This is a genomic window from Streptomyces spirodelae, assembly GCF_017676385.1.
Classification (GTDB): domain Bacteria; phylum Actinomycetota; class Actinomycetes; order Streptomycetales; family Streptomycetaceae; genus Streptomyces; species Streptomyces spirodelae.
In genome coordinates this window covers 170,383-285,071 of the sequence record NZ_JAFFZN010000004.1, presented here as the reverse complement: position 1 = coordinate 285,071, position 114,689 = coordinate 170,383, and the positions used below count along the sequence as shown (strand labels likewise).

Here is a 114,689-nt window from a genome sequence, read left to right as displayed (position 1 = left end):
TGCGGAGGCGTTGGCGACGGCGTAGTAGACCAGGACGCCGAAGGAGGAGAACCCGATCGCCCCGCGCAGGTCCCCGGTCGCGGCGGCCACGGCCACGACGGCGCCGACGAGAAGCTCGGCACGGTGCGGGACCTGGAACTTCGGGTGGACGATGGCCAGGACGTGGGGCAGGTGCCGGTCGCGGGCCATGGCCAGGGTGGTGCGCGAGACGCCGAGGATCAGGGCGAGCAGGGAGCCGAGCGCGGCGACGGCCGCACCGACGCGCACGACGGGCATCAGCCAGTCGGCGCCCGCGGCCCGCGCCGCGTCCGAAAGCGGCGCGGCCGCCTCCGCCAGGCCGGCCGGGCCCAGCACCATCAGGACGGATACGGCGACGACCGTGTAGACGACGAGGGTGATGCCCAGCGCGATCGGGATCGCCCGCGGGATCGTACGGGCCGGGTCGCGGACCTCCTCGCCCAGGGTGGCGATACGCGCATACCCGGCGAAGGCGAAGAACAGCAGCCCCGCCGCCTGGAGCACCCCGTCGACAGTGGCGTCGGAGCCGACGTCCAGCCGGGCGGTGTCCGCCCCGTCGGAGGTGAGGGCGGTGACCACCACGGCAGCGAGAACCGCCAGGACCACTGCCACGATGACGCGGGTCAGCAGCGCGGACTTCCGCACTCCGGCGTAGTTCACCGCGGTCAGCGCCACCACCGCGGCGACCGCGACCGCGTGCGCCTGTCCCGGCCACACATACGAGCCGACCGTGAGCGCCATCGCCGCACAGGAGGCCATCTTGCCGACCACGAACGCCCACCCCGCCAGATAGCCCCAGAAGTCCCCGAGGCGCTCGCGGCCGTAGACGTACGTGCCGCCCGACGCCGGGTACCGGGCCGCGAGCCGCGCGGAGGAAGTGGCGTTGCAGTACGCGACCACGGCCGCCAGCGCCAGACCGATCAGCAGCCCGGAGCCGGCGGCTCGCGCAGCTGGGGCCAGCGCGGCGAAGATACCGGCGCCGATCATCGACCCCAGCCCGATCACGACGGCGTCTGGCACGCCCAACGTCCGCCGCAACTCCTCCGGGAGGCTGCCGGCGGTCGATGGCTTGCTCATGGGCACACCCCTCAGCGACACAAGGCCGCGTACTTTTCGGTCTCCGATATCGGCAGACGATATATGAGGGGGAGCACTGTCCATGGCCGGAGTCCGAAGGCCGTGTGCCCCACAGGACGACGTTTGCGCGAGCCGGGCCGCGGGCCACCGCTGCGGCGCCGTCGGCCTGCATGGCGGCGCGGGGCGGGTCGCTGTCGGCCGGGGAAGCGTGTCAGCGCGTCGGCGCTCCGGCGGACATCGTCATCGCCATGGGCTGCGGCGACGCCTGCCCCCTCGTGCCCGGCCGCCGCTACCTGGACTGGCCCGTAGCCGATCCCGATGGCACCCCGATCGCAGTCGTCCGCGTCATCCGCGTCGAGCGCGACGCCCATGCCGAACTGCCTCTACCCGGCCATCACGCATGCAGCTCCTTCTTGAACCAACGGTGGTGGCCTGGCCGGCTTCTACCTTGACCAGCGCCCTCCGTCCCGACGAGTCGATCGGAGCCGGGGGCGGCCGACACGGGCATCGCTACTCGTGGGCGGCGGCACGAGAGCCTCCCCGGTCCGACGGCTGGATCGGCAGGTGGCATGCCGCCAGGTGCTGCGGCCCGTCCGGTGCGGGTTCGTCGGCGGGTACAGCGGTGGCGCATACCTGCTCGGCCTTCCAGCACCGGGTGCGGAAGCGGCAGCCCGACGGCGGGTCGGTCGGCGAGGGGACCTCCCCGAAGAGCACGATGCGCCGGCTCGGGCCGTCGTCCTGTGCCGTCGGCGGACGGGGCGCGGCGGACAGCAGCGAAGCGGTGTACGGGTGCCGGGGTGCGGTGAAGACCTCCTCGGCCGGTCCCGACTCGACCACCCTGCCGAGGTACATCACCGCCACTCGGTCGGCCATGTGACGCACCACCGGCAGGTCGTGCGAGATGAACACGTATGCCACACCGAGCTCGGCCTGCAGTTCGGTGAGGACGTTGAGGACCTGGGCCTGCACCGACAGGTCCAGCGCCGACACCGGTTCGTCACAGACGATCACTTCGGGGTCGAGGGCCAGCGCGCGGGCGATGCCGATGCGCTGCCGCTGGCCGCCGGAGAACTCCTGCGGATGGCGGCGCGCATCGGCCGCACGCAGCCCCACCTTCTCCAGCAGCTCGTGCACCCGCCGCTCGCGCTCGGCGCGTGGCACCAGATCGGGGTGCGAGCGCCAGGGCTCGGCGATCAGCTCCCCGGCGCTCATTCTCGGGTTCAGCGAGGCGAACGGATCCTGGAAGACCATCTGCACCCGGCGCCGCCAGGCCAGCAGCGACCTGCCGCGCAGCGCGAAGGGGTCCACGCCGTCGTAGCGGAGCGTCCCCGCGTCCGGGCGCTCCAGCATCAGCAGCACCCGGGCCAGCGTGGACTTGCCGCACCCGGACTCCCCCACCAGGCCCAGCGTCTCGCCCCGCCGTACGGTGAGGTCCACCCCGTCCAGGGCGTGCAGCCGGGTGCTGCCGGACGCGCTGCGCGGCACCCGGAACGTCTTGGTCAGGCCGCGCGCCTGAAGCAGCGGTCCCCCGGTGGCCGTACCGGCACGGTCCGCGGTGCCGACGGTGTCGGCGGTGCCCGCGGTCTGGGCGGTGCCCGCGGTGTCGGCGGTGTCAGGCATCGGCCAGCTCCTTCCAGTAGTGGCAGGCCGACGCGCGTCCCGGCCCGGTGTCGGTGAGTGGCGGTTCGTCCGTGGCGCACCGGTCGCGCGCCAGCGGACAGCGGGCACGGAACGCGCAGCCGGCCGGCACCGCCGCGGGCCGTGGGGGGCTGCCCTGGATCGACGGCAGGACGCTGCCACGGGGGTGTCCGGCGGGCACCGAATCGAGCAGTCCCCGGGTGTAGGGATGCCGCGGGGCTGCGAAGACCTCGGCCACGGGGCCGGACTCCACAATGGTCCCGGAGTACATCACCGCCACCTGGTCGGCCTGCTCGGCGACCACCGCGAGGTCATGGGTGATGAGCACCAGCGCCATCCGCGTCTCCCGCCGCAGCTCGGCCAGCAACTCCATGATCTGGGCCTGCACGGTGACGTCGAGGGCGGTGGTCGGCTCGTCGGCGAGCAGCACCGAGGGCCGCAGCGCCACCGCCATCGCGATGAGCAGCCGTTGCCGCATACCTCCGGAGAACTGGTGCGGGAACGCCTTGGCTCGCAGCCGCGGCTCCGGGATGCCGACCCGTTCCATCAGCTCGACGGCCTTCTCCTTCGCGGCGCGCCGGGAGGCCCGCTCGTGGATACGGAACGGCTCGGCGAGCTGCGAGCCCACTGTGTACACCGGATTGAGTGCGGTGAGTGCGTCCTGGAAGACCATGGCCAGCTCCGGCCCGGCAAGGCTGCGCCGGTCACTGCGGCGCAGCCGCAGTATGTCGCGTCCTTGCAGGCGTACCTGTCCGTCGGTGACCTCGGCCACCGGGTCGAGGAGACCGGCCACGGCCTGTGCCGTCATGCTCTTGCCGCAGCCGGATTCACCCAGAAGGGCGAGGGTCTGTCCGGAGCGGACCTCGAACCCGACGTCCCGTACGACCCGTACGGGCCCCTGCGGGGTGCTCAGCTCGACGGAGAGGTCGCGTACCTCCAGTGCGGTGCCGTTGCCTGCGGCGGTGCCTGGCGTTGCTTGCCCGTTCAAGGCTGCTCCTGTCTCGGTGCTTCGCCGTGGGATGTGCCCTTGGCGGTGCGCTCGCGGCTGCCGGTCTGCTGTGGCTGGGGGCGCCCAGGCGGCGGAGCCGCACTATCAGGCACACTCCCGCGCCCCCTCGGGGTGCGTCCGCGCTTGGGCGTCGTCAGCCGCCAGCGCTGGGCGGGATCGCCCGCGATCCTGGCCCAGTTGGCGAGCACGGTCATCGCCACCGTCGTGACGATGATCGCCAGGCCCGGGAACACCACAGTCCACCAGGCGTTCCGCAGTTCAGCACGGCCCTGCGCCACCATCAGCCCCCAGGACACGTCCGGTGGCTGGATGCCGATGCCGAGGAAACTCAGCGAGGACTCGGTGAGCATCACGAAGCAGAAATCGACGGCCGCCACGGTGAGCAGCGTGGGCAGCACGATCGGCGCGACATGGCGCCGGACGATCGCCCAGTTGCCGCTGCCGAAGGTGCGGGCGGCGTCGGCGAACAGCCTGCCGCGCAACTCCGCCGACTCGGCGCGCGCGGTGCGCAGATAGACGGGGATCCGGGCGATCGCCAGTACCGCGACGAGGTTGGCGATGCTGGGGTCGAACACGTACAGCACCACGACCGCGAGCAGCAGCGAGGGGAAGCTGAGGATCACATCGGCGATCCGCATCGACACGTTCTCGCGCCAGCCTCGGTGGAAGCCCGCCCACATCCCCCACACCGAGCCGATCAGAAGCGACAGCACAACGGCGGGGACCGCGACCGACAGCGTCGTCCCCGCCGCGACGACCAGCCGCGCCAGGACGCTGCGCCCGAGGGAGTCGCTGCCCAGCACGAACTCCCAGCCCTCACCGGTGGAGAACGGCCGCAGCTTCACAGCGCGGAGGTTCTGCTCGCGTGCGAGATCACCGAGCAATGGTGGCCCGAGCACCGCGCACAGGCCGACCAGCAGCAGCACCGCGCAGGCCGCTGTCGCCATCCGGTCGGCGGCCAGCAGGCGCAACAGCCCCGCGCGGCCGGTTGCCCCGGCCTCCTTCTCGTGCGTACTCACGCCATCGCCCCCTGTCTGACTCGCGGGTCCAGCAGCACATAGCAGACGTCGATCAGCAGGTTCAGCGCGAAAATCGTCAGCGCTGTCAGCAGTACCGCCGCCTGCAGCACCGCGAAGTCCCGCTGGAGGATGGAGTCGATCATCAGCTTGCCGATGCCCGGCCAGCCGAAGATGGTCTCCACCACGACCGCGCCGTTGATCAGACCCACCGCCAGATCTCCGGCAACGGTCAGCGTCGGCGCCCCGGCGTTGCGCAGCGCGTGTTTGAAGATCACCCGACGCTCGCCGGCTCCCTTGCTGCGCGCCACCTTTATGTACGGCTCGGACAGCGCGGTGACCATGGCGCCGCGCACCACCTGCACCAGGACGCCGAACGGCCGGATGAGCAGCGTCGCCACGGGCAGTACCCAGGCCGCCGAGCCGACCGTTCCGGAGGTCGGCAACCAGTCCAAGGTGACCGCGAAGACCAGCACACCCATGATCGCGAACCAGAAGTCGGGCGTACTGGCGGCCGTCGAGGACAGGAAACTCGCGATCCGGTCGGCCGGCGAGTTCGGCCGGTACGCGGCCAGGCTGCCCACGACAACCGCTCCCGCAACCGCCAACAGCAGGGTGACTCCCGCCAGTTGCAGCGTAGCCGGGAAGGCGCGCAGCACGGCCTCGGCAGCGGGCTGCGCGGTCCGCAGCGACTCGCCGAAGTCGAGATGGGCCAACTGCGCGAGATAGTCGCCGAACTGCACCAGCAGCGGATCGTCGAATCCGTGCTGCGCGGAGAACGCCTCGCGCATCTTCTGCGTGGCGCTGAGTGGCAGATAGAGGTTGGCCGGATCGCCGGTGAGGCGGGCCAGGAAGAATACGCCCAGGACCACGACCAGCAGCGGAATCGCGCTGGAGAGGATCCGGCGTCTCAGATATGTCAGCATCGTCTCTCTCAGCCCGCCGGGTGGATCTCGGCCAGGTGCATCTCGTCGCCGCTCGCCGAGTCCGGCTTGTACGAAACGTCCGGGGCCAGCGCGATGATGCTCTTCATGTGGGCCAGCACGGCGTCGCGTACGACCTTCTTGCTCTGGTAGGCGAGCGCTTCGGCGAAGCGGGCCTGCCGCTCGCGGCCCGCGGCGTGCTCGGCCCGCTGGATTCTCCGGTCGAGGCCGGGTGTGCCGTAGCTGCTCTGCGCGCCCTTGCTGCCGTAGATCTGCTCCATGGTGAACGCGGCGTCGCCGGCCTGGTTGCCGTGCTGTGCCTGGAGCAGGGTCGGTCCCGCGTCCTTGGGGAACGGCCGGAGCAGATACTCCGTCCAGGCGTTCACATCCAGCATCTTCACCTTCACATCGAGCCCGGCCTCCCGGAGCTCGTTCTGCACCACCTCCATGGTCTCCGCGGCCTTGGGATAGATTCCGTTGCGGCCGATGATCGTGATCTTGGTATCGACGGGGACGCCGTCGGCGCGAGCCGCGGCGATCAGCGACTTCGCCCGTTTCATGTCGTGGGGCCAGCTCTTGATGTCCGGGTTGTAGCCGGTGACGCCGTCGGGCACGAGTTGCCCGGCCGGCTTGCCGAGCCCGGCGAAGACGGAGGCGACCAGGCCCTTCTTGTCGATGGCGTAGTTGATGGCCTTGCGTACCCGGATGTCGTCGAGCGGTGGCTTGTCCGCGTCCATCCGCAGATACGAGGTCTCGTTGTTCGGATACTCGACTGCGTGGTCACCCGCTCCGTCCGCCGGGGCCAGGCCCACCGCGACATCCGCCTCCCCACTGCTGACCATCGCGGCCCGGACGCTGCCCTCGGCACGCCAGGTGTACAGCGCCGTCTTGTAGTCGGGGGCCTTCCCCCAGTAGGAGCCGTACTGGGCGAGCCGCAGATTGATGCCCTGGTTCCACTTCTCGATGCGGTACGGCCCGGTGCCGACCGGCTCACGCACCCGGGAGTCGGCGTCCGTGCTCGTCGGGACCATCTCCACGAACGACAGCCGCAGCGGCAGGATCGGGTCCGGCTCCTTGGAGGTGACCTCCACAGTGGTGGCGTCGACGGCGGACGCGGTGATCCTGCTGTCGCCGAAGACGTAGCCGTCGACGTTGCACTCGATGCCGGAGTCGAGCGTCCGGTCGATGGAGAAGGCCGCGTCCTTCGCGGTGAACGCCGTTCCGTCGTGGAATGTGACGCCCTTGCGGAGAGTGAAGCGCCAAGTGGTCGGCGAGGTCCGCTTCCACCCGGTGGCGAGCTTCGGCTCCAGCTCGCCGGTCTCCGGCACTCGTTCGGCCAGCGGCTCGGTGATGTTGGAGCGTACGACGCGCCCCGTGGCCGTCAGCGAGGCGTCGCACGGCTCCAGGGTGGGCGGCTCCTCGGGCAGCACGATCTGGACGGTGCCGGCGTCGGCGGCCGCCCCGGAGTTGGCAACGGTGCACCCGCCCGTCAGCAGCACCACGACGGCGAGCGCGGCGGCACGCCGGCCCGGCGGGCCGGTGGACACGGGTGGGTGGAGAGGGGACGTCATTGTTCCTCGTTCCTCCTTGGTCGCGGCAGTCGCGCCCAGGGGCGGTGCTTGTGCCGGTACGTGGGCCCGCCGCCGGGTCCCGCTGCGGGGGTGGGACCGTTTGCGGCGGGGTTGCGAGGGGGCTCCCCGATGACGTTCGTGGGGATATCCGTGCGGTGGGGGACCTTCAGCTCCCGAAGCCGTCCAGCGCCGCGTGGCCGCGCTCGATCAGCGCGGCGAGCTCGGCCCGGTGCTCCGGTGTCACGTCCGCGAGCGGCGGCCGCACCGGCCCCGCCGACCGGCCCTGGACCTCGAGCCCGGCCTTCACCAGCGCTACCGCGTAGCCGTTCGTCGTGTGCCGCAACTCCGTCAGCGGCACGTAGAACTCGCGCAGCAGGATCTGCTGGACGGCGTCGTCGCCGCGTGCGAAGGCGTCGTAGAAGGCCCGGGCGATTGCCGGGGCGAAAGCGAGAACGGCCGAGGAGTAGGCGCGGGCCCCGGCAGCCGCGTAGGCGGCGGCGAAGGTCTCTGCCGTGGGCATGCCGTTGAGGAGCGTCAGCTCGCCGCCAGTGGCGGTACGGATGCCCTGCAGCAGTTCGAGGTCTCCGTGCCCGTCCTTGAATGCCACCACCTGCTCCAGAGCAGCCAGTTCCGCCACCGCCTCCGGGGTGAACACGGCAGTGGAGCGCTGGTACGGGATGAGTGGGAGCCCGGTGACCGCGACGATCTCCCGGTAGTGCGCGACGAGTCCGGCGGGCGGGCCGACCTGTACATACGGGGGCAGGATCAGCACTCCGTCGGCTCCGGCACGCTCGGCGGAGCCGACGAACTCGACGGCGATCCGAGTGCCGCCACCGGCGCCGGCGAAGACCGGCACCTGTCCGGACACATGTGAGACCGCGGTGCGCACCAACTCGTGGTGCTCGGCAACGGTCAGCGAGGGGAACTCGCCGGTGCCGCAGGCGACGAACAGAGCGCTCGGCCCGGCCTTGAGCATCTCGGCAAGGTGCTGCTCGAAGCGCGGGAGATCCAACTCGCCATCGTCGCGCCGGAACGGCGTGACGGGAAAGCCGAGCAGCCCGCTCAGAGAGTTCGCCAGGTGTTGTCGAAGCGCCATGCCGTCAGCCTTCCGCCCATCCATGAATGTGAACACAGTCTGTTCTTGTGAACGGGAGTAAAGTGCGGGCGGGGCTGGTGCGTCAAGAGATGTGCAAGGGAAACCTGACGGTGAGGCGGCAGGCGGCAGGCGGCAGGCGGCAGGCAGACCATGAGGCGACGGCCTTCAGCATGGCGATGCGTCGGGGCGGAGCCGGAGAGCGCGGCCCGGGTTCGGGCGCGGGTTCCGGCTCGGCCGCAGTACACCATCGGCTTCCTGCGACGGGATGCCGGCTCGACCGGGACGGCTGATCCGGCGGCAACCGGCCAGAGGACTCTCGGCCGCCAAGAGCTTGACTTACAGTGCGGTTCAAGTTTCAGGATGACGTCATGACCGCATACGACGACGCGCTCCTCCTCTTCCGCAACACCATGCGCATCACCGACGGCCACTTGGAGAGCTTCCGCGACGCCATCGTCCGAGCGGTGGACTTCGCACGGCAGCACGGGCCGCAGATGATGGTCGAGACCTTCGTCGACGAAGAGCAACTGCTCGCGCACAGCTTCCAGGTCTACCGGGACTCCGACGCGGTGCGCCTGCACTGGAAACTGGCCGACCCGTATATCCAGGAAGTGATGGAGCACTGCCGGGTGGAGCACTTCGAGGTGTTCGGCGAACCGGACGACGACGTGGCTGCGAGCCTCCGCTCAGCTCTTGGAGAACAGTGCCCACCGACGTTCTCGCCCCGCATCACCGGCTTCGTCCGCTTCCCTGCGGGCTCTCAGGGGTAGCCGACGCGACACGGCAGTTGTTGATGCCTTCGACTACAACGTGCCGACGGAGAGCGACGTCCGCTGCTCTGTAGCCATCAGGTCCCGGGCCCCGGGTTCCGGATCCCGGAGGCGTCCAGTGCCCGCAGCATGGCGGGAACATCCAGTGACGAGGCGCCCGAGGCCACGGCCCGGTCCGCGAACGCGCGCAGCTGCCGCTCCGTCACCCGGTGGTGCATCGCGGCGCGGTTCAACTCCTCGATGTCAGCTCTCAGCCGCGCCACGTCGATCCGCCGCAGATCGGCCGCCGCCTCCAGGTCCAGAGCGCTGTTGAGGCCGATGTCGAGACCGTCGTCCCACAGCGTGTCCGGGTACGGGGCGCGACTCCAGCGCCCGTGCTCGTACCAGTAGACGCAGCCGAACTGGAACGGGTCGACAAGCTCCTCCAGCCTCGACGGCGACAGCCACCGGGGCGCACCGGCGAACATGTCGACGGGTGGCTCGAACTCGATGAGCTCACCCGACTCGTCCCAGCCGCACAGCACGAAGCGCCCCTCGCCCCACCTCCAAAGCGCCCACCAGGTGCAGCCGCGATCGTCCATGCGCAGTCCGCCACGGACAGCGTCCAGCCACCATCCCGACAGACCGGATCGCTGTCCCTCCCGCTCGCTGGTCGCGCACAGCACCGCCGCGAGGGCCCAGCGCGCCCACATCTCTTCCGGGTCAGGCAGGTCCTGCGGCTGTCCGGGCCGGTGTATCAACATCGATCGCTCCAAGGTCGTGCCCAACAGCGTTGGTCTGTTCGGGTGAGGTTGTGTCCCTCGGTCTTGCGAGTCGGCTTGCGTGTGTGGATCACTTGTGTACGACCGGCGGGCTGCCCATTGTTGCCGGGTGTTGGCAGGGCAGCGGTGTGCTGGTCGTTTTCTTTGTGACCTCACGTGTGCCTTCCCCGGCGAGGGCGAAGGTTGTGTGTCTTCATTTCGGTACGCCTGCCGGGAATGTGACCCCTTCCGCTACTGGTGAGGTGCGAGATGAGCAAGGCAGGTGTTCCGGCTGTGGCGGGCGCGACCGCGCAGGCTGTGGAGGTGGCAGGGCCGTTCGCGGTGCTGACTCTTCCGGTGGGCAGCAAGCCCGACGGGGTGGCTGTGGGGCCGTTCGGTCTACGCGTGCATGTGGCCAACAACGGCTCGGGGACCGTCAGCGTGATCGACAGCGGAACGCATACGCTGACCACGTCGTTCGGCCCGGTCAACAGCCCCATCGGGGTCCAGGTCACCCCCGACAACACCCATGTCTACGTCGCCAACAGCGCTTCGGACTCGGTCAGTGTCATCAACCGTGACAGTTTCTCGGTTGTGCGCGAGATCCGCGTGGGCAAAAACCCCTTCACTCTGCGGGTGTCGCCCGGCGGTGTACGGGGGTACGTCACCAACCGGGGCTCGGACACGGTCAGCATGATCGACACCACCACCAACGCGGTCATCGCCACCATCCCTGTCGGACGCGGCCCCACGGGGGTCGTCGTGGCGCCCGATGCTTTGGAGGTGTACGCGGCCAACAACGCCGGCAACAGCCTGAGCGTCATCGACACTTCCACCGCGACCGTGACCGCCACCATCGACGGGCTCTCCGCCCCCGTCGGCGTGACGATCAGTCCGGACGGCAGGCGGCTGTACGTCACCAACCGGGGCTCGGACACGGTCAGCGTCATCGACACCGGAACCCGCCAGATCACCGGCACGATCCCGGTCGGCAGCGGTCCCAGAGGAGTGTCGATCAGCCCTGACGGCCGTCTGGTCTACGTCGCGAACAGCGCCTCGGACACAGTGAGCATCATCGACACCGACACCCTCACCGTGACCGCCACCATCCCCGTCGGTCATCAGCCATCGGCGGTTGCCATCACCCCCAACGGCCTGTCCGCGTACGTCACCAACAGCGGTGCCGACACCGTCAGCATCATCCAGACCCTCAACGCCATGGGCCCCAACCGCGGCCCCATGACCGGCGGCACGCTGGTGACCATCACCGGCACCAACCTCGGCAGCGCACAGATGATCCGCTTCAATGAGACACCGGCCACCATTCTGGCCAACACCAGCAACCAGATCCTGGTGGCCTCCCCACCCGGATCCGGCACCGCCCAGGTCACTGTCACCACAGTCGGCGGAACCAGCAACCCCAAGCCGTTCTTCTACTACCCCAACGGCTTCGTCGACGCGATCGACCCCGATGCCGGGCCGGTGGCAGGCCGCAACAGCATCACGATTCGCGGTGAAAGCCTGGGCACCGCCAGCCGCGTCTACTTCGGGACCGTGCCGGCGATCCCCACGGTCGTCTCCGATTCCGCACTCTCTGTCTCCGTCCCACCCTCCAGCACCGGCGCCGGTGTCGTGCCCGTCGCTGTCTGGACCGCGGGCGGACTTGCCGATGGGGAGCGCGCCTACACCTACGTCGTACCACCGGTCCTCAGCGGCCTGACCCGCACGAGCGGCCCGGTATTCGGCGGTAACACCATCGCGGTGACCGGCAGTTACCTGGCAACGACGCAGCACGTCAGCGTCGGCGGCGTCACAGCCCGCTTCAGTATCGGCTCCGACACGACCGCTGCCGTCGTCATCCCCGCCGGTGCCCGTCCAGGCCCGGTCGACGTCACTGTCATCACCGCCGGCGGCACCGCCACGCTTTCCGGCGCCTACACCTACATTTGAGCGGCTGGTCCTCACCCCTCGGGCGGCGAGGAAGTGACGTCGTATGAGTCCGACACCAATGGACAGGGAAGCATCCGACCGGATCGCTGCGGCTGCCGCGAGGGGCTGCGGGAGCGCAACAGCGGCCTCAGGACTCGATGCGCTGCTGACGCGGCTGAGAGCCAGAGCGCCGAGCCTGCGACCTGGGCTGCCCAGGCAGAACTTGCGGAGCATGCTCCGGGTATGTGACGCGCTTGATTGCGCGGCTCGGACGGGGGGGTTTCCCAGGATCCGGTCGGACGGGTGGATCAGCGCAGCCCGGCGAAGAGATCGTTCTCGGGCACGGCTGCGCCCGTGGCGTCCTTGACACGTACGAACGTCTCCATGCCCATCAACTCACCGAACCGCTCCTTGCCCATCTTGAGGAAGAAAATGTTCTCGCCCTGACTGGCGTGCGCAGCCAGCGCGTCGAACTTCTGACCGCTGAATGCGGTGGTGTCCACCCACGTGGTGATCTCGTCGTCGGGGAGACCGATCTCGGCCAGCGCGGCGGCCTCGGCAGGATCCGGCTCCGGCATGTCCTCACCGAACTCGCGCATGATCTCGCCGAACCGCTGCATCCCCGAGCGGGGCATCGTCGTCCAGTACACCTTCGGTGCCAGATCGGTCATCTCCAGCGCCGCCATCGTGATGCGGTGCGCCTGGATGTGATCGGGGTGGCCGTAGAAGCCGTTCTCGTCATAGGTGACGACCACATCAGGCCGGTAGTGCCGCATGAGTTCCACGAGTCGGGCGGCACCTTCCGCCACAGGGGTCTGCCAGAACGATCCGGGAGCGTCGTTGCTCGGCCAGCCCATCATTCCCGAGTCGGCGTAGTCCAGCATCTCCAGATCGCTGATCTTCAAGGCTTCACAGCTCGCCTTGAGCTCTTGACGGCGCATCAACGCGACGGCCCCCGGATCGTGCCCCGGATCACCCGGCTTGACACCCCCCGGCCCGTCACCACAACCACCGTCGGTACACGTCACAAGAACCGTGCGGATACCCTCCGCCGCGTACCGCGCCAGAACCCCTCCGGTTCCCGTGGCCTCGTCGTCGGGATGGGCGTGCACCGCCATGAGCGTCAAGGGTCGGTCAATCATCAAGCAGTCCTCCTGGACGAATACACATACGTTCTGGTCCGAGTGTGCGCGGGCGTACCGCGATCCCGGGCCCGGATTCCGGCAAGCGGAAGCCTTCTGGTCTCCATGTCCCCCGCCAGGTTCGGCAGGAGGCAACAGTTATGAGGCATCAGTCAGTATCGAGGCCGTCGATCAGACGGTTGAGGAACCGGCTGAAGGTAGCGTCGGGAGCGAGGGGGCGCCCAGGGGCGGAAAGGGCTTCGGCGAGTTCCGGGTGGCGACCGTCGGCGGCGACAGCGGCGAGGTATCGGCCCTCGGCTGCGGCCCGGTCCGGTGATCGTGAGACTGCGGCCTGCGCGATCTCGTGAGCGACGTGCCCGGCCACGAACGCGGTGATCTGGGCGAAGACCTCCAGCTTCGCCGCCCCGTCCAGCCCGGTGGGCCGCAGGACGGCAAGCACGTGTTCCAGGAAGGCCAGCGTGTTGGGGCCCGGAACACGGCGGGTGGACAAAGCGACGGGCAGCCAAGGGTGGCGCAGCATGTTGGCACGCTGCAGGCGGGCCACGGTCTTCAGATCGGCACGCCAGTCGCCGCTGGGCGGGCCGGTGACCGTGAGTTCGCCGCTGACGTGGTCGACCATCAGCTCCAGCAGCGTCTCCTTGTCGGGGGCGTAGCTGTAGAGCGACATGACGCCCGCTCCGACCTCGGCGGCCACCCGCCGCATGGTGACCGCGTCGAGTCCTTCCGCATCCGCCAGGGTGACGGCTGCCGCGGTGATCGCCTCCCGGCTGAAGGACGGCCTGCGGCCCCTGCGTGGCTCGGTGGGACGCAGCCAGAGCCGCTCGGGATCGATGCTCTCGGCACCGGGCTTTCCATTACCGGGCACGGCTCGCACTCCTTCCCCTGGTTGTTGAGGCGACTCTTGCCAAGGTCATCCAAGCATCCTTTATTCTCGTACGACGTACGAGAATAAAGGAGAGAACGATGCCCTCGCGCACGCCCGACGCCGTAGCCAGACCTGCCTGGGTACCACCCACCGGAAAGCCACCGCTTTCCGCACGCATGATGAGGTCGACCTGGCGAGGTCTGCCGCCGAAACAGCACGAGGCCGGGTGGGAGCCGGGACTGGTGGTGCCGGCCGCCGACGGCAGCCCGTTGCTCACCGACCACTACTTTCCGCGTGCCCCCGGCGACTTCCCCACCCTCCTGGTCCGCTCTCCTTATGGCCGGGGCCTGCCGTGGTCGCCCCAGTACGGCCTGCTCTTCGCCGAACAGGGCTTCCATGTGGTCCTGCAGAGCTGCCGCGGCACCGGCGGTTCGGGCGGCGAGTTCGATCTGTGGCGCAACGAGGCCGCCGACGGCCAGGCAACGGTGGCCTGGCTGCGCGAGCGCCCCTGGTTCAACGGAACGCTGGGGACAGTCGGCCCCAGTTACCTGGGCTACGTGCAATGGGCCCTCGCTGCGGACCCACCGCCAGAACTGAAGGCAATGGTGGTGCAAGTAGGACTGCACGATCCCTACGCTCTGTTCCACGCAGACGGTGCGCTGCGTCTGGAGAACGCCCTTGCCGTGGGTGTGGGCATGAACTACCAGCACCAGGGCTTGGGACCGTTCCTCAAAGCGACACTGCGCCTGCAGCGGCGCCTTCGCCACATCAGCGCCGCGCAGCCCCTGCGTGAGGCGTACATGGCAGCGCTGGGGAGCAAGCCGTCTTGGCTGGACGACGTGATGACACACTCCGATACCAAGGACGCCTACTGGCGCGGCGCGTCGTTGGCGGAGCCGGCGGAGCGGCTCCGCGTTCCCACGGCTCTGATCACCGGATGGCACGACACACTGGCCGACCAGACCTTCGAGCAGTACGACCGGCTGCGCCAGGCCGGATGCGAGACCGCTCTGCTCGTCGGGCCCTGGACCCACACTTCGGCCCTGCAGCAAGGTTGGTCCAAGGTGTTCGCAGAGAGCCTCGCGTGGCTGCGCGCCCATCTGTACGCCGATCCCTCCGGCCTGCGTCCCACCGCCGTGCGTGTGCACATCGGCGGCGAAGACATCTGGCGGGACCTCGACGAATGGCCGCCGACCGCGGCTGCCACCTCGTGGTACCCCATCCCCGGTGGGCATCTCACCCAGCAGGCCCCCACGGAATCCGCATCCGTGGCGGCGTTCCTCTACGACCCGGCCGACCCCACCCCCTCCCTGGGCGGCCCACTGCTCTCCCGTACCGCCGGTCCCCGGAACAACGCCACTCTGGAGGCCCGAAACGACGTCCTGACATTCACCGGTCCACCACTGACCGAGCCCATGGACATCCTGGGCCACGTCTCCGCACGGCTGAGCGTCTCCACGGATACCGGGCACGCCGATGTCTTCACCCGTCTGTGCGACGTGGACCCACAGGGCCGCTCCGTCAACATCTGCGACGGATTCGTCCGACTCCGGACGGCCCAACAGGCGCCCTCACAGGTCACCGTGCCGATGAGCTCCACCGCCCACCGCTTCCAGGCCGGCCACCGCATACGCTGGCAGATCAGCGGAGGCGCCCATCCGCGCTACGCCCGTAATCCCGGCAACGGGGAGTCGCCGGTGGACACCACCACCTTCACACCGGTACGGATCACGCTCCACACGCACTCGGCCCTGGTACTTCCCAGCAGCTCTTGTCCCGCTTGATCCGTCAGCCCGCCGGGGAACAGACCACGAGCCGGGGGCGAGGGGCGGAAGGCGTCCCTCCGCCACGACATCATGCTCGCGCCCCTCCGCAGGCAGTGCCCGCAGCTCCTCGACGGCGTCGTCCAGGTAGCGGGCCGTCCGGCGTACGGCGGCATTGAGGACCAGGCGCTGGGGTCCTGGCCTGGTGCCGCCGTACCTGGATACGCCCGTCATGCCGAGGGCGCCCTCGGCGCCGGACGGTATGAGCGATCTCGTCGGCGCTTGACGGATCGCGGCTCGGGTCGGCGGCGGCGCTCAGGTGCTCAGGTGCTCACGCGGTATCGCAGATGCGTGACCCCGGGAGCGTCGATGACGCGCACGAGGTCGAGCTGGTGGGGCGTCCCCAGCGTGCCGAACAGCGAGCGGCCGACACCGAGCAGTACGGGGACTTGATGGATCTCGAGTTCGTCCAGGACTCCGGCCTGCAGTGCCAACTGTGCCGTCGTCGCCCCGTGGACCAGCACGTTCCGCTCCCCTGCGGCCTCCTTGGCCCGCGCCATCGCGGCCTCGATGCCGTCGGTGGCGAAGCGGACGTTGGAGCCCGGGACGGCGTCGTCATCAGCCGCGGAGCGGGTGAACACCTCGATGTGGACGCCGTCGTGGTGGTCGCCGCCCCAGCCGCCGGCCGCGTCGAAGGTGCGCCGACCCGTCAGTACGGCCCCGGTGGCCAGCATCTCGTTGACGACCGTAAGGCTGGCCGCGTCGGTCCGGATGACCGGTAGGGCAGCTCCGCCACGGGCCTCTTGGTCGCCGTCGAACAGCCACGCGTGCAACTGCTCGCCACCGGTGCCGAGGCCGTTCCCGGGGCCGTCATCGGGACCGGCGATGAAGCCGTCGAGCGACATGGACATGTAGAGCACGGAACGGGACACGATCGGGTCCTCCTGCTGTGACGGAGTGGACGGGGCGAGCACATTGCCAGAGTGCTCGGTCTCGACTTCATGCTTGTCCCTACCGACCGCCTGCGTACCAGGAACTCATCGTGCTGGCTGTCTGCGATCGCCAGCCCGCCACTCTCTTGCGCACGTGCCGAGTGACCGGCTTGATGCGTCAGCTCGGGACAGCCCGCCCGCAGCGACACCCATAACAGCGCGGACTGGCGCGCGAGGGCCTGTGCCCCCTCGCGACGGCATCCCCAATTGGTCACTTTCCATGATCGCTCCATGACTGGCTGTCAGTGGTCCGTGCTGCACTGGTGGGTGAGCGGGGATTCGCTGAACTCTTCAGGGAGGGCATGTGGTTGACGTCCGTGCGTACACGCGCAGGGATGGGACTCCGGTACGAGCGCACACCAGGGCAGCCCCGGTCGTGGCCGGGACCGTCGCGGGAGGGCCGGTGTCGGCTCTGGCGGCGGCTGCTGCCATCGCGCTGCTGTTCATAACCATCGGAGGGCACGGTGGAGGAGGCGGCGGTGCCGCCTCCCGAGAGCAGCGGGACGGGCCGAAAGCTCCTGCGGCGCCCCACAGGGTGGAGACGCCGATACTCCGGATCACGCTCCCCACCGGAGAGCCGCCACAGCCCGGGAGCGGCCGGTGAGCGGGCGGCGGCCGGAACGGAGGACTTCGGCACGGAAGGCTACGCGGAGGGCTCCGGTCCGTCGTCAGCGCAGGCGGCGCGGCAAGGAGCAGGAGAAGCTGATGGCAGCCGGGGTGGTCGTCGTGATCGGCGTGAGCCTGGTCGTCGCGCTGATGCAGTGGCTCCTCGTTCACTGGTGGGTGCTGATCCTGGCCGGGGTACTGGCCGGGGGCGCCGGGACCCTGTGGTGGCAGCAGCAGGCGCAGCGGCGGCGGTGGGAGGCAGCACGGGCTCAGGGCCTGCGCTTCCAGGTGGCGCAGCTGGACATGCTGGGCCACGCGGAGTTCGAGCACGCGGTCCGCGACTTGCTGCTCCGGGACGGCTGCCGGGACGCGCTACGCACCGGGGGCCGGGGGGACAAGGGCGCGGATGTCATCGCAACGGACCCTGCGGGGCGGCGGTGGGTGATCCAGTGCAAGCACCGCCGTGACGGGCTGGCCGGCGCGGCCATCGGCACCCCGGACCTGCAGCGGCTCAACGGGACGGCACGGCCGGTGCACAAGGCGGACGTGGTCGTGATGCTCACCAACGGACGCTTCACCCGGGACGCGGTCCCCTTCGCCGGGGACCAGCAGATGCACTTGGTCGACCGCCACATGCTCGCCAGATGGGCAGCGGGTTCCTGGCCGCTGTGGGAACTGTTGCCGAAGGTTCCGCCACCGCGGCGGCCGGCGCACTGACCGAACCCAGCAGCGAGGGGGCTGACACCGCCCGGTGCCAGCCCTTCACCGTTGCCTTCTACGTCGGCTGGATGCTCCTCTTCGTGGCTTGGGTACTCCTCGGGATCCCCATCGGCCCGGGTGAGACCCTCTCGCTGTAGGTCTCCACCAGTCTGAAACATGTCCCTTCCACCTCGGCGCTGTTCCTGGCCGTCGCCTACGCCGGCGGCCAGGCGGCGGCGAGGGGCGAGGTTTCCGGCGGCCGTGCGTGCCGGGCAGGTGAACAAGCCGTGCCTCAGCGGCCGCCACTACGGGGAATCGATGCGGTGCCGGTCCGGGTCAGGTGCGCAGCCCCGCCAGGAGCCGGTCGAGCGCCTGCTCCCCAGCCTGCGGGTCCCCGCCCCGCGCGATCCAGAGCGCGGCCTCGTTCATCGCCCCCGAGAGCAACCGGGCCAGTGGCTCCACCGGTTGATCGGCGATGATCCCCGCTTCGGCCAGCGCCGTCAGGGCGTCCGCGAGATGCCGGGCGGAGGATTCCTCGTCCAGGGCGCGCCACTCGTCCCAGCCCAACACGGTCGGCGCGTCGACCAGGAGGATCTGTCGGACCGCCGGGTCGGTTCCCGCGGCCAGGAAGGCCCGGCAGCCGGCCCGGAGTTGCTCCCAGAGGTCCTCGTGCCGTTCGGCTTCGGTCGCGACCCGCTCGCCCAGTTCCTGCTGCACCTCGCAGACGACGGCCCGGAAGAGCCCGGCCTTGCTGTCGAAGTGGTGATAGGCGGCTCCCTTGGTGACGCCGGCGGCCCGCGCCACCTCCGCCAGCACCACGTGGTGGTACCCGTCGGCGGCGAACCGCCGCCGCCCTTCGGCCAGCAGCGCTTGCCGCGTGGCCGCCCGCTGCTCCGCTCGGCTGACCGCCATCGAGCCCACCGCCCTTCCCCTTTCGCGTACTGAGGGTATGCTAACGTTCCGATTCACATACCGTGGGTATGTGAAATGAAGCTGGAGGACCTCTGTCATGACGAACGAACTCACGACCACGCCCAGGATCAAGCTCGGCGGCTTCTACCCGGTGCTCGCCAGCCGGGACGTGGCGGCCTCCCGCGACTTCTACACCCGCCACTTCAGGTTCGAAGTCACCTTCGAAGCGGATTGGTACGTCAGCCTGCGCCGCCCTGACGCCCCGCAGTACGAGCTGGCCCTCCTCGACCACACCCACCCGACCGTCCCCGAAGGGCACCGGGCCGCTCTCCAGGGAGGCTTGCTGTTGAACTTCGAGGTGGACGACGTCGACTCAGAGCACCAGCGGCTCGTGGCCGAGGCCGGCCTGCCCGAAGTACTGCCACTGCGCACGGAAGAGTTCGGCCAACGCCACTTCATCGTCGCCGCCCCGGACGGGGTGCTGATTGACGTCATCACCGTCGTCCCGCCCAGCGAGGAGTACGCCGCCCAGTACACCGGCGTCTGACACCCGTTGCACAGCCTTGGGGACCGGAGCCACTCGCGGCCGCAGGGCCTCCCTGAGCGGCGGCAGGGCCGGCTGACTCCGTCACCGCTTCCGTCCGGGTCGCACCTCCGGGATCGCACTGGTGGAGGGCTGCGGAGACATGGTCACTCCTCGCCGCGGACGACGGTGACGGCGCAGTGGGCGTGGTGGAGCAGAGCCTGGCTGACCGAGCCGAGCAGCAGCCCGGTGAAGCCACCGCGCCCCCTCGCCCCGGTCACTACCAGCTGCGCCGAGCGGCTCGCGTCGATGAGGGCGGGACGGATCCGGGAGCGCACCAGGCGTCGCTCGACCGCAATCCGGGGAAAGTCTTCCCGCAGGCGGGCCACAGTCTCATCCAGCAGGCGCTGCTCGGCCTCGCGGAGACGGTCGGCATCGGCCACGACAGAGGTCAGAGGGTCGCCGGGGCCTTCGTAGGCGCCTTCGCTCCAGGAGTTCCACACGTGCAGCGCCACCAGGGGTGCCTCGCGCAACGCGGCCTCGGCGAACGCGAACCGCACCGCCGCCTGCCCGGCCTTCGAGCCGTCCACGGCCACCACAACCGGACCGGCCGGATCAGGGCGGCCGCGCACGACCATGAGCGGGCAGCGGCCGTGTGCTGCCAGGTGCACCGCTGTCGAACCCAGCAGCAGCCCAGCGAAGCCGGACAGGCCCCGACTGCCGACCACCGCCAGCGCCGCCGACCGCGACTCGATCTCCAGTACGTCCAGCGCCTCACCGGCCACGACCGAACGAGTGATCTCGATGTCCGGCGCAGCCGCGTGCGCCCGCTCCTCGGCGCGTGCCACTACTCCGTGCACCATCGGCTCCAAACCGTGGTCGGCCGGGCTCCACGCCGGTGCGTCGCCTGGCAGGTGCCCGGGCGCGTGGCCGAAGGCGTGCACGAGCCGCAGAGGCACCCCGCGCAGGCGCGCCTCGCGGGCCGCGACGTCGACCGCGTCAAGGCTGGAGGCGGAACCGTCCACCCCGACGATCACTGAGCCACCCATTTCCCACTCCTGTTCCGGAACGCTGCCGGCCAGCGGCCGTCTCTTGTCCCAGCCTCGGCTCGCGCGGCCCGAGGGGCCAGTGGCCGTCAGGCCGCCCCGGGAGGGCCACTTGGCCCGCCAGTACGAACAAGCCGGGCACGGCACTGGGCATCGACCCGTGCCTGGGCAGGCCAGGATGCCCGAGCACCCGTCGGGTGCCGAACAACCGTCACAGCGAGCCGCGCTACGCGTTTCGCCCGGGTTCCGACCGCACGGCTGACGGAATGATGCATGTCGACGTCAGCGAGGTGTTGCTGTCGAGATCCTCGGCGACTTTCGCCTTGACGGCGGAAGGATGGGGACCATGGTCTGCTGGCCATGGTCGGCCTTGCGGCCCTGCTCCACCGAGATCGCCGCGTTGTTGGCGAGGATGTCCAGGCCGCCGAAGTGCGCGACCACGCCGTCGATCAGCGCCGGCGCCCGGATCGTGTCCGCCTGGTCGGACTGGAATGCGACGGCCTTCGCCCCCTTGCCGCGCACGCGCTGGCCTGGATCGGTCCCTACCAGCGCCAAGCCATGAGGTCGCCACCTCTGAGCAGATCGCGACCAGCGCGAACACCAACCCGGTGGTGATCAGGCGACTGCTCGGCGAGCTGCGCAGGGCCGGGCCAGTGCGGCCCTCCTCAGAGTGGAACGCTTTCGCTTACCAATGGGCCAGGGTGGCAGTGTCGCGGCGAGGGCGGCCAGCGCGACGGCGCCGCCGATCTGCGGTTGGGCCATGCCGATCACGTGGCTGTGCCTGCTGCTGGCCGTCACCGCGTTCGGCGTGTTCTTCCCCGCCGTGGTCACCATCGCGCAACGCCGCGGACGAGCCCTACCAGGAGCCATCTCTGCGCTGCTGGGAGGCGGCCAGTTCCTCCTCGGCGCAGCCGCCTCCCCGCTGGTCGGCCTGTTCGGCACGCACAGTCCCGCCCCCATGGCCGCGGTGATGGCCATCAGTCTCGCCCTGGCCACCCTCGCCGCCATCACCACCTGGAGCACCACATCTCAGCGGAGGCTCCGGACCGTGCAGGGGCAGGTCTGGAGAGGATAGAGATTCGGGTATGGGGGCCTGGAGGCCACAAGCCGACCGCGAGTGCCTCCCTGGCCCGCGTCCCCACGCCCGCGACAGCCGGTTCACCGGACCGCCGAGACGGCCGGGGACACAGCAACTCCCACGGGGCTCAGCGGGCGAGCCACCCGCCGTCGACGGTGAGGACGTGACCGCAGACGTAGTCCGAGGCCGGGGCGGCCAGGAACACCGCGGCTCCGATCAGGTCCTCGGGGGTGCCCCAGCGGCCCGCGGGGATGCGGGATCTGATCTCCGGTTCGCGCGCCGGGTCGGAGCGCAGGGCCTGGGTGTTGTTGGTGGCGATGTAGCCGGGGGCGATGGCGTTGACCTGGACGCCTCTGCCGGCCCATTCGTTGGCCAGGGCGCGGGTCAGGCCCGTGACCGCGTGCTTGCTCGCAGTGTATCCGGCGACGTTGATGCCTCCCTGGAAGGACAGCAGCGAGGCGATGTTGACGACTTTCCCAGAGCCGCGTGCCAGCATCCGCGTGCCCGCGGCCCGGGTGAGGGTGAACACCGCGTCGAGGTTGGTGGTCAGGACGGCCTCCCAGTCCTCGTCCGCCATCTCGGTGGCCGGGGACCGGCGGATGATGCCCGCGTTGTTGACGAGAATGTCCACCGGTGTCTCGTCCAGCACCTCGCCGGCCTCCTCGGCAAGGTGCTCGGTGGAGGACAGATCGCGGATCCACCGTCGGGCGCTCCGGCCGGCGGCCTCGACCTGCCGCGCCGTATCGTCCAGGTCGTCGTGGTGGCCATGGAGGACCAGGTCGGCCCCGGCCTGGGCCAGGCCGACCGCGATCGCGCTGCCGATGCCGGTGCGGGAACCGGTCACCAGGGCTGTACGGCCGCGCAGGTCGAACAGGGGGTTGGGCTCTGGGTTGGACGGCGGGCTGAGCAGGGGGGTCATCGCAGCTCCGTGATCGGATACGCCTCGACGTCGGTGTAGTCGGTGTTCTCGCCGCCCATGGCCCACACGAAGGCGTAGGAGCCGGTGCCGAACCCGCAGTGGACGGACCAGGAAGGCGAGATCACGGCCTGTTCACCGGCGACGATCAGATTGCGGGTCTGGTCCGGGCGGCCCATGAGGTGGACGACGCGCTGGTCGGGATCCAAGCCGAAATACAGATACATCTCGGTGCGCCGGTCGTGTGTGTGGGCAGGCATCGTGTTCCACATGCTTCCCTCGGCCAGTTCGGTGATCCCGAGGACGAGCTGGCAGCTCTGGATGCCGTCGGCATGGATGAACTTGTAGATGGTGCGCTCGTTGGACGTGCGCTGTTCGCCCAGGTGCACGGGGGTCGCGTCCTGCAGGCCGCCCTTGCGGGTGGGGTGGGTGGCGTGCGCGGGGGTGGAGACCAAGTAGAAGGCCGCTGAGCCGTCACCGGTGAAGGCGACCTCTCGCGTGCCCCGGCCGACGTAGAGCACCTCCTTGGTGCCCAGTTGGTGTTCCGTGCCGTCGGCCGTGACGGTGCCGGGGCCGCTTCCCACGTTGACGACGCCGAGTTCCCGGCGAGCGAGGAATTGGTCGGCGCGCAGCGGATCCGCCGTGAGCAGCGGTACCGTCGCGCCGGACGGCCGGACGCCGCCGATGACCATCCGGTCCTCGTGGCTGTAGACCGTGCGGACCTCGTCGGTGCCGAACAGGTCCTGGACGAGGAAGCGCGAGCGCAGCTCCTCCGTGTCCATACCTGGGACCTGATCAGGGCCTGTGGTGTGCCTGACCTCCATGGATGACCTCCGTTGTGTCGTCAGGGACGGTGCCGCGCCAGGTCGGTGAGCGCGGCGGCGTACGCGTGCAGGGCGAGGCCCTGGCCCCAGGGCTGGATGGTGTCGTCGCGGATCACGGAGTAGCCGAAGGGGACGAGTTGGAGGACTGTGCCCGCGCTCGTGCGGGTGAGCGTGCCGTCCTCGGCAACGTACGCGTGCAGTCCGGCGAGCGCGCGCCAGGCCGATGCTCGCAGGCGCTCCGGTTCGATGCCGAGTGCCGCGGCGCGGAACATCGCGGCCGTGATGCCTGCCGTGCCGGAGGTCTCGAGGATGCCGCGGTTCTCCGGCTGCCCGTCGACCAGAACGTCCCACACGCCGTGCGCGGGCTGATGGTCGGCCAGCGCGAGGAGTTGACGGCTCAGCAGGACGCGGACCCGGTCGGTCATCTCCGGGTCGGCACCGGCACGGGGCGCCGCTTCGAGGTACTCGGCGGCCGCGAGCGCCGTCCAGGCGTTGGCCCTTCCCCAGAAGCACCAGATGGTACGGCCCTCGTGGGAGCCGTGCGCGTAGAGGCCGGTGCCCGGGTGCTGCAGCACCTCGGCGTGCGCGAGGATCTGTTCGCCGGCCTCGGTGACGAGTTCAGGGCGAGCGGTGTGCAGGCCGCAGCGGATGAGGAACGTGCCCGCCATGTACACCGTGTCCGCCCATACCCCACCGGGCCAGTGCTCAAGTGCACCGCCCGGCGCCCGGGTGACCTCTGGGGCGTGCCGCAGCCAGTGCAGCAGCCGGCGGCAGCCGTCGGCGTAGCGCTGCTGCTGGGTCATCCCGTACAGGTCGGCGCAGGCGGCGCCGGGTGCGAGGTGGTTGATGTGGCCGGGTTCGATGCCTTCGCGCAGGTGCCGGTCGACGAACGCGGCGACGAAGGGGCGGGTGGGCGTTCCGGTGGCTTCGGCGAGGCGCAGCATTCCCTGGAGCACGACGCCCTCGCCCCAGAACCACTGGGTGAGGCCCATCGTCTCGGCCCGGTCGGCGATACGTGCGGCGGTGGAGGCGAGCAGCGCCGGCTGCAGGTCCTCGGGGGCGGCGGGCGGCAGCGGCGCTTCGGCCAGTGCCGCCTGGCTGGTGTCGAGGCCGCGCGCGGCGGTTACCGGTGTCATGCGTCCTCCGTCCCGGTCACCTTGCGACCCCACTGGAGGTCGATGACGTGTGGTGCCGCGCCCGCCGGTGCCGACGGAGCGATGGTCAGCGTCGCGTCTGTGAACTCCAGGCGTGCGCAGGGGTTGTCGAGCTGCGGGACGGGGGCGACGGTTCCGTCCTCGGCGAGATCGGCGGGGCGTCCGTCCACGGTGAACGGCCCGTCCCAGCTGAGAGCCAGCTCGGTGCCCTCGAGGGTGCGGAACCCGACCCGGTCGGGTCCGAACCGGGGGGTGCCGAGTGCGCGCGCGAAGTCGCCGAGTTCGCCGTGGAGGGCGCGCCGCCCAACCGTGCACACCCAGGCGGTGCCGGGACCGCGCGGACGCAGCTCTTGCCGCGCTTCCGGTCCCGCGTCCGCCAGCAGCGCGCCGTCCTCGGTCGCGAGGGCCACATAGCCGTCCCCCTTGCGTCCCACCGTCCACACGCCGTATTGCAGCCACTCGTCGAACTCGGCGACCGGGAACCACGCGTGCGCGTAGCCCATCGCGTCGTCACCGGGGATTCGGTACAGCGCCAGGACCGTCCCCTCGTGCTGGCGGGCCCTGGGGAGGAGGCGGTTGCCGGCCCACGCGTTGGGGCGGGCCGAGGGGGATGTGGAGGCGTTGGGTGCGTGGGTGACGTAGACCTGTGTCTCGGGTCCCAGTGTGGCGCCCCAGATGTGCTCCTGGAGTCCGGGCAGCCCCGGACGGTAGTCGCCCACGCAGGAGAGCATCGCGTCGGGAGTCTTGTAGACGGTGAGGTCGGAGGCGTACGGGCGCGCGAGGAGGTCGTGGGTGGGCCGGTACTCCCCCCGGTAGCTCTGCCGCCCCCACCAGCGTTCGGGCAGGTGGTGTGCGGTGTGCCGGATGGCGTCGGGCATCCGGTAGCGGACCGCGGTGGCGACCGCGGCAGCCGGCAGCACAGCCTCGTTCAGCGCTCCCGTGCCGAAGCACACCCACATGATCGGGGCTGTCTCCTCCAGTCGGGAGGAGCGCAGGGTGGACACGTACGAGCGGCCGTGGGCGCAGCCGTGGATGCCGCGCCAGGAGTTGGCCGCGAGGCTGAACAGCACCCGGTCGGCAACCCCGGCGGCGAGCTGGACGACCTCCTCGTCCTCGGCGTATTCGACCAGGGTCACCAGCGCGAGCAGGTCGATGGCGAGGTAGGCGTTGGAGTCGAACTCGCTGAATCCGCCCGCGAGTTTGCGGCGCATCCATGCCACCGCCATGCTCCGGGCGTGGGCGGCGTGCCGCGCGCCGGTCCAGCCCGTGTTGGCGAAGGCGCTGTCGGCCAGCGCCGAGCCCCACAGCAGTTCGGCCGTGTGCCAGACGAGCTGGTGGTTCTCGGTGAAGTAGCACATGGCGTCGAGGCCGGGCTGGTCGATCCAGAACTTGAATCCCAGAATGGCGGCGCGCACGCGTGCGCGCAGGCCGGCTTCCCAGCGGTCGGCGGGTATCCGGTGCCAGAGGTGGAGGAGGCCAACGGCTTCGAAGTCGGCGCAGTCCGCGCGGTTGTCGATCATCCACAGGGCCCTGGCCAGGCCGGAGGCTGTCACCTGGTACGACGGGTCGCCGAGCGCGCGGGCCAGCTCGCCCGCTGTTCCCTCCGTACGCGCGGCGTGCCGCAGGAACTCCGCACGCCGCTCGGCGCGGGGGCCTTCGGGGGCCGCTCGGTAGCTGCTCGGCAGCACGGCGACGGGGAACTCCCGGTACACCGGGCAGCGGTCGTCGTCCATCGCGATCCGCAGCACGGTCGTCCCGGTGGACAGCATCGACGCGCTGCCGGTGCCTCTCTCATCCTTCTCGGCGTCGGCAGCGCTGGTGTCATGTCGTTCGGGGTCCGCGGCGTCGCCGTGGTCGCCGTGGTCGCCGTCGAGCCGTACGGTCGCGCGCCCGGCGGTCAGCCGGACCCGACGGGTACGCCCCGCCCCGTCCACCCGCAGTGCTGCACCTTTCGGGCCGGTGATCGTCACCTCGCCGCTGGTCGTCCCCCACCGCGGGACGCCCACGGCGTCCAGGATGCGCTCCGCCACGGCGGAGGTGTGCTCGCAGGCGCCCTTGCTCGGCACCACGACCCGGACCGGCAGGCCGTGGACGCGCAGCCGCACCACATGGCGGCACTCCCGGAAGGCGACCTGCCACGTGGCGACGACCACCGTGGAGGTTCCGGAGGGCAGCCAGACCCGTACGGACTGCTCGGCGGGTTCCATGTAGGTGACCGTGCCGGACTCGCCGGCCAGCTCACCGTTCACGAACAGCAGTACGGGCCCGGTGGCGGCCAGGCGCAGCGTCCGCCACTCGGCCTGGTCGACCTCCAGGACACAGGCCGCGAGGGCCGTACGGTACTCCGGGGTGAAGCAGAACTCGCTCCAGTCGACCAGGCCGTCGGCCGGTGTGTGGACGCGCCGCCAGGTCCCGGTGTGCTCGGTGCCGTCCGGTCCTGTGCAGCGGACCGGGCCGCCCTCCAGGGGCGGGGTGGTGACGGGTTCCCTCCGCAGCGGGCGGTGCCGGTGGAGCTCCTCCTTCAGGGGGGTGACGTCCGGCCCGTTGGTCAGCTGCCACCGGCCCCGCTCCCCCCAGGGGTCTCCCTCGGTGGCGAGGTACTTGTCCAGGTCGTCAGCCGGTCTCCCCCAGGCGGGGCTGATCAGCCAGTCCCGCACGGTGCCGCGCGCGTCGAGCGCGTGCACTGTGCGCCCGGCGTCCGCCGGATGCCGGATTCCGGCATCACCGGTCTCGTTGCCTTCCTGCATACGTGGACTCCTTGTTGGGCTGCTGGGCTGCGTTGCCGTACTGGCGACGGACTGCTTCGTTGCCAGTACTGGGCGACGGGCTACTTCAGGCCGGTGCTGGCGATGCCGCGGACGATGTGGCGCTGCAGCACCAGGAAGATGATCACGACGGGGAGCATGCTGACCACGGACATGGCCAGGATGTAGTTGAACGGTGCGACGAGCTGGCTGTTGAACTGGGCCAGGGCAACGGGCAGCGTGTACTTCGACTGGTCCTGGCTGATGATCAGCGGCCAGAGGAAGTCGTTCCACCGCCACATCACCGAGAAGATCGTCACGACGGCGATGGCCGCACCGCTCAGCGGTACCACGATCCGGGTGAAGATGCGGAACTCTCCGGCGCCGTCGATCCGGGCCGCGGCGATGAGTTCGTCGGGGATGGTGAGCATGTACTGGCGCAGCAGGAACACCCCGGTCGGGGTGGCGGCGGGCGGGATGATCAGTCCCCACAGCGAGTTCACCAGCCCCAGCTGCGCGGCCATCTGGTAGACCGGAATAAAGATCAGCTGAAGCGGGATCATGATCGTGCCGAGGACGACCAGGAACAGCAGGTTCCGGCCGCGGAAGTTGTATTTGGCCAGGCCATAGGCGCACATCGTGTTGATGACGACGGTGAGCAGCGTCGCCCCCACCGTCACGATGACGCTGTTCTTGAGGTAGAGCGCGAAGTCGAAGGAGCTCAGCGCCCCGGTGTAGTTCTCCGTGCGCAGCGAGGAGGGCAGCGGCGACGGGGGCACCTGGGCGAGTTCGCTCTGCGATTTGAAGGACGACAGCACCGCCCACACGACAGGCGCCAGAACCACGATGGACAGGCCGATCAACACGGCGTAGGCCAGGACGCGCCCCGCCGTCGGGGTGGGACCGTCGCCGATCGAAGTCCACCGTCGGGTGCCACGAGTGCCGCGAGCGTCAGGGGTGTCACGGGAGCCGCGGAGGGCCGTCAGGCTCATGCTGACTCCTTCCGCTGGTTGTAGAGGTAGTTGATCACCGTCAGCGCGAACACTGCGCAGAAGAGGACCACGGCCGCTGCCGCCGCGCTGCCGTACTGGACGGGAGACTGGAAGGCGTGCTCGTAGATGTACTGGACCATGAGCGTGGTCCCGCCGACCGGGCCGCCGCCGGTGAGCGTCCAGATGTAGTCGAACGCCTGGAACCCGTTGATGAGGCTGAGAATGACCACGACCATCGTGGTCGGCCGCAGCAGCGGCAGCGTGATGAGCCGCAACTGCTGCCAGCCCGAGGCGCCGTCCATCCGGGCGGCTTCGTAATAGGTGGAGTCGATGCCCTGCAAGCCGGCCAGGACGATGAGGACGTAGAAGCCGACGTGCAGCCAGAGGCCGACGAAGATCACCACAGCCATGGCCAGGGTGCTGTTCACGAGCCAGCCGGGCTGGCCCAGACCGGCGGCGCCGAGCAGCGAGTTGAGCAGCCCGTTCTTCCGCTCGAAGATCCACCCCCAGATCAGCCCCACCACGACCGGCGATATCACGACCGGGAGGAAGAACACGGTGCGGAAGAAGGCCCGACCCTTGATCCTCTGGTTGAGCAGCAGGGCGAGTCCGATCGACACGACGGTGGTGAGCGTCACGAAGAACACGGCGAAGACCACGGTGTGCCGAGCCGCGCTCCAGAACTCGGCCTCGCTGAGCATCCCCTGGTAGTTGCCGCCGCCGACGTAGGTGAAGTCCCGCCCGTTGCCGCTGTCGTACATGCTGATGTTGAAGTTGTTGATCGCCGGATAGATGACGAACAGACCGAAGATCAGCATGTTGGGCAGGACGAACAGATAGGGCGCCACCCGCTGGTTCCACGGCTTGACGGACCTGCGGCGGTTGACGGACTTGCGGTGGCCCGACTGCGGCACGGCGGGGCCGACCGTGCGCCGGGGCGCCATACGGGCCGTCGAGGTCACTGGGCGTCCTTGAGCGCCTTTTGTGCTGCCGCCCGGATCGCCTCGACCGCCTCCTTGGGTGAGCTGTCGCCGGCGAGCACCTTGGCCAGTTCCTTGACGGACGCGTCGGCGGTGGCACCGAAGGCCGGGCTGTAGGCGCTGCCGTAGGCCGCCTGCGGGGTGCGCTTCACGTCGTCGAGGAAGGTCTGCATGTCGGCGTCGCGCACCGGATACTTCACTCCGGAGGAGATCAGATCCTTGCGAGTGGGCAGGAAGTTCGCCTCCTTGGCCAGCTTCTCCTGGGACTTCTCGGAATTCATGAAGGCGATGAACTCCGCGGCCAGCTTCTGGTGCTTGCTCTGCTTGAACGAGGCCATGAACTTGCCGCCCGGGAAACCGCCGCACGTCTTCCGGCAGGGGTTCGGTGCGGCGGCCCAGCTGAACTTGGCGCCCTTGGCGAATGCGCTGACCTGCCAGTTGCCGCTGAGGTACACCGGGGTCTGCTGAGCGAGGAAGATCTCGTTGGCGGCCTTGTATTTCGTGCCGGCCTGCAGCCACAGGTCCTTGGGCATCGTCCCGGAGGCATTGAGTTCGGCGAAACGCTTCACCGCAGCTGTCGCCTTCCCCGTGTCCATCGCCGGCTTCTTACCTGTCTTGTCGAAGAAGTCGGTGCCGTACTGGCTGAGCATGGTCGAGAAGCGGTGCCCGGAGACGTCCATGGCAATGGCGTTCTGGGTCTTGTTCGCGGCCTGTACCTTCTTGGCGTCCTTGACCATCTCGTCCCAGTTCCAGGGTTTCTTCGGGTCCGGGAGGGGCACGCCGGCCTTTTTGAACTGGTCGACGTTGATCAGCGGGCCGTTCATCGTGAGGTCGCTGGGCACGGCGAGCAGTTCGCCGCCCTTCCCCGTGACGTAGGCATCGGCGCCTTTGAGGAACTTCCCGCCCAGGGCGCCTTTCTGGAACTTGTTCAGGTCGAGGAGATCTGCGCGGAAGGGGGTGATGTCGGTCAGCCGGGCCACGTCCGGCGCGTTGTTCCCCGACAGCCGTGCCTGCAGCCGCTGTTCGAGGTTGTCGAAGGGGACGATCTGCAGATTGACCTTGGCGCCGGTCTTCTTCTCGAACTGGTCGATCAGGTCGCGGGTCGCCTGCTCGTCCGGGCCGTCGGTGAAGTAGAGGTACGTCAGCTTCTTGTCGTCGGCCTGCTTGGTCTTGCTGCCGTCCGAACTGCTGCCGGGCGCACAGGAGGCGAGGAGGACGATCGCTGCGGAGGCGACCGTGAGCGATATGCGTGGAGATCTCATGTCAGGAACTACCTCCGAAATCAACGGCATTGGCTTGTCCCACGAAGCCCAGCCGGCGGGATATCGCCAGTGCCACCTCAGCAACGCGCTGAGCTGCCATGTCCTGTTTGCCGAGCATCCGCTCCCGCGGACCGGCAACGCTGATCGCACACAGTGGCCACCCGCGCTCGTCACGGATCGGCGCCCCGAAGCACAGCACGTCGGGCTCGTTCTCGCTGTCGTCGATCGAGAACCCCCGGGCGCGGGTCTCGTCCAGCTCCGCGCGCAGCCGAGCCGGGTCGGTGAGCGTGGTCGGGGTGTAGGCGGGCAAGGGAATCCGGTCGACCAGAGCGTCGGCCTCGTCGAGCGGCAGAGCGGCCAGATACGCCTTACCCAGCGAGGTGCTGTGGAGGTCACGGCGCACTCCCAGCAGCCTGCGGACCGCGATGGAGTGGTCGGTGACGTCCTCGTGCGCGATGTACACCATCTGGTCGCCGTCACGTACGGCCATGAGCGCGGCCTCGGACAACTCCCGTGACAGATCCCGCAGGTGTGCCTGCGCCGCCAGGAACGGATCGAAGCCGCTCAGTGCGGCCATACCGAGGGTGACGGTGCGCTGCCCGAGCACGATGTCGTCCGCGTTGCCGTCCCAGTCCACATAGCCGCGTTGCCGCAGCGTTCCGAGGATCCGGTACGTGGCGCTGCGGGAGAGATCCAGCCGCTCCGCGACCTGCGCCGCGCTCAGCGAACGCTCGGTGCCCAGGAGTTCCAGGATCGCGAGTCCGCGCTCGAGCGTCCCCGGCCGGCGACCCAGATCAGCGGATCCCGACTGATGGTGCTCCTCACTCATTTCCACCCCCATGCCGACCCGATGAGCGGGTCATATGTTCGATGAATGGGAGGGAAACTAATGTCACCGGTCAGGGGTGTCAATGGTTGGTGCAAGCTGCGCCCACATTCGTGCGGCCCACTCCATTCAGTGGCGCCGCGACGGTGGCGTCTTTGCGGGTGCTCGTCCTGTCCCGTGCGGTGCTCGACTCCGCGCAGGCGGCGGAGAAGAGGGAAGCGAACTCGCAGGTCGCGGCCTCGCCGACCGGGGTGGACCAGGTTCCACGCGTGGGGCCTGGCCGAGGCTCATGGTCACGAGAGGGCTCGAGCGGACCCCGCTCCAAACGCACCGGCACCTGGAGGCAGCGCTTCGTCATGGGCAGGCGAGCACGGCGAGGTCGTGGGCGCACCAGGCCGCCCAGGCTGTCGCCGGTGAAGGCCGCGCACGGTTCCAACGGCCGCGCCGGCCGCGCAGCGAGGGCGGTCTAGGATTGGCCGATGCAGCCCTTCCCACCACCGCGGATACCGGCGAACGAACTGCGGCCCGGCCGTCACTGGTATGTGACGGCGGCCGCGATCGCCGTCGTACTGATCACTCTGGGCGCCGCCCTCGGTGTGTACCGGTTCAACGATGCGATCGACGCGGTGGACACCCACAACCAGTTCGCCAACGGCGACACCGTCACCCTGCGGCTCGAGCCGGAGAGCGAGAAGACGATCTGGGTCAAGTACCCGGGCCGGTCGCCTGGCCCGGAGTGCGACATCACCGGTCCGGGCTCCCCGAGCCTCACCGATCCGGGACTCGAGGTGTTCCTCACCCGTGACGAGAGCTGGACGGCGCTCTACACCATCGATGTGCCGCGAGCAGGCGACTACTCGGTCACCTGCTCGTCCCAAGCACTCTCCCGCTACGCCTTCGGGGAGCCCGAAGGGCTTGTCACGTTTACGGGCTGGCTGATGTTGGCCATCGCTCTCCCCGTTCTCGGGGTCATCGTCTGCGCCGTCATCGTCCTCGTCACCGCCGTCCGCCGCAGCCGCCACCGCAAGCTGCTGCGCGCCGAACGCTACGGCTCCGGTGGTGACCACTCCGCGCGCCCCGGCCCAGGGGCCGGTGCCGGTGCCGGTGCAGCGGCCGGTGCCGGCCGACAGTGAGCGCCGCCTTACAGCTCAGAAGCCGAACAGCTGGGTCCAGGTCCGATCGCCCTCGGCCAGTCCGAGACCCATGGTGGTCAGGTCGCAGTTGAGTATGTTGGCACGGTGGCCCTCCGATTTCATCCACGCTGCCATCACGTCCTCGGGTGATGCCTGTCCCCGGGCGATGTTCTCGGCCCCGGGTGTCCGGTATCCCTGGGCCTTGGCCCGGTCGCTGAAGCTGCGGCCGTCCTGGCTCGTGTGGTCGAAGTAGTTGTTCGCCGACATGTCCTCACTGTGCAGCTGCGCGGCACGGGTGAGGCGGTCGTCGGACTTCAAGGGGCGGCACCCCGCCTTGGCCCGCTCCGCGTTGGCAAGCGCCAGGACCTGCCCGACGGGCGTATCGGCCCGTTCGACGGTCGGCGTGGGTGTCCGCTCGGGGCGGGGCGGAGCCTTCTTCGTCTTCGGCGGAGTCGGCCTGGGCTTGGGCTTCGGCTTCTTGTGCGTCTCACGCGGCCGGGGTGAGTGGGACTTCTCCGGCGACGGCGCGGTCGAGGCCGGCGGCGAAGAGGATGTCGCGGATTCGGGGTCGGCCGCGGACCGCGTCGTGTCCCGGTGCCCGTCCTCGTCCGGCGTCAGCCCGTTCATGACCCCGATGGTTCCGCTCGCGAGCAGCGTGGCGATCGCGGCGGCCAGCCCGGTGGTCCGGCGTCGCCTGCGTATACGTTCTCGTTCGCGGCGGCGGCGCCGACTGTGCGAGCCGGTGCCGACCACCGCCAGCTGTGCGGCGGAGCCGGCGCCGTGCCCGGAGAGCGTGGCCGTGTCGCCGGAGGCGCTGAACGCCGAGAACGCGACGGGGTCCGCAGCGCCGTAGAGGGAGGCCACAATCCCTGCGCCGGTCAGCGCAGCACCCACGGGCACCAGGCCCAGGCCCACCAGCAGCCCTTCAGCGGGTACCAGCCCGACCTGGTATCCCGAGCACACGCCGCACTCACGGACGTGCCGTGCGATGCGCTTGCGCCACAGCGCAGAGGGGCGCCCGTCCCAGTTGTCCGTCACCTGGTCGAGGCGAGCACACGGCGGTACGGCGGACAGCGCACGCACCACCAGGCGGGCGGTCTCCAACTGCGCCTTCATCCGCTGCACACGCACCCCCGTGTGCTGCGGCGACAGTTCCAGAGCGGCGGCCACCTCCGCCCGGCTCAGCTCGCCCGCGGCCTCCAGCCACCACAGCGACAGGAGCGCACGGTCGTCGGTGTCGAGCCAGCGGGTGGCCTGCGCCACCTCTCGCCGTTGGCCTTCCAGTCCGAGACGGACGATCGTCAGATCCACGAAGTCCGCGCCGGGATCGGCCACCTCGTGGGCGTCGTGCAGACCGAGATCGGCCGGTGCGGCTTGCTGCGCGGACCAGTAGGTGCGGACCTGGTTCATCGTGATGGCCACCAGCCAGGACCGGAAGCCGAGCGGGTCCTTCAGCGAGCCGAGACCGCGCAGCGCACGGAGCATCGTCTCCTGTACGACGTCATCGACGTCGGCATGCCCGTTCAGCGCCCGGCCGACGATGTTGTACACCAGGGGCAGATGAGAGCTGACCAGCTCATCCTGTGCCCACACCACACCGCGCTGTGCCGCCTCGACCACCGCACGGTCGGCTTCCCCTGTCGCTGCCACGCCCGTCCACTTCCCTTCCGAGTCACGACATTCTCTGTCCGACACAAGAGGAGACTTCGGGCCGGGGGCCGTCATAACAGAAAACGGCTCCCGGCTCCGTACGGCCCGGGGGCGGCCGGTAGGGCTCGAAGGGGTGTGCGGATCGGCTGCCTTCCTTCGGCGGGCAGGCAGATATCCGGTGGAAGCACCTGCCGGACCGCCTTCGCGGATCTGTCGGAGAGCGCGGAGCCTCCGGCCTTTGACATGCCGAGACGCAGACGGCGGGGGATGGTGGATGAGGGGACGACGGCGAGCCGGTGTCCGCCCGGCATCCGGTGAGGAGAGTGAGGGACATGAAGGGTCCGCTGGTGGTGGGCGTCGATGGATCGGACGGCAGCCTGACTGCCCTGGACTGGGCGGTGGAAGAGGCGACACGGCGCCGGCTGCCGCTGCGCATCGTCTACGCGTCGCTGTGGGAGCGCTACGAGGGCGCGCTGCCTTCGTTCACCACTGAACGACCGGCTGAGGAGGTCGCGGCGCAGCACATCATCGCCTCCTCGAAGCAGCGTGCCCAGCAACTCTCCGCGGACTTGCAGGTCAGTGCGGTGACCGTGGCGGATGAGGCGGCCACCGCGCTCGTCGAGGAATCGCGGGAGGCGTCCGCGGTCGTGTGCGGCTCCTCAGGACGCGGAAGAGTCAAAGAGCGCTTGCTGGGCTCGGTGAGCCTGGCGGTCGCGGGGCGCGCCCACTGCCCGGTCGTCGTCACACGCGGTGAGCAGTCCAACATCCGGGGCATGGGCCACAGGGTCGTCGTCGGTGTGGGAGAGGCGGACGAGGGCGCCACTGCTGTGCGCTTCGCCCTGCGTGAGGCCGAAGCCCGCGGGTGCGAACTGGTGGCCGTGCGGGCCTGGCGCAGTCCTCAGCACCCCACGGACTCTCTGGGCGCACTGGACTCCGGCGCAAGAACATACGGGGATCAGGCGGTCGGCGTCCTGGACGAGGTACTGGAGGCGACGACGCCGGAGCACCCGACGGTGCCTGTGCGACGTGCGTCCGTGGAAGGGCCGGCCCACCGGGTTCTCCTCGGGCCCTCGTCCGAGGCGGATCTGCTGGTTGTCGGCGCCACGCGGCGAGAGGGCCAGTTCGGCTTGCAGCTGGGCCGGGTCAGCCACACGGCACTGCACCAGGCGGCCTGTCCTGTCGCCGTCGTGCCCCATCGCTGACCGGCGGCTCGCCGGCCACCGGCCCCCGGTGCGAGGCCGCTGGCGCGGGCGTGAACCGCCGCAGGAGCCACGCTGGGGCCGCTCCCCCGCGACCTGTGTCACGCTGCGCAGTCACCTGCGCGCAGTGGATGAGGAGAGCTGGTGCCGCCACCCGATCGGCCTGCGCTTGAGGACACCGGGAAGCACCGGGAAATGGGAGGGATGGATCACCAGACGTCCGGCCCGTCACCTGCTCCCCCAGCGCGGCTGTGGGGGCATCAGCCAGTTCAGCGTCCGGGCGATGTCGCTGGGCGCGACGATGCCGACGACCCGGCCGCCGTCCAGCACGATCGCCCGGTGCTCCGCGCCGGACTCCATCCGGGGCAGCAGGTCCGGGAGCAAGTCGTCCGGGGCTACGGTGACGGCCTCTGCCAGTGGCAGCATCACCTCCCCGACCTCGGTCGTTTCCCGCTGGTCCGTTCGGACATGCTGAGCCCGCTCCAGAGTCATCAGACCGACCGCCTCGCCCACCGGGTCCACCACGGGGAAGGCCGAGTGCCGGTAGCGGTACCTGGCGTCCGAGAGGAACCCCGAGACGGTCAGCTCGGCGGATACCGTGACGGGCTGTTCCGTCATGGCCCTGCGTACGGGAACTCCCGCCAGAGTGCTGCGGAGCTGCGCCTGCCGGCCTTCCGCGGTCGCGGCAGAGAGCAGGAACCAGCCGATCAGCGCCAGCCAGAGCCCGTCGAAGACCCTGGTCGCCAGAAAGAGCAGCAGCCCTCCGACGATGAGCAGCCAGCCGAACGCACGTCCGGCCAGGGTGGCCCCGATCGCCGCCCGCAGCCGGTCCCCGGTACGCCACCACAGGACGGCCCGCAGCAGACGGCCACCGTCCAGCGGCGCGGCGGGAATGGCGTTGAAGAGGGCGAGCAGCACGTTGATGACCGCCAGCCACGCCACCGCCTCCACCACGAGCCGGGGAGCACCCAGGAGGTGGACGAGCCAGGAGCAGAGCCCGAAGCCCACTCCGAGCAGGAGACTGACCAGGGGGCCGACGCCCGCGATTCGCAGTTCCGCTCCGGGCTGCGACGCTTCGGACTTGAGCCGTGCCAAACCGCCCAGCAGCCACAGCGTGATGTCCTCCACCGGCACGTCGTTGCGTCGGGCAACGACCGCGTGCGCCAGTTCGTGGGCGAGGAGCGAGCTGAAGAAGAGTACGGCTGTGCCCAGCGCGATCACCCAGTACAGTGCCTCGGCACGGCCGGGATCGACCTGCGGGAAGCGGCTCCTGGCCAGGATCCATGCGACGAGGGCGAAAACAAGCAGGACGCTCCAGTGAACGCCGATCCGCACCCCGGCGATCCGTCCCAGTGGAAGAGTTGCCCGCACGTCCGTCTCCCTGGCTCGGCGTGTCCGATGCTGTGTTCGCGCCGCGCGCCGGTCATGTACCTCCGCAGGGCCGGCACTGCTCGCAGGCGCCGGCGGTCCCGCATCCCGGTGCACCGCCGGGCCGGGCGTGGAGGCGGCAGAACGACGCCCTGTGGCCAGAATGCGCGGAGCGGTGCTCAACGGCACCCGCAAACCCCCGCTGCGGCACGGCCCGGTGACGCCGCGCGGGTGGGGGCGCACGCGTCGGAGGAGACGCAAAACGCGGTGGTCCCCGCTGAGCGCGCTGCCCCCGCTTCTCGGGCTGGGGCCGGGGAGCGGGACACCTCGCTCCGCTGGGCGTTCCCCTGTGCCGGGCGGTGGTGTGGACGCGCCCGGCGTCTGCCGGTACTCCGGATGGGTGAGCAGCAGTGGGTTACCCGATGGCTTCCCGCCACGCTCGGCGCAAAGGGAGCACTGCTGCTGGAGGCATGCGTCCCGGCATCGGCCGGGAGGTTCGGTCTGCCGTACCTGATGCGCCGGGAGCGCGGGTCGGACCGGGGCACTCGGCGTTGCGCGGCATGCCTTCCGGTCCGTAGTCGGCGACGGCGGCCCTCTTGAGCCCCCGACGATGAGGCGAGTTCATGCAAATACACTGAGGGCAGGGAAAGTTGGCACTCATTGCGCTTGTTGCTGTCCGAGCGCGGTGACACTCTCTGGGCCATGCGAACGACAACCTGGATCATGGCCGGGCTCCTGGCCACGGCCCTCACCACTGCCTGCTCGAGCGAGAACGACAGGCCCGAGCCCGCGCCGCCTTCCAGGACGAGTACGAGCTCACCCTCCGGCTCGCCGAGCGCAACAGAGCCCGTGCGGTACAAGGACGCCTCGCTCACGATGGGCGGAGAGTCGGACGACGGTGACTGCGGCACCGTCTACGCGTCTCTCGACGGGACCTCTCCGAAGCTGGTGGAAGGCGGGTTCGAACTGAGATACACCAACCCGGACCTGTCGGTTGCTCCGTGCGGGGGAAAGAGCGGTCAGGCGAAGCTGAGCTTCCTCGATCCGCACGACAGCGTCAATGCGGCATACCAGGTTTCCGGGAAGCAGGACGGACGCAGCTGCAACGCCCTCGTCAAGAGCCAGGAAGTGCCCGAGATCAACGCCGGCATTCCGCTCTCCGAGCTCAAGGCAGGGCAGCAGTTCTGCCTGACCCACCCCTACGACCAGAACCACGCCGTCGAGTTGCTGCGAGTCGAGGACATCTCGCCGGATGCGGGGAAGGTGACCTTCGTGGTAACTGCTTGGGGCGAGGACTGAAGCCTGTCACGGAAACCCGCGGTCGGGCGCAAAGAGCCCGGTGCCGCACGTGTCTTCTCCGTAAACCTGCCCGGCGTGGCGAGGCCGGGGCCCCGGCGGCTGCGTGGACCTCTGGATGCCCGACGCCGGCGGCCGGTCAGGACCTGGCAGAGGGCCGCATGCGGCCACGGCCACCACCGCCAGCCTCGTCACCGGCCTCGGCCATCAGCACGCCTGGCACCAGTCGACCGTGAGGCCATCGCGTTCGAGGGCTTCCTCGACACCGGCCCAGTCCTCCACCCAGAGGGCCCTGTCGGGGGGCGAGGGGGTCGGTCCGAAGTATGCGGGCTCCGCCCGCTGTTTCGGCGTGGTGGGACGCGTCACGTCGGGCAGGGACCGGGGGCGCCATGTCCGGATCGACAAGATGTCCGACGTGCCGGGAGGAGAGGAGCCCGAGGAGCACACGGGCGTCATGATCCGCATTGCCGATGACGTCGACATGAGCGTCAACTGTGTACATGAGGAGGACGGGCTGACCTTCGCCGGGGTGTCCTACGACAACAGCGCCGGCAGGGGCGCCGACAGCTGGCGGGCCGCACCCGGTCCCGACCGCCTGTGTGCAGCAGCCTCTTCACCCGCCCGGCCCCCGCCACTCGGACGGCGCCGATGGGAGGCCGTATCGTGCGGGCAGGACGAGCTGTCGACGGTACCGGCCCGGTGCGCGCTGTTACGGCAGGGCACCCTCACCCTTCTTGGTGACCACGAAGCGGTCGAGGACCAGATGGTCGATCTCTGTGGCGAGGAAGCACTCCAGTGCGTCCCGGGGTGAGCAGACGATGGGCTCGCCGGCCACGTTGAAGGACGTGTTGAGCAGACACGGCACGTCCGTCCGTGCCAAGAAGACGCGCAGCAGCTCCGCGAGCACGGGGTTCTGCCGCTCGTCGATGGTCTGGATTCGCGCCGTGCCGTCCACGTGGCAGGCGCCGGGGATCAGCTCTCGGTACTCCTGACGCACGGGGAAGACGAACGTCATGTAGGGCGACGAGGTCTTCTTGCCCATCTCGAACACACGCGGTGCCTCGGATTCCAGGACGACGGGAGCGAACGGGCGGAAGGGCTCCCGGTGTTTCACCCGCAGATTGATGATGTCCTTGATGTCGGGGAAGGCCGGGTTGGCGAGGATGCTGCGGTTGCCCAGGGCACGCGGTCCGAACTCGGCGCGGCCCTGGAACCAGCCCACGACGTTCCGGTCGGCCAGCAGTTCGGCCGTCCGGTGGGCGAGCGCGGTGGCGTCGGGCTCCTGCTGCCACTCGACGCGGTCCTCGTACTCCGCCAGGGCGTCCAGCACCTGGCTCTCGCTGTATGAGGGCCCCAGGTAGGGCGTGGTGACGGCGTCAGCGGGCCGGTTTCGCAGGCCGGCGGTGTACACGGCCGCACCGATGGCGACACCGGGGTCGCTGGCTCCGAAGCTGACGTCCATGCCGGTGAACGAAGACCTCTCCAGCATCTTCGTGTTGGCTACGCAGTTGAGCGCCAGCCCGCCCTCGAAGAGCAGGTGGTCCAGGCCGGAGGCAGCGGTCAGGGCCCGCAGCTGGTGTGCGGTGACGGCCTCGACCATGTGCTGTGCCATTCCGGCGACCTCGACCCGGAAGTCGAACTCCTCGCGCTTCTCGCTGTCGCCGCCGAAGAGGCTGTCGAAGAGCGCGAAGTAGGCCGGGACGTCCTGGGGGATGGAGATGGTGTACGAACCGCTCTCGTGCAGCCGCACCACGCGCTCGAGGAGTGGGTTGTGCTGCGGCGGCGGGCCGTATGCGGCGAGCCCCATCACCTTGTACTCGTCGTTGTTGGGCACGAATCCCAGGTAGCGGGTGATCCGCCCGTAGGCCACGCCCAGCGAGCTGGACAGGGGAACAGTGCACTCGTCGAAGAGACGGACGACGCCGCCGCGCAGCTCACCCATCACGGAGGACAGGGTTTCGGCGCGGCCGTCGCTCACCACGAAAGCGGCGTCCGTGCTGCCCGCCAGATACGCGCCGCACATGAGATGGGCCAGGTGATGCGGCACCAGCGCCAGCTTGTTGGGATCCAGCGGATGGCCGGTGCGCTCGACGAAGTCGCCGTGGACGGCTTCGCGGCTGAGCATGCCGGTGTAAGCCTCGCCCGCGCGGCGCAGCGCGTCGAACTTCGCGGTGACCGGCATGTCGGCACTGGATATCCCCGCGATCATCTCCTCGGCCACGGCGGGCGAGAAGCGCCAGGGGAAGGCGACGACATCCACTTGGTCGAGCGTGACACCGGCGGCCTCCAGGCACCACTCGATCGCCTGCGCCGGGAAGTCCGAGGTCTTCTTCACCCGGCTGAGCCGCTCCTCCTCGACAGCCGCGACCAGTTCACCGTCGATCACCACAGCGGCCGCGGCATCGTGCCCCACCAGGAGGTTGCGCCCGACGCCCGTCGACCCGTACAGGCGCCCGAAGAGCTCCGCGCCCCTGGTGAAACCGTTGTACCCGAGCACTATCACTGTCTCCCAGCCTCCCCGAGCCAGGCAGCAGGCAACGGGTCAACACCGTACTGTGCGTGGGCACTTGAGCGATAGAAGTGGCACACGAGCAACGCGTGGCTGCCGGTTTTCGGGAGAGCCATCCTGATGCCGCCATTGGTCCGGGCCGGCCGTCAGCGCCCACGACGGTGAACCACCGCTCGTCCAGCCGCACCCGGGTGTCCGGGCCCGCGGTGTGGATGCCGAGCTGGTCGGCCGCCCTGGGGCCCGGCGCGACGGCCGGGTCGCGCGCGTTGGCCGCGTTCAGCCAGCGGCCCACCCGGCCGGGTGCAACACGATCTGCGGGCGCCCGAAGCCGGTGCTCGGCCTTGTGGCCCCGGGCTGCCTTCTGCAACCGGTGGCGGTCGGGGTGATCGGGCGGGCGGCGGCAACGGGCATGGCGGCCAAGGCGGCTTCCAGAGCCGACCAGTCAGCCTCGCAGGTCGGACAAGTCCTCGTCACGGAGATCGAGATCGTTCGCCGCGAGGTTCTCCTCCAGATGATCGAGAGAGCCGGTGCCCGGAATCGCCAGCACCGACGGCGATTCCGCCAACAGCCAGGCAATCGCGACCTGCGCGGTGGTCGCGCCGAGGCGTGCCGCGACCTTGCCCAGCCGTTCGGCGTCGAGCGGGCTGCTGCCGACGCCGCCGCCGAGCGGAAAGTACGGCGCATACGCGATCCCCGCTTCCTCACACGCGGGCAGCAGCCCCGGGTCACCGGTGTGCCGGTTCTGCACTGCCGCGACGGGCGCGATCCCCCGGGCCTCCGCCAGTTGGGCGGCGTCGACATTACTGACACCCAGGTGCCGGATCAGCCCCTCCGCGCGGAGCTCGGCCAGCACCGCGAACCGTTCGGCGATCGACTCGCCACCCGGTCCGGTCATCCCGCCGACCCGCAGATAGACCAGATCGAGCCGGTTGAGACCAAGAGAGCGCAGATCTGTCTCGACCAGGCCGCGCAGCTGATCAGCCGTCGCCTGCCTGCTCGGCACACCGTTCGGTCCGGGCAACGGCCCCACCTTCGTCGCGATCACCAGGTCGTCACGGTAAGGGACCAATGCCGTACGGATCAGCTCGTTGGCCCACACCCCGTCCCTGCCGTAGAAGCCGGCCGTGTCGATGTGGTTCACGCCCAGCTCCACAGCCCTGCGGAGCACCGCGACGCCCGTCTCGGGATCTCGCGTCGGACCGGCGAAGGTGCCCATCGCCAGGCGCATGGCGCCGAAGCCGAGCCGGTTGATCGTCAGCTCTCCGCCGAGGGAGAAAGTCTTGATCGTCATGACGCTCATGGTGTCCGCCGCCACGGCGAGCAGCGAGCTCCTGGCAGCTTGCTGCCAGACTGGCGGGATGCGGAACGAAGAGGTGTTTTCAGTACGAGGAGACGCAGAGCTGACCGCGCGCGCAGGTCATCTCTTCGAGTCCGCGCGGACCGAGTTCCTGTGCGCCGCCCGGGACCTGAAGACCTGGTCGCAACCGGAGGCCAGGGCCGCGGTCCGGAACCGGATGCGCGCTGCGGATCACGCTGACTTCACCCCTCAGAAGCTGCTCAGTCCGGTGGCACTCGCCGACGAGGAGGCCCGCGCGCATCTGTGGCTGGTGCGGAGCAAGGGCGCTCTCGTCCGGATCAGCCGTTCGCCGCTGCCGTACGAAACCATCCTCATCGACCGCCGGGTGATGATCCTTGCCGGCCAGGAGACCCCCACTGGCCGCGAGTACACCGTGACGACGTCGCAGATCCTGGTCGACGGCGTTCACTCGCTGTTCCGGGCGATCTGGGACACCGCCGTCGATCTCGAAACCTATCTGCGCAGCGACGTCCCGCACCTCGATGCCGACGTGCGAATGATCCTCAAGGCCCTCGGTTCGGGCCTGACCGACGAATCAGCGGCAAGACGGCTCGGCGTCTCATTGCGTACCTACCGGCGGCGTGTGGCCGAGCTGATGGCCGAACTCGACGCCGACTCCCGCTTCCAGGCCGGGCTGCGCGCAGGCGAGCTGGGCCTACCCCACTGAAACCACAGGGGTCGCGGCACTTCGGCGGTCTGCACGCCTGATGCGCCGGCCGAGCTCGCTGTTGTAGAGGCCCATGGCTCCGCGCTCGGTCGGGTTGCCGGCCTGGGCTCATGGGTCGTGAGGTACTTTTCGGTCCATTCCGCGCTGTGCTGGTGCGCACTTCCCCCGGGTGATTGGTATGGACCTGCCAATGCTCCGCCGTTAATGTGCGCAGCGGCATGTCCAGGGACTGCTCCCCGGCTTTGCTGTTCCACCCCCACACTGCTGGAACAACGAAAGGCCGATCCATGAGACGCACCAGAACGCCCCATGCCCTGCTGTCCGCGCTGCTGCTCAGCGGCGCACTCGTGACAGCCGGTCTGCTCCCGTCCACAGCAGCAGGTGCGCAACCGAAGGCCGAGCAGAAGGCCCCCGCATCCGACGGCGTACTCGCCGCCATGCAGCGGGACTTCGGCATCAGCAAACAGCAGGCCGAATCCCGGCTGGCCGCGGAGAAGCGTGCGACCGCCATCGAGAAGAAGGCCCGGCGAGCAGCCGGTGCCGCCTACGCGGGCTCCTGGTTCACCCCGAAGAACCGGCAGCTGACCGTCGCGGTGGCCGACCGGAAGAAGGCCGCGGCCGTGCGCGCAACCGGCGCGGCCGTTGAACTGGTCGACCGCAGTGCGGGGCAGCTCGACGCCGTCAAAAAGCGCATCGATCGACTCGACGCACCCACCGGTGTGACCAGTTGGCGTGCCGACTGGAAGACCAACCGGATCGTCGTCGAGGTCCGCACCGATCTGCAATCCGACAACGATGTCAAGAAGTTCCTCGCCCGGGCACGCAAGGCAGGCCCGCTGACGGTGCGGACGACGGACCCCACCCCTGCGACCCTGGCAGCCGGCACGGTCGGTGGCGACCCGTACTACACCGGCAACGTCCGCTGCTCCATCGGCTTCTCGGTGCACGGCGGTTTCGTCACGGCTGGCCACTGCGGCGGCGCCGGTCAGTCGGTCAGCGGCTGGGACCGCACGCGCATCGGGAACTTCCAGGGCTCCTCGTTCCCGGGCAACGACTACGCGTGGGTCGACGTCGGCAACGGCTGGTGGACCGTTCCGGTCGTGCTGGGCTGGGGCACGGTCTCGGACCAACTCGTCCGCGGCTCGGCCGAGGCCCCGGTCGGCGCCTCCATCTGCCGCTCGGGCTCGACCACCCACTGGCACTGCGGCACCGTGCTCGCCAAGAACGAGACCGTCAACTACAGCCAGGGCGCCGTCCATCAGATGACCAAGACGAGCGTATGCGCCGAAGGCGGCGACTCGGGCGGCTCGTTCATCAGCGGCGACCAGGCCCAGGGTGTCACCTCCGGCGGCTGGGGCAACTGCTCGAGCGGGGGCGAGACCTGGTACCAGCCCATCAATGAAATCCTCAATCGATACGGCCTGACCCTGCACACGGCCTGACCTCCGTACTCCCCCAGCGTTCCGATTCGACGGTGGTCCTTGCCCTGTGACGGTCGCCCATCGGACCGTCACGGGGCCGGCGGAGAGAGGCTCTCGCCACCCAGGTCGAACAGCCGCGGGGAAGCCCACCATGGCTTCCCCGAGCCCTCACCCCGGCACTCACATAGGCGGGCCGGCCGGTGCGGGTCCCAGTGTGGTCGTGCCGGGCGTGGCCCGGTGGCCGAGGCCGGTGCGATAGGTGTCCAGGGCCTCATCCACGCGTCCGGTACGGCGGAGCAGATCGCCGAGGAGCCGGCACAGGTCGGCGACGTCACCGGCGGCATCGGCGTGTTCGAGCAGCGGGAGGGCCGCGCGGTAGTGCTCCTCGGCGGCCGGGTCGTCACCGCGCTGCTCTTCGATCAGACCGAGTAGCCGGTGTGCGGCACCCGCGTGCACCGCACCGCGACCGGGGCGCAGGGCTCCGGTGTCCTGCTCTCCGGCGGTGAGCAGCGGCCGCAGCAGTTCCTCCGCCTCCTGCACCTTGCCACGGCGGCGCAGCACGTCCGCCAGTTCGACCTCGACCTGTTCCGTGAAGAGCGCGGCCCGCTTCGAGTCGAGCATGGCGCGGGCGGTGCACAGTTCGCTCTCCGCGCGTTCCAGGTCGCCGTGCTGGGCGTGTACATAGCCGCGCATCCAGTGGCAGTGGGCGAGGTCGGTGCGGATGTGCAGTTGCTGGTAGAGCTCTTGGGCCTTGGCGAGTGAGGAGTCGGCCTCGGTGATGCGGCCCTGAGCGATGAGCGTGCGGGCCACGCCGCGGTGCATTCCGGCGAGCAGAGCCGGGTCGTCCACCCGCGGTGCGAGCGCGAGCGCCAGCTCGGCGGCGCGCCCGGCCCGCGTCCGTGCGCCCATGTCCAGGTAGGGCGCGATGGACGCCGTGTAGAGGAGCAGCAGCGAGTCGGGGTCGTGCAGACCGGAAGCGTTGAGCTGGTCGACGGTGGTCTCCAACAGATAGCAGGCGTAGCGGAGTTCCCCGCTGAGTCGGTGGGCGGCGGCGCGTCCGCGCACGGCGGGCACCCGGCGGGTCAGCGGCTCGTCGGCCAGCAACCGCTCGGCGGCGCCGAAGCACTCGCGCGCCTCGGCGAGGTCTCCGGATTCGAGCAGGCAGTCGCCCAGGCCGAGGAGAGCGCTCGCCTCCTCGGCGGGAAGCCTGTGCTCGACGGCCTCGGCCCGCAGGGCTCGAAAGAGCGTGGCCGCGTCCTCGGGGGCTCCGGTGGCGAGGGCGTGCCGCGCATCGGCCAGCCGCAGCCGCAGATCAGCCGCGAGGTGCGCCGGACGGCCCGTGGCGAGTTCCTCGGGGGTGGTGCCGAGCCGTTCCGCCATATGCCGCAGGGCCGCCTCCGAGGGGCGCACCTTGCCCGATTCCAGTGTGGAGATGTAGGCGGGCGTGTACGCGGGCTCGGCCAACTGCCGTTGGGTGAGGCCGCGCTCGGTCCGCAGGCGCAGAACCCGTCGTCCGATGGCGGTGGGCTCATCAGGCCGTACGCCGGCAGTTCCGTTCCCGGCCACTTCTGCCTCCCGCGGTTTCCCCGGCATTTGAGTCACCGTCCGTCCACGTCCGTCGAACGCTCCTGCCCTTCGAACGTCCCTGTCCTTCGAAGACCGACCGCACGACCGCAGCGAAGGACGCGAGTGCGGGTGGCGCGAACTCGCCGTACGCACAGCCACCTTATGCCGGACCGTTGCCCCGGACTTCGGCCACGCCTATGTTAATCGCTGCGTTAAACGCACTTATCCCCCCAGTTACTGCGCGGACCGCTGACAGGCCCGCGCAGCTCACGGAGGCCCCCCATGCCCGGACACACACCCCGCAGATCCCGAACACGGCTGACCGTGGCCGCCGCCATCGCCGTCGCGGCGGCGCTCGCCGCCACAGCACCGGTAGCAGCGAGCCAGAGCTGGAGCGGCAGCACCTCACCAGCGCGAGCCGACAAGGACCGCACCGGCTCCCCTTCCAGCGACCACGTCGAAGTCGAATACTTCAACGGCCCCGGCAGCCACCCCCACCACGCCCGCATCCCCACCTCAGCGCCACTCACCAAGAAGCAGCACAGCAAGATCAAGGATGACGGCGACGTCGTACCGATCAAGAAAGCCGGACCGAGCAACGCCAAGGTCGACGTCGTCTTCATCGGCGACGGCTACACCGCCGACCAGCAGAACGACTTCCACGCCGACGTGCGCCGCAACTGGGCACAGGTCGCCAAGGTCGAGCCGTACGCCCAGTACAAGGACCTCTTCAATGTCTGGGCCGTCGACGCGCACTCGAAGGACTCCGGCGTCTCCGGCGACCCGACCAGCGATGTCCGTAAGGACACCGCCCTGGGTTCGTACTTCTTCTGCGACGGCATGGAGCGGCTGCTGTGCGTCGACGAGAACAAGGTCGAGGCGTACGCGAGCAAGGCCGCCGACCCCGACCTCGTCATCGTCCTGAGCAATTCCACCAAATACGGCGGCGCCGGCTACAACGACATCTCCTCGCCGTCCGGATACGACGGTATCGCCACCGCCTCGTCCGACAACGCCGACGCCGTACAGCTCGTCGTACACGAGTCGGGCCACTCGTTCGGCAAACTGGCGGACGAGTACTGGTACAGCGAGAACGAACACACCGGCCCGGAGCCGGGCGAGCCCAACCTCTCCACGCTCAGCGCCGAGGAGATGGCCGCCCGACAGACCAAGTGGCACCGCTGGCTCGGCCAGACCTCACCGGACGGCGGCACCGTGGGCACATACGAGGGTGGCGGCTGCTGTGCCCGCGGCGTCAACCGGCCCACGGAGAACTCGATCATGCGCACGCTGGGCCGGGAGTTCAATCTCCCCGGGCGCGAGGCCATGATCGCGGGCTTCCACAAGCACGCGCCGGCCGTCTCCAGCACAACCCCGACCGACCGACAGCTGCGCGGCGCGAAGCGCATACGTATCGAGGCATCCGACGAGGCGCGGGTGCGCTGGCTGGTCGACGGCGGCGAAGCCCGCAAGGTCCGTGGCGAACGTTCCGTCACCCCCGGCACCCTCGGAGTCCCGGACGACGGTCGTGCGCACACCGTGACCGTACGCGTGACGAATCCGACCGACGCGGTCCGCGACCCCCGGCTGCGCAAGCTGCTGAACGGCACACTCCAGTGGAGCGTCAAGCGCTGAGGCAGGTCCCCTACGGCTCGGCGGCCGCTTCCCAACCCCCGGCGGACCCGGCAGTGCCAGGCCCGGCGGGGGCGGGCCGAGCCGCCGGGAATGGCGCCCCGCGTACAGAGCACCGCTCCCCCACCGCTTCGGAGGTCTCAGACCAGGGCGCCTGCGGTCAGTTCGCGGCGGGCCCTGGCCGCCGCGCCCACCGGGATCGCGTCGGCACCCAGCGCTGCCCGTACCACCCGGACCGGGTGGCCGCTGACCGGCGGCTCGGCGGCGAGCGCCTCCCGTACCAGTGGCTCCAGCAGCGGCCAGGAGCCGGTGACGCCGCCGCCGATCACCACTGTGGTGACGTCGACGACGCCCGCCGTCATCACGATGGCCCGGGCGATGCCGTTTGCGGCGGCCCGGTACACCGCGAGCGCTTCGCCGTCCCCGTGCCCTGCGGCCTCGGCGATCTCGCGTGCCGTCAGCCGGCGGCCGGTGCGTTCGGCGTACCGGGCGCACAGCGAACGCCCGGAGGCGAGCGTCTCCAGGTGGCCCCGGCCGCCGCAGGTGCACGGCAGGTCGCCGAAGCCGGGGATGTGCCCGATCTCGCCCGCTGCGCCGTGCGGCCCGGCGAACAGCGCGCCGCCGGCCCACAGCGCCCCGCCGACACCGGTGCCCAGAGTGATGCCGAGGACGTCGGGCTCGCCGCGCACGGCGCCGCCGTACACCTCCCCGTACAGGAATGCGTTGACGTCGTTGTCCAGGTAGGCCGGGACGCCAAGTGCCTCGTGAACGGCGTCGGCGACCGCGAAGCCCGCCCAGCCGGTGAAGGAGTCGCTGGCCACCAGGATGCGCCCGGCCTCGGAGTCGACGACGCCGGCCGCACCGGCGCCGACGCCGGCGAGCTGTCCGGGGGTGCGCTCCAGCAGCGGGCCCAGCGCGCCGAGCGCCTTGTCGACCATGGCGCGGCCGCCGTCGGCGGCCGGGGTCGCCGTTCCGGCCCGGTCCAGGACGGTCAGGTCCTCGTCGCAGAGCACCACCTGCGTGGTGGTGCCGCCGATGTCGACCCCCGCGAAGAGGGTTCGGTCGTGGGACGTCAAGCCGTCGCCTCCGTCCGACCCGCGGCCAGGGTGGTCAGGCGTTCGGCTCTGCGGCTGCGCTGCACCACCGGGTCCGGTACCGGCACGGCGGCCAGCAGTCTGCGCGTGTAGGCGGTCTCCGGCCGCAGCAGCGTCGTGCCGGTGTCGCCCTGCTCTTCGACACGGCCGGCCCGCATCACCGCGACGCGCTGCGCGAAGTGCTGGACGACGGCCAGGTCGTGGGAGACGAAGAGGCAGGCGAAGCCCAGCTCGGCCTGGAGCTCGGAGATCACTTCGAGGACGGCTTCCTGCACGCTGACATCGAGCGCGCTGGTGGGTTCGTCGGCGACGAGGAGCCGGGGCTCCAGCACCAGGGCGCGGGCGAGGCTGACGCGCTGGCGCTGCCCGCCGGACAGCTCCCGGGGAGCCCTCCGGGCCACGTCGCGCGGCAGCCTCACCCGGTCCAGGACGGCGGCGACCCGCTCCTGGCGCTCCCGGGTGGAGAGCGCGCGGCGGTGCACCCTGAGGGGTTCGGCGACGCACTCGCCGACCGTCATCCTGGCGTCCAGTGAAGCCACCGGGTCCTGCAGCACCACGCCGATACCGGACCGCAGCGCCCGGCGGGCCCTGGACCGGGTGCGGGCCAGGTCGGTGCCGAACAGCGAGACGGTGCCCCGGGTCGGCCTGATCAGACCGAGTGCGACCCGGGAGGCGGTCGACTTGCCGGAGCCCGACTCGCCGACCAGTCCGAGGGTCTCGCCGTGGCGCACGGTGAGGGAGACACCGTCCAGGGCGCGAACGGCGCCCCTGCCGCGCCCGAAGACGACGGAGACGTCGTCGAGTTCGACGACCGGCTCGGCGGGGGCTGAGGCCGGGGCCGAGTGTGTGGCGGGTGTGGCGACCCGTGCCGTCTCCGGTACGCCCTCCCCCGCGACCGAGAGGCGCGGCACCGCGGCCAGCAGTCGCCGGGTGTACTCGTGGGAGGGGCGCAGCAGTACGTCCTCGACGGGGCCGGTCTCCACGATTTCGCCTCGGTACATCACGGCGACCCGGTCGGCGAAGTCCGCGACAACGCCCATGTTGTGGGTGACCAGCAGTACGCCGGTACCGGTCTCGGCAGCGAGGCGGCGCAGCAGGTCGAGGATCTCTGCCTGGACGGTGACGTCCAGCGCGGTGGTGGGCTCGTCGGCGATCAGCAGCGCGGGCTTGTTGGCGATGGCCATGGCAATGACGACGCGCTGGCGCTGCCCGCCGGAGAGCTGGAAGGGGTAGGCGGACGCCCGCTTGTCCGGCTCGGGGATACCGACCCGGCCCAGGAGTTCGACGGCCTGCGCGGCCGCGTCCTTGGCGGAGATCTCGCGGTGGTTGCGGATGACTTCGGCGATCTGCTTCCCGACGCGGGTCAGCGGGTCCAGCGCTGTGGCCGGCTCCTGGAAGACCATCGATACGGTCCGGCCGCGCAGACCCGCCAGTGCGGCCTCGCCCGCGCCGACGACCTCGGTGCCGGCGACGGTGGCGCTTCCGGTGGCGCGGGCGTTGCCGGCGAGCAGGCCCATCGCGGCGAGCGCGACGGTTGACTTGCCGGAGCCGGACTCGCCGACGAGGGCGAGCGTCTCGCCGGGGTCGACGGAGAGGGACACGCCGCTGGCGGCGGGCACCTCGCCGGACTGGGTGGTGAAGACGACGCCGAGGTCGTCGAGTCGGAGGATGGGCCCGGCCGCCGGTGCGGCGGGGCTGTGGTCGGCGGTCATCCGCGTCCCCTCACGTCGAATGCGTCGCGGAGTCCGTCCCCGATCGCGTTGAACGCCCACACCACCAGGATGATGGCGAGGCCGGGCGGCAGGATGAGCCACCAGTAGCCGGAGTAGGCGGCGGTGAGGCCGGCCGACAGCATGCCGCCCCAGTCGGTGGCCGGCGGCTGGACGCCCAGGCCCAGGTAGGAGACGTAGGCGACCAGCAGGATGGCGTCGGCGATCTGGAAAGTGGCCGCGACGACGATGGTGGAGACCGAGTTGGGCAGGATGTGCCGGGTGATGGCTCTGGCGTGGGTGCCGCCGATGGCGCGCAGCGTCAGGATGTAGTCGCGGTTCTTCAGGGTCAGTGTCTCGGCGCGGACCAGCCGCGAGGGCACCAGCCAGGAGACGAAGCCGAGGATGATGACGAGGCCGCCCAGGTCCGGCGTGGTGATGGCGGAGACCACCAGCAGGATGAAGAGCGCGGGAATGGCGATACCGGCGTCCACGACCCGCATCATGACCGCGTCGATCCAGCCGCCCGCGTAGCCGGCGGCGGCGCCCCACAGGGTGCCGATGACCGTGGCCAGGACGCCGGCGGCGAGGCCGACGATCAGTGACACCTTGCCGCCGTACATCAGCCGGCCGAGTTCGTCGTGGCCGACGGCGTCGGTGCCCAGCCAGTGTGCGCCGCTGGGGGCCAGGTTGACCTGGTGGAGCAGGGTGTGGGTCTGGTCGGTGGAGTACACCAGCGGGCCCGCGAAGCAGAACAGGACGAAGAAGACCAAGACGCCGAGGCCGACGACCGCGAGCCGGTTGCGCAGGAACCGGCGGACGGCGAGCCGCGTGCCCGACGCCGCGGCGGACTTCGCGGGGGTGGCCGTGCCAGGGGCCCGGCCCGGCGGTATGACAGTGCTCATGACCGGCCTGCCTTCACTCGGGGGTCGATGATCCGCTGGACGATGTCGGCGATCAGCGTGCCGGTCACCGTGGCGACCGAGATGATCAGTACGCAGCCGAGCAGCACCGGGTAGTCGGAGGACTGCGCGGCGGTCCAGAAGAGCAGGCCCATGCCCGGGTAGTTGAAGAGCTGTTCGACGACGAGGGCGCCACCGAACAGCACCGGCACGTAGTAGCCGAGCATGGCGACCACCGGGGTCAGCGAATTGCGGAACACGTGCCGCCACAGGATGGCGCGGGACCGGGAGCCGCCAGCCCGCGCCGTCCTGACGTAGTCCTCGGAGAGGTTCTCCAGGGTCGCGGCACGCATGTAGCGGCTGAAGACCGCGACCATGGAGGCGGCGCCCGCGGCGATCGGCAGCACCAGTCCCTGCGGGTCGGAGAGCACCTGCCCCAGCGTGTGCCCCTGCGGGGCCTGGGAGGGGAACCACGGTAGCGCCTGGCTGAAGACCAGCACCAGGATCAGTCCGAGGAAGTACACAGGCGTGGAGTAGGCGATGAAGCTCAGCGTGGTGATGATGTAGTCGACCGGCTTGTTGCGCCGCACGGCCTGCCACATGCCCAGCGGCACGGCGAGCAGCAGGCCGACGATCGCCGACAGGACGGTCAGCAGCAGGGTCTTCGGCAGGCGTTCGGTGATGAGCTGCGACACCGGCTCGTTGAGGGTGTACGAGGTGCCGAGGTCACCGTGTGCCAGCTGCCCCAGGTAGTAGAGGTATTGCACGGGAAGGGGTTTGTCGAGGCCCTGCTCGTGGTCGAAGGCCGCGATCTGCTGCGCGGTGGCCTGCGGGCCGAGGATTCCGCGGGCGGGCCCCCCGGGCAGGGCGTGCAGCAGGGCGAAGACCACGATTGTCACGATCAGGATGACCGCGACGGCCTGCAGGACCCGCCTGATCAGATATGTGGGAGTGCTCATGTGGGTTCCGGTCGCTGTCGGTGTGCTCGCGGTCGCGGGGACGGCCTACTTGGTCCACTTCCACATGGCGGGGTGGAAGTTGGCGAGCGAGTCCTGCGCGAAGCCGCCGAGCCCCTTCTTGACCACGGAGACCTGGTAGTCGGGCTCCGGCAGCCACACCACCGGGAGCTTCTCGGCGAGCGCCGCGCTGTACTTGCGCATGGCCTCGTCGGAGGAGGAGGTGGTGGTCTGGGCGATCAGCTTGTCCACGGCGGGGTCGGAGTAGCTGCCGAAGTTGGAGCCGCCGCCGGTGGCGAAGAGCGCGTCACCGCTGGGATAGGCGGGGAAGTACCAGCTGCCGGCGGTACCGAAGAAGGACAGCTGCCACTTGCAGCTCGACTCGCTCGCCTTGCACTGGCCGGACTGCGACAGGACGGAATTGACCGGCGCGGTCTTGATGTGGAAATCGATGCCGGTCTTGGCGAACGACGACTGCAGGGCACTCATCATGTTGTCGGTCACGGTAGAGCCGGACTGCGAGAGCACCTGCATGGAGAACTTGGTGCCCTTGTCGACGCCCTTGCCGCAGTGGCCCTTGCCGCTGCCGGGGCTGGTGCACACCATGGTGCCGCCCTTCTCGGTCCAGCCGTGGTCCGTCAGCAGCTTCCGGGCCTTGGCTGTCGAGAACGGGTAGGGGTTGTCCAGCTGCTTGCGGGAGACGAAGGAAGACTTCTGGCCCTGCGGGATGGGACCGTAGGTGGGCACCGCGGTGCCGTTGAAGACGACCTTGGACAGCGTCTTCTGGTCCACCGACATCTGGATGGCCTGGCGGGCGTAGAGCTGTTTGAAGACCGGGCCCATCTTGGGGTTGTTGAAGTTGTAGGGCATGTAGGTGATGGCCCAGCCCTGCCACGGGTCGACCTTGTAGCCCTTGGCCTCGAACGACGCCTTCTGGCTCAGGTCGGTGGCGTTGATGTAGCCGTAGTCGACCGTGCCGGCTCGCAGCGCGTTCTTCTCCGCCTCCGAGGTGGTGAACGGCAGCAGGTTGACGTTCTTGATGTGCGCCTTGCCGCCGCCGTCGTACTTGGCGTTGGCGGTGAGCTGCACCTTGCCGGCCGTGGAGAACGACTTGAGGGTGTAGGGGCCGCTGACCGTCTTCCACAGCGGGTCGGTGGCGTAGCGGGAGATCTTCTTGGCGGCGCCGTTGAGGTACTTCCAGACCTTCTTCGCCCCGGCGGGGGTGCGGTCCAGGTTGGAGACGGAGCCGGAGTCGCTGGTCTTGTCCCAGGCGTGCTGCGGCATCGGGCGGATCATGCTCAGCTCGTTGGCGAGCATCCATTGCTGGTTGTAGGCCCGGTCGAAGGTGATCGTGAAGTGGGTGTCGTCGACGGCTTTGAAGGAGGTCCAGTTGTCCGGCGCCTTGCCGGGGCTGTAGCTGGCCCAGTCCGCCTTGTTCGCCTTGACGAGGTTGAACCAGAACTCCACGTCGCGGGAGGTGATCGGCTTGCCGTCGCTCCAGTGCCGGTCGCCGAGGGTGATGGTGACGCTCTTGCTGTCGTCGGCGAAGTCCGCTGCGGTGGCGAGCGAGTTGTCCTTGTTCCAGCCGACCTTGCCGGCGGAGCCGTCGTAGGCGATCAGCGGCTCCCACAGGGACTGGGATATGGAGGAGTTGTTGGTGTTCAGATGCGCGGCGGTGCCGATGGGGAGAATCCAGTTCGGCGTGAAGTTGGCCGGGAGCGCGTAGTTGATCGTGTCGGACGCGCCGGAGCCGGACGATGACGCACCGCCGGAGCAGCCGGCCAGCAGCGTCCCGGTGGTGATGACGGCGCCCGCGACGAGGGCCCAGCGGCGGCCGGTGGCCGTGTGAGCAGGGGACATGGCTCTCCTTGGGAGGTAGGCCCCGTAGGAAGATCCCGGTGGACGGGGCTGGCGCCGTCGGACCGGCGCTGTGTTCACGACAGCTAACGCCGGACTCACCGCACTTACAAACAAAGTTGCGTAACAAGTAAGTATCTACGGTTCTGGAAAAAGTCTCGCCCACCCCACGCCCCCACCTCGATGTGGGCACTTGTCAGGCATTGTGGCATTTGTTCCGCTGGAAAGATCACCTGGAACCGTTCCCCGACGCGCCGGCCGGGCGTACTCTTCCATCACACCCACTCATCGCGGAAGTTACTTCGTCCATGAATGAAATAAGTACGACGGGTCAGAGGACGGCGAAGGGTGCTTCTGCCCTCGCCCCGCGGATCCTGGAGCTCGTGGCGTCAGGCCAGGCATCCTCGCGTGCCGAACTCGCCGGGCTGCTCGGCGCGGCCGCCTCCACCGTCTCCCTCGCCGTGAGCCAGCTCGTGGAGCGCGGGCTCATCGCGGAGGAGGGCACCCAGGCGTCCACCGGTGGGCGCCCCCGCAAGGTGCTGCGGCTCGGCGGTGCCGACGGGTTCGCCGTCGCCGCCGACCTCGGCGGCCGGCACGCCCGCGTCGGCGTGGTGCTGCCCGGCGGCGGCCTCACCAGCGTCTCGACGGTCCCCTTCGCCATCGCCGACGGCCCCGAGGCGGCGCTGCCGCGGCTCGCCGAGACGCTGCAGGCACTGGCCGAAGAGCACGGCCCCAGCAAGCTGCGCGGCGTCGGGCTCTCACTTCCGGGCCCGGTCGACGTCGCATCGGGTTCGGTCGTCATGCCGTCCCGGATGCCCGGCTGGAACCGCTTCCCGATCACCGACTGGCTCCAGGAGCGCTTCGGTGTCCCGGCCGCCGCGGACAACGACGCCAACTGCATGGCGGTCGGCGAGCACACCGTGCGGCCCGCTGAACACCGGCAGTCGATCATGGTGAAGATCGGCTCCGCGATCGGTGCCGGCGTCATCGTCGACGGCCACCTCTTCAGGGGCGCCACCGGAGCCGCCGGCGAGATCACCCACATCCGCGTCGTCGGCGGGGCCGACACCCCCTGCTCCTGCGGCAACACCGGCTGCCTGGAGACCGTGGCCTCCGGCGCCGCTCTCGTCCGCATCCTGCGGGAACGCGGCGCCCAGGTCGAGAGCCTGGAGGACGTGGTACGGCTCGCCACCCACGGCGACCCGGAGGCCACCCGCGCCGTCCGCAAAGCCGGTGACTACCTGGGCCAGGTGCTCGCCACCAACGTCAACTTCTTCAACCCCAACGCCGTCTACCTCGGCGGCATCCTCTCCACCCTGGAGCCGTTCGTCGCCGCCGTGCGCAGCCAGCTCTACGAGAGCTGCCACCCGCTGGTCACCGAACACCTCACCATCGAGCGCGTCAGCCTCAGCGCCGACGCGGGACTGGTGGGCGCCGGGCAGTTCGCGCTGCAGCGCGCCCTTGCCGACGCGCTGCGCGAGGTCGGCCGCACCGACCTGGCGTCCGGCCGTCTCCCCGCCCCCGCCGCGCCCGGCCCCCGCACCCCGTAGGAGAACAGCCATGTCACAGCCCCGCACGGCGGCCGACCGTCCGGTGATCGCGATAGCCGGACTCGGTATCGAGTCCTCCACCTTCTCCCCCGCCCGCACCCGGGCCCCCGCCTTCCACCCCTCGCGCGGGAACGAGGTCCTCGAGCGCTACCCCTTCCTCGCGCCCGGCCAGGAGCTGCGCGAGGCCGCCGAGTGGCACGGCGCCCTCGTCGGCAAGTCGCTGCCGGGTGGGACCGTCACGGCCGCCGCCTGGGAGGAGCTGACCGGTGAGCTGATCGACCGGCTCACCGCCCTGCCCGAACTGGACGGCCTCTGGTACGACATCCACGGCGCCATGACCGTCGAGGGCGTCGACGACGCGGAGGCGGTACTGCTGGAACGTATCCGCGCCACAATCGGCCCCGCCGTGCTCGTCTCCACCTCCATGGACCTGCACGGCAACGTCTCCCGGGAGCTCGCCCACCGCAGCGACCTGATCACCTGCTACCGGATGGCGCCCCACGAGGACCACATGGAGACCAAGGAGCGGGCCGTCCGCAATCTGGTGGACCTGCTGGCCTCCGGCGCCCCCCGCCCGGTCACGGCGTGGGTGCCGGTGCCGGTGCTGCTGGCCGGCGAGCAGACCTCGACGCGCGTCGAACCCGCCAGGAGCGTGTACGCCGCCGTCGACGAGGTCGAGGCCGCGGAGGGCGTCACCGACGCCGCGATCTGGGTCGGCTACGCCTGGGCCGACGAGCCCCGCAACCGTGCCGCCGTCGTCGTCACCGGCCAGGACGAGGCCGCCGTCGCGGCCGGCGCCGAACGACTCGCCCACGGATTCTGGGAAGCCCGCCACGACTTCGACTTCGTCGCGCCCACCGGCACCTTCGACGGCATCCTGGACGAGGCTCTCGCCTCCGACCAGCGCCCCTACTTCGTCAGCGACACCGGTGACAATCCGACCGCCGGTGGCGCCGGCGACGTCACCTGGGGCCTGACCCGGCTGCTGGAGCGCCCGGAGTTCCAGAAGGACGACGGCCCGACGGTGATCTACGCGTCGGTGCCGGGGCCGGAGGCGGTAGAGACCGCCGTCGCGGCGGGCGTCGGCGCGACCGTCACCGTCACCGCAGGAGCCGAGGTCGACGACCGCCACGCCGGACCGGTCACCCTCACCGGCGTGGTGCACGCGGTCCGGCACGGCGACCGCGACGCCCGGACGGAGGTCGTCATCCGGGTCGGCAGCGTCCACGCGATCCTCACCCGGCTGCGCAAGCCCTACCACCATGAGCACGACTTCACCCGCCTCGGCCTCGACCCACGCCGCGCCGACATCGTGATCGTGAAGATCGGCTACCTGGAGCCCGAACTCGCCGGGATGGCGGTCGGCTGGAAGATGGCGCTCACCCCCGGCGGCGTCGACCAGGACCTGGTGCGCCTGGTCCACCGCCGCATTCGCCGCCCGATGTTCCCCTTCGACCGCGACATGGCCGACCCCGACCTGACGGCCCGCCTCATCCCGGCCTCCGACCAGCCGCTGACCGGGGACGACGAGTGAGCGCTCGGCCCGCCCTGGAGATCGCCGTCACCTCGCCGGTCGGCGCCCGCACCGCCCGCGAGCACGGAGCCGACCGGGTCGAGCTGTGCACCGGCCTGGAGTTGGGCGGCCTCACCCCGTCCGCAGCCCTGATCGAGGCCGCCGTCGACGTGGGGCCGCCGGTGCAGGCGCTGGTCAGGTGCCGACCCGGCGACTTCGTTTACGACGCGGAGGAGGTCGCGCTGATGGCCGCCGAGGTGCGGTCCGCCGTCGTCTCCGGCGCTTCCGGGGTGGTGATCGGCGCACTCACCGCCGACGGCGGACTCGACATCCGCGCGGTCGCCGCGCTCACCGAGGCCGCCCACGCAGCGGGCCGGCCGGTGGAGGTCACCCTGCACCGCGCCGTCGACCAAGCCGCCGACCCGGTCGCAACGGCCGTGCTCCTTCCCGGACTCGGCCTCACCCGGGTCCTCACCTCCGGCGGCGCAGCCACGGCGGGCGAGGGCACCGACCAGCTCGCCGCGATGGTCGCCGCCGCCCCCGGCGTGGAGGTGATGGCCGGCGGCGGAGTGCGCCCCTCCACCATCCCGGAACTGGTCGCCACGGGCGCCGCCGCCGTCCACCTCTCCGCCAAGACCCGGGCCGCGCCACGCCGCGGCGGCCGCTGGGTACCGCTCGGTGCCTCCGGGGCCTCGGCCGAGCAGGACACCCACTTCGTCACCGACCCCGCTGTGGTCGCGGAGGCGCGGCGGGTGCTGGACGCGGCGGTCTGACCCAGGCCCGGCGACCGCCCACAGTGGCGGATGCCCCACCGATGTGAACGCCCCGTCGCCCACGGTCCAGCGGCGGGGCCGGGCCGTTCATCCGCACCCCCGGCAGATGGTGAGCACCGATTCGTAGAGGCGCTGGTGGAACGGCAGGTCGGCACTGACCACGCGGATCAGGTAGTCCGGCTCACCGAACGGCCGCTGCGACTCGCTGGTCGGCTTCTGCCCGTCCGCCTCCGCCTCCGCAGTGGCGCTGGGTTGGATATTCGCTTGGCCTGGGAGGGCGAGGGAGCCGACAATCCCCGCATGGGACACGTCGAGGCCGCGCATCTGGAGTTCTTTCTGCCCGACGGCAGAGCCCTGCTGGACGATGTCTCGCTGCGGGTCGGGGAGGGCTCCTCCGTCGCGCTCGTAGGGGCGAACGGTGCGGGCAAGACGACACTGCTGCGCCTGATCGCGGGCGAGCTGAAGCCGGACGCGGGGACGGTGACGGTCAGCGGCGGCCTCGGGGTGATGCCGCAGTTCGTGGGCTCGGTACGGGACGAACGTACGGTGCGGGACCTGCTGGTGTCGGTCTCCCGCAAGGAGATCCGTACTGCCGCGCGTGCCGTGGACGAGGCGGAGCTGGCGGTGATGGAGCGGGATGACGAAACAGCCCAGCTCCAGTACGCGCAGGCGCTCGCCGACTGGGCCGAAGTGCGCGGGTACGAGGCGGAGACGCTGTGGGACATGTGTACGGTCGCCGCGCTCGGCACCCCGTACGAGAAGGCGCAGTGGCGGCAGGTGCGGACCCTCTCCGGCGGGGAGCAGAAGCGGCTGGTTCTGGAGGCGCTGCTGCGCGGCGGAGACGAGGTGCTGCTCCTGGACGAGCCGGACAACTTCCTGGACGTCCCGGGCAAGCGCTGGCTGGAGGAGCGGCTGCGCGAGACGCCCAAGACGGTGCTGTTCATCTCGCACGACCGTGAGCTGCTGGCCCACTCAGCGGAGAAGATCGTCAGCGTGGAGCCGGGCACCGCCGGGAGCGATGTGTGGGTGCACGGCGGTGGTTTCGCGACGTACCACGAGGCACGCAGGGAACGGTTCGCGCGCTTCGAAGAGCTGCGGCGGCGCTGGGACGAGGAGCACGCCAAGCTGAAGCGGCTGGTGGCCATGTACAAGCAGAAGGCCGCCTTCAACTCCGACATGGCTTCGCGGCTCCAGGCGGCCCGCACCCGGCTGCAGAAGTTCGAGGAGGCGGGTCCGCCGCTGGAGCCGCCACGCGAGCAGGACATCCGGATGCGACTGCGCGGCGGCCGCACCGGCGTACGCGCCGTGACCTGCGAAGAACTCGAGCTGACGGGGCTGATGAAGCCGTTCAGCCTGGAGGTCTTCTACGGCGAGCGGGTGGCGGTCCTCGGCTCGAACGGCTCCGGGAAGTCGCACTTCCTGCGGCTGCTGGCCGGGGACGACGTATCACACACGGGCGGCTGGAAACTGGGCGCGCGGGTGGTGCCCGGCCACTTCGCGCAGACCCACGCCCACCCCGAGCTGGAGGGGCGCACACTGCTGGACATCCTGTGGAAGGAGCACGCGCGGGACCGGGGCGCGGCCATGTCGGCACTGCGGCGGTACGAGCTGACGCGGCAGGCCGAGACGGTCTTCGGCCGGCTGTCGGGCGGCCAGCAGGCGCGCTTCCAGATCCTGCTTCTGGAGCTGGCGGGGGCGACGGCGCTGCTGCTTGACGAGCCGACGGACAACCTGGATCTGGAATCCGCGGAAGCCCTCCAAGAGGGTCTGGAGGTGTACGAGGGGACGGTGCTGGCGGTCACACACGACCGCTGGTTCGCGCGCAGCTTCGACCGGTTCCTCGTCTTCGGTGCGGACGGTGCCGTACGGGAGGCTTCGGAGCCGGTCTGGGACGAGGCTCGCGTCCGGCGCGCCCGGTAACCCGGGAACCCTCCGGGGCCGAGTTCGGAGACACGGCCTTGTAAGTCAGTTCGGACTTCTTCCCAGGGCCTTGGTGTCCGCTCCGGCCTGGAGAAGGTCGCCCGGGAGGATGCTCTCCATGCTCCGGGCCGTCGTCACCCGCGCCTGAGCTGCGCGAACCGAGATACCAGGACAGCTCGGTTGACCATCGAACTAACTGCAACTAATTTGGTTCCAGTTCATTCGATGGCGACGGCAGGAGCGGGAGATGGCGGGGCTCAGCAGTAGGAGCGCGGTTGCGATTCACGCGCTCGCGATGCTGGCGCACCGGCGCGGGGGCTCGTTGACGTCCGCGGAGATCGCGGACAGCCTTCAAAGCAATCCAGTCCTCGTACGGCGCGTCCTCGGCCGCCTGCGGGACGCTCACCTGGTGTGGGCCACCGAGGGTCGGGGCGGTGGCTGGTCCCTTGCGCGGGCCCCGCGGGACATCACGCTCTATGACGCGTACGCCGCCGTCGAGGAGGGGCAGGTCTTCTCGCGGCACACGAATCCGCCCAGCGAGGCGTGCGAGGTCGGACGCAACATCGGCACCCTGCTCGACGTCGAGTTCCGCGGCGCGGAACGAGCTCTGGAGGAGCAGCTCGGCAGGACGACGATCGCCGGCCTGCTGCGGCAGATCCTGGTCTCCGAGAACGGCGAACCCAGGGGCCACTGATCAGACGGTGACGCATGCGCGTCCTGCATCATGACGCATGAGCAAACTGTAACCACTCTAGTTGCAGTTAGTGTACGGAACGCACCAGGAGTGAGAGCGGTGACCCAGGAATGCGAACCGATCGCGAGCACCGAGGCTCGCGGACCTGCGACCTACGACCTCGTGATCAGGCGCGCCCATGTCTTCGACGGCCGCCAGGCGCTCGCCGGTCTGTACGACGTCGCCATAACCGGTGGAGAGATCGCTTCCGTCTCGGCCGAGCCGCTCAGCGGCAGACAGGAGGTGGATGCGGCCGAAGGATGGGTGATGCCGGGCCTGATCGACACGCATATCCACTTCTACGATGTGCGCGCGGTCTCCGATCCCGGTTCGATGCGGGCCTTCGAGGAGAACGACCTTCCCGGAAAGCTCGGGCAGTTCCTCGACCACGGGATCACCACCATCAAGTCAGTGGGCGATCCGACGGACGGAATCCTGAACACCCGGGCCAGAATAGCCGCGGGTACGCTGCGGGGCCCGCGGCTGTTGGCGACCGGTTGCGGAATCACCGCACGCGACGGGCACCCGGCCGCCACGGTCTTCAGCAGCAACCCCTGGGCGCGCGAACGCTTCACGGGAGAGGTCGACAGCGTGCAGCAGATCCGCGACCTGGTGCACCACCTCGCCGACCGAAAAGTGGACGCGATCAAACTCCTGTCGGAAGGCGCGTGCGCACACTCTGGCGGACGCAAGTACCTCTGGCGGAACCCTGCTTTTCCGGATGGTGTGGAATTGGAACGGCTGCCCCTCGATCTCCTTCGGGCCGGTATCGAGACCGGGCACGAGCGGGGCCTTCGGGTTACCGTCCACACCACCCAGCAAGCTGCGGCACGCGAGGCGATCGAGGCCGGGGCCGACGGCCTGGAGCACGGTGTCACCGTCGAGCCCCTCACCGACCACTCGCTCATCGAGCTGATGCTCGAACACGGCATCACCTACACGCCCACACTCTGGATAGACGACGCCCACCCGGACGCCCGTGGCAATCTCAAGAAGGTCGCCGAGGCCGGCGTGCACATCGCGCTGGGCAGCGACACCTTCAGCGGCCGGGGCCTGTTCGGAGCCAACACTCTCGAAGAGGCCGAACTCATGGTGGCGGCCGGGATGACGCCCGCTCAGGTGCTGACCGCAGGCACCAGCGTCGCGTCGCGGCAGTGTGTCCGCCCCGACCTCGGCACGGTGGCCCCCGGCAAGCGCGCCGACCTGCTCGTACTGAACGCTGATCCCACTGCGGACATCGGCAACCTTCGGGACCTCAGCGTGGTGATCCTGGACGGCGAGCTCACCGTCGACAAACGCTAGGCGCGCGTGCGGCGCGGAACGTCCGTCCGCCGCCGCACTGCAGCACGGAAAGCCGCTCGCTGCCAGCGACCGTGCCGCCGGCACACCTCGGGCTCTCTCAGCGATTACTTTGCTGTTCTGGAACTCTTGCGCTTGTTGGCATTGAAGCGTGCTTTCTTCTCACGATTCCCACATGTGTTCATTTCACACCATTTTCGGGTACGGCTTTGACTCGCGTCGAAGAAGGCGGCCCGGCAGGTCGGCGATGCGCACAGGGCCAATTTTCCGTCTCGCTCCCCTGCGAGGATGCTGATCGCGTCGGCGGCGACAACGCTCAGGGCGTCTTCTACGCGGGAATCCGGGCCAAGTCGCCATTGCCGAGTGTTCTCGGGCGTAAGGACAGCCGCAGCCCGCCCCTGAAGGCTGCAGTCATTGATGACGTGGACAGCAGACGCAGGGAGAGAGTCCTGGATCGCGGCCGCGGTCAAAGCGGCGTGAATCGATTCCCGCAGTTCCCTGGCGAGTTCGAGCTGGGCGGTGGTGCAGGACTCCACCGCGAGGCCGTTCACTGCCAGCCAGTCGACAAGTCGCTGCGGCGTGGGGATGCGTTCCACGGCGTCACCGCAACGCTCCGTCAGGGTCGCCGTGAAGCTGGTCGCGAGCACCTTGCCGAGGCGGAAGTCAGGGAACCGAGCATGCATGGAACCACCTTAGCGGGTTGTCCGCTGCCATCGAGGAGTGCTAGAACCGTCTTAGCCGGTTCGCGCCAGACCAAGCCGGTTCACCGACAGGCCCACACCGGTTCCACGACGACCAGGAGATCTCATGCCCAGCGACGTGCAAGCCTTTGAAGCCCACGCAACGGACGCTGACCTCGACGATCTGCGCGCTCGATTGGCCGCGGCGCGGCTGCCGGAGGCTGAGACGGTTCATCGCACCGCGCCCGGCCCTGACCGATGGGAACAGGGCGTTCCTCTCGCGGACCTCGCCGATCTCGTCGACTACTGGCGCACCGAGTACGACTGGCGGTCGTTCGAGGCGCGCCTCAACCGGATCACCCAGTTCCGCACGACCATTGATGGTCTCGGAATCCACTTCCTGCACCGCCGGTCCGCGCGCGCGGATGCCACTCCCCTGATCCTGACGCACGGCTGGCCGGGCAGCATTGCCGAGTTCATCCACGTGGTCGATGAACTGGCAGATCCGAACGACGCGGACGCGCCGGCGTTCCACGTCGTGGTCCCGTCGCTGCCGGGCTTTGGCTACAGCGACAAGCCGGCCACCACCGGGTGGGGAATCGAAAAGATCGCGGCCGCATGGGTGGAACTGATGGGACGGCTCGGCTACAGCAAGTTCGCAGCCCACGGCGGTGACTGGGGAGGTGTGATCACCACGGTCCTCGGCGGCAGGTTCCCGTCGCATGTTCTCGGCATCCACACAACGACCGCACAGGCACCGCCCGGCTTGACCACGGACGGGCTGACGGCTGCCGAGCGCCAATGGACCGAGGAAACCCGGGATTTCTGGCGCAACCACGCGGCGTACGCGAAGCAGCAGGCGACCCGGCCGCAGACCATCGGCTACTCGCTCGTCGACTCACCAGTAGGGCTGCTCGCCTGGATTCTCGACAAGTTCGCCGAGTGGACAGATACCGAGGACAGTCCGTTCGAGACGATCTCCAGAGACCGCATTCTTGACGACGTCACCCTGTATTGGCTGACGCGGACCGGCGCGTCGGCGGCCCGCATCTACTACGAGAGCCACAACTCACTCGACCCCGATCTGCGGGTCGACGTCCCGTCAGCCATCAGTGTGTATCCCCGCGACATCGAGAAGTGCCCGCGCGTCTGGGCGCAGGAGCGGTTCCGGCAGATCGTCCGATGGAGGTCACCTGAAACCGGAGGACACTTCCCGTCGCTGGAAGTTCCCGAGTATTTCGTCAAGGATCTGCAAGAGGGCCTCGCGGCAGTGCTGGCCGCTCATCGGTGAACGCGGCCGGCATTGCGGGCAACGTGGACGGTCTGGCTCCGCAACCAGTACTGATCGCGCCCAACCTCTTGCCGTCCTTCCACACGGCCGGGAGGACTTCTTCGCGCACCCATCACGGACCACGGCCCGGCCCTGTGTCGATGCTCCACGGCAGTCATGCTGCAGTGCCCGTGCGGCACCGCAGCACGAGTTGTGGCTCGCGGTAGTGACACGCGCCGGTCATGGACATCCGGCCGGGCAAGGTGATCACTGACCGCAGACGGAGACTGAGGGGGCCGCGGAACGGATCCAGAGGGACAGGAGATCAGGCGGAACCGATGCGTCGGAGGGGGCCAGGCGTCAGTCCAGTGCAGCGTGCTGTACATATGACCGATGACCGGTTCTCAGTTCCAGCTTCGCCGTGTTTCCCAGCAGGAGTTCGCCCCCTGGGCACGCATGATCGCCGACACCTACGGCATGGACCGCTCGGAGGGGGAACTCGCCGATCAGCGAGCTGCGACGGACCTCGACCGCACTCTGGCCGTCTTCGACGAGGGAGAGCCGGTCGCCGGAGCCTCTGTCTACGGCCGGAAGCTGACCGTTCCCGGGGGCGTCCTGCCCGTGGCGGGGATAGCGTCTGTGGGAGTTGCCCCGACGCATCGCCGCCGCGGCATCCTCACGTCGATGATGCGGGCCCAGCTGAGCAGCCTGTACGAGCAGCAGCTCGAGCCGGTCGCCGCGCTCCGCCCTTCCGAGGCCGGCATCTACGGACGGTACGGCTACGGCCCCGCGACGGTCGGCAACCGGATGCGCTGCGACCGGCATGCCATGCGGTTCCGCCCGACCACCGACTTCGGCGACGGGACGGTCCGGTTGCAGCACCCGGTCGAGGCCCGCCCCCTCCTTGAGAAGATGTACGACCAGGTCCGCACTGCCACGGTCGGCTGGCCCGATCGGCAGACGGCCCACTGGACGGTGCGCCTCGCCGACTACCCGCACCGGCGCGGCAGCGCGACCGCGCTCCGGTGCGCTGTACACCAAGAGCGCGACGGGCATGCCACCGGCTACGCCCTCTACCGGCACAGCTCTGCGCCGGACGGGCTGGGCGGCGAGGCCGGGGTGGTGGAGGTGGTGGAGCTGGCGGCGCACTCGCGTCAGGCGTATGCGGCGCTGTGGCGCTTCCTCGCCGGGATCGACCTGGTGGCCTGGATCGACTACGAGGGCGCCGTGGACGAGCCTTTGCCGCATCTGCTGGTCGAGCCCCGGGCGGTTCAGGCCAGGCCCGTGGACCGCCTGTGGCTGCGACTGGCCGACGTGGACAGGGCCTTGGCCAGCCGGGGTTACAGCATTCCGCTGGACGTCGTACTCGACGTCCGGGACGACTTCTGCCCGTGGAACAGCGGGCGCCACCGGCTACAAACGGAACCGGGAGACGTCCTCTGTGAGCGTACGAGCGCTCCAGCCGACATACGGCTGACTGCGGCGGAACTCGGCGCAGCCTTCCTCGGCGGCACCACGCTGACCGCCCTCGCGGCTGCCGGCCTCGTCGAGGAGCTGCGGCCTGGTGCGCTCTCCCTCGCCTCGGCGGCTTTCCGCGGCGAACGCGAACCCTGGTACCCCGGCGGCTGGGCCTTCCCGCTGTACTGAGCAGTCCTTCGCACACCTGCGCTGCAACCCGGCCACGGCAGTGCTGTCGCTCCTCAGGGACATTCCCATCGATCGGGATCGGTACGGGCTCGCCGCTGCCGGAGGCCATGCGCGAGACGCTCAAGGGCGTGATCCCGTCTTCGTCACACACAGCCATCGGGATTACGGCAGCAGAGCCTGGGCCGAAGCACCCCAATCGAACCTCCGGCCGGATCGGCAGATATACGATCATCTGCGCGAACACCCGACAGGTGGCGACCGAGGCGGCAAGAGGGGCGGGACGATCAGCGTGGGCAGAGGCGGGGAACAGGACGGGGCCTCCATACCGGACGAGGAATGGGATCGGTTCCTTCGGGAGGCCGCCTCCGGGGGAAACAGTGCGCCCAAGGAACCATCGGCACGGGCGAGGATGGTGGCCAGGAGGCTGCGCGAGGAGCCTGACCGCCCGACGGGCTGGCGAACGTACGAGCTGGGCAGTGGACCACGGGACAAGCAGCGGCGGAGCGGCCGCCGTGGAAGAAAGCTCTGGTACGCGGCGGCGTTGTTGGCCGCGCTCGGGCTCGGGGCGGTGGCACTGAACCCGGCCGGGGTGGCCGGGTGGTTCCCTGGCGCCGACGACACGCACTCCGAACGTCAGGGGGTCGGCACCGCGCCGAGCACGACCGTCGCACAGCAACCCACGTTGGAGGAGCCGTTCAAAGGATCGCCGGCGCAGAAGTGGGAGGACGGTTTGGCGGGCATCCGCTTTCCCAAGGCGCGGGCAGCAGGGTGGATGGACAAAGCGCAGGTCGATCAAGCACTGGACCGCACCCGTGACTTCTTGTCCGCGTCCAGCCTGGACGCCGGTGTGCTGCGTGGAAAGCATCCGGACAAGGCAATCGCGCTGATCAACCCCCGCCAGCAGGATGTACAGCAGCTTTTGAAGACGGCCTTCCGCAACCCGAGCCGGAAGAACAATCCGCTCTTGCTGTTCAGCCGCTTCGACCCGGCAAAGGTGAAGCTCGCCGGGAACGTGGTGAAAACACGGGGCAGGGTGACCTACGAGACCGGTGAGCGTGGTGCACTCGAGGTCACCGCGGACGTCACGTACGTGTATCCGGTCGTCGCGGCTGAAGAAGGAAGCAGCGCGGTCGCGCGGACGATCGTGCGGCGGGAACTGGTGATGAGCTGGGACGATCCCGCCAAAGTGAAGACCGAAGCAGGCACCTTCTCCGCCGTGTCGTACAAGCTGGACACCACCAACGGCGGGTGCGACCTCTTCAACGGCTACCTCAACCCGAAGTTCGGCCATGAGCAGACGGCCGGTAACGGGGACGGCCCAGTGATCGATCCGTACGACCGGAGCCAGCCGATCGACGAGCGGATGCGAGGAGCCGAGGGTCAGGGGTGCGGCAGGGCCTCCCGGACGTGAACCGGGCCCACCGTGCGACTGAGGGTCGAAACCCCTCGGTCCTCGATGGCCGGCTGGGGCGGGCTGCGCAGCGTACGGGAGCCGGCGGTCCTCCCGTGTGGCGGCAGAGCCACCTTCCGCACGACCTCAGCGGCGTACGCCGCACCGCATGCTGCGGCTGGCGTCGGCTCCGTTCGGTGGACTAGGTTGCGGGAGTGACTACCGGGACGGCATCGCGCCACACACGGATCGGTGACCCGGTGCTCTTCTGAGCGCCGTACGGGCCAGTGCGGGCCCGCCGTTCGATCGAGGATCTTGCGCTGATGCGCGGGCTCCGCCTCCGTCGTGTTGATCACAGGACACATCAACCACGACAGGAGACTTCATGCCCATCAATACGCTGCAAATTCCCACCGCGGACGGTCAGGCCGACGCCTTCGCCGCCTTCCCCGACGACGGCGAGCGGCACCCAGGGGTGCTGATGTACGCGGACGGCTTCGGCCTGCGGCCCGTGCTGCGGGAGATGGCCCGCGAACTGGCCGACCACGGGTACTACGTGCTCGTCCCCAATTTCTTCTACCGGCACGGCCCGGCACCCGTGGTCGAACTTCCCGAGCACATCGGAGAAGAGGCCCGGACCGCGGTCATGGGCCGACTGATGCCCCTCATCGAGGCACATACCGTTGAGCGGACCCTGCGCGACGCCGACGCCTTTCTCGGATTCCTCGCCAGCCGGCCCGAGGTCGGCTCCGGGCCCGTTGCGGTGACCGGCTACTGCATAGGCGGCCTCCTGGCGGTGCGCACCGCCGCGGCCCACCCCGGTCAAGTGGCCGCCGTCGCCGGGTTCCACGCCCCTGTGGGCGCCGCCGGGTCCGACAGCCTGCGCCACCTCACCGCCCAGATCCACTTCGGGCACGCCGAATCCGACCTGACGCCCGAGGCTCTTGGTGAACTCAACCAGATCCTGGACGCCGCGGGTGTGGACTACACCTCGGAGATCTACCCAGACACCGTCCACGGCTTCACCATGGCCGACACCGACGCATACAGCCCCGCGGCACTGCGGCTCCACTGGGACAACCTGCTCCCTCTCCTGGGCCGCACCCTGACCATCCGTTGAGGCTCGGCTCGGACCCGGAAGCAATTCATCACTCTTTTCACCGGTACAGGTGTTTTGCGGCGTGTCGGTGTTGCGTGCCGGGCATCACCGCTTGGGCACCGAATGAGGTGCTGGTCGTACAGGAAGGAGCTGGCGATGAGTGAGGAGTTCGCGTTCGCGTTCGCGTTCGAGTTCGAGGCCGGCGAGGTCTACGAGCCTCCGATGCTGGTGGAGTCCGGTGACTACACCGAGGTGACCAACGGCTTCCACGGGTGGCACTGGGACACTTTCGGTGGCCACGGGCGCGGATGGTGGTGAAGCCTTCGCGATGCGGCGGGCGTTGGTTCGTGGTCCTCCCGGACTGCGAGGCGGCGTCCGCCGCCCTCGGTCGGCGTCTTCTTCCGTCTGCGTGCCGGGGGCTTCGGCATGCTTCCGGGCGTCCCTGGCTGGTGGGATGCTGGCCTGCCGACGAGGTGCGAACTGCCGAATCGGGCGAGCGGCGACTGGCGCTCGTCGGCATCAGCACCTTGACGACGGAGCTGTTGCGGGCCCGGCTCCGGGCCGCTCGCCAGGTCTCCGACTTGCACGGCGTATGGGAGGGAGGCGCCGGCAGTTGCCATGTCGTGGCCTCCGTGGCGGGCCGGGTCTACGCGCGAGGTACGGCGTCGGGTGACCGTCGACTCTTCCACGCCTCCTCGGAGGGGCTGACGGTCGTTGCCGACAGAGCCCGCACCCTTTCCTGGCTGGTCGGCGCCGAGGTGGAGATGCGGCAGGTCGCGGTGCGCCTGTCGTCGCTCGTCGCGCCGCCGCACCCCCTGGACGAGCAGTCGATGTTCCAGGGGGTTGAGGCCGTTCCTCCGGGTCACGCGGTGCAGGTGGAGCCTGACGGGCGGCGCCCGCTCCTGCACCGATGGTGGCGCCCTCCCGAGCCGGAGTTGCCGGTGCGGGCCGCAGCCGCTGACGTGCGAGACGCGCTCCGCGAAGCCCTGGCCGCGCGGGTGCGACCCGGACAGGTGTGGGGAGCGGACCTGTCCGGTGGGATGGACTCCACCTCATTGTGCTTTCTGGCCGCAGAGGCGGGCGCTCAGCTCGTGGCCCTGACCTTGGATTGGAGCAGTCCCGGGGAAGACACCGCCTACGCACGGCAGGCGGCAGCACTACTGCCTGCCTCGACCGTTCACCGGACCTTTCCGGCAGTGGGGCTGCCGTCCTATTACGCCGGCTTCACCGAGGGCGGCGAGCCGGAGGACGAGCCCCTCACCCATCGGCGGGACATGGCCCAGCAGCAGCACATGACGGCGGCGACGCGCGAGCACGGTGCCCGCGGGCGGATCTGCGGCCAGGGCGGGGACCAGGTCGTCCTCCCGCCGCTCAACCATCTGCACGAGTTGGCAGCCCGCCACCCCTTGATGGCGCATCGGCGCTTGGCCGGCTATGCGGTCAAGGACCGCTGGTCGTACCGGGCTTTGGCGCGAGCACTGGCGGACCGGCGCTCCTACCCGTCCTGGCTGCGGTCACAGGCCGAGGCCCTGCGCCCCGTGCGCCGCGGACGCCGGAGCGGGGAGGGAGCCGCCTCCATGCTGGGGTGGGGGCCGGAGGTGACCATGCCGCCCTGGGCGACTGACCACGCCCGCGACATGACGGGAGATCTGCTGTCCGAGGCCGCAGCCGACGTGCGGCCTCTGGCCGGCACTCGCTGCGGGCACCAGTGGCTCTACCAGGTGCGGCAGGCAGGACGTATCGCTGCCGTCTACCGCACCAGCGGTCTCGAGGTGGAGATGCCCTTCTGCGACGACGCCGTGCTCGCAGCGTGCCTGCGTACCCTCCCGCACGAGGCGGGTGACCCGTGGTCCTACAAACCGCTGCTGACCGCGGCCATGGACGGCATCGTTCCGTCCCCCCTCCTGGCCCGCACCACCAAGGACTTCGCCACCGCGGAATGGCACTCGGGGATGCGGGTCCACAGGCGCCAACTCGCCCAGTGGTGCGACACCTCTCTCCTTGCTGCCGCCGACCTGGTCCACCCCGAGACGCTGCGGCGTGCGTGGCTGAACACCGGTCTGCTTCCAGCCTCACAAGGTCCAGCGGCCGAGGCCACCCTCGCCGTCGAGTCCTGGCTGCGGGATCTGGCCGCTCGCCCTGTTCCCGACTACCTCAAGGAGCACCAGCGTGAGTCTCCGGCTGCGCACTGACGTCACCACCTGCGAAACCGACGACGGTCTCGTGCTGCTGGATGCCCGAAGCGGCCGCTACTGGCAGCTCAACGCCACCGGAGCGGCCATTCTGCGCGCCTCGCTCAACGGCGCCACACCGCAGCAGATCGCCGCGCGCCTCGCCACCAGGCAACCCGTCACCACCGAGCAGGCCACCAGGGACGTGCAAGCCTTGATCGAGCAACTTGAACAGGCCCGCCTGGTGGAAGCAGAACCGCGGTCCGCCTCATGAGCCAGATCCTCGACACCCCGGGGCACCGGCCACCACTGCGCCGTCGGTTCGCCGCGCACCTGGCCGTCTCCGCCGCGCGTCCGCTCGCCCGGCTCTCACCGCGGCGCATCGTCGTTCTCCTACGGTTCGTGCGTCGCCACGCGACCGCCGCCACGTACGAGCAGGCGCTGACGGCCCGGGAAGAGGTGACCGCCACCAGCACACTGTGCGCGGGGACCTACTGTCTGCAGCGCTCCTTGGCCACGGCCCTGCTGTGCCGTATGCGTGGCACCTGGCCGACGTGGTGCAGCGGGGTCCGCACCCCGCCCTTCGCCGCCCATGCCTGGATCGAAGCGGAAGGGCGCCCGGTCGGCGAGCCCTCGGATATCAGCGCCTACCGCCACCTCCTCACCGTCCCACCCGCACCTCGCCCCTGACCACCACCGCGTTGCCGGTTGCCAGCCGCCAGTCGCTCGGCTGGGGCGTGCTGTCAGAGTCGGCACCGGTCCTTCTTGGTGGTCGTATTCGTGGTCGGACTGCCGCGACTCCGGGGCGTCTCCCCTCGTGCCGCGCCGTCATGGGACGTTGCCCTGTGGCGGTTGTCCATGACGGCAACGGGGCTCATCGTGCGGCAGTGATCTGTTCTCGGAGAATGTCGCCGTGGCCGGCGTGACGGGCGAATTCCTCGATCATGAACAGGTACACGAACCGGAGGCTCACCTCTCCGACTACGGGATGTGTCCCGGTGTCATCGAGCTCGAAGCCGGCGGCGATCGCACGCGAACGCTCACTGGTGCGTTCGAAGTCGGCGATCACGCCGTCCAGCGTTTCCCCGTCCTCGACGAGGAAACCGCCCTCGCCGGGGGCGACGTAGCCGTCGCAATCGGCTCCGTCCAAGCCGGGAAGAATACGTTGGAACCAGCGGCGGTCGGCGAAGGCAGCGTGTTTGATCAGCGCGATCGGTGTGGTCAGCGAGGTGACCAGGCGTCGCCGTGCCTCGGCTTCGGACAGTCCTCGCGCGGTGTCGATGAGCGCTTGCCGGTTGCGGTCGAGCATGTGCTCCAACATGAGACGTTCAGGTCCAGTTGTCACTTGGGGCAGCGTTGACATTGGTCGTTCAACTTTCTGGGATGAAGGGATCGTTGAGCTGATCCGGACCGGGGCCGCGTGTTCAAGCAGCACGGGGCCCGAACGGGCAGGGCTGGGCTCACCTGGATCGTCGAGGAGAACACCGATGACTTCGATACTGAATGCCCGCGGGATCGGAGGCGGGCGCGCGCTGTGCGCGGCAACTTCGCGCCGCGTCCGTGCTTTTCGGCCCTGTCGGAAGTTCCTCGGGGAAATGCTGGGTCCAGAACCGAGGAGAGCCGGATCAGTGCCAGGATAGCGTCTCGCTGTGGACCGCGTTCACCAGAGCCTGACCGGCCTCGGTCACCAAGCCCACCACGCTGCCCTGGGGCAACCGGTCGCCGCTCTTCCACGACCCCGACGGCAATTTCGTCAACTGCTTCATCCCCGTCATCCCGGTGGCCATCGAGAAATTCGCACGCTGACGCCACGCACAGCCGCTCACGCGGGGACGTCCACCACCGTATGCCGTCGATCAGCTGCCGCCGACTCCACACCGAAGATCCGCTTGCGCAACAGACCCTAGGCCACCTGTCGCCGCCGGGAGGCGTAGGAGCGGGATTTGTTGCGGTTCCCGCACACCTTCATCGAGCACCAGCGGCGGCTGCGGTTCTTCGACACGTCCCAGAACACCCAGCCGCAGGTGTGTTCCGCACAGCGCTTGAGGCGGGCGGCCTGCCCGGTGGTGACCAGCTCACTCCACGCGATCGCCAGCGTCGCCAGCGGGCCGCGCTCGGCGGGCAGCCCTGCGGCGGGCGTCAGAGAGCCGCGAGCGGTGACCAGTACCGGGTGCTCGGCCAGCACGCGGTCGGCGGCGCCGAGCATTTGCGGATCGGGGGTGTCGCCGACGTGGGCACCCAGTTCCTCGCGGATTCCCGCGCGAAGGGCCAGGTAGCTCTCGTGGACCTGGGCGGGGATCGCACCAGGCGCGTCCAGCAGGCCGCGGTCTCGCAGCCAGTCGGCCAGACCGGACGGGGTGGCGATCTCGTCGCTTCCCTCTTCCACATCGACCGTGTTGGCGAATGCCTCCACCAGGACGGCCGGGGCCGGCGGCTCCAGCATGGCGGGTCACCTCCTCCAGGATTCCGCCATCCTACCGGCTAACCGTTTCATCGGTTGCGGGATGGCCGGAGCGTGTGCCAGAGTAACCTCACCGCCTAACGCCTTAGGCGGTTATCGGGTGGGACGGTTGGGGGAGAGGGCCATGGCCACGGCGGTGCCTGAGCGGACGGAAACCGGCAGCAGACGGGGCACTGCGCCGCGCAACAGCGCCCCGGCAGCCCCTGGCCGCCGCAACACTGCTGTTCTGGTCGGCTTCACCGCTGCCACCAACCTCGCCGACGGTGTGACGAAGATGGCCCTGCCGCTCCTCGCCACCCGGCTCACCGGCTCTCCCGCCCAGGTCACCGTCGTCTCGCTGACCCTCACCCTGCCCTGGCTGCTGACCGCCCTGCACATCGGCGTGCTCGTCGACCACTTCGACCGGCGGCGGCTGCTGTGGAGCGCGAACGCGATGCGGCTGGCCGCGATGGGCTGGCTCGCCGCCTCCCACCTGGCCGGCGGCCTCACACTCAGCCAACTCTGCGCCGCCGGCGTGACCCTCGGTGTCGCCGACGTACTGGCCTCGACCTCAGCCTCAGCCCTGGTCCCGGCCGCGGTGCCCGCGGCGGGGCGGGAGCGCGCCAACGCCTGGATGGCGGGAGCCGAGACCGTAGGACAGGAGTTCGCCGGGCCTTTCGTCGGCGGGCTGCTGCTGGCTACCGGAACGGGCCTCGCACTCGGGCTGACCGGCGCCTCCTATGCGGTCGCCGCGCTCTCGCTGCTCTGCCTGTCCGGCCGCTTCCGGCCCGACAGGCCCGCCCCGGGCGCGGCTCCCGTCTCCGTCAACGCCCGGATCGCCGAGGGGCTGCGCTTCCTGTGGCACGACCCGGTGCTGCGCACGTTGTCGCTGGTGGTCGCCGTGCTCGCCGCCGTCTGGGGCGCCTGGCTGGCTCTCATACCGCTCTACGCCAAGCAGGCCATGGACCTGGAGCCGCAGCAGTACGGCATCGTGCTCAGTGCCCTGGGAATCGGCGGGCTGGCCGGCGCGGCAGCCGTCACGTGGGTGAACCGGCTGCTGGGCGCTCACCGGGCGATGCTCGCCGACCTGATCGGCACCACCGCGATGGTGGCGCTGCCCGCCCTGACCACCAACATCTGGGCCGTGACCGCCGGCGCGTTTCTGGGCGGCATGGGCGGCACACTCTGGACGGTCAACACCCGCACCCTCACCCAGCGCATGGTCCCCGACCAGATGCTCGGCCGCTACAACGCGGCAGCCCGGCTCTTCAGCTTCGGCGCCATGCCACTGGGTGCAGCCCTGGTGGGCCTGCTGGCCGAACTGGGCGGCATGCGACTGGCCTTCGCCGTATTCGCCGTGGCCACCGCCGCAACACCCGTGCCGTTCCTCAGGAATGTCACCCCGTCGACGCTGCGGTCCCGTTAGCGGGCTCGCCTTACGATTCGCACCGAATCTTCGGGCCCGGACGACTCACACCCGGCCAACGACTCCGACCATCGACGAATCTCCGACTCAGGTCATGGGGAAGCCTGGCCTGAAGCGTCGGTCAGAGCAGCCACCGTCAGGGTGAGGTGCTGAACCAGAACCGCTGCCGCGGTGTCGGCGTCACGGGCCAGCGCCGCCTCCTCCAGCCTGCGGTGTTCCTCGGCGCCGTCCCGGTCGGGGTCGCGGTGCGCCGACCATCGGCGGGCCAGCTCGCTCGCGGTCCACAACCGGTCGAAGGTCTCCAACAGCGCGCGATTGCCGCACGCGTCCAGCAGCGTGCGGTGGAAGACCCTGTGAGCCTCAGCCCAAGCGCCGGTGTAGTGCTCGCCTTCTTCCGGCACATACGCCGGAGTGCGCGCCAGGCGGTGGTGGGCGGCCCGCACGCGGGCCTCCCAATCGACGTCGCCGCGCTCGATGGACATCCGCAGGACGGCCGGTTCGATGACCCGGCGGGCTTCCGCGATCTCCTGCCAGCGGTGGTCGGAGAGGAGCGGGACTGCGAATCCGCGATTGGGCAGCCGGTCGGCGAGCCCCTCGCCGACCAGCCGCACGAGCGCCTCCCGCGTAACGGCCAGGCTTACGCCCTGTTCCCTGGCGAGGTCCTGTGGCTTGAGGGCCTCACCGGGGGAGTAGTCCCCGCGCATGATCGCGCCCTGCAGTTGGGCGTAGACCTGCTCGGAAAGCATCTGCTTCGCGGAGGAAGCGGAGTGGGGAGATGCGCCAGCCATGACAGCAGTATAGACGATCGAAGCAATAATCGATTATTGATGCTACTGTCGATTCATGACAGAGGGGAGCTGTCCACGACGGCGCGTCCCCTCCCCTGCGGCTCGCCGACCGGGCGCGCCGCTCCGCTGTCCGGGCACGGCTCGCACCGTTACTCCGACGTGATGGCCGGTCACGCTCTCGGACGCGCTGTATCGACCGCCACTGCTGAAACTCCCGTCTGACGGCCACCGTTGGGCACACCCGCCCGCAGCACCCATAACTCCCTGGAGACGCGAACACGATGTACCGCGAACAACTCCCCCTCTCCACCCGCACCGACGAAGACTCGATGGATCTGGACGCCATCCGCGAGGTCAGCCGCGCCATCAGTGCCGCCCACATGTTCATCTACCTCGTCCCCGAGAGCACCCAGGAGGCGGCCGAGCTCGGAGTGACCGACCGGGGGCGGGGGTATCTGGCCCTCCGGTCGGCCGCAATGGGCGCGGTTCCGTGGCAAGTCACGCTCGCGGCCTTCTACAACTTCAGCCCACGGGCAGTGCGGGCCATGGCGGGCGTGTGGGACGCGGCACCGCCCGAGCGGTGGCAGACCGCCCGCTTCCTGGCGGCGGGACGGGCGATGCAACGCGTCAAGGTGCATCTCGCGGACGCCGACCTCGCCGAGGCGCGCTCACTGGTCGACCCGGTGGTCGCCGGTGCCGACTACGCCGGCAAAGTACTGGCCGCCGCGAACGCCTCGGTGGCCCTTCCGTCCAATCCTCTCGTCGCGCTGTGGCAGCAGATCACGGTGGTGCGCGAGTGGCGCGGCGACGCCCACCTCGTCGTGCTCGCCGATCACGGCCTCGGCCCCTGCGAGTGCCTCGTTCTGCACGCGGCAACAGGCCGCCTCCCGGCAGCTCTCGCGCGAGCGACACGGCAGTGGAACGAAGAGGAGTGGGCCGCGGCGACGGCACGCCTTGTCGCACGCGGATGGCTCGACTCCAACGCCGTGATAACCGGTGCCGGCAGTGCGGCACGCGAGCGCATCGAGACGGAAACCGACGAACACTGCGCCGCGCTTTGGGCACCGATCGGCAATGCGGGTACTCGCCGCTTCGCCTCGCTCATCGCGCCGATCACCACCGCATTCACCGCGGCGGGGACGTATCAGACTCTTCGTGGGCCGCAGAGTCTCGCGTGAACGGATGCTTGCGGGAGCACCGTAACCGACTCAGGGCCTCCCCCGATCAGGGCTTGCACCGATCACGCGCCATCCACCTCGGCAGGCTGCTCCTGACCTTCGCCGACCGTCCCCGGGACGATGACGGACAGCACTTCCGGACCGAGGGCCACATCACAGTGCGGGCTACTCGGCGTTGGCCAGGATCTCCATCAGTGCGGCGACCGCGTCGTGCGCGTCGGGACCGGCGGCTCGTACGGTCACCGTGCTGCCGGCCGTGGCTCCCAGTGCCATGACGCCGAGAACGCCGGCGGGGTTGACCGTCTTGCCGTTGTGCTCCAGCTCGATGGTGCTGGAGAACTCGCCTGCCGCGCGGGCGAGGAGGCCCGCTGGCCGGGCGTGGAGGTTGGCGGGGAGCAGCACGGCTGCTTCGTGCCCGGTGGTCTCGGCGGATTCGCAGCCGGTGGTGTCATTGCTTGCGGACATGGCGGGCCTCTTCTGCTGACTTGGCGACGGCTTGCAGGTCGGCGCCGGATGCGGCGGCGACCACTGCGGCGACGGCCCCCTCGACAAAGGGCGCGTCGGCGATGACGGCGTCGGCGCGTGGATGGTCGTCCAGGACGGTGCGGGTGGTCAGAACGGAACTGCCGAGGTCGGGAAGGATCAGTACCCCGGCGCCCCGGTCGGCGTCCTGGAGTGCCTTGAGCACGAGGTCATAGCTGGTGCCGATCCTGCCGTCGTCGGTCCCGGCCGCGGTGACGACGGGAACGGTGTCGGAGCCGATCTGCTCCACCAGCAGGCGCAGGCCCGAAGCCAGCTCGGCGCTGTGGGACACGAGTACGATGCCGACGGTTGCGCTCATGAACGGTCACATTAAATCCCGGAACATTGTTCGGCAATACTGAATCGGAGATCTCATGGTCCAGTCCGTGCATCGAGCAGTGCAGATCTTGCGGGAGCTCGCCTCGGGCGGTCCTCGGCTGGGCGTGACCGAACTGGCCGAGCGGCTGGGCGTCGCCAAGCCCACCGTGCACGCGCTGCTGCGCACGCTGGAGATCGAGGGCTTGGTCGGACAGGACCGGGACAGTTCGAAGTACCAGCTGGGGCCGAATCTCGTGCCGTTGGGTAACGCCTATCTGGATACGCATGAGCTGCGCACACGCTCGTTGACCTGGGCGGACGCTCTGGCCAACCGGAGCGGAGAGGCCGTGTGGGTGGGTGTCCTGACGGGCGACCACGTCCTGGTCGTCCACCACGCGTTCCGGCCGGAGGGCGCGGTGCAGATTCTCGAGGTGGGCGCGAGCATCCCGTGGAACACCTGCGCCCTGGGCAAGGCCATCGCGGCCTCCTCGTGCGCGGACGTACGGGAACGCCTGCTCGCCGGGGAGCCGGCCGTGCTCACCGGCGCCAGCATGACCGACCGGAAGGCGCTGGCAGGCCACCTGGAGGATGTTCTCAAGGCCGGTTACGCGACCGAGGACCAGGAGTCGGCCATCGGGGAGGCGGGCATCGCCTCGCCGGTCTTCGACCGCTCCGGCGAGGTGGCGGGCGCCATCGGCATCGTCGGTCCCGTGGAGCGCTTGCTGGGCGAGTCGGCACGCCAGGAACTCGCCGTGGCGGTACGGGAGACCGCCCGCAACCTCTCTCGCGACCTGGGAGCCCCCTCGGCCACACGCCGTGTCCGGCCGACCGGGTCCCGGGCCTCTTGACAGGCGTGAAACGCGTGCTTAACTTCCGGAACAACATTCAGCAATGATGAACAGCGCCGGGAAGTGCAGACCGTCCGGTTCCCACAGGGCCGTGAGGTTCTGCCGCACAGAAGGACCCGGCGACTCCCCTCCCGTTCACAGCCCGAATCCCGCGGAGGAGGTGAAGCGTCCGGTGGCAGGTGTACGCGCGGCGGAGGATGCGCCCACCGCCCGCGGACGGGTGAGCGATTCCGTGGCCCGCCCGGACACGACGGGTGTCCGCACCACGGCCTGCAGGGCGGATGCCGACATGCTGTCCCTGGGATGGGGCTGTGCAGCCCCGGCTCGGCCCGGCAGACGCGGCCGTGCCGACCGCGCCCCGCTCGGCCTTCCACCCACCGACCCCGTACGCACCGATCATCGAACGGAGACCCCATGGACATCGACCTCGCCCGTGCGTGGGTGCAGGCCATCACCGTCGCCGTGGGCCGGCACAAGGATCACCTCACCCAGCTCGACTCGGCGATCGGTGACGCCGACCACGGGACCAACCTGGACCGAGGATTCACCGCCGCTGCCGTTGCCGTCCCGGACCTCGCCCCGGACACGGTCGGAGCCGTCCTCAGCAAGGCCGGCGCCACCCTCATCTCCACCATCGGGGGCGCCTCGGGGCCGCTGTACGGGGGCGCGTTCCGCGCGCTGGGCAAGGCCCTGGACACTCCGGCAGCCGACCCGCTCGCGTTCGCCGGGGCACTGGCCGCAGCTCTGGAGAGCATCCAGAAGCTGGGAACGGCCGCTCCCGGCGACAAGACGATGATCGACGCGTTCGCTCCCGCCGTCGCCGCCTTCGAGGAGCAGGTCCGGCAGGGAACGGACTTCGCCGCCGCTGCAGCGGCTGCCGCCGACGCCGCCGAGGAGGGCATGCGCGCCACCACTCCCCTGCAGGCACGCAAGGGCCGCGCCTCCTACCTGGGAGCGCGCAGCGTGGGCCACCAGGACCCGGGGGCGACCTCGACGGCCCTGATCTTCCGTGCGCTCGCCGATACGGCGGCCGAGGCGTAGCCGGCCGTCCCACCCGCACAGGGCGTCTCTCCACGGGGCATCGAGCGGCCCCCGGTGAGCAGCACAGCCAGCCCCTTCGTCCGACCTCGACACCCCACCGACCTGAGGGTCGCTGATCCATCCACCTCGTTTCCCGACGGAGCCCTCCCTCATGACGTACTTCCTCACGCAGGCCGACACGGTTCTCAGCGCCGCACGCGGCCTCGCCCTGGCCAACCCCGGCCTGCTCGAAGTGAACACCAGTCCCCTGTACCTGCGGGCCCGCACCAGCAGCCCCGACCGCACGGTCGCGCTGGTCTCGGGAGGCGGCTCCGGCCACGAACCGCTGCACACCGGCCTCCTCGGCCCCGGCGGCCTCGACGCCGTCTGCCCCGGCGAGATCTTCGCCTCCCCGCACAACCGGCAGATCTACGAAGCCGGCGCGGCCGCCGCGAAGAGCAACGGCGTGCTGCTCATCATCAAGAACTACACCGGGGACGTGATCAACTTTCAGATCGCGGCGGAACGCCTGCGCCACGACGGCATTCCCGTGGCGACGGTTCTGGTCGACGACGATCTGGCCACCGACAAGGCCGACACCGCGACCGGCCGCCGGGGCACCGCCGCAACCGTCGTCCTGGAGAAGCTGCTCGGCGCCTTCGCCGACCAGGGCGCGAAACTGGAGGAACTCGCCGCTCTGGGCGCGGACATCGTCGCACGCTCCCGCAGCCTCGCCGTCGCGGCCCGGGCCCAGACCTCACCCTCGACCGCGGCACCTGCCTTCGATCTGAACCCCGGAACGCTCGAGTACGGTGTCGGTATCCACGGCGAGCGCGGTACACGCACCATCGACCACCGTCCCGTCGAGGAGCTTGTGGCGCAGATGACCGACGACCTGCTCCAGGCCCTGCCCGCAGGGCAGGAGGAGGTGCTGGCCGTCGTCAACGGCCTGGGTGCCACGACCAGTCTGGAACTGCACGCCATCGGCTCGATCCTGCACGACCAGCTGACTGCGCGCGGCATCCAGCCCCTGGCCGTCGTGCCCGGCACGTTCACCGCCGCCCTGGACATGGCCGGCTTCTCCCTCACTCTCACCCGTATGAGGCCGGAGTGGGCCGACTTGTGGACGGCACCCACCGACACGCCGCTCGCCCTTCCCGCCCGCACCCTGGCCCCGGACACCGCGGCGAGTGTGGTCGCCGAACCGGCCGCCGCACACGTACGCGTGAGCGAGGCTCCGGCCAGCCGGGGCATCCTCGACCGCTACTCGGCGATCGTCTCCCAGGCTCATGACAACCTCACAGCGCTCGACCAGCTCGTCGGCGACGGCGACTTCGGCGACAACCTGGCCGGCGGCGTACGCCGGGCGGTCGAGCGGAACGAGTCGGGGAGCGACGGCGTGGCCGCCCTGGCCGAGGCTTTCCTCAACGACGTCGGCGGCACCAGCGGTCCGCTCTTCGGCCTCCTCTTCCAGGAGCTGGCCACCGTCTCCTGGTCCGACGGCCGGGCGCCTGACGCCCTGTCCGTCGCCGACGCGGCGAAGTCCGCCCTGGCCGCCATCCACCGGGTCGGCGGTGCCGAGGTCGGCGACTGCACCCTCGTGGACGCACTCGCTCCCACCGCCGATGCCTTGGCCACTGCCGCACGCGACGGCGCCGACAGCCCCTTCACCGTCGCAGCGGAGGCCGCCGTCGAGGGTGCCCTGAGCACCGCCTCCCTCACTCCCCGGCGCGGCCGCGCCAGCTACGTGGGCGAGCGCGCCATCGGCGTCCCCGACCCGGGTTCCCTCGGCGTGGCGCTGCTGTTCACCGCGCTCGCCGGCGTCTACGAGCCGGCCACCGCCACACGTCTGCCCGACCCGGAGCGCCTCACCTCGCGCTGAGGGGACCGGACCGGAGACCGGCGCGGACCGGCGCGGCCAGGCGCCGGTCACACCGACCACGGCCCGGGCCGGACGGCGTCCGTTCACCGCGCGGCGAGGAACTCCAGCGTGTCGATCACGCGGTTCGAGAAGCCCCACTCGTTGTCGTACCAGGCGACCACCTTCACGTGGCGGCCGTCGACGCGGGTGAGGGCCGAGTCGAAGATCGAAGAGGCGGGATTGCCCGTGATGTCGGACGACACGAGAGGGTCGTCGGAGTATTCGAGGATGCCTGCGAGCGGCCCCTCTGCCGCCGTGCGGTAGGCCGTCAGCACGTCGTCGCGCGTCACGTCACGGGCGACGGTCGTGTTGAGTTCGACGATCGAGCCCACCGGCACCGGTACCCGGATCGAGTCGCCCGACAGCTTGCCGTCGAGGTTCGGCAGCACCAGGCCGATCGCCTTGGCGGCGCCCGTCGTGGTCGGCACGATGTTGACACCGGCCGCACGGGCGCGGCGGGGGTCGCGATGCGGACCGTCCTGCAGGTTCTGCTCCTGCGTATAGGCGTGCACCGTCGTCATGAACCCGTGCTCGATGCCGGCGAGTTCGTCGAGCACCTTGGCCAGCGGGGCGAGGGCGTTGGTGGTGCAGGAGGCGTTGGAGACGATGGTGTGCCGGTCGGGGTCGTAGGTGGCGGTGTTGACACCGAACGCCACTGTGACGTCGGCGCCGTCCGACGGCGCGCTGACAAGCACCTTGCGCGCGCCTGCGTCGAGGTGGGCGCCGGCGGCCTTGGCCGAGGTGAAGCGGCCGGTGGCCTCCAGGACGATGTCGACGCCGAGTTCCGCCCACGGCAGCCGCGCCGGTTCGCGCTCGGCCAGTACCTTGATGCGACGGCCGTCGACGACGAGGGTGTCCCCGTCGACGGTCACCGGCCGCCCGAGGCGGCCCGCGGTACTGTCGTAGGCGAGCAGCCGGGCGAGCGTGGCGGGCTCGGTGAGGTCGTTCACGGCGACGATCTCCAGGGAGCTGTCGCGCTCCAGCAGCGCGCGCAGCGCATTGCGTCCGATGCGGCCGAATCCATTGATGGCGACGCGGGTCATGAGTGGTCTCCCTTCTCTTTCACCACCAGGCTCGCGCGCGGTGCGCGCCGCTGACAGTGGCGGGATCGCCATGGTTCGAAAGGATCTCGCCACTGCGAACACTGCGACCAGTCGCGGCTACGCACCGCGGGTGAAGGTGTGCCGGTACTCGATCGGGGTGGTGCCCAGGATGCGCTGGAAGTGCAGGCGCAGGTTCGCGCCGGTGCCGAGCCCGACGTCGGCGGCGATCTGTTCGACGCTGCGCTCGGAGCGCTCCAGCAGTTCACGGGCCAGGTCGACGCGGGCGCGCATCACCCACTGCATCGGCGTGTAGCCGGTCTCCTCGACGAAGCGGCGGGAGAACGTGCGGGGCGAGACCCCGGCCTGCCGCGCCAGTATGTCGAGGGTGAGGGGCTCGCCCAGCCGGTGCAGCGCCCACTCCCGGGTGGCACCGAAGCGCTCGCCGAGCGGCTCGGGGACGCTGCGCGGCACGTACTGGGCCTGGCCGCCGCTGCGGTAGGGCGCCGCGACCAGGCGGCGGGCCGCGTGGTTGGAGGCGGCCACGCCGAGGTCGCCGCGCAGGATGTGCAGGCACAGGTCGATGCCGGAGGCGGCGCCGGCCGAGGTGAGCACGCTGCCCTCGTCGACGAACAGCACGTTCTCGTCGACCTGGATGTGCGGATACCTGGCCATGAGTGCTCGCGTGTAATGCCAGTGCGTGGTGGCGCGCCTGCCGTTGAGCAGTCCCGTGGCGGCGAGCGCGAAGGCGCCCGTGGAGATGGCGGCGAGCCGGGCGCCCCGCGTGTGAGCGGCGATCAGCGCGTCGACGACGGCCGTTGGCGGGTCCTCGCTATCCGGGTGCCGGTAGCCGGGGACGAAGACGATGTCGGCCCACGCGAGCGCGTCCAGGCCGTGGGCGACGGAGTACGACAGGCCGTCGCCCCCGGTCACCAGACCAGGTTCGGCGCCGCACACCCGTACCTCGTACGGCATGCTCGCGCGGGTCGTGAACACCTGTGCGGGAATGCCGACATCGAGCGGCTTCGCACCCTCCAGGACAAGGACGGCGACGCGATGCAGGCGGGAGGCTGGCATGGGCAAGAGGCTACGTGGGGCATGCATCGGTACGCCCGCTGCCCGGAGCGGCGTGCGGCGGGGAGGCGGCCACGCCCGGAGCGATTGTTGGCTAGGCTGCCGGGGCGTCGGCCAGGCCGACGCGTTCGGGGTTGCGCCGGACGATGGTTCGGACACGAGGGGGACTCGCGTTGGATCGCCTGGCCGGAGCAGACGTGGAAGTCCGGCCCGTCCAGTCCGTGGTGGGCGTGTGACCGGCCGGGCGGCGCCCACGGTGCTGCCCTCGTCGCTGCGCATCCGGCTCGGCCTGGTTGCCGTCCTCGCCGCGCTGGTGGTCGTCGTGCTCGGGGTCCTGTATGCCGGTGACGGCGAGCCGGGCGTGGTGGACGCGCGGATCTGGGCGGCGGTGGACGGTGCGGGGCAGCCGTGGCGGTACGCCGCTACGGCCACGGACTTCCTGGGGGAGCCCGTGGGAGCGGCGGCGCTGGTCGTGGTCACCGTGGCGGGCTGCCTGCTGCTTCGGTGCCCTCGCGCCGCGGTGCTCGCCGTTGCGGGCACCGGGGTGACCGTGGGGACGGCGACGCTGCTCAAGCACATGGTGGGACGCACCATCCACGGCGACGACAACCTGTCCTATCCGAGCGGGCACACCGCCTTCCTCACCGCGCTCGCCCTCGTGGTGGCGCTCCTCACGGCCGGCCGGCTCGGTCTCGGCAGAGGGGCCGGCACGTCACTCGTGCTCGTCGCGGCGCTGGCCGCCGGAGCCGCCATGGGCTGGGCGCAGGTCGCGCTGGGCGCGCACTACCCGACCGACACCGTCGGCGGCTGGTGCACCGCGCTGGCAGTGGTACCGGCCACCGCGTGGCTGGTCGACCGGGTGGCCGACGCCGGCCCGCGACAGCACCGCTGACGTCACGTCACGTCTACGCCAGGCGGCGGAACACGGGCTTCACCGGCCGCCCGTCCAGCCAGGGGGTGGGGTCGGCGGCGTCCAGTGCCTTCCGGTACACCGCACATGCCTGGGACACCACCTCGACGGTGTGGTCGATATCGGCCTCGGTGAGCGCGCTGCTCACCACGAACGAGGGGGCCAGCACCCCGCCCGCGAGGAGCCGGCGCAGGAACAGGGTGCGGTACTGCTGCGACGGCTGCCCGTTCTCGTCGAGGGTGGCGAAGACCAGGTTGCTGGCCCGGCCGCGTACGACGACGTGGTCGCCGACGCCCATACCGGCCGCGGCGTCGCGGACACCGGCGGCCAGCCGCTCGCCGAGTGCGTGCAGCCGTGCGGTGACGCCTTCCTCGACGTAGGTGGTCTGCACGGCCATTGCCGCTGCCAGGGAGTGCGTTTCCGCGCCGTGCGTGGTGGACAGCAGGAACACCCGCTCGCCGGAGTGGCGCAGCCCGCCCCGCTCCATCAGCTCGCGGCATCCGGCCAGCGCGGAGACGGCGAACCCGTTGCCCAGCGCCTTGCCGAACGTGGAGAGGTCGGGGACGACGCCGTACAGTCCCTGGGCGCCCGCCTCGGACCAGCGGAAGCCGGTGATCATCTCATCGAAGACGAGTACGCAGCCGTGCCGGTCGGCCAGCTCGCGCAGCCCGGCGAGGTAGTCCGTGGTGGGGTCTCCCCTGCTCGGACCAGGTTGGGAGCTCGGGAAAGGCTCGGTGTGGGTGGCGGGTTCGAGGATCAGGCAGGCGATCTCGCCGGCGTACCGGGTGAGCAGTTCCTCGGTGGCGGCCAGGTCCCCGTACGGGAACGCCACGGTCAGCTCGGTGGTCGCGGCCGGGATGCCGGCGGACATCGGCGTGGTGCCGATGAACCAGTCGTCGACGGAGAAGAACGGATGGTCGGCGCAGACGGCCACCCGGGGGCGCCCGGTGACGGCCCGGGCGAGGCGCACGGCGGCGGTGGTGGCGTCGGAGCCGTTCTTCGCGAACTTCACCATCTCGGCGGTCGGCACCGTGGCCAGGAAGCGTTCCGCGGCCTCGGCCTCCACGATGGACGGCCGGACGAAGTTGCTGCCGCGGTCGAGTTCGCGTCGCACCGCCTCGGTCACGCGCGGGTGGGCGTGACCGAGGCTGACCGACCTGAGGCCGGAGCCGTACTCGATGTAGCGGTTGCCGTCGACGTCCCACACGTGGGCGCCGCGGCCGTGGCTGATGACGGGGGCGAGGTTCTCGGGGTACTGGTCGTCGCCCTTGGCGTAGGTGTGCGCGCCCCCGGGGATCACGGCGTGCAGCCGCTCGTTCGCCGCCCGGGACCGGGGCAGGAGGAACTCTCCGGCGTTTCGGGTGTCTTCGGTGTCCACGCCCGCCTCACCTCTCCTTCTGCTTCAGGACCTCGGCGAGGCTCGGCGCCTCCCGGTCCCGCTGGGACATCGATGTGGCGGGAAGCGGCCAGGGAATGGCGAGCTCCGGGTCGTCGAAGGCGATCGTCACGTCCTCGGACGGATCGTGCGGGCGGTCGATCCGGTAGGAGATGTCAGCGGTTTCGGTCAGCGCCTGGAAGCCGTGCGCACACCCCGCCGGGATGTACACGGTCAGCTGTGTCTCGCCGGACAGCTCGAAGAAGGCCCGGCCCAGGTACGTCGGCGAATCCGGCCGCAGGTCCACGACGACGTCGAAGATCCTCCCGTACGAGCACCGCACCAGTTTGGCCTCGCCCGCGCCGGAGCGCAGGTGCAGGCCGCGCAGCACGCCCCGCACCGAGCGGGAGAGGCTGTCCTGGACGAAGGTGTCGGGTGCGAGGCCCACCGAGCGGATCACGTCGGCGTCGAAGGTGCGGCAGAAGAAGCCGCGTTCGTCGGCGTGCGGCGTCGGCTCGAACAGGTAGGCACCGGAGATCTCCGGGACTTCGGTCGCTTTCATGGAATCTCCTGCCGGGTGTGGGTGTGGGTGCGGGTGTGGGCCCGGCCGTGGCCGGTCGCCGGGAACAGGGCTGCGGTCAACTCGGCGAACTGGTCCTGGAGTTGCCGTGCGGCGACGAGGTTCCGCTCGGCGAGGGTCCGCCGCAGCTCGACGGACCGCCGCTCCAGCGCCTGGAACTGGTCCAGCAGCCGGTCGGCGTCGACCTCGCGGGCGGGGTGGCAGTACGCGCCCAGCCCCATCCGGTCCATGAGCGCGTCGCTCTTCGCCGCATAGCTCAGGGCCAGCGTGGGCGTGCCGGCCTTCAGCGCGCAGACGAGGTTGTGGTACCGGGTCGCCACCACGGACTCGGCAGCCGCCGTCTCCTTCATCAGGTCGGCCAGCGAGGCCGCCTCGGCGGCGGTGACCAGCGGCGAGTCCACCGCGTCGAGGATCGCGGCGACCACCGGCCGGTCGACGTCGTCGCCGATGAGCAGCCGGACCGGCCTGCCGTCCCAGGCCAGGGAGCGTACGAAACGGGTCGTCCCGTCCAGGTAGCGCCGGTGGATCTCCTCGGCCCGGGCACGGTCGTCGTTGCCGCCGTGGAAGGCCATGACGCCGACGCAGACCGGGCCCCGCGGGCCCGAGTGCTCCGTCGGCTCTGCCTGTTCCGAGAAGACGATCGACCGCGGCATCGGTAGGGCGAACGCCAGGTCCGGGTAGACCTCATCGTGTCCGGCGTCCACGCCCATGTCCCGTATGGCATCGCGGGACAGCGCGTCCCGGTACGACCGGTACGCAGCCAGCCGTGCCGACCAGCGCACCAGTGCCCGGGTCGACCGTTGACCGATCGGGGCTGCGCCGACGCCGACCAGCGCGACCCGGGTGCCGAACAACCGGCCCGATGCGCAGAGCAGGAACAGCGCGTACGGGAAGCCCCACGGCCGCAGCGGCAGCGTGGCCTCCAGGACGCCCATGCCCGGCACGATCACGACGTCGTGCCGACGCACCCAGGCGGCGGTACGGAAGACGTCGACGAGCTTGCCCAGTCCCTTGGCCGCGATCGCGCCCGCACGGGACGCGGTCCGGTACTCCGCTCGGTACCAGTGCAGCCGCGTCGCGGGTATCCCGTACCGGGCCGTGACGGTCTCCGGTCCGCCGCACAGCGCGTCCACGACCGCCTCCGGGTGCTCGGCGCGGAGATATCCGAGTACGGCTTCGAGCGATCCGTCGTTGCCGAGGTTGCCGGAGCCGAGCAGGCCGAACACCCCGACGCGGGCAGCGATCACGCCTGCCTCCCCGCACTGCCCTCACGCCCGGCGACGAGCGCGTCGACGGAGACGGTGAGCACAGCCGGGTCGACCGGGGCGCGGTCCTCGACCCGCTCGCCGGCGCCCGGCCGGGCCCGGCTGGTCATCCACGCGGCCAGATGGCCGTAGCACGCGCGGCGTTCGGCCGAGGACAACGGTGCCCGCCGGATCGCCGAGACGAAACCCCAGACGTACTCGGCGAGCAGCCGGGGCGTCGGGTGCAGCGGGCCTGCCCGGCGCGGGTCCAGGTTGACGCACCGGGAACGCTTGGAGGGGTTCGCGCGCTCGGCGCGGGTGGGGTGGTCGCGGCGGAAGTACAGCAGCTCCGGCACCTGGTGGAAGGGGCCGTGCAGGGCGATCTCGGCGACGAACGTGCGGTCCGCGTGGTGGTAGCTGTCGTGCGGCTTGACCCGGCGCAGCACGTCGGCGCGCATCACTCCGTAGAAGTCGTCGCCACCGGGCTCGAACAGCACGCTGCGGAAGCGCTCGGGCGCGTGCGGCGAGTCGGTGGCGAGGGTGTACGCGTACGGGACCTTCACCTGGCCGTCGCCGTCGATCACCGCCTGGCCGGTGTGCGCGAGGATCACGTCCGGCCGCTCGTCCAGTGCCTCGACGCAGCGCCGCAGCAGGTCCCGGGCGTACAGGTCGTCGTGCGAGGCCCACTTGAACAGTTCGCCGCGGCACTCGGCGAACACGTGGTTGTGGTTCGGCGCGGCGCCGATGTTGCGGGGCAGTCGGAGGTACCGGATGCGTGAGTCCCGCGCGGCGTACTTCCGGCAGATGCCCTGGGTCCCGTCGGTGGAGGCGTTGTCGGAGATGACGAGTTCGAAGTCCTCGTAGGTCTGGCCGAGCAGTGCTTCGAGCGCCTCGGGAAGGTACTCCTCGCCGTTGTACACGGGCAGGCCGATGCTCAGCCGGGGAAGGGCGGTCATGGCGTCCTCACTTCGCGTATGGGGTCGTGGTGGTGCTCGCGCAGCGCGTACCGCAGGTGCAGCCACCACACGGCCGAGCCGCAGACGGTCGCGGCGGCGACGCCCCAGGCCGAGCCGACCGTGCCGGCGAGAGCCGCTCCGCCGAGCCCGCCGCCGACGTAGCAGGTGGAGGCGAACAGCTGACAGCGCAGGCTGCGCCGGGCCGCGCCGAGTGCGCGCAGCCCGGCCGCCACGCCGGTGCCGAGGCCGGCGCCCGCGACGCCGAGGGTGATCGGCACGATGAGCTGCGCGGCGGAGTGCCAGACGCCGCCGAGCACCAGCTCGCCGAGCCGGTCCGGCATCAGCAGCAGCGCCCCGCCCCAGAGCAGTGCGGTGGCTGCCTGCCCCCCTCCCAGCAGGAGGCAGAACGTGCCGAGGCGGTGCGGGGCCCGGCGCAGCACCCGTGCCGCCTCCGGAACGGTGACCAGCGACAGCCCCATCAGCACGGCGAGGAACGGGCCGAGCAGGAGCTCGGCGCCCCGGACCGCACCCACCGCGCCGACCCCGACCATCGCGCCGAGCCCGTAAGCGCGCAGCTGACTCGCGCCGCTGAGGCTGACGTTCTCGACCAGGTACCGGTAGCCGAGATCCCGCTGCTCGCGAAGCCACCCGCGCGCCTCGGTCAGCCGGGGCCGGACACCGGACTGGACGTGGCCGTACCCCGCCGCCACCGTGGCGGACGCGCCCCAGGCGAGGACGAAAGCGGCCACGGTGCCCACGCGGGCCGCCACGACCATGGCGGGGACGAGCGCGACGCCCCACACGACGTCATTGACGAACGCCTTCCGCCCGGTGCCAGCGGCGAAGAACGAGAACCGCCAGGCGTCCTGCAGCAGCAGCCCCGGCAGCATGACGCCGAGGGCGGCGAACGCGGGCCCCACGCGACCGCCGAGGCCGAGCCCGACCGCCACGGACGCTGCGCCGATGACGCCACCCGCGCCGAGTGCGGTCCCCGTCGACCGGGCCACAGCGCCGCGCCAGGACGTGTCCGATACGCCGCTGAAGCGCACCACCAGCGGGTCGGTGGCAAGGCCACGGGAGACGTTGAGCACCACCCCGTACGTCACCCACGCGAGGCTGAACACGCCGAACGCGGTCACCCCGAGCGAGCGTGCCACGTAGATGCCGACGGCGAAGTTGGTCATGCTGGAGGCCGCCTGGTCGGCCAGTCCCCAGGACAGCCGGCCGACGACGGCCCGCCGGGCTGATCGGATCGGTGGCGCCGCTGTCCGCGGATTCTCCCCCTCGGCGGTCATCGGCGTCAGCCCTTGATCAGCCCGGCGCCGTGCAGGGCGCCGGCCGCTTCGGCGACGGTGTCGAACGGCAGTCCGGACCGATCGGCGACGTCCAGCACACTGTGCAGGCCGTCGGAGAGGCTGAGCACCCAGAGCATGGCCAGCTGGGCCTGCTTCGCATCGCTGCGGCCGCCGAGCGCTTCGTACAGTCCACGTCGGCCCAGCTGTGGCTCGCCGTAGGGACTGAGGTTGAGATACCGCCGGTTGCGGTCGAGGACGGCGAACGCCTCGCGGCACACGGCGAGCGTGTCCGCCATCGCCTCCGGGGAGACGAAGTCCAGGTTGTCCGCCGAGGTGTGGTATTCGGGGTAGCCCGCGTACGGGGTGCGGGTGAGCGAGCCCACGCCGAGGTCGAAGCCGGGCGAGCAGAACTGCCGCTCGTCGTAGCCGTACGGAGTGAACTCCGCGACACGGTGCGGGCGTTCGGACGCGGCCAGTACGTGTGGCAGCACACGGTCGATCTCCGCGTCGCCGCGCCTGCTCCGCTTGTACGTGAGCGATCCCCGGTCTCCGGCGCAGGCAAGCACGAGCCCGTGCTTGACGCGGTCCACCCGCTCCCTGTTACGGGCCAGCCAGGTGATCGCGCCGATGGTGCCGGGCGCGAACAGGAACCGGTAGGTGTAGTACGGCGTCCGCTCCGCCAGCGCCCGGGCCAGGAAGGTCGCCACCGCGATACCGGCCAGGTTGTCGTTGGCCAGCGAGGGGTGGCAGACGTGGCAGGAGACGAGCACCTCGTCGGTGACCTGCCCGGGGACGACGTGCTCGGCGTAGGTGAGGTGACCGTCGGCGAGTGTGGAGTCGATGCGCACCTCGTACTCGCCGTCAGGCAGCGCGTCCAGGGTCCGCTGCGCCAGGCAGAATCCCCAGTCCGGCTTGTAGTAGCTGGTGCGGTACGGCACCCAGGACGGGTGGTCCGGCAGGGTGTGCAAGTGCGAGCGAAGCTCGGCCAGCGGCATGGTCGCCGACACCGGCACGCTGTAGCCCAGCACGTGCAGACTGGACGCGGCGAAGTCGACGACCCGGTTGCCCGCGGGGTCGGCGATGTAGGCGTCCCGGATGTTCCATTCCTGCGGAACCGTCCAGTCGAGCACCTGCGTCCCGGTCGGCACCTCGTGCACCTGCAGCGGAAGGTACTCGCCGACGATCTTCAGGGTGGCGCGCACCCCGTCCCCCGTGATGCTCCGGCAGAGCGGGTACATCCGCTCCACCAGCGCGTACATCTCTTCGCCGGGCGCGGTCACCGGCCGGTCGCCGGGCACGGTCACCGGCCGGTCGCCGGGCGCGGTCACCGGCCGGTCGCCGGGCGCGGTCACCGGCGCCACCGCAGGGTGTCGTCAACGGCACCGGCCTCGGACGCCGCGCGCAGCACGGCGAGGCGGGTGAAGCGTTGCTCGAAGTCGTCCCGGGTGAGTCCGAACTCGCGGTAGGCGGCGGCGAGTTCGAGCGCCCCCCGGTTCACCGTCCACTCGCAGCCGAAGCCGGGTATCGCGGTGCGGAACCGGGAAAAGTCCACCCGGTACGAGCGCGGATCGGCGCCGGTCTCGCCGCTGATCACCACCTTCGCGCCGGACACCGCCTCGGCGACCTGCTCGGCTATCTCGGCGACCGTGACGTTGTTGATCTCGCTGCCGATGTTGAAGGCGCGGGCGTGCACCGCTTCCCGCGGCGCTGTCAGCGCAGCCGCGAAGGCCCGTGCGATATCGGCAGCGTGCACCAGAGGACGCCAGGGCGTGCCGTCGGAGAGCACCAGGACCTCGCCTGACAGCAGCGCGTGGCCCACCAGGTTGTTCAGCACGATGTCGGCGCGCAGCCGGGGCGAGTAGCCGAAGGCGGTGGCGTTGCGCATGAACACCGGGCTGAAGTCGCCGTCGGCGAGCGCGTGCAGGTCGTCCTCCACCCGTACCTTGGACTCCGCGTACGGCGTCACCGGGCGCAGCGGGGCGTCCTCGCCCACCAGGTCGTCGCCGCCCGCCGCGCCGTAGACCGAGCAGGTCGAGGCGTAGAGGAAGCGGCGTACTCCGGCCTCGCGGGCCAGCCGGGCAAGGCGTACGGACGCATGGTGGTTGATGTCGTAGGTGAGCTCCGGAGCCAGCGATCCCAGCGGATCGTTGGAGAGCGCGGCCAGGTGGATCACGGCGTCGACCCCGGCCACATGGTCGGCCGAGACGTCGCGCAGGTCCACCCGATGGCCCTGCGGCGGGTCGGCGGGCGAAGGGCCGAGGACGCACTCGGCGAACAGGCCGGAGTCGAGACCGACGACCTCGTGTCCGGCGGCCGTGAGGACCGGGGCCATCACGGTGCCCAGGTAGCCCTGGTGTCCGGTGAGCAGCACGCGCAAGGTTCATTCCCCCAGGTTGAGAGTGAGTTTGGTGACGGCGAACGCCTCGGCGTAGCGCTCGTGGCATTCGATGCCGCGGATGCGCGCGAGACCGAGGAATGCCTCGCGGTCGTACCAGGGCCGGTGCCGCTGCGAGGGGTAGTGCTCCTGCAGCAGCCGCACCTTCTCTTCGGCGAGCTGAGGTGACAGCGGCTGATACGCCGTTGGACGGCCGAGGTCGCCGTCCCATTTGACGATCTCGTAGCCGAGCACGAGGTGGTCGCGGAAGGCGGTGGGTATCAGCTTCGCCAGGGCGCGGTGGTCCTGGTGCGCGTCCTCGGTGCGCGGCGCCAGTACGAGATTCGGCTCGGTGCGTGCGCGCAGCTCCTCGACCGCGACCTTGGCCTCCTCCCAGTGTGCGGGCAGTTGGCCGTCCGGCAGCTTGTGCACGGTCAGCCGCAGGTCGGCGCCCGGGCAGAAGGCGGTGAGCGCGGTCTGCTCCTCCTGCTCCCGCTCGCTGCCGCCGCCGGAGAGCACCAGCGCGTCGACGCGGATGCCCGGCCGCGCGTGGCACAGCGTCAGCAGTGTGCCGCCGGCGCCGATGGCGATGTCGTCGCAGTGCGCGCCCACCGCGACGATCCGGTCCAGGGACCCGGCCCCGAGGCGGATCACGCGCTCACCCCCGCTTCGTCCTGTTCCCACACGGCCCACGGTCGCTCGCCCCGGGCGTAGGCGGCGTCGAGCGCGGCCCGCTCCTTCACGGTGTCGGTCGGCTTCCAGAAGCCGCGGTGCTGATACGCCACCAGCCGGCCGCGCTTGGCCAGTCGGGCGCATCCGTCGGCGACCAGGTCCCCGTTCTCCGGTATGTGGTCGAAGACCTCCTGGCGGAGTACGAAGTAGCCGCCGTTCTCCCACAGCGGCAGTTCACTCACTGCGGTGATGCCCCCCACCAGCCCGCCCTCGCCCAGCTCCACGCAGTGGAACGAGGACTGCGGCGGCACGACCATCATCGACGCGCCCGCGTCGCGCCGGGCGAACCGCTCGATCATCTCCGGCAGCGGGGCGTCGGTGAGTACGTCGGCGTAGTTGGCGAGGAACATCTCGTCGCCGTCCAGGTGGTGCCGCACCCGGCGCAGCCGCTCCCCGATCGGTGACTCGATGCCGGTCTGCGCGAACGTGATCGTCCAGTCCGAGATGTCGGTGGACAGCAGCTCGGTCCGCCCGGCGCGCAGCACGAAGTCGTTGGACGTCGTCTCCTCGTAGTTGAGGAAGAAGTTCTTGATGTGGTGGGCCCCGTAGCCGAGGCACAGGATGAACTCCGTGTGCCCGAAGTGCGCGTAGTAGCGCATGACGTGCCAGATCAGCGGCCGCGGGCCGACCATCGCCATCGGCTTGGGGATGTCGTCGGAGGCTCCGCTGCGCATCCGCAGCCCATAACCGCCGCAGAACAGTACGACCTTCATGGCTTGACCTCGACGATGCTCAGTTCCGGAATGGGAAAGACCAGCCGACCGCCCCAGTCGCCCACGAAGGACAGCTGCTCGACCAGCTCCGCCCGCAGGTTCCACGGGAGGACGAGGACGTGGTCCGGCCTGTCGGCGGCCAACTGCTCGGGCGGCAGGATCGGGATACGGGTGCCCGGGGTGAACCTGCCGTGCTTGTAGGGGTTGCGGTCGACCGTGTACGGGAGCAGGTCGGGCCGGATGCCGCAGTGGTTGAGCAGGGTGTTGCCCTTGCCCGGGGCGCCGTAACCGACGACTGTCTCACCGCGCTCGGCTGCCTCGATGAGGAACTTGAGGAGGTCCCGGCGCACCTTGGCCACCCGCGCTGAGAACTCGGTGTACCCGGACAGCTCCTGCAGCCCGGCAGCCTTCTCCCGGGCCAGGACGTCGGCCACCCTTCCCCGAGCTCTCGGCTCCTCCCCCAGCCTTCGGCCGGGATGTGCCCCCAGAGCAGGGGACATCCCATTGGCCGGCTCTCCCGTCGCCTCGGTCGGCCGGGCCCACAGCCGGAGGGAGCCGCCGTGCGTGGGCAGCAGTTCGACGTCCACGAGCGCGAGCCCGCCGCCGGCCAGCGCGCGGCTCGCTGAGGCGACCGTGTAGTACTGGAAGTGCTCGTGGTAGATCGTGTCGTACTGGTTCTCCTCGATCAGCGTCAGCAGGTGCTGCACCTCGATGGAGACCCAGCCGTCGTCGGCGACCAGGGCGCGCAGTCCCCGGGTGAACCCGACCACGTCGGGGATGTGCGCGTACACGTTGTTGGCCACGACCAGATCCGCCGGGCCGTGCTCGGCGCGGACGTGCGAGCCGGTGGCCGGGTCCAGGAACTGCGTGAGCGTGGGTACACCCGCCTCCCGCGCCGCGGCGCCGACGTTTTCCGACGGCTCGATGCCCAGGCAGCGGATCCCCCGGTCCACCATGTGCCTGAGCAGGTACCCGTCATTGCTGGCGACCTCGACCACGAAGGCGTCCTTGTCCTCGGAGTCGAGACCCAGACGTTGTACGGCTTCGGCGACGAACGTGCGCGCGTGCTCCACCCAGGAGGTGGAGTACGAGGAGAAGTACGCGTACTCCTTGAACGTCTCCTCCGGCGTGATCAGCGGCGGGAGCTGCGCCAGCCAGCAGTCGGTGCACACCCGCAGGTGCAGCGGGTACGCCGGCTCCGGCTCGTCCAGTCGGTCCGCGGCGAGAAAGCTCTCACATGGTGGCGTCGCCCCGAGGTCGACGACGCTCGCCATCGCTTCCGAGCCGCAGAGTCGGCATCGTGTCATCTACTTCCCCCCATTGGTTCCGTCCGACCCGCGATCGCGGTGCGGTACTCCTCCACCAGGCGCTGGAGGCCGACGGCAGGGCTGAAACCCTGCTCGTAACGGCGCCGGGCCGCCTGGCCCATCTCCCGGTTGCGGGCCGGCCCGGCCGTGACACGGCGCAGGCACGCCGCGAGCGAGGCGGGCTCACCCGGGCGGTGGAGCAGCCCGGTCAGTCCGTCCTCGACGAGTTCGGTGAAGGCGCCGTGACCGGCGGCGACCGCCGGGACCCCGGCCGCCATGGCCTCCACGACCACCAGGCCGAACGCCTCCAGCCACGTCGAGGGCGCCACCACGGCGACCGACCGCGCGATGGCCTGCCGGCACTCGGCCGGGTCGTACAGTCCGGCGTACCGCACGTCGTCCCGGCCCGCAGCCCAGGCCGTCACCTCCTGCTCCAGTGGCCCCGCGCCGGCGATCACGAGCGGTACGCCGACACCGCCTTCCGCGGCGATCCGGTCCCACGCGGCCATGAGCAGCCGCACGCCCTTGACCTCCGCGAGCCGGCCGAGGTAGAGCAGGTGCTCGCCGGCGCCCGCTCGGCGCTCGTCCGGGTCGGCCACGAAGTTGTGCTTGACCGTCAGCCGCTCGGGTGGCATGCCGGACCGCACCAGGACGTCGCGCTGCGCCGCGGAGATGCACAGGAACCGCTCCACTCCTGACCACCACCGCCGCCGGTTGACCGACAGGCTGACGGCGAGCGGCACCGTCGCGAGGCGGGAGTTCCGGTAGCAGCCGTGCCGGACGGCGGGCAGTGGTGCCGAGCCGACGCACTCGGTGCACGGGTGGCCGTCCCGCTGCAGGGTGCCGGGTGGGCAGATCTGGGTGTAGTTGTGCAGCGTGGCGACGGCGGGCACGCCGGCGTCGGCGCAGGCGGCCAGCACCGCGGGTGACAGGAGCGGGAAGACGTTGTGGACGTGCACCACGTCAGGGCGCGAGGTGCGCAGCCGGGCGGCGAGCTCGGTGCGGACCGCCGGGTTCCACGGCACCAGCAGCGGCACCGCGGCCTTGCTCAGCAGGGACCGCGCTGCGATGTCGTCGCTGCGCCGTTCGAACACCTCGACCCGGTGGCCGGCCGCGCGCAGCAGCCCCACCTCCTGGTCGACGACCTTGTTCTCGCCGCTCGGCTGCGCCGAGGCGTAGCGGTTGTGCACCACGAGGACGTGCATGCTCACGTCGCCTCCCGGTCCTGTGCCCGTCGCGGGACATGTCGTCGAGGGGTTCCGGGCGGCGCCGAGGGGGGCGGTGCCGCGGCGGGTGCCGCCAGCAGCGAGGCGGCGACGGCCAGATGCAGCAGATACGGTGAGGCGTCGCCCAGTCCGGCCTCGGTGTACGAGGCGATCGCGCAGTAGCTGATCAGGAAGATCGCGCAGGCCCTCGACAGCGACGGTGGCCGCAGCAGCGCGACGCCGCCCAGCACGATGACGAGCGCCGCCACGAAGGTGACGCCGGTCAGGCCCTGCTCGTGGTAGACGGCCAGCCAGCTGTTGTCGATCGGCAGCCCGTCGAACGACTTGTCGCCCAGGCCCACACCGAACAGCTTCTCCACGGTGGTCCGGGGCGCTGCGAGCAGGGCGTCCCAGACCTTGGCGCGGCCGGTGAGGCTGGTGAAGTTCTCCTGGCTCTGTCCGCGCAGGAACCAGGACTGCAGCGCGGGGCCGAATACCACCGCGGTCACCGCGGCGCACAGCACGGTCCAGCCGAAGAACCGGCGCGCCGCGGTACTGGTCATCAAGAGGGAGCCGATTGCCAGCGTCAGCCCGATGAGCAGTCCGAGTGTGGCCGTCCGGGTGTGGGTCAACGCGAGCAGGACGAGTGACGGCACGATGATCACCGCCGCGCCTGCCCGGTCGGCCCGGCGGCCCAGTACGAGCAGCGCGGTGAGCCCGGTGATCACCGCGGCGTACTGTCCGATCTGCGGCGGGGTGAGCGGCCACAACGCGCCGACCAGCCGCCCGCCGTAGAGCTCGGGCATGGCCGCGCCCGGCGAGATGACCGCACCCGCTGCCACCGACCCGAGCACTAGGAAGTACATCCGGATGTGGTGCCTGACGAACGTCGTGCTGCCGTCCCACCAGCGGCTGAGCAGCCACAGTGTGCCGATGAAGAGGGCCAGCCGGGCGCAGCGGAACAGCGCGCCGAACCCGGACTCCAGGTACGCGCTGGAGATCACGCTCGGCACCAGCAGCAGGGTGAGCAGCAGCAGGAAGGCGCTGGCTCGGATACGCAGCCGGAGATTGAGCGCGAGCGCCAGCGCGAACGCGGCGACCAGCGCGCCCATGGTGACCAGCTGGATGAGGGAGCGGGGCAGTGGGACGATGGTCTTCGCCCCGGCGGAGCCGAGCGTGTTGAGGACCAGCAACCCCCAGACGATCCCGACGGTCTTCGGCGTGTCCCCGCCCATCTCAACCACCGTCCTGTGGCTGGAAGGTGCTGCCCGCGTCCTGCTTGTACGGCGTGCTCTGCCACTGGCCGGGGTCGAGCACCCGGCTCGGGTCGTGGGCGACGAAATGCCACGGTCCGAGGTAGACGTTGTCGTGCCAGCGGTTGTGCTGCTTGCGGGTGATCGCCTCCGCCACCCGTTCACCCTGGTACGGCGACCAGTCCGGGTAGGTGCCGTAGTTGGCCAGCAGCGCCATGCGGTCGCACTTGACCGTGCACCCGACGACGGAGGTGTCCAGCACGAAGCGGTTGTCGTGGATGTCCACCCGCTGGGTCTTCCACCGGCAGTCGGTGTAGAGGGGTGCTGCGGCGATCGCCGGCCGCGTGCAGCGGTCCGTGTCCTTCACCAGCAGTGTGCAGGCGCCGGAGGAGGTGTTGGCCGGGCTGTTGCAGAACCGGTCGGCGTTCTCCCACAGGGTGATCCCGTTCCAGTTGTTCTCCAGCACGTTCCGGTAGATCTCGATCTTGTCCGTGCGGGCCTTGATCCGTGGTTCGCCGCCGGCCTCGGACAGGTAGACGGTCGCGAACGGGAAGCCGTCGTCGCGGTCGGCGTACTTGCGGCCCTCGACCCAGTTGTTCCGCCTGATGGTGTTCTTCCGGATGACCGCGTTGTAGCTGGTCTCGTAGATCAGCGCGGCCCCGTCGTTGGCCTCCAGCACGTTGTCCTCGATGCGGAAGTCGTTGTTGTTGGTGTCCGCCCACAGCCCGGCGCCGCGGTTGTCGTGCACCCAGTTGCCGCTCACGTCGGCGCCGTCGACGGACCAGAACTTGACGCCTCCGGTGCAGCCGCAGCCCGGCCGCCGCCGTTCCCAGTCGTCCTTGTTGTTGGCCACGATCTCGTTGCCCTCGACGACCAGGTCGCTGATCCGGCCGGCGGCCTGGTACGCGTTCATGCCGTACTGCCCGTTGCCGCGCAGACAGTTGGCGCGGACCCGCTGGCGGGCACCGGCCATCAGTCCGGCGCCCGAGTTGTACTGGATCTTGGCGTGCTCGATCACCCATCCGTCGGCCGAGTCGTGGTTGACCACGCCCTCGTCGTGCGGTGCGACGAAACCCTGCACCGTCAGGTGGCGAATGGTGACGTCGCGGGCGCTGCCGCCGAACGCGTACTGGTTGGTCTTCCGGCCGTCGAGCACCGCGCCTGGCGCGCCGAGGTACCTGTTCCCCTTCTTGGGGACGACCTGGGCGTGCCGTTCCGGTTCGAGCCTGTGCTTGCCCGGCCGCAGCCAGAAGGTGGTGTTCGCAGGGCTGCTCCGGGTCCTCGCCGCCAGGTCACCGACCACCGCGGGATCGACCGGGACCGCTCCCGCCGGTGCCTTCGACGGCCCGCCGACAGGCTTGGCGCACACCCGGGCCACGGACCTGGCCGCGGATGCGGAGGGCGCGTCGGTCGGCTCCGCCGGGGCGCCCGGCGTGCTCACACAACCGGTCGCAGCCAGCAGGGCCAGCACCGCCACCGCGACCGGTAACGCCCTCTTCCGCCTCTTGGTCCCCACCCGTCCTCCCTAGCCGCGGAACCCGAGTACGGTGACGAACTCCCCCGACTGCACACCGCCGTCGGCGAAGCCGGTACCGACCAGCGTGGTGGCTGGTTCCTTGCGCCCGAAGCCGGCTGAGTACCAGCCCAGCATGGGGTATTCCCTGCTCGAAGGGCATGGGGAAGGGTCGGTCTCGCCGCGATGCGCCCGCCAGGACAGCTGACCTGGCAGGTCGAGCACCGCGGAGCGCTCCTCGCCGTCCCGGGTCCAGCTGAGCTCCGCTCGGTTCCCCACCAGGTCCGCGGTGATCGCGGGGCCGAGGTGGAACGCCAGGCGCACGGCCCTGCGCGAGCTGTACTGCCCGCGGACCTCGTCGACCACTCGCAGCTCCTGGCTCGCGGCGGCCAACTCCACCCGGCGGCGGTGTACGGAGGGCTGGTAGCCGTCGTGCTCGGCACACCAGCGGGCCACACTCGGGTCGGAGATGTCCACGGCCAGCACACGGCTCCTGGCATGCCGGGTCCACAGGAACGGGCCGCCCGAGACGGACTGGTCGCCGTCGTCCAGCTGCAGGGTGTTGTGGGCGAGGGTCGAGCGGAAGTACCGCCGCCACTCGGGCTGCCCGTGGTAGCAGTACGTCCCCGGGTCGGCGAGCACATCGACCCCGTCGTGCCGTACCTCCACCGACAGCGCGTCCGCGTGGGCATGTGCGGCGATGGCCAGGAACCCGTGCGGGCCCCCGTCGCAGCGGCACCAGATCTCTCCCGGGCCGCGCAGGATGGTGAGCCCCGCGTCGGCGAAGTGGGCCGGCCTGCTTGCCGGGCGGGACACGGCCGGTGGGGTCCGCTCCTCCGCGTACGGCCGGATGAGCGCGGCCAGCAGCGGGGTGCGCACATCGGTGCCGGTCACCTCCGGCCACCAGGCGAGCCGGCCGAAGACGGCGTGCCCGGTGGCCAGCAGGGAGGCCCAGCGGTCGGTGCCGGCGCCGTCCAGGACCAGACCGTGCCCGTCGTCCGCGTCGCCCTGGCGCGGCGGCCGCAGGTGACTGTCCACGACGGCCGCGAGCGCGTCGGTCATCCGCAGCAGCACCAGCCGGACCGTCGCGGGCACCGATACGCCCGCGGCGTCCGCCTCGGCCACAGCGGCCAGGCCGAGCTCCAGCACCAGACCGTGGTACTCGGTGGCGAGCTCACGGTTGAGGCCGGAGAGGAAGGTGTTGCCGCGCAGATGCCGGTCGAGCGACCGCAGCGCGTCGGCCCGCCGGCGCGCCGAGGAGGGGAACCAGCCGAACGCGCAGGATGCGGCGAACTGTCCGGCGGCCTCGGCGATGACGTGGTTGTTCGCCGAGGAGCCGCGGCTGGGGAAGGCGGCCAGCCAGCGCTGGTGGTGCCAGATCTGCTCCAGCGCCACCGGGTTGCTCTCGAACAGAGCGGCCGCGCCCGGCCAGCCGTCGAGCAGCCGGCGGATCCACACCCAGGACAGCAGCCGGATGCCCAGCTCGATGCCGCTGATCCAGTGGACGCCGCGCAGCGGCGGGTTGGCCGCCCACCACGACCGCAGATGCGCGGCCACGCGCTCGGCGTACCGCTCGTTCCCGGTGATCGCGTAGGCGGCGGCGAGCTGGGTGAGGTACTGATGCCGGGACGGCTCCCAGATCTGCTTGATGTCCCCGACCGCGTCCTCGCTGCGGTACGGCACGTCGAAGGCGTAGCCCGCCGGGGCCCGGCGCCCGGTCTTCGGGTCGTACGACCAGTCCGGGTCTGCCAGGTCGTCGCGTACCACCCCGAAGTACTCGGCGTGCCCGTCCATCAGCCGATCCGCCTCGGCGATCAGACGCTTCGCGGCGTCGGAGGGTATGGCGGCGATCGTCCCGGCGGGCAGAACCGCGGTGAACCGCGCTCCCGTCACGCTCGGGCAGTCGGGCAGCGCCGACCGCCACCGCCGCCTGCGCACCGTGTCGCCCACCCGGCCCGCGACCTCCTGCGGACCCATCCGGGACAGCCGCCGCAGATACCAGCCCGCGCTCATGGTCATCGCGCCTCCGCCAGTGTCACCGGCGCGCCGCCCGCCAGGCCGGTCGGCACGGCGAGCGTGGCCGCCGTGGTGGCGACCAGCGACCGCAGCGACACCGGCATCGGCCCGCCGGTCCGCACCGCCTTGACGAACGCGGCCAGTTCGGCGTTCTGCCCCTTGTCACGGGCCTTGGGCAGCCGCGAACTGACCCACCGCTTACGGCCGTACACCGAGGCACGGACGAAGTCGTCGAGCCGCAGCGCACGGTCGTCCGCGATCAGGTCCAGCGTCTCCTTCGGGAAGCCGGCCGGGCCGGAGGTGACGTAGCTGATGGTGGCGGTGGACCCGTCCGGATAGCGCAGCACGACCTGGAGGTCCTCGTTGCCGGGCGTGGCGGTCGCGCACACGGACACCGGGTCGGCGCCGAGAAGCCAGCCCGCCGTATCGATGAAGTGCCCGCCTTCGCCCACGAACCGCGAACCCTCGCAGTCCTGTTGGAGGTACCAGCTGCCGTGGTCGAGGCGGCCCGCGTTGACCAGATAGCGCAGGCTCGCCGGACCGGTCCGGACGCCGAACCGCTGCTTGGCCTCCCGCAGCAGCGGCGCGAACCGGCGGTTGAAGCCCACCTGCAGCCGGTCGTTGCCGGACTCCTCCACCGCCGCGAGTACGTCGGCCAGTTCGTCCTCGGTGAGGGCCAGTGGCTTCTCGACGAACACGGCCTTGCCGGACAGCAGTGCCTTCCGGGTCAGTTGGGCGTGCGAGCTGTGCCGGGTGACCACGAACACCGCGTCGATGGACTTGTCGCCCAGTACGGCGTCGAGATCGGTGGTCGCCTCATGGAAGCCGAACTTGCGCCGCGCGTTGGCCGCGGACAGCGCCGTCGTCGTGACGACGGTCGACAGTTCGACGCCGTCGCGCTGCGCCAGGTGCGGCAGCAGCATCGATGTCGCGTAGTTTCCCGCGCCGACGAACGCGAGGCGCACCGGCGTCCTGGTGGCCCGGGCCGGACTCCGTTTCACATCCACCGCGGGCACGGCCACCGCCGGGGCTGCCGGTTCCGCCGCGTGTTGCGGGTACCTGAACAGCACGGCCACGGCCTTCATGTCGCCGTCCTTCATGCTCTGGTACGTCTCAACCGCGTCGTCGAAGTCGGCGATGTGGGATATCAACGGCTCCACGTCGACGCTGCCCCGGGCGAGGAGGTCGAGGAAGCACGCCAGGTTGCGGCGCTCGGTCCAGCGCACGTAGCCGATCGGATAGTCCCGGCCCTCGAGCTCGTACTCGGGGTCGTAGCGCCCGGGCCCGTAGGAGCGGGAGAACCGGACGTCGAGCTCCTTCTCGTAGTACGCGTTCCACGGCAGGTCCAGGCGGCACTTGCCGATGTCGACGACCCGGCCGCGGTCCCGGCTCAACTTGGCGGCCAGCTCGACGGGCTGGTTGCTGTCGCCGCCGGCGACCAGGAACACCTGGTCCACGCCCAGGCCGCCGGTGAGTTCTGCCACGGCGGCTTCGACGGCCGCGGACGCGGGATCGCCGCAGGCCACGGCGCCCAGCCGCGCGGCGAGCTCGCAGCGCGCCGGGTCGGTGTCGACGCCGACGACGCGGACCGACGAGGCGGCCAGCAGCTGCACCACCAGCTGCCCGATCAGCCCGAGGCCGACGACCAGCGCCACGTCTCCGAGCTGCGGCTCGCCTCGGCGCACGCCCTGCATCGCGATCGACCCGACGGTGCCGAAGGCCGCGTGGCGCGGCGCGAGACCGTCCGGCACCCGGGCGTAGAGGTTCTTCGGCACCCAGTTCAGCTCGGCGTGCAACGCGTGCTCGTTGCCGGCGCAGGCCACGAAGTCGCCGACCTTCACATCGTCGATCCCGGGGCCGACCTGCTCGACCACCCCGCACAGCGAGTAGCCCAGCGGCGTGTAGGAGTCGAGCTTGCCCATCACCTTGCGGTAGGTGGCGGGCACTCCGTTGGTGGCCACGCTCTGCATCACCTTGGCCACCTGGTCAGGGCGGGAGCGGGCCTTGCCCACCATCGACATACCGGCCTCGGAAACCTTCATCAGCTCGGTCCCGGTGGAGATCAGCGAGTAGGCGCTGCGGACCAGCACACCGCCCGGCTTGCATCCCGGCACCGGCACGTCGAGCAGCGTCAGTTCACCGCTCTTGTAGTTCTGCACTACCTGTTTCACCCGAACTCCCCAGAAGTCGCGCCGCGATACCAGTACTCGAGGGTCAGCACATGCCACAGATGCTTGGAGTGGTCCCGCTGCCCGGCAGCGTCCTCAGCGACCATCCGCTGAAGCGCGTCGCGGCGCAGCAACCCGGAACGGACGAGCACGCCGTCGTGCACCACCTCACGCATCAGCGGTGCCAGGTCCCGGCTCATCCAGGCCCGCAGCGGGGCGCTGAACAGGCCCTTGGGCCGGTACACGACCTCACGGGGCAGGACCGAGGCGGCCGCCTCCTTGAGGACGGCCTTGCCCTGCCGTCCGACGATCTTGCGGTCACCGGGCACGGTGAACGCCGCCTTGACCACCTCGACGTCCACGTACGGCACGCGCACCTCGGTCGACGCGGCCATGCTCGACCGGTCCGTGTAGGTGAGGTTGAGGCCCGGCAGGAACATCCGGGCGTCGCCCAGGCACATGCGGTTGACGAAGTCGTCGAGATCGTTGTCCTGATAGATGTCCGCGTGTTCGGTCAGCACGTCCTCGACCGCCGGGGCCAGGTCCGGTTCGACCAGCGCGAGCAGCTCGTCCTGGTCGTACATGGTGTAGCTGCGCCGGAAGGCGGTCTCCTCGGGCAGATCCGCGAAGGACAGGAACCGCTTCGCGAAGCGCACCGACCGGTACCCCCGGCGGGCCGTGGCGACCGGCAGCCGGTCCACGGCCCGGGACAGGCCGCGCCGCAGCGGCCGGGGGACGCGCTGGTAGCGCAGCGCGAGCAGATTGGCCAGGTGCTTGCGGTACCCGGCGAACAGCTCGTCGGCGCCCATCCCCGAGAGCAGCACCTTGACCCCGGCCTCCCGGGCGGCGGAACAGATCAGGAAGGTGTTGATCGCGGCTGGGTCGCCGATCGGCTCGTCCAGGTGGTAGGTCATCCACGGCAGCAGGTCGAGCACGTTCGGCGCGATCTCGATCTCATGCAGGTCGACCCCGAACCGCTCGGCCACTCGCCGGGCATGGCGCAGATCGTCGGGCATCGCCTCGAACCTGGCGTCCTCGGCGCGGAACCCGATCGTGTACGCGGAGATCCCGGGCTGGTGGCGGGCCGCAAGCGCGGTCAGGTAGCTGGAGTCCAGCCCGCCGGAGAGGAACGTCGCCACCGGGACGTCGGAGAGCAGGTGGCGCCGGGTCGACTCCTCGACGAGGGCTGCCAGGTCGGGCCGCTCGCCGCTGCGGGCGCGCTCCCGTCCCTCTGCGGCGACGTCCTTGAGGTGCCAGAACCGGCCGCGCTCAACCCGGCCGTCGGGTCGGCACCTCAGCCAGCTCCCCGGCGGCAGCTTCTCCGCCTCGCGGAACGCGCACCGCGAGTCGGGCACCCAGTAGTACAGCAGCGAGGCCACCAGCGCCGTGGGGTCCACCTGGAGCGATCCGCCGGTGGCGGCGGCGAGCGCCTTGAGCTCGGAGGCGAACACCAGGCCCTCGCCGCGCCGGATCAGGAACAGCGGCTTGACGCCGAGCTGGTCGCGGGCGAGCACCAGTTCACCGGTTCGCTCGTCGAAGATCCCGAAGGCGAACATGCCGCGCAGCCTGGGCAGGCAGTCCCTCCCCCAGCGCCGCCAGGACTCCAGCACCACCTCGGTGTCGGAGGTACCGCGGAAGCGCACCCCGGCAGCTGCCAGTTCGGCACGCAGCTCTGGCGCGTTGTACAGCTCGCCGTTGTACGTCAGGGCGAGGCCGCCCGAGACCATCGGCTGCGCGCCGGCCTGGGACAGGTCGATGATGGCCAGCCGGCGGTGCCCGAGGTGCACTTCGCCGTCACCTGCGGGGTGGCTGTAGCGGCCCGCCCCGTCCGGACCACGATGAGCGAGGGTCTCGGTGAGCCGCTCGGTCACGGCCTTTCCGTCCGGCCATCGGTAAGCGCCTGCGATGCCACACATGTCCTACCGAGCCTCCTGGTCGTCGTCCGGCACCCGAGCGGCCCGCACCGAGTGCCGCTCCGGCTGCGTCAGGACCGTCCCGTTCTGCCTGGCCTGCCGCTCGTCACGGCCGCGGGGCGCGGTGTGCGGCCCGTCCCACAGCGTTCCGTCGGTCCGGTCGCCCGGATCGGGGTCGATCAGCACCACGCCGATCACCTGAATGCGCTGCTCCGCGAGCTGCCGCGCCACGGTGTGCAGCCATGCGGCGCTGCCGTGCCCGGCGCGCACGACGAGCACGGTCCGGGTGCCGAGGTACGTCAGATCGGACCACGCCGTGCCCGGCGCGACCGAGCCGACGCCGAGCCGGCGCCGGTGATGCGGCACGGCCGCGGCCTGCTCGCCGCTCACCACGGCCGGTCCGCCCGACTTCTGCCGGTGGTTCGCGAGCTGCGGGCCCGGCAGACCGTCGACGATCTCCACCGGCCGGTCATCCGCCAGTGCCCCGGCGAGATGAAGGGCGAGCACGCTCGTGCTGCGCGCGCAGCCCAGTTCCAGCAACGACAGCGGTTCCGCGGAGCCGCGCACGGTGCGGGCCAGCGTCGCGGTGAGCCGTTCGTGTGCCGCCCGGGCCCGTCGCGGCTGCCACCGTCTGCCCGACCGGCGGGGCAGCTCCGCGATGACCGAGGCGCCCAGGTCGGCCGCGATCTCGCGGCGCAGCACGGGGCGGTCCGCCACCACAGCGCCGACCGCTGCCACCGCGAGTCCGAGTACGAGTCCGAGGACGAGTCCGATCGCGGCGTTGGTGGCAGCGGCCCTGGGCAGGGAGTGCGGCACCGCGCGGGGGGCGTCCACGATCTGCGTACCTGCGGTGATCCGGGGAGTTCCGGTGCGTGCCTCGGCGGCGCGCTCGTCGAAATCGGCGATGCGCGAGTTGAGCTCGGCCCGGCGGGAGAAGAGCGACTCGAGGCTCGCCGAGGATTTCGGATCGCGCTCGGGCGAGCGGCCCCCGATCGCCTTGTTGACCTCGGCGAGTTCGTTCCGCATGCGGTCACGCTGCTCGAGCAGGGCCTTGGCCTCGGCTTTCGCTGACTCCCGCATCCGCCGCACATGGTCGGCGACGAACGCGTCGGCCAGCGCCTTGGCCCGGGCCACCGCTTCCGCCTCGCTGTCACCTGTCACGTCGATCCGCAGCAGGTTGTTGGTCACGCCGGTACCCCGGTAGTCCTGGAGGAAGTCCTCCGGGTTCTCGGGTGACTTGAGGGCCTTGAGAGCCTTTCCGGCGATCCGTGTGGTCCCCAGCAGCTCGACGTCGGTGCGGATGAGCGTTCCGGTGTCGTTCGGCTGGTCCTCCTCGTGTGTGACCAGCACCTTGGTCGCCGCGGTCGGTGGCGGCGGCAGCAGGATGGCCACCGCGGCGCCGACCAGCAGCCCCAGCAGCGCCATGGAGGACCACAGGCGGCGGCGCCTGCGCACCGCCACCACCAGCGCATGCAGGTCCAGCAGTGGAGCGGCGGCCGACGGCTCCGAGGTCCGGCTCGCCGTCATGCTGGATCACCCCTCGTGGCGTCACCGGCCGCGATCGCCGGTGTGGCGTGCCGCGGAGGGCGGCCGGCGGTGCGCGTCGGACGGTCACGGACCGGACAGGCGACGACGACGCCGACGACCTCGTGCCCCGCGTCCGTACATGCCTCGGCGACGGTGGCGAGCTCCCCCGCCGTCCAGCTGCCGGCGCTGAGCACGACCAGGGCACCGCACTCGGTGCCGCGGTCCGGCACCAGCGGCCGGGACACCGGAACTTCCACCGCAATCAGCACCGGATCGCTCTCGGCCTCGGCGACGAGCCGCCCCGCGGCCCGGCCGGCGATCTCGTCGCCTTCCGGTACGACAACCAGCAGCCGCCGGGGGGCAGGCAGCTCCTCCCGGAGGCGGGCGCACATCCTCCGGTAGCGGACCCGCCTGCCGTCCTCGTCGCCGACCATCCGTGAGTCCGGTATGTCCCACGGGGTGTCAATGCCCAGCAGCCGACGGATCCGAGCCTTGCGGCCACGGTCTCCGGGCCGGTGTGCGGGCCGTTCGCCAGGCACGTCGACGGTACCCAACAGCGTCGAGCCCAGCGCTGCGGCGATCTCAGGACCGGCGCGCAGCCGACGGCTCACCCGCGCGGCGGCGAGATGGCCGACGACAGCGAGCAGGAAGAACAGCAGCGCCCCACCGGCGATGAGTTGCGCCCGCGTCGGCGGTGCCTCGCCGGTGGGCCGGGCCGCGGTGTCCATGACGATCATGCCCGCCTCGTTGGACGCCGGAGAGGTCTCGTCCAGCTTCTTCATGGCCTCCCGCAGCGCGGTACGCAGCTTTTCGAGTTCGGTGCGGGCCTGCACGCCCTCCACGGTCCGCCCCGGATCGGCCGCATCGGCCAGGTCGGTGATGCGGCGGTTGGTCTGCACTACCTTCTGCCGCAGTTCCTCGGCTCCCGCTGTCGCCTCGGTGTCGGTGCTGTCACCTGCGATCCGCGTGGTGAACGTGACGAACTGCTGGGCCACCCGGTCGCAGAGCTGCTGCGCGCGCTCCGGCGAGCCGGCCGTGGCCGAGACCTCGATGACGTTGCCGTCGGCGGTCTTGGCGCTCACTCGGTCCCGCAGCTCGCCGCCGCTGACGTCCGTCCAGCGGAGCGTGGCGGCCGCGCGGTCGACCACGGCCGAACTGGTCGCGATCTCCGCCTGGGTCACCAGTTCGCGCTCTTCCCACTGTCCGGGCAGCAGTACCGACGCCGTCGCCGTGTAGCGCGGTGGGATCAGCGCCGAGGTGCCGTAGCCGACGAGCGCACCCACCACGACGAGGATGGCGAGGAACCGCCGGCGTCGGCGGAGAATCCGCCCGACCGTGGCCAGGCGTATGGTGTCATCGCTCAACGGCGCCGCCTCTTCCCTGCCGGGGCCGGGCCCGCCGCCACCGGAGTGCGGTCACGGCAGGCGGCGGCGTAGGCGGCGAGCAGCGACGCTTGTGAGTTCCGCCAGGAGAGCTGCCCGCTGATCCGCTCCTGGCCGAGCCTGCCCATCCGGGCCCTCTTCTCCGGATCGTCCAGCAGCCGCGCGATGAGCCCGGCGAATTCGGCCTCGTCGTTGGCGGGCGCGTAGACGGCGGCGTCCCCGGCGGAGACGCGCGCCTCCTTCAGATCGAACGAGACGATCGGCCGGCCCATCACCATGTACTCCAGGACCTTGTTCATGGTCGACACATCGTTGAGCGGATTGCGCGGGTCGGGTGAGAGGCACACGTCGGCCGTGGACAGGTAGCGCACCAGGTCGGCGTCCGGAACGCGCCCGGTGAACTCCACCTGCTCCGTGAGGCCGAGCCGCCGGGACAGCTCCGCCATCGCCTCGAAGGTGTCGCCGGCGCCGACGAACACCGCGTGCCAATCGGTGCGCGCGTACTCGTCGCGCAGTTTCGCGAGGGCCCGCAGGGCGTAGTCGACGCCGTCCTGCGGGCCCATGACTCCGAGGTAGCACAGCAGATGAGGCTTGCCGCGCTTGAGCTCCGGCTCCGGCGGTACGGAGTGGAACCGCTCGATGTCGGGCGCGCTGCGCACCACGAAGACGTCCGACAGCCGTCGGCCGCCGCGGCGCAGCGCGACATCCCGGTAGCTCTCGTTCGTGGCGAGCACGACGTCCGCAGCGCGGTAGGTCAGCCGTTCCAGCGCGCACACCCCGCGGTAGAGCAGGTCCTCGCCGCGGCCGAACCGGGAGAGGTACAGCTCGGGCACCAGGTCGTGCTGGTCGAAGACGAACCGCGCTCCGCGCCGCTTGAGCCACAGTGCCGGCAGGAACAGCAGGTCGGGCGGGTTGCAGGCGTGGACCACGTCCACCGGACCGACCTTGCGGGCCAGCCGGGCCGTGTGCCACAGCGCCGATCCGTACTCCCGCAGATAGCCGGCCGGCCCTCCGGTGGCCGCACGCAACGGGTAGCGGTGGATCCGCACCCCGTCGACCTCCGCCTCCGGCTCCGTGTCCCGCTTCTCCCCGCGGGGGCAGATGACGTGCACCCTCCAGCCCGCGTCGCGCAGCGTCGTGCACTCCTGCCACACCCGCCGGTCGAACGGCACCGACAGGTTCTCCACCAGGATCAGCGCGCGCCGGCCCGGCTCGCCGCCGCCGTCCGCTTCGCCGAAAGACGCGTCACCAGGCAAGGCCCATGTACCCCTTCTCGGCCCGGCGCGCCTCGGCGTCGGGGAGGCGGACGAGGTCGACGATCACCGGCCCTTCGCCGTGGGGCAGCGCGGCCAGCACGGCCGGGTCCCTGGTCCCGACCAGGCACACCTCGGCGTGCTCGAGCACCTCGCCGACGGAGTCCGCGAGCAGCTGCGCCAGGTGCGGCAGCCGGGTCTCGATGTACTCGCGGTTCGCGCCGAGCAGCCGCGAGAGGCTCACGTTGGCGTCGTAGATCCGCAGGTCGTACCCCTTGCCGAAGAGCCGCTCGGCCAGTTCGACGAGCGGGCTCTCGCGGAGGTCGTCGGTGCCGGGTTTGAAGGACAGTCCGAACAGGCCGGCGCGGCGCTTGCCGGTGCGCTCGACCAGCTCGACCGCCCGCTGCAGATGGTCGGAGTTGGAGGGCAGCACGTGGGCGAGGATGGGCACCGAGACGTCGGCCCGCTGCGCCGCGTGGACCAGGCTGCGCAGGTCCTTGGGCAGGCAGGACCCGCCGAAGGCGAAGCCGGGCCGCAGGTAGGCGGGGCTGATGTTCAGCTTGCGGTCGGCCAGGAAGACATCCATCACCTGGTGCGAGTCCACCCCGAGGGCCTGGCACACCGCGCCCAGCTCGTTCGCGAAGCCGATCTTGAGGCCGTGGAACGCGTTGTCCGCGTATTTGATCGCCTCGGCTGTCGGGACCGGCACCCGGAACACCTCGCCGGGCAAGCCGCCGTACAGCGCCGCCACCACTTCGCCGCTCGCCGGGTCGAACTCGCCGATGACGGTCTTGGGCGGGTCGAAGAAGTCCCGCACGCTGGTGCCCTCGCGCAGGAACTCGGGGTTGACCGCGACCCCGAAGTCCACCCCGGCCGTGCCGCCCACGTACTTCTCCAGGATCGGCACCAGCAGATTCAGGCAGGTGCCCGGGAGCATGGTGCTGCGGAAGACGACGGTGTGCCGCCCGCTGCTCCCGCCGCGGTCCGCCAGCGCGGCACCGATCTGCTCGGTGACCCGCTCCAGATACGTCGTACACAGGCTGCCGTTGGGCTCGGACGGCGTCCCCACGCAGACCAGCGACACCTCGCTGGCCGTGACCGCCTCGCGCACGTCAGCCGTGGCGCGTAGCGCTCCGCTCCGCACGACCTCGGCGATGAGCTCGCCGATCCGCTCCTCGACCACTGGCGCCTTGCCGTCGTTGACCAGGTCGACCTTCGCCTGGTTCACGTCCACCCCGATGACCTCATGGCCCAGACTGGCCAGGCACGCGGCCGACACACATCCCACGTAGCCGAGACCCAGGACACTGACCCTCATAGCCCGTTCCTCCCCCCACGCAGGCCCCTCCGGCCTGCGGTCCGCGCGGCCGCCGGACGGCGGTCGCCGCGCATCAGTAGGCTCCCTGCCCCTGGAGCACCGCCCGCAGGGTCTTCCACAAGATCACCGCGTCCAGGGCGAGCGACCAGTCCTCCACGTACCGCAGGTCCAGCCGGACGGCCTCCTCCCACGGCAGATCACTGCGTCCGCTGATCTGCCACAGGCCGGTGAGCCCGGGCTTGACCAGCAGCCGCCGCCGGATGTCCGGGCCGTAGGCAGCGGACTCCTCCGGCAGTGGAGGCCGCGGACCGACGAGCGACATCGAGCCGGTGAGAACGTTGAACAGCTGCGGGAGTTCATCGATCGAGTACCGGCGCAGCACCGCTCCCACCCGGGTCACCCGCGGATCCCGGCGGAGCTTGAACAGCAGTCCGGCGCCCTCGTTGCGGTCGGCCAGCGCGGCACGCGCTCTGTCGGCACCGGCGACCATGGTGCGGAACTTGAGGATGGTGAACTCGCGGCCGTCCTTGCCGACTCTGCGCTGACGGTAGAAGGCCCCGCCCCGGCTGTCGGCCAGCACAAGGAGCCCGACGAGCACCATCAGCGGCGCGAACAGCAGCAGCAGGAGCGCCGCGCCCATCCGGTCGACGACCTCCTTGACCGCCCGCCGGGCCCCGGTGAAGGCCGGCATGCTGACCCGCAGCAGCGGGATACCGAGCACCGCGTCGACATGCAGCCGGGGACCGGCCACCTCCATCAGTACGGGGGCAACGACCATCTCCGCGTCGCTGCCTTCCAGGTTCCAGGCCAGCCGCTGCAGTTGGTCCGGGGACCAGTGCGGGTCCGGTGTGACCGCGACGACACGGTAGCCGTCGCTGCGGACGTGGCCCGCGAGGTCGGCCAGCCGGCCGACGACCGGCACCCCGTCCAGGTGGTCACCGTCGGGCCCCAGGCCGTCCGGCGTGCACACCGCCTCGACTCGCCAGCCGAGGTGCGGGAACTTGCGGACTCGGGCGATCAGGTCGCCCACGGTGGCCGGACTTCCGGCGGCGAGCACCGGTCGCAGGCATCTTCCTTCCGTCCGCTGTCGGTACAGCGAGAGGCGCAGCAGATACCGACCGGTCATGGTGACGAGCGCGATCGCGGGAATCGCGACGAAAATCCAGAGCTTGATATTCCGCGAAGTGAGGGCGATTCCGCTGAGCGCCAGTACGACCGCCGCCGTGAACAGTGAGCGTCCGAGCCGGCGGAATTCCTCGGCTCCCTGGCCGAGCACGGCCGGAGCCCACGCCCGGCTCACCGCAAGCGCTCCCAGTACCAGCAGCTCGGTACCGAATGCGAGAATTCCCCATTTCTCGTGCCAGTTGGCCGCGTCCCTGGCCCCGAAGAGAATGCCGATCGCCCCCACCACAAAGGCGGTGGCCACGGTATCGCTGGTTATAACGGTACGGCGGTACCGCTGTTCCCAGTCGCTCGCTGACCGATTGATTCCCCCGTTCGCCACACGCCCGCGCGCCGACGAAAAAGGGTCGACTAACTCCCCCTGCCGCACAAAGCCCCCCAGGCCGCCAGTGGTTCGACGTGTTCGCCCAACACTGTTTCCACGGGAGACCTCCGCCCCCCGCGCCGCGCCGTTCCCCCTCAGGAGGCCCCCGCCCCCACCCCCGCAGATGACTTCTCAGCTGTGCAGCCGTACGTGAACACCCCACCAGGCGGCAACGGATTCACAAGTCCTGCCCAACCATGGCTGCAGGCAGCCCAAGGAGCCGGACCCATAGATCACTATTTGTCGCCTCGTGTCCAACCATGTGAAGCACGGTCAATGTAGACCATCGGCGCCCGTCTGGAGAGGGGTGTGTGGAATTTGTGCCTGCTTTTTGAAACATGAGCCACCGATCGGTGATCACCCACGGGCACCTGGAGGATGCGGACATGCCGACTGACCTGGTCGGACAGGAGTTCTCCTGGCCACCGGCACCGGACGCAGGACGCGACGGCTGACGGGATACCGGTAGCGCCTCACGGTCCGGGCCGTCAGCATCGCGGCATGCGTGCCTTCCTGGAGACCGGCCGGCTGGCGCTGCGGCCGTTCACCCCCGACGACGTGGACCGTCTTCTCGCGCTCGACAACGATCCCGAGGTCATGCGCTTCATCAACGGCGGCCGCCCCACGAGCCGCGGGGCGATCGTGGAGCGGACCCTGCCACGGCTGCTGCACGACCATCCGTGCTTCGGCACCCGTGGATACTGGGCCGCGGAAGCGAGGGACAGCGGGGTGTTCGTCGGCTGGTTCGAGTTTCGGCCGCTGGATGACGACAGCCCCGCGGTGGTCGAACTCGGCTATCGGCTCAGCAAGGCAGCCTGGGGCCGCGGCTGTGCCACCGAAGGAGCGCGGGCGCTCATCGACAAGGGCTTCAGAGAACTCGCGGTGGAGCGGGTGACTGCGAACACCATGGCGGTCAACCGGGCGTCGAGGCGTGTGATGGAGAAGTGCGGGCTCGCCTTCCTCCGGAGTTTCACGGGGGACTGGCCGGAGGCGATTCCCGGCTCCGAACACGGCGAGGTCGAATACGGGCTCACTCGGGCCGAGTGGGAACGGCGGCGGTAGCCGAACTTCACCGGCTCCACCGGTCGGCGTCGCCAAGCCTTTTCCGCGTCCGTGTCTGCCCCGGCCGGGAGTTGGCGTAGTCCGCGGTTTCCCGGAGTCCGTCCATGAGGACGAGACCCAGGTGAGTGGCGAGTGTGCCGGGGAAATGCAGCAGCTTGGACAGCAGCCCCTCGCCCGCGGGGAGGGCGGCGGTCTGGTGGGGAGCGGGGTCTGCCGGGACCTGGCCGGAGCGGCGCCGGCGTCGTCGGTAGATGTCCAGCGCGTACCGCAGGTGTTCGGCGCGGAAGTCGGGCCAGAGGATTTCGAAGAAGACGAGTTCGGCGTGGGCGCAGTGCCACAGCAGGACGTTCGAGATCCGGTGCTCGCCCCCGGTGCGGAGGAGCAGGTCGACGTCGGGCAGCTCGGGGCACCGCATGTACTTGGAGAAGGTCGCCTCCGTCACCCTGTAGGCCGGGACCTGACGGGAGACCAGCGCACGTGCCGCGTCCAGGATGTCCTGTCGGCCACCGGGCTCGAAGGCGATGGTGAGGTTCCGCCGGGAGTTGCCGCGAGTGCGCTCCTCCGCCTCGCGCAGGCGGTGCGAAGTCGCCTCGGGGAGGGCAGGGTCGGTGGGCACCAGGACCCGGACCCGTACACCCTCGTCGTGCAGGCGCTCCAGGTTGTGACCGAGGAGATGCTGTGCGACGAAATGCCCCGGGGCGCCGTCCTCGCCCGGGCGTGCCCGGTTTCCGGCGCCGGTCAGGAGCGTCAGCCATTCGACGTCCTCCTCCCAGGCGGTTCGCACCACCGTCCTGAAGGCGTTCTCGGAGGCCAGTTCGCCGTGCGTGCGCTCCAGTCCGCGCTGCCGGGCCCAGCGGCCGTTGCCGGCCATGATGCAGGCGATGTGCCTGGGAGGGGTCCCGGGTGCCATGCACTCTCCAGTGAACACTTAGTGCAACCCTTCAATTCCAGAGAGTGCATGCCCTGGTGCCGGTCGCCGTACCCCTCTCATGCGGGGGCACCAGCGAACCGGCCGAACGGCCCCCGTCAGGCCCACTCCCAGGCGATACCGACAATGCCCGGGCCCGCTGCGTGCCGGATGAGATGCACCGAGCGGTTTCCACCGCTCAGGGTCAGCTCCTGCACACCGCTCGGCCGCGCGGCGGCCGACACACGCGTGAAGCTGTAGCACCTGACGGGCAGCGAGCCTCCGTCATGTCGGCGCGGACCGGGGAAGGCTGGCAGGTCGTCAACATCGCGACGGGCGACGATGAGACGCGCTACGCCGCGAAGGGCGCCGCCGAGGTGCCCGGCGGCACGGTCTTCGAAGAGCCGCAGATCGACGCCTGGTACGTCCAGGACGGCAAGCGCGTCCTGCCCCTCGACCCCGACGCGCGGAAGGCGGTCGGCTCCAAGGGCATGACCTTGCGCGCGTACCACGCACGGGTGCACGACACATACGGTGACAAACCACCCGGCTCCGGATACGACAAGAAGGGCCTGGTCGGAGGCTTCGGCCAACGGGAGGAGAAGGCCCGGGAGGCAGCGGCCCCAGCGACACACACATCGGCGGAGGCACACTCGCCGGCCGACGCGCTGGTTCCGGTCGGCGCGAGCGCGGCGGTCATGGCGGCGGCAGCCACCGGCGTCTGGCTGGTTCGGCGGCGCGGCACCCGCCCATGAGACGGAGGGCCGGCAGCTGACCGGCCACCGCATCCAGGGCCCGGACCACGCCGGTGGTCCGGGCCCGCTCCGCCGCGGTAGGGGATGGCCGGACAGCCCCTCCCCTACCGCGGCGACAGCCGGTGCCCGCTCCGACCGTCAGTCGCGTGCCGTGCCGGGCGGCGGGGAGCCGGGGGTCGGCAGCCCGGCCATGAGGGCGCGGCGGCTGGCCCGGACGTGCTCTCGCATGACCTGTTCAGCGCTGTCGCCGTCCTTCTCGACGATCAACTCGACGACCAAGTGGTGTTCCCGGTCGGACTGCAGAGGCCGGCCCGGCTGGTTCAGCGAGGTCTTCACCAACCGGGAGTAGGCCAGTTGGTTCATCAGCATCCGGTAGTGCGCTTCGAGCTTGTTGTTGTCGGCGCCGGTGATCAGCAGATCGTGGAACTCCCCGACCAGTTCCGCGTAGTGCTCACGGTCGTCGCGAGCCACCGCCGCGTCGGCTTCCTCGAGGTTCTCCTGCAGGCGGTCTATCTCGGGCACCCGGCCCCGCTGGGCCAGCAGGCGGGCAGCGGCCCCTTCGAGCAGTTCCTTCATCTCGAAGAGTTCCGTGATCTCGCGCCGTGAGGGAGTGGTGACGAAAGTCCCCACGCGCGGCCTGATCTCGACCAGGCCCTCGGTCTGCAACTGCTTGAGCGCCTCGCGGACCGGCGTGCGGCTGACGCCGAACTCCTCGGCCAGCGCGAGCTCCGAGAGTGGACCACCCGGTTCGATCTCACCGCTGATGATGCGTCCACGCATCTCGGCGATGACCGTGGCCTGGATGGAGCTGTTGGCCGATCCGCCCGTTGCTTCAGTCACTGCGCCGGCTCCTTGATTCCTCATTCTGTGGCTGATCATCGCAAAGGCGGGAGCGCTCCGCCGTCGAAGAACTTACCGGCCGTGTAGACCAGGGGGTCGCTGTCCGTGACGGAGGCGTGCACCACCCGGCAGATGAAGACCGTGTGGGTGCTGGCCTGGAGACGTTCACGGATCTCGGTTTCCATCTGTGCGCTGCTGCGCGCGAGCAACGGGCTTCCGAAGGGGCCGGCCGTCCAGTCCACGCCTTGGAACTTGTCGTCGGACTTGGTCGCGAAGCCGGTGACCACGTCGAGTTGGTCTGTGGAGAGAATGTTGATCGCGAGGTGACCGGTCCTGAACAGGCAGTCGTGGGTGGAGGAGGTGCGCTGGACGCACACCATGACCGTGGGCGGTTCCAGCGAGATGCTCGAGAAGGCGTTGACCGCCAGCCCCTTCGGAGTGTTGCCGTCCAGCGCGGTCACCACGGTGACACCGGTGACGAACTGCCGGTTGACCTGT

Annotated in this window: 100 protein-coding genes and 2 pseudogenes (2 of these 102 only partly in view); 37 read left to right on the top strand and 65 right to left on the bottom strand. The window is 70.3% G+C overall.

The features are described 5' to 3' along the window. The 7 genes from JW592_RS07130 to JW592_RS07100 all read right to left on the bottom strand — a co-directional run. Window positions 1–1,095: the 5' portion of an APC family permease gene (locus tag JW592_RS07130; protein WP_209264051.1), read on the bottom strand. 177 nt of this gene lie to the left of the window's left edge; only the first 1,095 of its 1,272 coding nucleotides appear in the window; its start codon is at window positions 1,093–1,095; its stop codon lies beyond the left edge, outside the window. 510 nt (window positions 1,096–1,605) lie between these two features. Further along, on the bottom strand, window positions 1,606–2,715 hold the full coding sequence (locus tag JW592_RS07125) for an ABC transporter ATP-binding protein (RefSeq protein WP_209264050.1): 1,110 nt from the start codon (window positions 2,713–2,715) through the stop codon (window positions 1,606–1,608). Beyond that, window positions 2,708–3,721 (bottom strand): ABC transporter ATP-binding protein, encoded by a 1,014-nt coding sequence (locus tag JW592_RS07120; protein WP_209264049.1) that lies wholly within the window; start codon window positions 3,719–3,721, stop codon window positions 2,708–2,710. Before JW592_RS07120 ends, JW592_RS07125 begins: the two co-directional genes overlap by 8 nt. Beyond that, window positions 3,718–4,761 carry an ABC transporter permease gene (locus JW592_RS07115; RefSeq protein ID WP_307805312.1) on the bottom strand — a complete coding sequence of 348 codons (1,044 nt, stop codon included), beginning with the start codon at window positions 4,759–4,761 and terminating at the stop codon, window positions 3,718–3,720. The genes JW592_RS07120 and JW592_RS07115 overlap by 4 nt, the downstream gene beginning before the upstream one ends. After that, on the bottom strand, window positions 4,758–5,684 hold the full coding sequence (locus JW592_RS07110; RefSeq protein ID WP_209264048.1) for an ABC transporter permease: 927 nt from the start codon (window positions 5,682–5,684) through the stop codon (window positions 4,758–4,760). The genes JW592_RS07115 and JW592_RS07110 overlap by 4 nt, the downstream gene beginning before the upstream one ends. Before the next feature lie 8 nt (window positions 5,685–5,692). Then, window positions 5,693–7,252, bottom strand: a complete 1,560-nt coding sequence (locus JW592_RS07105) for an ABC transporter substrate-binding protein (protein ID WP_209264047.1) — start codon at window positions 7,250–7,252, stop codon at window positions 5,693–5,695. A 166-nt stretch (window positions 7,253–7,418) separates the two neighbouring features. Next, complete coding sequence (locus JW592_RS07100) at window positions 7,419–8,348, bottom strand: 5-dehydro-4-deoxyglucarate dehydratase (protein ID WP_209264046.1); 930 nt, start codon at window positions 8,346–8,348, stop codon at window positions 7,419–7,421. 368 nt (window positions 8,349–8,716) lie between these two features. Between JW592_RS07100 and JW592_RS07095 the strand changes: the two genes are divergently transcribed. Further along, window positions 8,717–9,118, top strand: coding sequence for a hypothetical protein (locus JW592_RS07095; protein WP_209264045.1), 402 nt, complete (start codon window positions 8,717–8,719; stop codon window positions 9,116–9,118). 77 nt (window positions 9,119–9,195) lie between these two features. On the opposite strand, the gene JW592_RS07090 is transcribed toward JW592_RS07095, so the two are convergent. After that, entirely contained in the window at window positions 9,196–9,861 is a 666-nt protein-coding gene (locus JW592_RS07090; protein WP_209264044.1) for a hypothetical protein, read from the bottom strand. A 267-nt stretch (window positions 9,862–10,128) separates the two neighbouring features. Here JW592_RS07090 and JW592_RS07085 point away from each other — a divergent pair, with 267 nt between their 5' ends. Beyond that, a complete protein-coding gene (locus tag JW592_RS07085) occupies window positions 10,129–11,808 on the top strand; it encodes an IPT/TIG domain-containing protein (RefSeq protein WP_209264043.1) in 1,680 nt (559 codons plus the stop codon). Between the two features lie 287 nt (window positions 11,809–12,095). Here the strand turns inward: JW592_RS07085 and JW592_RS07080 are convergent, their stop codons facing one another. Both JW592_RS07080 and JW592_RS07075 read right to left on the bottom strand, forming a co-directional pair. Continuing rightward, window positions 12,096–12,929, bottom strand: coding sequence for a PIG-L family deacetylase (locus JW592_RS07080; RefSeq protein WP_209264042.1), 834 nt, complete (start codon window positions 12,927–12,929; stop codon window positions 12,096–12,098). A gap of 148 nt (window positions 12,930–13,077) precedes the next feature. Then, window positions 13,078–13,794: a TetR/AcrR family transcriptional regulator gene (locus tag JW592_RS07075; protein WP_209264041.1), complete on the bottom strand. Its 717-nt coding sequence runs from the start codon at window positions 13,792–13,794 to the stop codon at window positions 13,078–13,080. A 98-nt stretch (window positions 13,795–13,892) separates the two neighbouring features. Between JW592_RS07075 and JW592_RS07070 the strand changes: the two genes are divergently transcribed. After that, window positions 13,893–15,578 (top strand): CocE/NonD family hydrolase, encoded by a 1,686-nt coding sequence (locus tag JW592_RS07070; RefSeq protein ID WP_229375290.1) that lies wholly within the window; start codon window positions 13,893–13,895, stop codon window positions 15,576–15,578. 302 nt (window positions 15,579–15,880) lie between these two features. Here the strand turns inward: JW592_RS07070 and JW592_RS07065 are convergent, their stop codons facing one another. Next, window positions 15,881–16,489: a dihydrofolate reductase family protein gene (locus JW592_RS07065; protein WP_307805311.1), complete on the bottom strand. Its 609-nt coding sequence runs from the start codon at window positions 16,487–16,489 to the stop codon at window positions 15,881–15,883. 765 nt (window positions 16,490–17,254) lie between these two features. On the opposite strand from JW592_RS07065, the gene JW592_RS07060 reads away from it, so the two are divergent. Together JW592_RS07060 and JW592_RS33550 are read left to right on the top strand one after the other, a co-directional pair. Next, a complete protein-coding gene (locus JW592_RS07060) occupies window positions 17,255–17,872 on the top strand; it encodes a restriction endonuclease (protein ID WP_209264040.1) in 618 nt (205 codons plus the stop codon). Next, window positions 17,800–18,012, top strand: coding sequence for an AbgT family transporter (locus JW592_RS33550; protein WP_372446461.1), 213 nt, complete (start codon window positions 17,800–17,802; stop codon window positions 18,010–18,012). Before JW592_RS07060 ends, JW592_RS33550 begins: the two co-directional genes overlap by 73 nt. A gap of 178 nt (window positions 18,013–18,190) precedes the next feature. On the opposite strand, the gene JW592_RS07050 is transcribed toward JW592_RS33550, so the two are convergent. Beyond that, window positions 18,191–18,766: a TetR/AcrR family transcriptional regulator gene (locus tag JW592_RS07050; protein ID WP_209264038.1), complete on the bottom strand. Its 576-nt coding sequence runs from the start codon at window positions 18,764–18,766 to the stop codon at window positions 18,191–18,193. A gap of 97 nt (window positions 18,767–18,863) precedes the next feature. Here JW592_RS07050 and JW592_RS07045 point away from each other — a divergent pair, with 97 nt between their 5' ends. Then, on the top strand, window positions 18,864–19,313 hold the full coding sequence (locus tag JW592_RS07045; protein WP_209264037.1) for a VOC family protein: 450 nt from the start codon (window positions 18,864–18,866) through the stop codon (window positions 19,311–19,313). Between the two features lie 143 nt (window positions 19,314–19,456). Here JW592_RS07045 and JW592_RS07040 read toward each other — a convergent pair whose 3' ends face one another. Together JW592_RS07040 and JW592_RS32560 are read right to left on the bottom strand one after the other, a co-directional pair. Next, the gene (locus JW592_RS07040) at window positions 19,457–20,338 is read right to left on the bottom strand and encodes a universal stress protein (protein ID WP_209264036.1); all 882 of its coding nucleotides are present in this window, start codon (window positions 20,336–20,338) and stop codon (window positions 19,457–19,459) included. A 279-nt stretch (window positions 20,339–20,617) separates the two neighbouring features. Continuing rightward, window positions 20,618–20,890: a hypothetical protein gene (locus tag JW592_RS32560; protein ID WP_229375366.1), complete on the bottom strand. Its 273-nt coding sequence runs from the start codon at window positions 20,888–20,890 to the stop codon at window positions 20,618–20,620. On the opposite strand from JW592_RS32560, the pseudogene JW592_RS07030 reads away from it, so the two are divergent. Beyond that, a pseudogene (locus tag JW592_RS07030) lies at window positions 20,822–20,991 on the top strand (Rrf2 family transcriptional regulator); the annotation flags it as partial. The gene JW592_RS32560 and the pseudogene JW592_RS07030 overlap by 69 nt on opposite strands. 104 nt (window positions 20,992–21,095) lie before the next feature. Further along, complete coding sequence (locus JW592_RS07025) at window positions 21,096–21,410, top strand: hypothetical protein (RefSeq protein ID WP_209264142.1); 315 nt, start codon at window positions 21,096–21,098, stop codon at window positions 21,408–21,410. A gap of 130 nt (window positions 21,411–21,540) precedes the next feature. On the opposite strand, the gene kduD is transcribed toward JW592_RS07025, so the two are convergent. The 8 genes from kduD to JW592_RS06985 all read right to left on the bottom strand — a co-directional run bounded on the left by kduD (window position 21,541) and on the right by JW592_RS06985 (window position 31,114). Next, on the bottom strand, window positions 21,541–22,332 hold the full coding sequence (gene kduD / locus JW592_RS07020; RefSeq protein WP_209264035.1) for a 2-dehydro-3-deoxy-D-gluconate 5-dehydrogenase KduD: 792 nt from the start codon (window positions 22,330–22,332) through the stop codon (window positions 21,541–21,543). After that, window positions 22,329–23,111, bottom strand: a complete 783-nt coding sequence (gene kduI, locus JW592_RS07015) for a 5-dehydro-4-deoxy-D-glucuronate isomerase (protein WP_229375289.1) — start codon at window positions 23,109–23,111, stop codon at window positions 22,329–22,331. The genes kduD and kduI overlap by 4 nt, the downstream gene beginning before the upstream one ends. Before the next feature lie 62 nt (window positions 23,112–23,173). Beyond that, a complete protein-coding gene (locus JW592_RS07010) occupies window positions 23,174–24,289 on the bottom strand; it encodes a glycoside hydrolase family 88 protein (protein ID WP_209264033.1) in 1,116 nt (371 codons plus the stop codon). Beyond that, entirely contained in the window at window positions 24,286–27,054 is a 2,769-nt protein-coding gene (locus JW592_RS07005) for a hypothetical protein (protein ID WP_209264032.1), read from the bottom strand. The genes JW592_RS07010 and JW592_RS07005 overlap by 4 nt, the downstream gene beginning before the upstream one ends. An 80-nt stretch (window positions 27,055–27,134) precedes the next feature. Continuing rightward, window positions 27,135–28,043: a carbohydrate ABC transporter permease gene (locus JW592_RS07000; protein WP_209264031.1), complete on the bottom strand. Its 909-nt coding sequence runs from the start codon at window positions 28,041–28,043 to the stop codon at window positions 27,135–27,137. Beyond that, window positions 28,040–29,005, bottom strand: a complete 966-nt coding sequence (locus JW592_RS06995) for a carbohydrate ABC transporter permease (protein WP_209264030.1) — start codon at window positions 29,003–29,005, stop codon at window positions 28,040–28,042. The genes JW592_RS07000 and JW592_RS06995 overlap by 4 nt, the downstream gene beginning before the upstream one ends. Then, window positions 29,002–30,285 carry an ABC transporter substrate-binding protein gene (locus tag JW592_RS06990; protein WP_209264029.1) on the bottom strand — a complete coding sequence of 428 codons (1,284 nt, stop codon included), beginning with the start codon at window positions 30,283–30,285 and terminating at the stop codon, window positions 29,002–29,004. The genes JW592_RS06995 and JW592_RS06990 overlap by 4 nt, the downstream gene beginning before the upstream one ends. Before the next feature lies 1 nt (window position 30,286). Beyond that, window positions 30,287–31,114 carry an IclR family transcriptional regulator gene (locus JW592_RS06985; RefSeq protein WP_209264028.1) on the bottom strand — a complete coding sequence of 276 codons (828 nt, stop codon included), beginning with the start codon at window positions 31,112–31,114 and terminating at the stop codon, window positions 30,287–30,289. Window positions 31,115–31,590: 476 nt separating this feature from the next. Here JW592_RS06985 and JW592_RS06980 point away from each other — a divergent pair, with 476 nt between their 5' ends. Continuing rightward, a complete protein-coding gene (locus JW592_RS06980; protein ID WP_209264027.1) occupies window positions 31,591–32,244 on the top strand; it encodes a hypothetical protein in 654 nt (217 codons plus the stop codon). A gap of 15 nt (window positions 32,245–32,259) precedes the next feature. Here JW592_RS06980 and JW592_RS06975 read toward each other — a convergent pair whose 3' ends face one another. Then, entirely contained in the window at window positions 32,260–33,894 is a 1,635-nt protein-coding gene (locus JW592_RS06975) for a sigma-70 family RNA polymerase sigma factor (RefSeq protein ID WP_307805310.1), read from the bottom strand. Between the two features lie 332 nt (window positions 33,895–34,226). Here JW592_RS06975 and JW592_RS06970 point away from each other — a divergent pair, with 332 nt between their 5' ends. Further along, window positions 34,227–35,096, top strand: a complete 870-nt coding sequence (locus JW592_RS06970; RefSeq protein WP_209264025.1) for a universal stress protein — start codon at window positions 34,227–34,229, stop codon at window positions 35,094–35,096. Between the two features lie 225 nt (window positions 35,097–35,321). Here the strand turns inward: JW592_RS06970 and JW592_RS06965 are convergent, their stop codons facing one another. Then, entirely contained in the window at window positions 35,322–36,464 is a 1,143-nt protein-coding gene (locus tag JW592_RS06965) for a site-2 protease family protein (RefSeq protein ID WP_209264024.1), read from the bottom strand. 699 nt (window positions 36,465–37,163) lie between these two features. Here JW592_RS06965 and JW592_RS06960 point away from each other — a divergent pair. Next, on the top strand, window positions 37,164–37,760 hold the full coding sequence (locus JW592_RS06960) for a hypothetical protein (RefSeq protein ID WP_209264023.1): 597 nt from the start codon (window positions 37,164–37,166) through the stop codon (window positions 37,758–37,760). 706 nt (window positions 37,761–38,466) lie between these two features. Here the strand turns inward: JW592_RS06960 and JW592_RS06955 are convergent. Beyond that, a complete protein-coding gene (locus JW592_RS06955; RefSeq protein ID WP_209264022.1) occupies window positions 38,467–40,260 on the bottom strand; it encodes a carbamoyltransferase family protein in 1,794 nt (597 codons plus the stop codon). A 448-nt stretch (window positions 40,261–40,708) separates the two neighbouring features. Next, entirely contained in the window at window positions 40,709–41,557 is an 849-nt protein-coding gene (locus JW592_RS06950) for an oxidoreductase (RefSeq protein WP_209264129.1), read from the bottom strand. Window positions 41,558–41,624: 67 nt separating this feature from the next. Between JW592_RS06950 and JW592_RS06945 the strand changes: the two genes are divergently transcribed. Together JW592_RS06945 and JW592_RS06940 are read left to right on the top strand one after the other, a co-directional pair. Continuing rightward, entirely contained in the window at window positions 41,625–42,290 is a 666-nt protein-coding gene (locus JW592_RS06945; protein ID WP_209264130.1) for a helix-turn-helix domain-containing protein, read from the top strand. A 287-nt stretch (window positions 42,291–42,577) separates the two neighbouring features. After that, on the top strand, window positions 42,578–43,732 hold the full coding sequence (locus JW592_RS06940; RefSeq protein ID WP_209264021.1) for a S1 family peptidase: 1,155 nt from the start codon (window positions 42,578–42,580) through the stop codon (window positions 43,730–43,732). A gap of 159 nt (window positions 43,733–43,891) precedes the next feature. Here JW592_RS06940 and JW592_RS06935 read toward each other — a convergent pair whose 3' ends face one another. Next, window positions 43,892–45,304, bottom strand: a complete 1,413-nt coding sequence (locus JW592_RS06935) for a tetratricopeptide repeat protein (protein ID WP_209264020.1) — start codon at window positions 45,302–45,304, stop codon at window positions 43,892–43,894. 255 nt (window positions 45,305–45,559) lie between these two features. On the opposite strand from JW592_RS06935, the gene JW592_RS06930 reads away from it, so the two are divergent. Then, window positions 45,560–46,912, top strand: coding sequence for a M64 family metallopeptidase (locus tag JW592_RS06930; RefSeq protein WP_209264019.1), 1,353 nt, complete (start codon window positions 45,560–45,562; stop codon window positions 46,910–46,912). A 137-nt stretch (window positions 46,913–47,049) separates the two neighbouring features. Here the strand turns inward: JW592_RS06930 and JW592_RS06925 are convergent, their stop codons facing one another. The 5 genes from JW592_RS06925 to JW592_RS06905 are packed head-to-tail and all read right to left on the bottom strand — an operon-like array spanning window position 47,050 to window position 53,430. Next, window positions 47,050–47,985, bottom strand: a complete 936-nt coding sequence (locus JW592_RS06925; protein WP_209264018.1) for an ROK family protein — start codon at window positions 47,983–47,985, stop codon at window positions 47,050–47,052. Next, on the bottom strand, window positions 47,982–49,715 hold the full coding sequence (locus JW592_RS06920) for a dipeptide ABC transporter ATP-binding protein (RefSeq protein ID WP_209264017.1): 1,734 nt from the start codon (window positions 49,713–49,715) through the stop codon (window positions 47,982–47,984). The genes JW592_RS06925 and JW592_RS06920 overlap by 4 nt, the downstream gene beginning before the upstream one ends. Beyond that, window positions 49,712–50,617 (bottom strand): ABC transporter permease, encoded by a 906-nt coding sequence (locus tag JW592_RS06915; protein ID WP_209264016.1) that lies wholly within the window; start codon window positions 50,615–50,617, stop codon window positions 49,712–49,714. The genes JW592_RS06920 and JW592_RS06915 overlap by 4 nt, the downstream gene beginning before the upstream one ends. Continuing rightward, complete coding sequence (locus JW592_RS06910; RefSeq protein WP_209264015.1) at window positions 50,614–51,573, bottom strand: ABC transporter permease; 960 nt, start codon at window positions 51,571–51,573, stop codon at window positions 50,614–50,616. The genes JW592_RS06915 and JW592_RS06910 overlap by 4 nt, the downstream gene beginning before the upstream one ends. Before the next feature lie 45 nt (window positions 51,574–51,618). Continuing rightward, the gene (locus JW592_RS06905; protein WP_209264014.1) at window positions 51,619–53,430 is read right to left on the bottom strand and encodes a peptide ABC transporter substrate-binding protein; all 1,812 of its coding nucleotides are present in this window, start codon (window positions 53,428–53,430) and stop codon (window positions 51,619–51,621) included. 305 nt (window positions 53,431–53,735) lie between these two features. Between JW592_RS06905 and JW592_RS06900 the strand changes: the two genes are divergently transcribed. From JW592_RS06900 to JW592_RS06890, 3 genes are read left to right on the top strand one after another with little or no spacing between them, the layout of a single operon-like run. After that, a complete protein-coding gene (locus tag JW592_RS06900; protein ID WP_209264013.1) occupies window positions 53,736–54,977 on the top strand; it encodes an ROK family transcriptional regulator in 1,242 nt (413 codons plus the stop codon). Between the two features lie 10 nt (window positions 54,978–54,987). After that, complete coding sequence (locus tag JW592_RS06895; RefSeq protein WP_209264012.1) at window positions 54,988–56,511, top strand: M81 family metallopeptidase; 1,524 nt, start codon at window positions 54,988–54,990, stop codon at window positions 56,509–56,511. Continuing rightward, window positions 56,508–57,263, top strand: coding sequence for a copper homeostasis protein CutC (locus JW592_RS06890; protein WP_209264011.1), 756 nt, complete (start codon window positions 56,508–56,510; stop codon window positions 57,261–57,263). Before JW592_RS06895 ends, JW592_RS06890 begins: the two co-directional genes overlap by 4 nt. 87 nt (window positions 57,264–57,350) lie before the next feature. Here the strand turns inward: JW592_RS06890 and JW592_RS06885 are convergent, their stop codons facing one another. Then, window positions 57,351–57,587: a hypothetical protein gene (locus JW592_RS06885; protein WP_209264010.1), complete on the bottom strand. Its 237-nt coding sequence runs from the start codon at window positions 57,585–57,587 to the stop codon at window positions 57,351–57,353. On the opposite strand from JW592_RS06885, the gene JW592_RS06880 reads away from it, so the two are divergent. The 3 genes from JW592_RS06880 to JW592_RS06870 all read left to right on the top strand — a co-directional run bounded on the left by JW592_RS06880 (window position 57,564) and on the right by JW592_RS06870 (window position 61,218). Further along, window positions 57,564–59,183, top strand: coding sequence for an ABC-F family ATP-binding cassette domain-containing protein (locus JW592_RS06880; protein WP_209264009.1), 1,620 nt, complete (start codon window positions 57,564–57,566; stop codon window positions 59,181–59,183). The two genes, JW592_RS06885 and JW592_RS06880, sit on opposite strands and share 24 nt — an antisense overlap. Window positions 59,184–59,430: 247 nt before the next feature. Further along, a complete protein-coding gene (locus tag JW592_RS06875) occupies window positions 59,431–59,877 on the top strand; it encodes an RrF2 family transcriptional regulator (protein WP_209264008.1) in 447 nt (148 codons plus the stop codon). A 99-nt stretch (window positions 59,878–59,976) separates the two neighbouring features. After that, window positions 59,977–61,218, top strand: coding sequence for an amidohydrolase family protein (locus JW592_RS06870; RefSeq protein ID WP_209264007.1), 1,242 nt, complete (start codon window positions 59,977–59,979; stop codon window positions 61,216–61,218). 104 nt (window positions 61,219–61,322) lie between these two features. Here the strand turns inward: JW592_RS06870 and JW592_RS06865 are convergent, their stop codons facing one another. Next, window positions 61,323–61,898, bottom strand: a complete 576-nt coding sequence (locus tag JW592_RS06865) for a CGNR zinc finger domain-containing protein (protein WP_209264006.1) — start codon at window positions 61,896–61,898, stop codon at window positions 61,323–61,325. Between the two features lie 124 nt (window positions 61,899–62,022). Between JW592_RS06865 and JW592_RS06860 the strand changes: the two genes are divergently transcribed. From JW592_RS06860 to JW592_RS06825, 8 genes are all read left to right on the top strand, one after another. Continuing rightward, window positions 62,023–63,186: an epoxide hydrolase family protein gene (locus tag JW592_RS06860; RefSeq protein WP_209264005.1), complete on the top strand. Its 1,164-nt coding sequence runs from the start codon at window positions 62,023–62,025 to the stop codon at window positions 63,184–63,186. A gap of 372 nt (window positions 63,187–63,558) precedes the next feature. After that, on the top strand, window positions 63,559–64,812 hold the full coding sequence (locus JW592_RS06855; protein WP_209264004.1) for a GNAT family N-acetyltransferase: 1,254 nt from the start codon (window positions 63,559–63,561) through the stop codon (window positions 64,810–64,812). Between the two features lie 289 nt (window positions 64,813–65,101). Further along, window positions 65,102–66,223: a hypothetical protein gene (locus JW592_RS06850; RefSeq protein ID WP_209264128.1), complete on the top strand. Its 1,122-nt coding sequence runs from the start codon at window positions 65,102–65,104 to the stop codon at window positions 66,221–66,223. 364 nt (window positions 66,224–66,587) lie between these two features. Further along, a complete protein-coding gene (locus JW592_RS06845) occupies window positions 66,588–67,322 on the top strand; it encodes a dienelactone hydrolase family protein (protein ID WP_209264003.1) in 735 nt (244 codons plus the stop codon). Between the two features lie 135 nt (window positions 67,323–67,457). Then, entirely contained in the window at window positions 67,458–67,619 is a 162-nt protein-coding gene (locus tag JW592_RS06840) for a lasso RiPP family leader peptide-containing protein (RefSeq protein ID WP_209264002.1), read from the top strand. Window positions 67,620–67,774: 155 nt separating this feature from the next. Then, on the top strand, window positions 67,775–69,493 hold the full coding sequence (locus tag JW592_RS06835; protein ID WP_209264001.1) for an asparagine synthase-related protein: 1,719 nt from the start codon (window positions 67,775–67,777) through the stop codon (window positions 69,491–69,493). Next, entirely contained in the window at window positions 69,471–69,746 is a 276-nt protein-coding gene (locus tag JW592_RS06830; protein WP_209264000.1) for a lasso peptide biosynthesis PqqD family chaperone, read from the top strand. Before JW592_RS06835 ends, JW592_RS06830 begins: the two co-directional genes overlap by 23 nt. Next, the gene (locus JW592_RS06825) at window positions 69,743–70,162 is read left to right on the top strand and encodes a lasso peptide biosynthesis B2 protein (protein ID WP_209263999.1); all 420 of its coding nucleotides are present in this window, start codon (window positions 69,743–69,745) and stop codon (window positions 70,160–70,162) included. The genes JW592_RS06830 and JW592_RS06825 overlap by 4 nt, the downstream gene beginning before the upstream one ends. A gap of 184 nt (window positions 70,163–70,346) precedes the next feature. Here the strand turns inward: JW592_RS06825 and JW592_RS06820 are convergent, their stop codons facing one another. After that, the gene (locus JW592_RS06820) at window positions 70,347–70,781 is read right to left on the bottom strand and encodes a DinB family protein (RefSeq protein ID WP_229375288.1); all 435 of its coding nucleotides are present in this window, start codon (window positions 70,779–70,781) and stop codon (window positions 70,347–70,349) included. 374 nt (window positions 70,782–71,155) lie between these two features. Here JW592_RS06820 and JW592_RS32555 point away from each other — a divergent pair. Further along, a pseudogene (locus tag JW592_RS32555) lies at window positions 71,156–71,278 on the top strand (VOC family protein); the annotation flags it as partial. A 97-nt stretch (window positions 71,279–71,375) separates the two neighbouring features. Here JW592_RS32555 and JW592_RS06815 read toward each other — a convergent pair. Beyond that, window positions 71,376–71,915, bottom strand: a complete 540-nt coding sequence (locus tag JW592_RS06815) for a CGNR zinc finger domain-containing protein (RefSeq protein WP_209263997.1) — start codon at window positions 71,913–71,915, stop codon at window positions 71,376–71,378. A gap of 142 nt (window positions 71,916–72,057) precedes the next feature. Here JW592_RS06815 and JW592_RS06810 point away from each other — a divergent pair, with 142 nt between their 5' ends. Continuing rightward, on the top strand, window positions 72,058–73,338 hold the full coding sequence (locus JW592_RS06810; RefSeq protein WP_209263996.1) for an MFS transporter: 1,281 nt from the start codon (window positions 72,058–72,060) through the stop codon (window positions 73,336–73,338). Window positions 73,339–73,430: 92 nt separating this feature from the next. On the opposite strand, the gene JW592_RS06805 is transcribed toward JW592_RS06810, so the two are convergent. Then, window positions 73,431–74,126 (bottom strand): GntR family transcriptional regulator, encoded by a 696-nt coding sequence (locus JW592_RS06805; RefSeq protein ID WP_229375287.1) that lies wholly within the window; start codon window positions 74,124–74,126, stop codon window positions 73,431–73,433. A gap of 329 nt (window positions 74,127–74,455) precedes the next feature. Between JW592_RS06805 and JW592_RS06800 the strand changes: the two genes are divergently transcribed. Further along, window positions 74,456–75,304 carry an SCO6745 family protein gene (locus tag JW592_RS06800; RefSeq protein WP_209264126.1) on the top strand — a complete coding sequence of 283 codons (849 nt, stop codon included), beginning with the start codon at window positions 74,456–74,458 and terminating at the stop codon, window positions 75,302–75,304. 165 nt (window positions 75,305–75,469) lie between these two features. On the opposite strand, the gene JW592_RS06795 is transcribed toward JW592_RS06800, so the two are convergent. Further along, window positions 75,470–75,769: an HPr family phosphocarrier protein gene (locus tag JW592_RS06795; protein WP_209263995.1), complete on the bottom strand. Its 300-nt coding sequence runs from the start codon at window positions 75,767–75,769 to the stop codon at window positions 75,470–75,472. Beyond that, complete coding sequence (gene dhaM, locus JW592_RS06790) at window positions 75,753–76,145, bottom strand: dihydroxyacetone kinase phosphoryl donor subunit DhaM (RefSeq protein WP_209263994.1); 393 nt, start codon at window positions 76,143–76,145, stop codon at window positions 75,753–75,755. The genes JW592_RS06795 and dhaM overlap by 17 nt, the downstream gene beginning before the upstream one ends. Before the next feature lie 67 nt (window positions 76,146–76,212). Here dhaM and JW592_RS06785 point away from each other — a divergent pair, with 67 nt between their 5' ends. The 3 genes from JW592_RS06785 (at window position 76,213) to JW592_RS06775 (ending at window position 79,894) form a co-directional block, all read left to right on the top strand. Next, complete coding sequence (locus JW592_RS06785) at window positions 76,213–76,992, top strand: IclR family transcriptional regulator (RefSeq protein ID WP_307805309.1); 780 nt, start codon at window positions 76,213–76,215, stop codon at window positions 76,990–76,992. Window positions 76,993–77,406: 414 nt separating this feature from the next. Beyond that, window positions 77,407–78,033 carry a dihydroxyacetone kinase subunit DhaL gene (gene dhaL, locus JW592_RS06780; protein ID WP_209263992.1) on the top strand — a complete coding sequence of 209 codons (627 nt, stop codon included), beginning with the start codon at window positions 77,407–77,409 and terminating at the stop codon, window positions 78,031–78,033. Window positions 78,034–78,184: 151 nt separating this feature from the next. Then, on the top strand, window positions 78,185–79,894 hold the full coding sequence (locus JW592_RS06775) for a dihydroxyacetone kinase family protein (protein ID WP_209263991.1): 1,710 nt from the start codon (window positions 78,185–78,187) through the stop codon (window positions 79,892–79,894). A gap of 83 nt (window positions 79,895–79,977) precedes the next feature. Here the strand turns inward: JW592_RS06775 and gap are convergent, their stop codons facing one another. Continuing rightward, window positions 79,978–80,976: a type I glyceraldehyde-3-phosphate dehydrogenase gene (gap, locus tag JW592_RS06770; protein WP_209263990.1), complete on the bottom strand. Its 999-nt coding sequence runs from the start codon at window positions 80,974–80,976 to the stop codon at window positions 79,978–79,980. 117 nt (window positions 80,977–81,093) lie between these two features. Beyond that, complete coding sequence (locus tag JW592_RS06765) at window positions 81,094–82,050, bottom strand: GlxA family transcriptional regulator (RefSeq protein ID WP_209263989.1); 957 nt, start codon at window positions 82,048–82,050, stop codon at window positions 81,094–81,096. A 229-nt stretch (window positions 82,051–82,279) separates the two neighbouring features. On the opposite strand from JW592_RS06765, the gene JW592_RS06760 reads away from it, so the two are divergent. Further along, window positions 82,280–82,939 (top strand): phosphatase PAP2 family protein, encoded by a 660-nt coding sequence (locus JW592_RS06760; protein WP_209263988.1) that lies wholly within the window; start codon window positions 82,280–82,282, stop codon window positions 82,937–82,939. Window positions 82,940–82,952: 13 nt separating this feature from the next. On the opposite strand, the gene JW592_RS06755 is transcribed toward JW592_RS06760, so the two are convergent. From JW592_RS06755 to JW592_RS06655, 21 genes are all read right to left on the bottom strand, one after another. Next, window positions 82,953–84,335: a glutamate-1-semialdehyde 2,1-aminomutase gene (locus JW592_RS06755; protein WP_209263987.1), complete on the bottom strand. Its 1,383-nt coding sequence runs from the start codon at window positions 84,333–84,335 to the stop codon at window positions 82,953–82,955. Between the two features lie 7 nt (window positions 84,336–84,342). Next, the gene (locus tag JW592_RS06750; RefSeq protein ID WP_209263986.1) at window positions 84,343–84,894 is read right to left on the bottom strand and encodes a dTDP-4-dehydrorhamnose 3,5-epimerase family protein; all 552 of its coding nucleotides are present in this window, start codon (window positions 84,892–84,894) and stop codon (window positions 84,343–84,345) included. Continuing rightward, window positions 84,891–86,159 carry a polysaccharide pyruvyl transferase family protein gene (locus JW592_RS06745; protein ID WP_209263985.1) on the bottom strand — a complete coding sequence of 423 codons (1,269 nt, stop codon included), beginning with the start codon at window positions 86,157–86,159 and terminating at the stop codon, window positions 84,891–84,893. Before JW592_RS06745 ends, JW592_RS06750 begins: the two co-directional genes overlap by 4 nt. Next, window positions 86,156–87,112 (bottom strand): glycosyltransferase family 2 protein, encoded by a 957-nt coding sequence (locus tag JW592_RS06740; protein WP_209263984.1) that lies wholly within the window; start codon window positions 87,110–87,112, stop codon window positions 86,156–86,158. Before JW592_RS06740 ends, JW592_RS06745 begins: the two co-directional genes overlap by 4 nt. Next, window positions 87,109–88,407, bottom strand: a complete 1,299-nt coding sequence (locus JW592_RS06735; RefSeq protein WP_209263983.1) for an MATE family efflux transporter — start codon at window positions 88,405–88,407, stop codon at window positions 87,109–87,111. Before JW592_RS06735 ends, JW592_RS06740 begins: the two co-directional genes overlap by 4 nt. 5 nt (window positions 88,408–88,412) lie before the next feature. Further along, entirely contained in the window at window positions 88,413–89,666 is a 1,254-nt protein-coding gene (locus JW592_RS06730) for a DUF4910 domain-containing protein (RefSeq protein WP_209264125.1), read from the bottom strand. Between the two features lie 89 nt (window positions 89,667–89,755). Next, window positions 89,756–90,784, bottom strand: a complete 1,029-nt coding sequence (locus JW592_RS06725) for an NAD-dependent epimerase/dehydratase family protein (protein ID WP_209263982.1) — start codon at window positions 90,782–90,784, stop codon at window positions 89,756–89,758. A 3-nt stretch (window positions 90,785–90,787) separates the two neighbouring features. After that, complete coding sequence (locus tag JW592_RS06720) at window positions 90,788–91,435, bottom strand: PIG-L deacetylase family protein (protein WP_209263981.1); 648 nt, start codon at window positions 91,433–91,435, stop codon at window positions 90,788–90,790. After that, window positions 91,432–92,226 (bottom strand): sugar phosphate nucleotidyltransferase, encoded by a 795-nt coding sequence (locus JW592_RS06715; protein WP_209263980.1) that lies wholly within the window; start codon window positions 92,224–92,226, stop codon window positions 91,432–91,434. The genes JW592_RS06720 and JW592_RS06715 overlap by 4 nt, the downstream gene beginning before the upstream one ends. Next, entirely contained in the window at window positions 92,223–93,533 is a 1,311-nt protein-coding gene (locus tag JW592_RS06710; protein WP_209263979.1) for a class I SAM-dependent methyltransferase, read from the bottom strand. The genes JW592_RS06715 and JW592_RS06710 overlap by 4 nt, the downstream gene beginning before the upstream one ends. After that, window positions 93,530–94,738, bottom strand: coding sequence for a glycosyltransferase (locus JW592_RS06705; RefSeq protein WP_209264124.1), 1,209 nt, complete (start codon window positions 94,736–94,738; stop codon window positions 93,530–93,532). Before JW592_RS06705 ends, JW592_RS06710 begins: the two co-directional genes overlap by 4 nt. Window positions 94,739–94,740: 2 nt before the next feature. Then, a complete protein-coding gene (locus JW592_RS06700) occupies window positions 94,741–95,973 on the bottom strand; it encodes an O-antigen ligase domain-containing protein (RefSeq protein WP_209263978.1) in 1,233 nt (410 codons plus the stop codon). A 1-nt stretch (window position 95,974) separates the two neighbouring features. Beyond that, window positions 95,975–97,507, bottom strand: coding sequence for a right-handed parallel beta-helix repeat-containing protein (locus tag JW592_RS06695; RefSeq protein ID WP_209263977.1), 1,533 nt, complete (start codon window positions 97,505–97,507; stop codon window positions 95,975–95,977). A 9-nt stretch (window positions 97,508–97,516) separates the two neighbouring features. Further along, window positions 97,517–99,523 (bottom strand): heparinase II/III family protein, encoded by a 2,007-nt coding sequence (locus JW592_RS06690; protein WP_209263976.1) that lies wholly within the window; start codon window positions 99,521–99,523, stop codon window positions 97,517–97,519. Next, window positions 99,520–101,691 (bottom strand): bi-domain-containing oxidoreductase, encoded by a 2,172-nt coding sequence (locus JW592_RS06685; RefSeq protein WP_209263975.1) that lies wholly within the window; start codon window positions 101,689–101,691, stop codon window positions 99,520–99,522. Before JW592_RS06685 ends, JW592_RS06690 begins: the two co-directional genes overlap by 4 nt. Continuing rightward, on the bottom strand, window positions 101,688–103,604 hold the full coding sequence (gene asnB, locus JW592_RS06680; RefSeq protein WP_209263974.1) for an asparagine synthase (glutamine-hydrolyzing): 1,917 nt from the start codon (window positions 103,602–103,604) through the stop codon (window positions 101,688–101,690). Before asnB ends, JW592_RS06685 begins: the two co-directional genes overlap by 4 nt. Before the next feature lie 3 nt (window positions 103,605–103,607). Beyond that, entirely contained in the window at window positions 103,608–105,128 is a 1,521-nt protein-coding gene (locus tag JW592_RS06675; protein ID WP_209263973.1) for a Wzz/FepE/Etk N-terminal domain-containing protein, read from the bottom strand. Further along, entirely contained in the window at window positions 105,125–106,492 is a 1,368-nt protein-coding gene (locus tag JW592_RS06670; RefSeq protein ID WP_209263972.1) for a Wzz/FepE/Etk N-terminal domain-containing protein, read from the bottom strand. The genes JW592_RS06675 and JW592_RS06670 overlap by 4 nt, the downstream gene beginning before the upstream one ends. Then, window positions 106,489–107,766 (bottom strand): glycosyltransferase family 4 protein, encoded by a 1,278-nt coding sequence (locus JW592_RS06665; protein ID WP_209263971.1) that lies wholly within the window; start codon window positions 107,764–107,766, stop codon window positions 106,489–106,491. The genes JW592_RS06670 and JW592_RS06665 overlap by 4 nt, the downstream gene beginning before the upstream one ends. Beyond that, window positions 107,756–109,081: a nucleotide sugar dehydrogenase gene (locus JW592_RS06660; protein ID WP_209263970.1), complete on the bottom strand. Its 1,326-nt coding sequence runs from the start codon at window positions 109,079–109,081 to the stop codon at window positions 107,756–107,758. The genes JW592_RS06665 and JW592_RS06660 overlap by 11 nt, the downstream gene beginning before the upstream one ends. Before the next feature lie 73 nt (window positions 109,082–109,154). Continuing rightward, entirely contained in the window at window positions 109,155–110,633 is a 1,479-nt protein-coding gene (locus tag JW592_RS06655; RefSeq protein WP_209263969.1) for a sugar transferase, read from the bottom strand. 495 nt (window positions 110,634–111,128) lie between these two features. Here JW592_RS06655 and JW592_RS06650 point away from each other — a divergent pair, with 495 nt between their 5' ends. Next, window positions 111,129–111,689: a GNAT family N-acetyltransferase gene (locus tag JW592_RS06650; RefSeq protein ID WP_209263968.1), complete on the top strand. Its 561-nt coding sequence runs from the start codon at window positions 111,129–111,131 to the stop codon at window positions 111,687–111,689. A 7-nt stretch (window positions 111,690–111,696) separates the two neighbouring features. Here JW592_RS06650 and uppS read toward each other — a convergent pair whose 3' ends face one another. After that, window positions 111,697–112,599, bottom strand: coding sequence for a polyprenyl diphosphate synthase (gene uppS, locus JW592_RS06645; RefSeq protein WP_209263967.1), 903 nt, complete (start codon window positions 112,597–112,599; stop codon window positions 111,697–111,699). Between the two features lie 284 nt (window positions 112,600–112,883). On the opposite strand from uppS, the gene JW592_RS06640 reads away from it, so the two are divergent. Next, window positions 112,884–113,351: a hypothetical protein gene (locus tag JW592_RS06640; protein ID WP_209263966.1), complete on the top strand. Its 468-nt coding sequence runs from the start codon at window positions 112,884–112,886 to the stop codon at window positions 113,349–113,351. Window positions 113,352–113,489: 138 nt separating this feature from the next. On the opposite strand, the gene JW592_RS06635 is transcribed toward JW592_RS06640, so the two are convergent. Both JW592_RS06635 and JW592_RS06630 read right to left on the bottom strand, forming a co-directional pair. After that, window positions 113,490–114,191 (bottom strand): GntR family transcriptional regulator, encoded by a 702-nt coding sequence (locus JW592_RS06635; protein ID WP_307805308.1) that lies wholly within the window; start codon window positions 114,189–114,191, stop codon window positions 113,490–113,492. Between the two features lie 35 nt (window positions 114,192–114,226). Next, window positions 114,227–114,689, bottom strand: partial view of a flavin reductase family protein gene (locus tag JW592_RS06630; protein ID WP_209263965.1) — the 3' portion only. The gene runs 41 nt beyond the window's last position; 463 of the gene's 504 nt are visible here — the last part of the coding sequence; its start codon lies beyond the right edge, outside the window; its stop codon occupies window positions 114,227–114,229.

Coding starts and splice junctions, on each gene's coding strand:
- JW592_RS07125 (WP_209264050.1), bottom strand. CDS start 2,715: ATGCCTGACACCGCCGACACCGCGGGCACCGCCCAGACCGCGGGCACC.
- JW592_RS07110 (WP_209264048.1), bottom strand. CDS start 5,684: ATGCTGACATATCTGAGACGCCGGATCCTCTCCAGCGCGATTCCGCTG.
- JW592_RS07105 (WP_209264047.1), bottom strand. CDS start 7,252: ATGACGTCCCCTCTCCACCCACCCGTGTCCACCGGCCCGCCGGGCCGG.
- JW592_RS07100 (WP_209264046.1), bottom strand. CDS start 8,348: ATGGCGCTTCGACAACACCTGGCGAACTCTCTGAGCGGGCTGCTCGGC.
- JW592_RS07095 (WP_209264045.1), top strand. CDS start 8,717: ATGACCGCATACGACGACGCGCTCCTCCTCTTCCGCAACACCATGCGC.
- JW592_RS07090 (WP_209264044.1), bottom strand. CDS start 9,861: ATGTTGATACACCGGCCCGGACAGCCGCAGGACCTGCCTGACCCGGAA.
- JW592_RS07085 (WP_209264043.1), top strand. CDS start 10,129: ATGAGCAAGGCAGGTGTTCCGGCTGTGGCGGGCGCGACCGCGCAGGCT.
- JW592_RS07080 (WP_209264042.1), bottom strand. CDS start 12,929: ATGATTGACCGACCCTTGACGCTCATGGCGGTGCACGCCCATCCCGAC.
- JW592_RS07070 (WP_229375290.1), top strand. CDS start 13,893: ATGCCCTCGCGCACGCCCGACGCCGTAGCCAGACCTGCCTGGGTACCA.
- JW592_RS07060 (WP_209264040.1), top strand. CDS start 17,255: ATGGCAGCCGGGGTGGTCGTCGTGATCGGCGTGAGCCTGGTCGTCGCG.
- JW592_RS33550 (WP_372446461.1), top strand. CDS start 17,800: ATGGGCAGCGGGTTCCTGGCCGCTGTGGGAACTGTTGCCGAAGGTTCC.
- JW592_RS07050 (WP_209264038.1), bottom strand. CDS start 18,766: ATGGCGGTCAGCCGAGCGGAGCAGCGGGCGGCCACGCGGCAAGCGCTG.
- JW592_RS07045 (WP_209264037.1), top strand. CDS start 18,864: ATGACGAACGAACTCACGACCACGCCCAGGATCAAGCTCGGCGGCTTC.
- JW592_RS07040 (WP_209264036.1), bottom strand. CDS start 20,338: ATGGGTGGCTCAGTGATCGTCGGGGTGGACGGTTCCGCCTCCAGCCTT.
- JW592_RS07025 (WP_209264142.1), top strand. CDS start 21,096: ATGCCGATCACGTGGCTGTGCCTGCTGCTGGCCGTCACCGCGTTCGGC.
- kduD (WP_209264035.1), bottom strand. CDS start 22,332: ATGACCCCCCTGCTCAGCCCGCCGTCCAACCCAGAGCCCAACCCCCTG.
- kduI (WP_229375289.1), bottom strand. CDS start 23,111: ATGGACACGGAGGAGCTGCGCTCGCGCTTCCTCGTCCAGGACCTGTTC.
- JW592_RS07010 (WP_209264033.1), bottom strand. CDS start 24,289: ATGACACCGGTAACCGCCGCGCGCGGCCTCGACACCAGCCAGGCGGCA.
- JW592_RS07005 (WP_209264032.1), bottom strand. CDS start 27,054: ATGCAGGAAGGCAACGAGACCGGTGATGCCGGAATCCGGCATCCGGCG.
- JW592_RS07000 (WP_209264031.1), bottom strand. CDS start 28,043: ATGAGCCTGACGGCCCTCCGCGGCTCCCGTGACACCCCTGACGCTCGC.
- JW592_RS06990 (WP_209264029.1), bottom strand. CDS start 30,285: ATGAGATCTCCACGCATATCGCTCACGGTCGCCTCCGCAGCGATCGTC.
- JW592_RS06985 (WP_209264028.1), bottom strand. CDS start 31,114: ATGAGTGAGGAGCACCATCAGTCGGGATCCGCTGATCTGGGTCGCCGG.
- JW592_RS06980 (WP_209264027.1), top strand. CDS start 31,591: ATGCAGCCCTTCCCACCACCGCGGATACCGGCGAACGAACTGCGGCCC.
- JW592_RS06970 (WP_209264025.1), top strand. CDS start 34,227: ATGAAGGGTCCGCTGGTGGTGGGCGTCGATGGATCGGACGGCAGCCTG.
- JW592_RS06960 (WP_209264023.1), top strand. CDS start 37,164: ATGCGAACGACAACCTGGATCATGGCCGGGCTCCTGGCCACGGCCCTC.
- JW592_RS06950 (WP_209264129.1), bottom strand. CDS start 41,557: ATGACGATCAAGACTTTCTCCCTCGGCGGAGAGCTGACGATCAACCGG.
- JW592_RS06945 (WP_209264130.1), top strand. CDS start 41,625: ATGCGGAACGAAGAGGTGTTTTCAGTACGAGGAGACGCAGAGCTGACC.
- JW592_RS06940 (WP_209264021.1), top strand. CDS start 42,578: ATGAGACGCACCAGAACGCCCCATGCCCTGCTGTCCGCGCTGCTGCTC.
- JW592_RS06935 (WP_209264020.1), bottom strand. CDS start 45,304: ATGCCGGGGAAACCGCGGGAGGCAGAAGTGGCCGGGAACGGAACTGCC.
- JW592_RS06930 (WP_209264019.1), top strand. CDS start 45,560: ATGCCCGGACACACACCCCGCAGATCCCGAACACGGCTGACCGTGGCC.
- JW592_RS06920 (WP_209264017.1), bottom strand. CDS start 49,715: ATGACCGCCGACCACAGCCCCGCCGCACCGGCGGCCGGGCCCATCCTC.
- JW592_RS06915 (WP_209264016.1), bottom strand. CDS start 50,617: ATGAGCACTGTCATACCGCCGGGCCGGGCCCCTGGCACGGCCACCCCC.
- JW592_RS06910 (WP_209264015.1), bottom strand. CDS start 51,573: ATGAGCACTCCCACATATCTGATCAGGCGGGTCCTGCAGGCCGTCGCG.
- JW592_RS06905 (WP_209264014.1), bottom strand. CDS start 53,430: ATGTCCCCTGCTCACACGGCCACCGGCCGCCGCTGGGCCCTCGTCGCG.
- JW592_RS06900 (WP_209264013.1), top strand. CDS start 53,736: ATGAATGAAATAAGTACGACGGGTCAGAGGACGGCGAAGGGTGCTTCT.
- JW592_RS06895 (WP_209264012.1), top strand. CDS start 54,988: ATGTCACAGCCCCGCACGGCGGCCGACCGTCCGGTGATCGCGATAGCC.
- JW592_RS06880 (WP_209264009.1), top strand. CDS start 57,564: ATGGGACACGTCGAGGCCGCGCATCTGGAGTTCTTTCTGCCCGACGGC.
- JW592_RS06885 (WP_209264010.1), bottom strand. CDS start 57,587: ATGCGCGGCCTCGACGTGTCCCATGCGGGGATTGTCGGCTCCCTCGCC.
- JW592_RS06875 (WP_209264008.1), top strand. CDS start 59,431: ATGGCGGGGCTCAGCAGTAGGAGCGCGGTTGCGATTCACGCGCTCGCG.
- JW592_RS06865 (WP_209264006.1), bottom strand. CDS start 61,898: ATGCATGCTCGGTTCCCTGACTTCCGCCTCGGCAAGGTGCTCGCGACC.
- JW592_RS06860 (WP_209264005.1), top strand. CDS start 62,023: ATGCCCAGCGACGTGCAAGCCTTTGAAGCCCACGCAACGGACGCTGAC.
- JW592_RS06855 (WP_209264004.1), top strand. CDS start 63,559: ATGACCGGTTCTCAGTTCCAGCTTCGCCGTGTTTCCCAGCAGGAGTTC.
- JW592_RS06845 (WP_209264003.1), top strand. CDS start 66,588: ATGCCCATCAATACGCTGCAAATTCCCACCGCGGACGGTCAGGCCGAC.
- JW592_RS06840 (WP_209264002.1), top strand. CDS start 67,458: ATGAGTGAGGAGTTCGCGTTCGCGTTCGCGTTCGAGTTCGAGGCCGGC.
- JW592_RS06825 (WP_209263999.1), top strand. CDS start 69,743: ATGAGCCAGATCCTCGACACCCCGGGGCACCGGCCACCACTGCGCCGT.
- JW592_RS06820 (WP_229375288.1), bottom strand. CDS start 70,781: ATGCTCGACCGCAACCGGCAAGCGCTCATCGACACCGCGCGAGGACTG.
- JW592_RS06815 (WP_209263997.1), bottom strand. CDS start 71,915: ATGCTGGAGCCGCCGGCCCCGGCCGTCCTGGTGGAGGCATTCGCCAAC.
- JW592_RS06810 (WP_209263996.1), top strand. CDS start 72,058: ATGGCCACGGCGGTGCCTGAGCGGACGGAAACCGGCAGCAGACGGGGC.
- JW592_RS06805 (WP_229375287.1), bottom strand. CDS start 74,126: ATGGCTGGCGCATCTCCCCACTCCGCTTCCTCCGCGAAGCAGATGCTT.
- JW592_RS06800 (WP_209264126.1), top strand. CDS start 74,456: ATGGATCTGGACGCCATCCGCGAGGTCAGCCGCGCCATCAGTGCCGCC.
- JW592_RS06795 (WP_209263995.1), bottom strand. CDS start 75,769: ATGTCCGCAAGCAATGACACCACCGGCTGCGAATCCGCCGAGACCACC.
- dhaM (WP_209263994.1), bottom strand. CDS start 76,145: ATGAGCGCAACCGTCGGCATCGTACTCGTGTCCCACAGCGCCGAGCTG.
- dhaL (WP_209263992.1), top strand. CDS start 77,407: ATGGACATCGACCTCGCCCGTGCGTGGGTGCAGGCCATCACCGTCGCC.
- JW592_RS06775 (WP_209263991.1), top strand. CDS start 78,185: ATGACGTACTTCCTCACGCAGGCCGACACGGTTCTCAGCGCCGCACGC.
- gap (WP_209263990.1), bottom strand. CDS start 80,976: ATGACCCGCGTCGCCATCAATGGATTCGGCCGCATCGGACGCAATGCG.
- JW592_RS06765 (WP_209263989.1), bottom strand. CDS start 82,050: ATGCCAGCCTCCCGCCTGCATCGCGTCGCCGTCCTTGTCCTGGAGGGT.
- JW592_RS06750 (WP_209263986.1), bottom strand. CDS start 84,894: ATGAAAGCGACCGAAGTCCCGGAGATCTCCGGTGCCTACCTGTTCGAG.
- JW592_RS06740 (WP_209263984.1), bottom strand. CDS start 87,112: ATGACCGCCCTTCCCCGGCTGAGCATCGGCCTGCCCGTGTACAACGGC.
- JW592_RS06735 (WP_209263983.1), bottom strand. CDS start 88,407: ATGACCGCCGAGGGGGAGAATCCGCGGACAGCGGCGCCACCGATCCGA.
- JW592_RS06730 (WP_209264125.1), bottom strand. CDS start 89,666: ATGTACGCGCTGGTGGAGCGGATGTACCCGCTCTGCCGGAGCATCACG.
- JW592_RS06715 (WP_209263980.1), bottom strand. CDS start 92,226: ATGAAGGTCGTACTGTTCTGCGGCGGTTATGGGCTGCGGATGCGCAGC.
- JW592_RS06710 (WP_209263979.1), bottom strand. CDS start 93,533: ATGACACGATGCCGACTCTGCGGCTCGGAAGCGATGGCGAGCGTCGTC.
- JW592_RS06705 (WP_209264124.1), bottom strand. CDS start 94,738: ATGCACGTCCTCGTGGTGCACAACCGCTACGCCTCGGCGCAGCCGAGC.
- JW592_RS06700 (WP_209263978.1), bottom strand. CDS start 95,973: ATGGGCGGGGACACGCCGAAGACCGTCGGGATCGTCTGGGGGTTGCTG.
- JW592_RS06690 (WP_209263976.1), bottom strand. CDS start 99,523: ATGACCATGAGCGCGGGCTGGTATCTGCGGCGGCTGTCCCGGATGGGT.
- asnB (WP_209263974.1), bottom strand. CDS start 103,604: ATGTGTGGCATCGCAGGCGCTTACCGATGGCCGGACGGAAAGGCCGTG.
- JW592_RS06675 (WP_209263973.1), bottom strand. CDS start 105,128: ATGACGGCGAGCCGGACCTCGGAGCCGTCGGCCGCCGCTCCACTGCTG.
- JW592_RS06660 (WP_209263970.1), bottom strand. CDS start 109,081: ATGAGGGTCAGTGTCCTGGGTCTCGGCTACGTGGGATGTGTGTCGGCC.
- JW592_RS06650 (WP_209263968.1), top strand. CDS start 111,129: ATGCGTGCCTTCCTGGAGACCGGCCGGCTGGCGCTGCGGCCGTTCACC.
- uppS (WP_209263967.1), bottom strand. CDS start 112,599: ATGGCACCCGGGACCCCTCCCAGGCACATCGCCTGCATCATGGCCGGC.
- JW592_RS06640 (WP_209263966.1), top strand. CDS start 112,884: ATGTCGGCGCGGACCGGGGAAGGCTGGCAGGTCGTCAACATCGCGACG.